Below are 114,604 nucleotides of genomic sequence, written 5' to 3' on the forward strand. Positions count from 1 at the left end.
AAGTCGCCTAACTAACCTACCAATAATTTAGACACTCCCTGACCGAAATCCGTGGGGAAGCTCATCGGCACTCGAAGTGGAGCAATTTGTGGGCAATCACACCCAGTTCGACGCGGACTCTGATGCTATTCCCGATACCTACGAGCGAGAGGTGGCTGGAGGGCTTTCAGCTTTGGGGGCGCAGGACTCAGATTTAGATGGTGTGTTAGATGTTATTGAATTTGCCGCTGGCAGCGACCCTAGGGATGGGAGGTCTATTCCTGGAGGTCAGATGGAAACTGCTAGTGGTGGGGAGGCAATCCTTCGCTACTATGAGCGCGAGTTACCTACTTGGCTTAGTCTCAATGCTGAATTTTCGACTGATCTCCAGCAGTGGGGGGCAAGTTTACCGGGGGCGACGACTCGTTCGAGTGCAAGGGTATTGGGTCAAGGTCTGAGGGAGTATGAGATCAGGATATCACCTACTGGGGAAGAGCTTCCTAGAGTGTTCTCACGCCTCAGAGTGCACAGTAGCCAGGCGGCTGAAAGCGATAAGTAGTGTTTTGTTCAGTGGGGGGAGGCTTTCTTCAGGCCATCATGATACCTTTACGCGATGGATGATGGGCTGCCTGAAGGAGGAGGGAAGCCGCATCTGACCATTCTTGTTGGTCGGCTTGAGCGAGAGCTTCTGTCATGGTGAGGCCACTTTTAAAGAGCAGGTTATAGAGTGCTTTAATTTCCTTTCGTGCGTTGCCGTCGAAACCAGCGCGCCTGAGGCCAATGACATTGAGGCCTGCGAGTTTATTTTGACCATGTGCCATGCAGTAGGGGGGAATATCTTTCGTGATGGCGGAATTTCCTTGGCAAATGGCATAGTCGCCAATTTTGATAAATTGGTGGAATCCGGCTCCGCCACCGAGGAAGCAATGGCTCCCGATGTGGATATGGCCTGCGACGAGGACACTGTTGGCGAGGTTATTATGGTTTCCAAGGTGCACATCGTGGGCGAGATGAGAGTTGATCATGAGCATATTGTTGTCACCAACAGTGGTTTGTCCTCCTTCGGAGGTACTACGGTGGATGGTGACATGTTCACGAATGGCGTTATTGTTGCCGATGACGACACTGGATTTAATAGAGGTATCGAATGAGGTGTCTTGTGGGTTGCCGCCAATATGTGAGGCAAAGCCTATTTGGTTATGGGAACCCATGGTGGTACCTTCGGAGATCCAGACATGTGGGTCGATAGAGCAATGGTCACCAATGGTGACATTGGCATCGATGATTGAGAATGCGCCGATGCTGACATTCTCACCAATGGTTGCGTCAGGGTGGATGATTGCTGATGGATGAATCATAAAGTTCAGTAGTTAATTGATAAGACCGTGCTCTCGGAATGAATAGTAGGAGTCATGCTGTGCGCTTGGGGCTCCGAGAATGAGGTGGTCGACGAATCGAGTTTGCATGATGTTAGCTGCTTCAAGAACTCTTTGAGTGAGTGATTTGTCAGCTTGGCTGGGAGTGGGGTCACCGCTTGGATGGTTATGGATGAGGACGAAGCCCCAAGCCTGGTGCAGGATCACATGGTGAAGGAGGTCGCGGGGGTGGCAGAGGGATTCATCGACCGAGCCGTGGGATATTTCGATAGTACGAAGGTGGTGGAGCCTAGAGTCAGTGAGTAGTAGGTAGACCATTTCATGGTTTTGATGGTCGAGGATGGGGCGCATCAGTTGGGCAATGGATTCTGGGCTTGCTAGGGAAGTGTGGCTGATTTCTTCCTTTGCGGATCGCAAGCCAAGCTCAAAAGCTGCAGCAATTTGGGCGGCCTTAGCGGGGCCGATGCCATGTTGCTGTGCTATTTGTTGGACGGGCGCTCTGCCTAGTGAGCGGAGGTTGCCATGGTGGTCGAGCAGTTCTTGAGCGACTTGTATCGCACTTTTACCTGGAACTCCGACGCGCAGGAAGATGGCAATGAGCTCGGCATTACTGAGAGACTGAGGCCCCCACTTAGTGAGTTTTTCACGTGGTCTTTGTTCCTCTGGGAGATCATTGATACGCGCACTAGGCATGATTCACTAGGATTTGTGAATGATGAGGCAGCAGGTAGCCATTGCAGCGATCCCTTCACGTCTACCAACAAAGCCCATGGTCTCATTTGTCGTGGCTTTGATGCCGATATCTTCTGGGACGAGGTTGAGAGCGTTGGCAATGTTTGCCTTCATCTCTGCGAGGTGGGGGAGGATTTTGGGGGCTTCAGCAACGAGAGCGGAATCTACATTTTGTAGTTCGGCGCCTTTTTCATCTGCGAGCATTTTGCATTTTTTGAGGATATCGAGTGAACTAATGCCCTCGATAGAATCGTCATTTGGGGGGAAGTAGTAGCCGATATCTGGGAGACCGAGGGCTCCGAGGATGGCATCGGCAATGGCGTGGCAGAGGACATCTGCATCTGAGTGGCCGAGGAGGCCAACAGTGTGTGGGATATCCACACCTCCTAAGATGCATTTTCTGCCTTCAGCGAATTGGTGGACATCATATCCGATGCCTGTACGAATCTTCATAGTTAGAAGTTGTTAGAGATTGATGCTTTCGCCGATTGCTGGGAGGTAGAGTTGTTTTCCTTTCTCAGCGAAGTGGTCACGTGCGGCGGCTTGTTCAACGGTGATGTAGGGGAAAGTATCGTAGTGGACACCGAGGATTTTATCTACACCGATCCAATCGGCGCAAATGGCGGCATCTTCGAAGCCCATAGTAAAGTTATCGCCGATAGAGAGGGCGGCCCAATCGAGCTTGTGAAACTCGCCCAGGAGCTTCATGTCATAGGTGAGAGCGGTGTCTCCGGAGTAGTAGAAATTACCTTCGTCAGATTCGATGACGAAGCCACCGGGGTTACCGCCGTAGGAGCCGTCAGGCAGGACTGAGGAATGAACGGCATTGACGAATTTGACTTTTCCGAATGGGAGTTTGACTGAGCCGCCGTGGTTGAGCGGGTGGCTTTGGGTGATACCTTTTTCTCCATACCAGCAGACGATTTCGTAGTTTGAGATGAGTGTTGCACCGGTACGCTTGAGGATAGCTTCTGCGTCCGCAAGGTGGTCTTCGTGCCCGTGTGAGAGGAGGATAAAGTCAGCCTCGATGGAATCGATATCAATTTTTTCGGCGAGTGAATTTGGGGAGATAAAGGGGTCGAAGAGAAGTTTACAGCCGTTGATTTCAACAGCAAAGCAAGAGTGTCCGTAGAAGGTAAGGTTCATGTTAGGAATATGCGTTGGATTGGAATTTTGAGAAGTAAAAAAGCCGTTGAGAAGTTCTCAACGGCTTGGAAAAGTGGATGGGATGATTTATTGGCCTGGGATGGCGCCAGGAGGGAGCTGGAATGGCATTCCTTGTGGCATTTGGCGTTTACGAATTTCGGTAAGTTCGACCTCGAAGATGAGGGCGGAGTTTGGTCCAAGTTTCGCGCCTTGGCGGCGTTCGCCATAGCCGAGGGATGCGGGGAGGAAGATTTTCCATTTCGCACCGATGGGCATAGCTTTGAGGGCTTCAGCGAAGCCAGGTACTACTTGGAGGGTGAATGGGACGGGTGTGCCCTCTGGTGATTTATCGAATTCTGTGCCGTCGATGAGTGTACCGCGGTAGTTGACGAGGAACTCGGACTGCATGTCCATGCCGTTGGGGGCATCTTTAGGAGCTTCGTATTTTTTGTCGCCACCTTTTTCGAGGACGATGTATTGGAGGCCACTTTCGGTGGTTTTGACACCTTCTTTTTTAGCATTTTCTTCGAGGAATGCTTTACCTTTGGCGAGGTTTTCTTCGCCAATTTTTTTATCGCGTTCCATGAGTGAGGCTTGGAGTGCCTGCATGGCGGCGTCGAGTTGTTCAGGTGTGTATTTGAGTTCAGCGCCGTTGAGTGCTTCTTGGAATCCGCTGAAGAAGGCGTCTTTATCGAAGTCGGAGGCGATGAGGCCAGCATTAGCGAGTTGGAAAGCGTTTTGGTAGCCGATACCGTAGGAGGTACGTGACTTAATCTCTTCTGGGCTGAGGGCGGGTGTTTTCTTTTCCTCAGCGGCGGGTGCTTTTTTATCTTCAGCAGCTGGAGCTGGGGTGGGTTCCTGAGCGAATGTTGAGGAACTGAGTGCGATGCCGAATGCGGCGATGCTTAGTTGTTTCTTCATAATTGAGGTCTTGATTGTGCCTGTGTCTGGGGGGAGGCGTCGATAAAATTGAGTGTCTGTAGTGGAAGCGTGGCTTGAGTGGGGGATTGTTTAATTGCTTGGCTAGAGTGTGTATTTCTTACCTGGGGTGGGGATGACACATTCTGTTTGTGGGAGTTTTTGGCTGATTTGTTGTTGGAACCACTCGAGAGCTGGGGAATCACCGTGGACGAGGAATACTTGGTTTGGTTTGATTTTTAGGATGTAGTCGAGGATGGCATCGCGGGTCGCATGGCCTGAGAAGTCGAAGATTTCGACTGGGCAGTCGAGGACGACTGGTGGTTGGTCTTTGCTGAGTTTTACGATATCACCGCGACGAGTCTGTCGGATAATTCCTCCGGGGGTTTCTGGATCGGCATAGCCGACGAAGAGGAGGCTATTTTTGGGGTTGGAGATAAAGGTTTGGGCGAAGATATTTGAGGTGGTATTTTCGCTCATCATACCACTGGAGAGGCAGAAGATGGAACCTGGGCGGTAAGTGATGGGGGCGCCTTTATGTTTTTTAGAGCCGGTATTAATATCCATATCTTCAAGGATTTTGAAGTCGGGGACTTTGCGGCTTGTTGAGTCGGAGAGATCGTCGAAGAGGAGGGTCATCTTGGTGCTGAGACCTCCCATGTAGACCGGTGTTTTTTCGGGGAGGAGGCCTGCGGTCTTGAACTTATGGATCATGGTGAGGACCTCTTGAGTCTTGCCCATGGCAAATACTGGAATGAGTGCAGATCCACCACGCTCGAGGGTGTCTAGGATGGCTTTGAGTAGGCGTTGTTCTTCCTCATCTCGGTCGTAATCTGGGCGGCGAGGGGAGGCACCACGAGTGGTTTCAACGATGAGCGTGTCGACGTGTTCTTCGGGGAAGCGAGCGCCAGTGATGAGGGTTTGGTCTTCAAACTGGATGTCTCCAGTGTAGAAGATCCGCTTATTGTCGGATTCGACCATGACGCCGGCGGAGCCGAGGATGTGTCCGGCATCGTGGAAGGTGAGCTTGGTGTCACGGTTGATTTTCCATGGGGTGAGGTAGCTTTTGGGTTCCCAGCGAGTGGCTAGGCGGTCGAGCTCGCGGTGACCGTAGAGCGGGTATTCGGTGATGCCGAGTTCGAGGCGTTTGTGTTGCATCACATTGACCGAGTTATGCAGCAGGGCTTTGGCAAGGTCGGCAGTGGGCTGGGTGAGGTAAAGAGGTGCATCTTGCTGGTCTCTCATCAGGACAGGAATGGTACCTGCGTGGTCGAGGTGGGCGTGCGAGAGCACAATGGCATCCACACTGTGAGGTGGGAGTTCATGGTGGGCGGGGAGAGCATCGATTCCTTCTTCTTTTGGGTGCATGCCTGAATCAAGCACGATGTTGCTATCGCTCGTTTCTAGGAGGTAGCAGTTTGCGCCAATGTCGTTTTGTCGTGCAAGATTTTGAAAAAACATAGTGTTTGTGTGGGCGCAGTGTTTCTGAGGGTTGCGGGAAAAGCGAGTTGTTTTTTCGGGATAGGGAGCGAGGATTGAGCTGAGATAGAATTGCGAATCATGATTGAGCTGGTCGCAATCTGAGGGACTGCTGGCCGAGTGTGAAATGGGTGTTTTGATTATTTTGGTTCTCACTGATATTCAGATATCTGAAGAGATGTATTGCCTCTCACTAAAATTCTGATAGAAGGTAGGTTATGGCTAAAATAAAACTACTCATTGGTGCTGGCGCAGCGGTGCTGGCTTTTGCTACAAGCTCCTGTTGCAATACGGGTGGAACGAACTGCAGTGCAAGCTGTGGGAAGGGCAATTGTGATGTATGGCCAAGTGTGCAGGACCACGCTGAGTATGGTAACCCATGCAAGGTCAACTAAAGGACTTTCCTCCTCAATCCTATTTGAAGCCTCACAGTCTTTGCTGATGGGGCTTTTTTGTGGGCACAAGAAAAACGCTTTCGGTGAGGAAAGCGTCTTAGAGAAAAAAATGGTGCTCGAGGGGGGAATATCTTCGCTCTGCTCAGGTCATGCGGTTTCTAGCAATGCTCCTCCGCATTGCTGAGCCAAGCGGCGTGATGCACGCTGTTGCATTCAAACCGTGGTCCTTGCGTTGCTGCGGAGGGGTTCTCATCCCCCCTCGGAGGGAAGGTGGATGTGGACACAAAAAAACGCTTTCGGTGAGGAAAGCGTTTTAGAGAAAAAATGGTGCTCGAGGGGGGAATATCTTCGCTCTGCTCAGGTCATGCGGTTTCTAGCAATGCTCCTCCGCATTGCTGAGTGAAGCGGCGTGATGCACGCTGTGGCATTCAAACCGTGGTCCTTGCGTTGCTGCGGAGGGGTTCTCATCCCCCCCTCGGAGGGAATGTGGATGTGGGCAAAAAAAAACGCTTTCGGTGAGGAAAGCGTTTTAGAGAAAAAGTGGTGCTCGAGGGGGGAATCGAACCCCCACGGCCGCAATGGCCACTAGATCCTTAGTCTAGCGCGTCTACCAATTCCGCCACCCGAGCGAGGTGTTGTTTGGTGTGCGGGGTTTCTAATGGATTCTGGGGGCTTGGCAAGGATTTTCTACAAGAATGGGTGAGTTTTTTGGAATGTGTTGTGGTTTAGGTACCGCAAAAGGTTTCGCGCACGATTTCGTGGGGGAGTGGTGGGGATTCGAAATCGGCGTGCTGAGTGGATTCCGAATAGGGGGAGGTGAGTGCTTTATTGAGTTGGTGAAAGGGGGCGAAGTCGCCCTGGTATGCGGCTTGGATGGCTTGTTCGACTCGGTGGTTTCTGGGGATGCGCACCGGATTATGTTGGCGCATGGTTTTGAGGGCTGAATCAGGCTCGATGTGTTGTTTCCATTGTTGGGTCCAGAGTGTGATACTGTGTGGGTCGAGGAACAGAGCAGCGAGGGGTGAGTTGTCATTGCTAGCGAGGCTGCGTGTGAGTTCGGTGAAGCAGAGGGTGAAGTCGACTTCTTGATCGGCCATGAGTTGGAGGAGGTCTTGGATGATGGCGACGGGAGCAGTGGGGGGGAGGCCTAGTTTATCTCTGAAACGAGCGAGGTAGAGTGATTCGAAGGTATGCTGGAAGCTTGAGAGTGTCTCTTCGGCGATGGCGATGGCAGTGTCGGTGTTCTCATCTATGAGAGGAAGAAGTGTTTCGGCGAAGCGCGTGAGGTTCCAAAGGATGATACTGGCCTGTTTTCCCCATGCGTAGCGACCTTGTTCATCGATGGAGCTAAAGACACAGTTGGGGTGAAATTTATCCATGAATGCACAAGGGCCATAGTCGATGGTTTCGCCAGAGATGGTGGTGTTATCGGTATTCATGACTCCATGGATGAAGCCGAGGGCCATCCACTGTGAAACGAGCTTGGCTTGGGCATCGATGACTTGCGAGAGCAGGGATTGGTAGGGGGAAGTGTGATTTCGAGCGGATGGGTAATGGCGGTCGATCGTGTAGTCAGCGAGGGACCGGAGAAGGTTTGTGTCTCCTTGGGCAGCCGACCATTGGAAGGTTCCCACTCGGATATGGCTGGAGGCGATACGGGTGAAAATAGCACCAGGTTGAGGGCCATCTTGGCGCACGACTATTTCACCGGTAGTGACGGCAGCGAGTGCGCGGGTGGTCGGGACTCCGAGGGCGTGCATCGCTTCGGATAGGATGTATTCACGCATGACTGGTCCGAGAGCGGCTTTGCCGTCGCCTCCGCGGGAGTAGGGGGTGCGGCCTGAACCTTTGAGTTGTATATCGTAGCGTTGGTCGTCGCTGGGGCTGATGATTTCGCCAAGAAGGATGGCGCGGCCATCTCCGAGCTGAGGGGAATAATGACCGAACTGGTGCCCGGCGTAGGCTTGGGCGAGAGGTTCTGATCCTTGGAGGATAGCATTGCCTGAGAGAGCTTGGAGCCCTTCGGGTGATTGCAAAAATTCTGGTGAGATGCCGAGTTTCTTAGCCAGTGTGCGATTCACGCAGATGAGATTTGGTGAGGGCACGGATTCGGGGGGGAGCTTTGTGTAGAGGCTCTCGGGGAGGGTGGCATAGGAATTATCGAATGGGATGGCAGGCATTGGGGAACTATTGCATGAAAAAGCCCTGCAGCACAATGGGCTGAAGGGCTGATGGTTTCTTAAAAGTGGTAGGGACAGGTCAAGTTTGTCCAGAAGGGTCAAGGTTTATCCCAAGACCGCATTCCAGTCCGCGATGCGGTCCGCTTGTGCAGCGAAGAGAGCAGAGGTGTCACCGTGGATGGTAATTTTCTCGATGTTGTCACCTTGGCCGATGGAGTCGACGACGTCTTGTCCTTTTGTTGTCTCACCGAAGACTGTGTGGTTGCCGTCGAGATGCGGTGTTGGAAGGTGGGTGATGAAAAATTGTGACCCATTTGTGTTCGGTCCAGCATTGGCCATGGAGAGGATACCTGGCTTGTCGTGCTTGCGGATAGCTGGTTTGCATTCGCACTCGAATTTATAGCCTGGGCCGCCCATACCAGAGCCTGTTGGGTCGCCGCCTTGGATCATGAAGTTCGGGATGACGCGGTGGAAGACGATGCCGTCGTAGAAGCCGCGTGATGCGAGGTTAAGAAAGCTAGCGACAGTGACGGGGGCGTCAGCTGGGAAGAGAGTGAGGTCGATGTCACCTTTGTTTGTGGTGATTGTGATATTGATGTCTGCGAGGTCGCTCATAGTGGAAGCAAGTTAGGTTAGGCTGTCATGAGGATAAAGGAAAAAGCGCAGGCTTGTACTGCTTCGAGTTTCAAAAGTGACTACTGATCATTTTAGGAGTATGGAATAGGGCATTGTGGGGCTCTAGTTGAGAGTGGCCATGTTCTAATCAATGAGGCGAGCTCTTCATTCACGCGGCGCACATCGCACTGTCATTTGTCTCATTTCCATCACGAAGTGGTCTCATCGAGTGGGCCGCAGATTATTGTTGGCGCAGGTCGAGGATGAGAATGTGTTGGGCCCGTTCTAACCAGCTGATAGAGTAGCCGACTGAGCAGGTGACTTGGATGGAGGTATCTTCCCAGCGAAAGTCGGAGGATTCTGAGGGGGTGACTTGGATGCGTCGGAGAGTTTTGAGGAGGATATCACGGCGTTGGCCGGCGGGAGGGAGGAGTGCGACAGCGTCTGGGTGGAGACGCAGTGGTTTGATTAGAGTTCCTCGATATCTATCCATGACTGGTCTAGCTGGTCATTCATACGCTGGCGCAGAGTTTCGAAGTACTGGCTGTCATCGACGAGCTCGAGGTGGGTGAGGTAGATGGCGAGTTCTTTGCGTTGGGGGGCAGGGAGTGCTTGGATCGCTTGTTTGAGTGCGTCGAGGTCCATGGGTGACTAGCGGATGACACCACGCTCAGCAGTATCAAGGAACTTGATGAGGTGTTGGACGTGGCGGTTGTTAGCGCTGTCGGCTATTTTGAGTTCAGCGAGTGAGACTGCGAGGTTGGTATTTTTTTTAAGGAAGATGCGTTTGTATGCGCGTCTGAGGTAGGCGATATCCTGATCGGTGAAGCCTCGGCGTTGGAGTCCGACTTGGTTAATCGAGCGGACGGCGGCGGGGGAGCCATCGACGATCGTGAAGGGGGGGACGTCTTGGACGACCTTGGTGCAACCACCGATGAGAGAGTGTGCGCCGAGGCGGCAGAATTGGTGGACGCCGGAGAGGCCAGAGATGATGACATAGTCCTCGACGAGCACATGGCCGCCGATGGTTGCATTATTTGAAAAGATACAATGGCTACCGACGACACAGTCGTGGGCGACGTGGGAATATGCTAGAAAGTTATTATCATCGCCGATGGTGGTGGGGGTTTCGGTGCTGGTGGAGCGATGGATGGTGGTATTTTCGCGGAAAGTATTGCGGTTACCGATTTTTAGGAATGTGGGGTCTCCGGCGAACTTGAGGTCTTGAGTTTGTTGACCGATAGCGGAGAAGGGGTAGAAGACATTGTCTTCCCCGATTTCAGTAATGCCGTCAATGACGACATGAGACTTCAGCTCGCAGCGGTCGCCGACAGTGACATTGTCGCCGATCACGCAATAGGGGCCAATGGTAACATCATTACCGATGGTCGCAGAGTCTGAGATAATGGCTGTTGGATGCACCATAAAGTTAGAAGAAGTAGAAAGGATTAGGGAGAAAGGATAAAGCCTTTTCTAGCGAAGCATCATGGTTGCTTTCTTTACAGCAGTGATGAGGGCATCCACTTCTTGTTCCGTGTTGTAGATGGCAAAGGAAGCGCGGGTGGTTCCAGTGATTCCAAAGCGCTGCATCAGTGGTTGGCAGCAATGGTGGCCAGTACGGACGCCCACGCCCATCTGGTCCATGAGGGTTCCTAAATCGTAGTGGTGGACGCCTTTGATGCCGAAGGAGAGGACTGAGGCTTTATGAGGGGCGGTGCCATAGAGGATGATGTCCTCAATATCAGAGAGGCCTTCGGTGGCAAGCTTGAGGAGATGGTTTTCGTGTGCAGCAATGGTGTCTAGGCCGAGATCTTGCATCCACGTGAGGGCTGCGGCGAGCGCGATGCCTCCCTCGATATTTGGGGTGCCGGCTTCGTATTTGAAGGGAAGGTCGTTGTAGGTGGTTTTTTCGAAGGTGACTTCTTTAATCATTTCACCACCACCGCGCCAAGGTGGGAGCATTTCGAGAAGTTCGGAGCGTCCCCAGAGGATGCCGATGCCGGTGGGTGCGTAGGTTTTGTGGCCGGAAAAGACGAAGAAGTCGCAGTCGATAGCTTGGAGGTCAATGGCCATGTGTGGGGTGGATTGTGCACCATCGATGAGTGTCCAAGCACCGTGAGCTTTGGCTTTTTTAATAACAGTCTCGATGGGGTTGATGGTACCGAGGGCGTTTGAGACTTGGTTGACTGCGACGAGTTTTGTTTTGCTGGTTAGGAGGGCATCGATATTAGTGAGATCCCACTCGCCAGAGTCGGTGACGGGGATGACATCGAGAGTGGCACCGGTGCGTTGGCAGAGCATTTGCCAAGGGACGATATTGGAGTGGTGTTCGAGGCCAGAGATGAGGATGTGGTCGTCGGAGGTGATTTTGCCTGAGAGGGCGAGTGTGTCTGCGACGAGGTTGATCCCATCTGTGGTACCAGAGGTGAAGATGATCTCGTGTTCGTGAGGGGCATTGAGGTACTTGGCGATCGTGGTGCGGGCAGCTTCGTGGGCGTCGGTGGCTTTTCGCGAGAGGTAATGGACACCGCGGTGGATGTTGGCATTGATCTCTGAGTAATAGCGGCGCGAGGTTTCCAGAACAGCGAGCGGCTTCTGCACGGTGGCAGCATTATCGAGGTAGACGAGCGGTCTGCCATTGATCTGCTGGTCGAGAACGGGAAATTGCTGACGGATCTCTAGGTTCATGGCTAGGAATGAATGTGGAGCTGCGCTTAGTCTTGGTCTTCGAAGAGGTCAAGCGCGGCGAGCTTGCGCACGGTTTCGATATTGAGAGTGAAGTAGCCTTCTATGTTATTGGCTTTAGCGTAGTAGAAGGCGCTTGAGCCAGATTTGTTTGGTTTTGCCAGGTCAAGCTGGTAGGTGGAAAGTTGTGATGGGAGCCCTTGGTTGTCAAATTCTTGGACAGTGATAGTGGTGGTGAAGATGGGGTCCTTGAGGGCCTCGTGGGCGGCTGGGTCGTTGGGGCTGAGGCGGCGTTGAGCGGTGAGGACGTGGTTTTCGTTAAGGAAGAATTTTGCGCGTTGTGGCAGGAGGTTGGGGGTCATGTCTTGATCGCCGAGTGTGGCGGTGAAGGTGTCCTCAAGGTAGTCGTAGTTGACGGTGAGTTTTTCTTGTCCTTTACGCTGAGCGGTGAATTGGGTGATATCGATGACTGGGAGGGTCCAGATTTCACGTGGTTTCCAGAGCCAGGAGCGTGTGGGGATTTTGGAGATGAGGTCGGAGTTGACTTCCCAGACGATAGGGCTTCCGCGGAGGTTTGCGAAGTAGGATTCCGTTGGTGGGGTGTTGGCGGTGGTGGCGGCTTGAGTGACTTTTCCAAAGCGCAGTTGGATTGGCTGACCTTCAAAGAATAGGAAGTCGATAAGAAGAAGTGGTTGATCGAGGCCGAAGGGGGAGAAATCGGTTGCGGCGTCACTGGCGAAATCTTTGACGGGGGTGGCAGCCAGAGATTGCATGAGAGAAGCGAAGACACTTTCATCGATGGTTTGTTTGCCCTCATTGGTGATGAGCTGGTAGGGCTCGCCGGGGATGCGCCCGATAATGACGGGTTCAGCGAGTGCTGCGGGAGTGCGGATAATGACCGAGCGCAGGTCTGCGCGGAGCGCCTTTGGCCATTGCATCATCTGGCGTGAGCGCAGTTCATTGACCGACTTCGGGAGTTGGGTAATATAGTTCGAGGTATTGGGGGTGGCGATGAGGGGGAGTTCGAAGACGACATCGCGGTTACTGACGGTGGCGTAACACGAGCCAGCACCTTCGGTGGGGGGGAATACTTTCAGAGTCGTCTCATCATCTGAGCCAAATGTGGTGACTGCGATTTCGAATTGGCTATCGCTGGATTCTGGGAGAGTGACTGAGTCGGTGGAGTGGAGGGCAATCGCTTCAAGTTTTGAGAGGTTGGCGAGGAACTTCATGACGGCTGAGCGGTCGGTTGGAAGTTCGAGTGGCTTGGTGAGCATCCAGGGGGCATTGGGGGTGGGATGGGTGAGGAGGATTTCCGTTTTGTCCCGCAGGAGTCTGACTTGGTTGAGGGTTTGGATGTTGAGTGCGAATGGGCGGTGGTCGCGGAAATGGGTGAGTTTATCGGAGAAGAGTTTCTGAATGTCTCCGGTGGTGTCGGTGCAGAGGTAGATGTGGTCGTCCAGGTCGGAGTTTCTCAGGCGAAGATAGACGGTTGGAATGAGGAGTTCTTGTTTGCCTTCGATTTTTTTATGCCAAGCTGAGGTGGCGCCGATGGAGAAGTTGGCGATGGTGTCATTGAGGCTATTGGTGAAGAGGATGTTGATTGCTTGCTCTTCGAATCCGAGGGCTTGTAGGTTGTCGGGGGTGGCCGGGAGGCTGTCTTGAATTTCCGCATTGAGGGCGAAGAGGACCAGTTTTTCGATGGCTTTGGGGCCGTCGGCGCGATCTTGCCATGGCTCAACGCCCATCCAGAGTCCATTTTCTGGGCTGTAGGAAAATGCGTGAGTAGGGAAGCGATTACTTTCTATGACTACATTGGCGGTGGCGCGGAGGTCGTGATCGAAGAGTCTGGTGTTTGTGGGCTTGGCGTCGGCGTTGGAAAACTCGCTAGCGAAGTCGACTTGGCCGAGTTGCACGAGGCTCATGATGCTGAGAGCGACGGTGCTGAGAATCAGGAAGATGGAGACAAAGGTCTTCAAGTGTGCAAAAGGGTGTTAGTTGCGTCGGCTATTCCAAATCACCAGAGCAATGAGTAAGGTGGTCACCGGGAGATAAATGAGGATGAGCTGATCGATGAAGGATTTGTGGGCCGCTTGGATAGTGATTTTCTTTCTGAATACGGACTTTGGTGGGATGCCAATGAGGCTTTCACGGCCGATGAGCCAGTTGACTGTGGAGTTGAGGAATTGGCTCATTTCTTCGCGCTCATTTTCTGGTCGGAGAAAGTCAGTATTAGCGACGACAACCATGCGGGAGGTAAGAGGGGCTGTGAGGTCACTATTTTCACGGCCACGTACTACGGCTGCAGCGATATGAACGGGAGTTGGGTTGGCAGCACCTTCGATGATACCTTGATCTTCACGTGGGTCGAAGCTTGGGTTTGGTGCGGCGTATTTACTCTCTCCCCACCAACCGTCAGCAGCCTGGATGAGTGAGAAGGGGTTGATATTGCGAATGGTGAGACGGTCATTTTTACTCATGACTTCGAGGCCTGAGCTTGGGCCGTCGAGTTGCGTTGCCTGATGCGCGAGCCCTTTGTTTGGTTCTGGTCCTTGAGTAAAGAATGCGCGGGCGGCGGTGAGAGTCTGGCCGCTGGTGCTTTTACTGATGACGCGATTATCTTGTGGTGAGATTCCGTATTCGCGGAGGAAGCGTTTGAGGTATTTGAGCTTAGCTTGTGGGTCGAGGGTGATGAAAATGCTGGCGGAAGGGCGGTCCCAGTATTCGGTGATGGTATCAATTTCGCGTTCATCGAAGTCGAATGCGGGACCGATGATGGCGATTCCCTCAGCGTCCTCAGGGATTTTCTCGGTGGCAGAGATTTGGAGGGGGAGGAGCTCGATATTTTGTTGGTTGAGGAGGCGTTGGAAGTTTTTCCAAGCTGGGGTGCCTTTCGTTTGTTCGTCGATACGTGCTTTATCGACGATGAAGTAGAAGCGTCTAGGGGTGCCCTCAACGGCACTCACTAGGGCAGAGGTGATGACGGCTTCATCATTCCACGCGGAGATATACTTTTGATTGTAGCGGTCGATATCTTCGACGAAGAGCATATCGATGGGGATGCTACGGATGTGCTTTACCAAGTCGATTTTCTCTTCATCTGGAGAGCTTTCAGCATCGACGAGAGCGTTGCGGGCATCGATGAGGATTGTTTCGGCGGCGACTTTGCGTTGGTAGGTAGTGGCGAAGTCTTGGAGGCGGTCGCGATCGTGGATTGGGTCGATGAACTCGAGTTCGATATTGTTCTCGGAGAGTCTCTTGTAGTTTTCGAGTTGGGCTCGGAGTCTGAGGTAGTAGGGGGATTCTTGTTTCAGAACCGCTTTGATTTTGATGGGAAGTTGACGTTGTTGTACCTCTGGGCTGGCGAGAAACTGGGTGGTAGTTTCAGCGAGAGTGTAATCGGCGTGACGGGTGAGGTCGAAGCGTTGGTGGTTGGTACAGGAGAGAAAGTTGAGTAAGACGACAGAGATGAAGGCGAGGGCGAGCTGGAAGATTGCGAGAGTCCCAAGGCCAAAGCGGTTGATCTTCTTCACTGAGGAGGATTCAGCAGAAGTGTCGTCGAGCAGCTCAGTTTGAGTTGAGTTTGGTTTATCAGCCATGGGCGCGATTAGTGTTTCCAGCGTCGGTAATCGACGATGTGGTGGGTAAGAAGCAGAGTAAAGGTGGCCATTGATAGGTAGAAGACAATGGGCCTGAGGTCTACGAGTCCACGAGAGAAGTAGGAGAGATGTTCATGGACTGAGATGTAGTGGAAGAGGACGGCACCTTGGAATGAATCACCGGCAATGCTGGGGATAAGGCCCATGAAAATCAGGAACACGAGGGCGCCAAAGGTGATGATGGCGGCAATGATTTGGCTAGAGGTCAGAGCTGAGGCTAAGATTCCGACGGCGATGAAGAATGAGCCAATGAGCATGAGGATGCCGAAAGCACCGAAAATTTCGGCATTTACGACAGGGGCGGGTGTGCCAGTGACCCAGGAGAAGATTTGCAGGTGGAGCAATATTGGGAGCCAGAGGACGAGGTAAAAGGTGTAGGACGAGAGGTATTTGGAGAAGACAACTTGCCAGGTAGTAACGGGAGCTGTCATGAGGCTTTCGAGGGTGCCGCTTCTTTCTTCCTCTGCAAATTGCTTCATCGTGATGAGAGGGAAGATGAAGATGAAATAGAACCAGAAGATGGGGGTGGACAAAGTGGAGAAGAGCAAGTTGACCTGCACGGGCGCTTTTTCATATTGCTCGAGCACGGAGGTGAGAGAAAACCCCTGCAGAAGCATGATAAAAGCTAGGACGATCCAACCGAAAGGGGTGGTTAGAAAGTGCTTAAGCTCTTTTTTGTAAAGAATGTATAAGGTTCGCATGGCTGTCGACTGCTGGGCTGTTGGTAGTTGGAATGGTGGGAGATTCCAAGCATTAATCGTAGCTCTTGTTGGGTATTAGGGGAATGGGGCAGCATTCTTGTCTCAAATAATGGTGCTCGTATGAGGGTATGGGGTGGAGCTTGGTGCTTGGCGGGGGTGTAGGGAATAAAAAAGGGGCATCCTTTGGAAAAGGATGCCCCGAAAGTTATCTGACCTGAATGGTTTGCTTATGCGTCAGCCGAAAGACGAGCTTCTTTAGCTGCAGCAGCTGCTGCGTCTTGAGTTGGGCTTGTGTAACGGAAGCGCTGACGGTTGCGCTTAGATGCTGAGCGAGCTTTACGCTGTGCACGCTGAACTGGTGTTTCGAATGCACGGCGACGGCGCATTTCTTCGAGGATGCCTTCGTTGTCGAGAAGGGACTTAAGGCGCTTGAGGGCGCGATCTACTGGCTCACCTTTGTTGATAGTTACTCCACGCATGGTATTGATAGAAAATTTTTGTTAAAATCAGGTCGGGCGCGGAAGCTAAGAAGGAATGCGGGATCTGTCAAGCTTGGGAGTGAAAAATATTTCACCACGAGAAGGTGGGGAGTGGTGTGGCCTAGTTGGAGGTATGAGCGCTTTTTTTGGGGGTGGATGTTAACTTGATCACCCAGAGCATGGTGATAGCGCCCACGAGAGCTCCTGATGTGTCTGCAATCCAGTCACCTAGGTCGTTGCCACTTCTACCGGGAGTGAAGCTTTGGTGGTATTCATCGATAATGCCAACTATGGCGCCCATGAGGGTCGAGATGAGGACACAGGTTCGTGAGGAAAGGTTTTGGAAGTGGTGGGTGAGCCAAGCGCAGAAGAGGCCTGCGCCGCCGAAGAAGTAGCCGAAGTGGACGATTTTATCCAAGTGTGGGATATCGGGAGTCTTTTCAGGTGCGGGGTTACCTGAAGAGAGGATCCAGAGGGTGATAAACCACGAGGCCCAAGCGAGGATCCAAAATATGGGACGCTTTTTTCCGAAATGGATGAAGCGTCGAGTGAGTCGGATCATAGGGTGAGGGGCTATTCGGAAGATCCGGAACGGCGCGCTTCTTCCTCAAGGCGTTCCGAGAGCCATTGTTTCATCATGGACTGGTAATTAAGGTAGCGTGAGCGAGCCATGCGCTTGATGCGTGAGAGCATTCTGGGGTCAAAGCGCAGGGTGATGGTGGTAGATTCTTTAGAATCTGGCTCGTGAATTGAGCCAACCATGAGTTTGGCATCGAGTTCGTGTTGGTTCCAGAATTCGGCTTCTTCTTGCTCGTTCTGAAACTCGGGGATTTCAGCCCATTGGTAGATTGTCTTCATGAGATTATTTAAATTCTGCGTAGCGGCGGTCGTAGAAGCGCTTTTCGGCATCGGTCATTTCGCGGACGGCGTAGATACGAGCTTTTTTGCCATCAGTGGAGAAGCTAAGGAAGAGGAATCTATCGCCTACGGTGCGGCCGATCATGTAGTATCTCGACTCGCCATCTTGGCGGTCGTGATCAGGTAGGAAGCGGATGGTGAAGGGGTCTTCCAGCACCTCTTCGATTTCTCTGGGAGAGAATTTGGAGAGGTCGATTTGGGCATCAATGAGGTCGAGTTCCATAATGGCTATGCGCGAGGATCTAATGGATTTTTGGAAAAGGCAACAGAAATGCAACGGGTGTTTGGGTATGGATATTATGTTAGTTTAGAGGAATTAGACACAGCCGTTAGGATAAGTTAGTGGGTGTGAGGGGATGAGTGTGATTCATTTGATTGATGATCAAGAGTGATGAGAAAGCGACGAAGTTTTCCAAATGGAGTCGGATTCACCTTGACCGTTCTGTGTCATACCCGTAGAACGCGCGCGTTACGCCATGAAGGCGTTCACAGTCATGAATATTCACGAGTATCAAGCTAAAGAGCTATTCGAGAAGTTTGGCGTGCCAAGCCCTAAGGGTATTGTAGCAGGCACAGCTGAAGAAGCGGAAGCTGCAGCCAAGGCAATTGGCGGCGACGACCTAGTAATTAAGGCCCAGGTTCACGCAGGTGGTCGTGGTAAGGGTACTTTCAAAAATGGTTTCAAGGGTGGTGTTCACTTCCCTAAGACACCTGCAGAAGCAGGCGAGCTTGCTAGTCAGATGATTGGTCAGACGCTTGTCACGCACCAGACTGGTGAAGCAGGTCGTCTCGTGAACAAGGTAATGATCGCTGAGTCCGCTGACATCGAGCGTGAACTTTACCTTGCGATTCTCATGGATCGTGGTTCCGCAAGCCCAGTGATCGTAGCATCCACAGAGGGTGGTATGGACATTGAGGAAGTTGCTGAAAAGACTCCTGAAAAGATCATCCGTCAGTTCGTACACCCACTCGCAGGTCTTCAGCCATACGAGCTTCGTAAGCTTGCAGCAGCTCTCGAGCTTGCTGGTGATCAAGCGAAGCAATTCGCTAAGCTGGTGAAGAATCTTTTCAAGCTCTTCATCGCCTGTGACTGTGACATGGTGGAAATCAACCCACTCGTCGTAACACCTGCTGGTGACGTTCTCGCACTCGACGCGAAGTTTGGCTTCGACGACAATGCACTCTACCGTCATCCAGAGATCGTAGAAATGCGCGACACAACAGAAGAAGACCCACGTGAAGTGGAAGCTTCTAAGTTTGACCTCAACTACATTGGTCTCGACGGCAACATTGCATGTCTTGTGAATGGTGCAGGTCTCGCGATGGCAACCATGGACATCATCAAGCACTGTGGTGGTGAGCCAGCCAACTTCCTCGACGTAGGTGGTGGTGCGACTAAGGAGCAGGTTTCTGCAGCATTCAAGATCATCCTTTCTGACCCTAACGTAGAAGGTATCCTCGTGAACATCTTCGGTGGTATCATGCAGTGTGACATCATTGCAGAAGGCATTCTTGCAGCGGCAGCTGAACTAGAGCTTACTATTCCACTTGTTGTTCGCCTCGAAGGTACAAACGTAGCGCTTGGTAAGAAGCTTATCGAAGAGTCTGACCTTGCTGTTATTTCCGCAGACAACCTCAACGATGCAGCACAGAAGATTGTTGAGGCAGTCAAGACTGCCTAACAATCTTTAGTTCCCAGTTGTCAGTTTCCAGTTCCCAGTTTGATAAATGAGTAAGTCGTTTGAAGATTTGGAAGTTTGGAAGAAGGCATGTCGACAGGCGTTGGTTATTTATAAAACACTGAAAGAGACTAAAGACTATGGATTAAAAAATCAGATGGAAAGATCGGCTGTTTCTGTGCCTTCAAATATAGCAGAAGGGCAGGAACGTGATACAAAGCCAGATTTCATCCGGTTTCTTAGAATAGCCAAAGGCTCCAACGGAGAACTAAGAACTCAACTTTACTTAGCGACCAAACTGGAAATTATTTCAACAGAACAATCTAACGAACTAATAAACGAAAACAAACAGATCTCAAAAATGCTACAAGGTCTCATTAACTCAGTGGAGTTACAAAACGGCTAACTGGTAACTGAGAACTGCAAACTTTTAAACTTAATAATATTATGGCAATTTTAGTAGATGAAAACACCAAGGTGCTCGTTCAGGGGATCACTGGTGGTTTCGGTGGTAAGCACGCACAGCTTTCTATCGACTACGGTACACAGATCGTTGCTGGTGTGACTCCAGGTAAAGGCGGTCAAACATTCGGTGAGAAGACTCCAATCTTCGACACTGTTTCTGACGCAGCAAAAGAAACTGGCGCTACAGTTTCCGCAATTTTCGTTCCACCGCCATTCGCAGCTGATGCAATTCTCGAAGCTGTGGACGCTGAGCTCGATCTTGTTGTGGCAATCACTGAGGGTATCCCAGTGGCTGACATGATGCGTGTGAAGGCAGCGATGCAGGGTTCCAAGACTCGTCTTATCGGTCCTAACTGCCCAGGTATCGTAACTCCAGGTACTGGCGAGAACTCTCACGGTGGTTGCCGTATCGGTATCGCTCCAGGTTACATTCACAAGCGTGGTAACGTAGGTGTTGTTTCCCGTTCAGGTACTCTTACCTACGAAGCTGTTTACCAGCTTACAGAACTCGGTTACGGCCAGTCCACATGTGTGGGTATTGGTGGTGACCCAATCAACGGTACTTCCCACCTCGACGTTCTCAAGATGTTCAATGACGATCCTGAGACAGAAGCGATCATTATGATCGGTGAAATCGGTGGTAACGCAGAAGCTGAAGCAGCACGTTGGGCGAAGGACAACTGTTCGAAGCCAATCGCTGGTTTCATCGCTGGTGCTACAGCGCCTCCGGGACGCCGTATGGGTCACGCTGGTGCGATCGTTGGCGGTGCTGACGACACAGCTGAAGCGAAGAAGAAGATCCTTGCTGAGTGCGGCATCGCAGTCTCCGAGACTCCTTCTGAAATGGGCAAGACCCTTGTTGGAATGCTCTAAGGCTCAACTAGGCAGTCGTTAGTAAACGGTAGTTAGATCTCTGCCGAACCGTACTAAAAGTTTAGATTTCAAAACGCTCTCGTGTTATATGAGAGCGTTTTTTATGTCTTATGGGGCATGTAAAGGCAGGGGGCTTTTGTCATTATGACCACGAGCAGCAGCTCTCTATTTCATAGATCTCTAATGGATAGAGGTAGGAATGTTATCTATCTGATGACGGCCTTGGCTGTTGCTAAACTCGTCCATGGATCATGCTGGCCAAAATACATGGGTGGTGGCGATATGGATGAGTCAACCAGTTCCTTGATGGCGATAATCGCACCACGTACACTATATTCCGTGGTGAAGACAATCCCGTCTGGGATTTCAACAAACTGGCCCAACAAAGCAAAGTTTTGAGAGCCTTTTGGTACTACAGGTGGGCGGTCGCCCTGCGCACGAGGTAAGAACTGAGATATGCCATAGGGTAGTCGACATGGAATGCAGTGAGAAGTGTCGAGGATTTCAACTTTTTCATCCTCATCGATGTCGGGCCATAAGTGACCAAGAAGTTCCTCTAAAATCTCTCGCCCTGTACATTCATGCATAGGTTTTTTTATGAATTCTCCTGAATGGTGATCTCCTAATGCAGAAACCCAGATCACACAGCTATCAGTTGCCTGTGCAGGGAAGAAGGGTTGACGGTAGGTATGGACATGCATGATCCAAGGTGATTGCGTGAGTGGTAATGGGCTCTGTCGTCCCATTTGGCGTTCAACCAGCCATTGGAATTTTCGCTCAAATAGATTCCCCCTAAAAGTCACTGTGAAATGCATCATTTTAGATAGTGATACATCACGCATAAAACGTTCAGGTCGCCCTAGGCCAGTCTGTTTGGATGATATCTTCTGCCACAATAGATAAGCACCTCCAAGAGGGCCTTTTTGTGACATTGAGACGGGTTCATGATGAGAGCCAAATGAGTGATTGGACACGATGGAACCAATTGTTAGGAAAACTCTATCTTGAGCTTGCACCTCTACTGGGCTTAGTACTACGCCTTCTCTATTTTCTATGTGTAACCGTTTGATCCAGCGCTGGTCTTCATTTCCCGTAAAGTCCACATCAGTGATGCGAGTGTTGTAATGAATGTTTACACCTTTATCATCTAATAGCCTGAGTGCTGGTAAAACGAGAGAGTGATAATTGGTATAGCGAGTACGCTCAAGAGAAGTCATCTTCTCCATATCTGACATCCTGTGGAAGAATAGCCGCATATAACGGCGCATTTCGACAGCAGAATGCCATGGTTGGAAGGCGAAGAGAGCCCGCCACATGTACCAGTAATTAGTTTCAAAGAAAGTATCGCTGAAGTAGTCTGTAATTTTTGCGTCGTCAGGTATCAATGACTCAGGTGTCGCCATTAATCGCGCCATCTCCATACTCTCTCTGGCTCCCAGACCAAGGTTGTGACCACTGTCTTTTTCTCCATTTGCGTGTAATAGTCGAACTACCGTATCGACTTTGCATTCTTCTCGATTGCGTTCATGGTCATCTAGGCATGACTCATGGTCGTTATAAGGGATGAGTGACCAGAGCTCTTTCGTGCAGCAATACACTTTGTCTTCATACATCCGACTGCCGCGCATGAAATAGACAGGCTTGCCATCGATGATCTTGGTCGATGCGTCACATGAGCCTCCGACTAAATCTTTCTCAGGGTTCTGTTCGAAAATATGGATATCCTTAGGCTCAAAACCTACCTTTTGTACCAGATAAACGGCTGTAGCTATTGATCCCAATCCCAGACCATTCAGATAGATTTTAGCTCCATCGTTAATATGACGAGTGTTATTCATGCTCCATTCTATCAGTTGATGTTGGATTGCTTCAAACTTAATCAGCACCGAGAAAACAGGGTAAAACAAATGCTAAGAAGATTAAAAGATCTCCAAACTGATGAGGTGAGTATCATTTAGGTTTACGAAGTTTAACTGCGATGAATTTTCCTAAGTTCTCATGCTCTGTCACTGGAGACCTAATTATTACGTCTGTGTTAGGGTGATCGAATCTAAGACACAAGGGTGGGTACTCATAATTGTCTATTTGAGTGGTGAAATATTGCTAGTTAGGGGGGCGATTCGTCTGAATATGTAGGTGTTCTGCTGTGATTTGAGTCCATGTTTAATGCACTGAAGTAGCTATATTTTACCTAGCTGAGCTTTTCAAAAATATCATCAATGAAGTGCAGTATAAATGCCTCACCCACGCAGCATTGATCTAGCAGTTGATAGGGTTCAGTCTCGTAGTTAGGTTCATGAGGCATCCAAAATGAAGCATTGAGTATGGGATAGAGCCGGCAACCGTCTATGGGCCATAAGTTGAATTAGGCCTATTAGGACAGAGATAACTAGACTATAAGAGTTGTGATGGATAAGCTTACTGATGTTGATGTCAGGGAAAGGATGATCGATCGTTTTCTGATAGCTGGCGACAGTGGGGACGAGAGGTTACGCGAGTGTCCTCATTGTCCTTTACTGTGGCATCACAGGATAGCCCACACTGGATTTCAAACTACGGGATACCCCTACGAGTTAACTCGTAGTTATCAATCTGGGAGTTGTATGGTAGCGACGGTGGCTGGAGTGGGAGAGGTATTAATTGATGGTGAGTGGGAGGTGTTGAGGTCTGGTGAGGCCTGTCTTTTGCCTCCCTATGCGTTCAATTCGATTCGTGCCTTAGAGGGGGAGGAATGGAGCTTTGTTTGGGTGAAATATTTGGAAGATTTGGGAAGTCAGCCAGTGGTGACGGCGATGTCTCCGGTGCACGGGAAATTTGATCCTGAGCCCTTGAAGCATGCGATCTATGGTTTGCACGCAGCATCTGTGTCGGGAGAATGTTTATCTGCGCAGAATTTATGGGTGGAATTGATCCACAGATACGTGGTGCATTTTGCGAGGCCGAAGGTGGAGGATGAGCGTTTGTGGAGGGTGTGGACTGAGGTAGAGAAGCGCCTAGGCTATGCATGGAGTTTGGAAGAGATGGCTGGCTTAGCTCATATGAGTAAGGAGCAGCTTAGGCGGCTTTGCCGCAGGCAATTTGGACGCAGTCCTAAGCAGCAGGTGACCTATTTGAGAATGCGCAGGGCACGGTATTTGTTAGGTGCGACGCGTATGAAGGTGGCAACTATTGCGGCCCAGTTAGGGTACGCGGATAGTCAGACGTTCACGAAGGTGTTCAAGAAGTTCAATGGCATCAACCCATCTGGGATGCGCTAGTTGGGGGCTTGAGCTGAGTCAGGGGAATAGCGCAGATTAGGAGAGCTTTGGTATTCGTCATTTTCGTGTCGGCGTCCTAGGTAGACGCCTAAGGTGCCCCAGAGAAGTGCGACACCCGCTCCGATGGCAAGGCGGGCAGGCAATGAGAGGTTGAGGAAGCCGTCTCCTAGGAAGGCGAGCACCCAGATCCAGAAGACATCGGCACCGCGGTAGACGGCGACGTCAATGATGGGTTTGGTTTTGAACCGGGCTTCTTTATCGACTCCAGTGTAGAGGATTTCACGAGCGGGGCGGGTGATGGCGTAGTTGCCGGCTTTGCGTAGCACTTGGAGGGCTAGCACGAGGAAGGTGGCGGGGTTAAAGGAGAGGAGGATGAGGAGGGCTGCAGTAATGAATGGGACGATGGAGAGGGCGGTAGAGAGGCCAAACTTTCTGGATATGCGATTTGCAGCGAAGGCTCCTAGCAGAATGGTGAGGGTATTGGTTATGAGGTCTAGAGAACCTAGCAACTCTTTACGTTCGCTGCTGGAGTAATCGGCTAGGAGGTCACTTTGGGTGACATAGAAGAAGGTGCTGATGCCGGAGAAGAGGAAGATGAAGCTGGCGATACCTAGCAGTCGCTTGTGAGTGATAAGTTCGGCAAATCCGGAGAAGGGGTTGGGGTTGAGGGCGCTTTGTGACTCATTGCTGTGCTCTACGTCGGCGAACCTTCTATTGAGGGTGAAGATGATCGGGAGGACGCAGCAGAGGGCGATACCGGTAACGAGCAGGATATTTTGTAATTCCATGCTTTTGACGAGCAGGATGACGATGAGTGGGCCTGCGATAGCACCGGCGCTGGCTCCAGTGTTGATTAAGCCAAAGAGTCGTTTGCTTTGTTCTTTTGAGTGGTGTTGGGAGATGTAGCTCCAGAAGACTGAGAGGTGGAACAGGCTAAATACGCTGCTCCAGACATAGAAAATTTTACCGAGGAGGGCGGGGTCAAAGCCAAGGGAGAATGCGGAGTAAATGGCAAAAAAGCTGATTGCAAAGAAGATAAAGGTGGAGGGTACGAGCTTCTTGAGTGAGAGTTTAGCGGCACAGAGGTTGTAAAGTGAGACGGCGATGGTGGAAACGATGAAGGTGTAACTCCATTGGGTTGCGCGGCTGACATCTCCCCAATCGCTGGGTAGGGCATCTCTGACCGGCCTCAAGATCATGTAGGAGGCCATGAGGGTGAAGATGAAAAGGAATGCGAGGGCTGTATTGAGGGTCTCTTGGGGTTTTATTTGGGTGATTCGGGAAAATCGGGATGTCTCAGGCATGGTGTGGTGTGAATCTAAGTGGTGGATGGGGTGGGAGCGCAGAGCTATGGGATAGCACTACGCTCCCGTGACACACGACATGGGGGGGAATTACCATGGTCTGGGGCTCCCGTCGAAGAACCAGAAGCCGCCATGGTGTTTGGGGGTGAGGGAGGTGATGAGGGTTTTGACCTTTGCCATACTTTGGGTGGGGTCTAGGTTGGCCCAGTGGGTGCCCATATCAGTTTTGTTATGGCCAGGGGCGAGAGAGATGACGATGGCACCACGGAGGCTGGGGTCAGCGGCCATGGTTCGGGTGACCATATTGAGGGCTGTTTTACTGACTTTGTAGCCGTAGGCGTTGCCACCGGTTTTATGGGTGAGGATGGATGCGCGGGTGGACATATTGACGACGATGGGCTGGGAGCTTTTCTGAAGATTGGGGAGGAGTGCTTGGGTGACAAAGATGGGGCCGAGGGTGTTGACTGCGAGGCAGTCTTGCATTTCTTTTTTGGTGAGGTCCTTGAGGGTGGCAGGTTTCTCAGTCATGAGTTTTGGCCCAAAGTAACCCGCATTGTTGATGAGGATATCGATAGTGCGGCCTTTGAGAGAGTTAGCCATTGATGCAATACTCTGGTCGGAAGTTACGTCGAGCTGGATGATTTCGGCTTTGGTCGTTTTGAGTTCCGTGGCTTTATCGGGTTTACGTGCAGTGCCTATGACGTGGTAGCCGTCATTAACAAAGTGTTTGGTGAGTTCGAGCCCTAGTCCTCGATTAGCTCCGGTGATGAGAACGGTTTTTTGTGTGGCGGCAATGCTGAGGTGGGAGGTGAGGAGGAGACTGGTGCAGAGGGTCAGTATGCTGGCGAGAAAGCGATTGGTCATGGGTGTATTGAACGAGGATATTTCCACTTATCTAGGGGGAAAGTGGCGATTTATCCATTATGAGGTGTCAAAAATCCACATTTTGGTGGGTGTTACGAAATTGTGACGATGGGATGATTGAAGAAAAATAATGTTTTAGGGTTGGAGAAAATGTTTTTTTGGGACTACAAGCGCGTTCACGCAGCGTGGCGGCATGGGAGAGGTATGAGCTTCTTAGCATGTTTGCAGTGTGTGTGACTCCCCGGAAGTATAATTCCCCGTAACTCAAATGAGTAAACTCATAGATGAACGACGACAAGGAGAAGAAAAGGGAGGAACTGGACGAAGCTTGGTGGTACCAGTACCTCAGTGAAGAAGAAAAACGTGAGCGCATGGAGGCGACTCAAGTTTCACAGGAGCCGGTGATTGCTGAAGAGCATACGCCTCAGCAGCAGAAGGATTGGAAGCCCTTTATCCAATTATGGGGGCGACGAGCTGCAGTAGTAGCGGCGGCAGCACTTGTGGTTGGTGGCGTCAGTCACTGGGTGTATGTGACACGTAGTCTGGGGCAGATGGAGGCAAAGCATGATGCAGTGCTTGAGAAGCTTGACCAGAGTGAACGACGTGTGGCTCAGGAGAAGGCGCTAGCCGCGGAGAGCGCTGAGGTTCTTGTGAGGGAGAGAGCTGCATTGGAGAGGCGCGGCCAAGCATTTGAACTAGGCAAGCAAGAGTATGTGCAATCGAGCCAGGCAGCAGCGGCTGAGATAGAGCAATGGAAGGAGACAATGCGCGATATGGTTTCACTGGTGCAGGAGGTGTACGTGCTGAAAACTGAGTCACGGCATGCTCCTTTGCTTGATTTGGAGAATGAAAAGCAGAGGGATGAGAAGCTGCGTACTCGATGGTTAGAAATTCAGAAGAAGATAGAGGAGAGTGAGGGGCTTGAGGAGGCGAGTGCGAAGATTCAGTTGGGTGTAGCCTATGCTGCGGCCCTCGCTGGTGCGTATGATCGCGAGGCTCTGGAACAGGGAGATTGGGAATTAGCGGGGCTAGAACACGAGCGTCCGATGGTTCTGTCTCGTATTTGTTATCAACAGGCCTTGGCGCATCAAGCAAGGCAGCAGAAAAAGGAAGCAGCAGAGTGGGTGAGAGTGGGGAAGGAATGGGCTAAGGCCTTGGATGCAGAAGGGCTTGAAAGGGCTTATGTACTAGGGATGTTTGCCAAGCTGGAGGGGGATATTCATCTCAAAGAGGATGCCAGGGGGGCGCTTGGGCACTACCTGTTGGCGGTCGATTTGCTGGGGAGAGTGGTGGAGGTGAATCCTGAGGCATACTCGATTCGCAGCTTGTTACTCGAGCTTGGCTCAGGGATGAGTAGCTGGCCGAGTAGCAATAAGGATTGGGAGGAAAAGGTGCACGCGGTTGTGAGGGAGCAGGCGGAATGGATACTGGAGCATCATCCTGAGAAGAGAAAGGCGCATTTGGCCTTGGCTAGGCTTGACATTATGATGGCTGAGAGATGCCTCAGAGAGAGGGAAATGAAGAAGGTTGATACGTTATTAGCACGAGCTGGCAAGTGTCTTAGTGAAGGAGGTGGGGATGTGTTATTGCAGTCTTCATTGGAGGGAATGAAAGCATTCATTGCTTGGGACAAAGGCTATCGCAGTGTTGCGATCCAGCGGATGGACAAGCAGGTCGTTTTGCTAGAGAAATTGGCTCAAGAGGATGGTGGCAGCGCAGCTGCGCACTATCGACGAGCGGCTATGCTTTGGGAGCGCAGCATGATGCAGATGCAATCGGCGAAGGCGAAGGCCGACGCTGAGGGGGCGATAGGGATTCTATCTGAGGTTCTTGTTGGGGCGGGGTGTTTTGAAGCGATGGAGGCGCGTCGCCTCAAGGCGATGATTTTATGTGATCTAGCAGAGATGGAGATGGATCGTGGCCAGAAGAGTCAAGCGAGGGACTACCTGAGGCGTTCAGGAAAGTTATGGGATGAATTACGCGCCCAGTGGGGGGAGAGTGAGGAAGACCGGGAACTGGCACGTTGGTGTGCCCACCAGCTCACATTATTTTAGGTGGTGGGATCTTCTTAGTCGAGGAAGCTACTGGTCATGAGGCTGATGACGCGTTGGCCGAGGCTGGTGAGGCTGGCTTGTTTGCCGGTGCCAGTGAGAATGCCTTTTGTATGGTAGCGATGGTTTGATTGTGTGGGCTTGACGAAGGTGACTGTGGGGCGGACGACGGCGCGATTACTTGGGGTAATCGCAAGTGGGAAGCCGGATGAGGCGAAGCTAATTTCCCAGGCTGGGGTCATGACGCTGTGGTTACCTTTGCGCATCCACGGGTAGCGTTTTGCTAGATCGAGGTCGCGGCGTCTGGGGACAGTCACTTTGTAATAGGTGGGGATTTTATCGATGAATTGGGTAATCGTTAGATTGGGGTTGGCTTTGTGGCGGATGAAGAGTTCGGCGATATTGAGGCCATTCATGTTGAGGCCGTTATAGACACCGTGGTGGTTGGGTGAGCTGAAGTAGGCGCCGTGCCACTCTTTGAAATCTCGGTTAGCCATGACGCCGAGCTCGAGGTGGAGGTGAGCGCGTTCGCGGTTGATTCCGGAGCCGGTGTAACCCATTTTACCGATTGGGCTACCAGCTTTGAGCTTTTGGCCGAGTTTACAGGAGGTGGTCGCGAGGTGGGCGTAGAGGCTGTAGAATGGTCCTGCGCCCCAGTCATGTTCGACGACGACGTAGATTCCGTAATTGGAGTTGCCGCCATGTGGGTTGATATAGACGACTTTACCCTCTGAGATGGCGCCGACGATATCGAGTGGGCGGCTATAGCGGTCGCGCTTGATGGGGCGAATATCGATGCCTTCGTGGAATTTGGTGGCGATGACGCCTTCATCAGTACGTCTGAGGGTTCTTACGTAGCCGTATTTCCCGGCAGTCCAGGGGTGGGAGTCGACACCTTCGAAGTTTCGGTAGGTGTACATGTAGAATTTCTCCGGTGTTTTGGAGAAGATGAAGTCGTTCTCGGTGGGGAGCTGAAGCTTGAATGGGGCACTGGCCCAGAGTGGTAGGGCTGTGAGGGTGGCGAGGGCAAATAGGGTGAGGCGCTTGAGCATGGGGGAATTATTGATTTTTATTTTCGTATTTCAGGCGGGTTTTCCAGGCTTTCTCTGATTCTCCCATGCGTGGGACGAGTTGGTTGAGGGCACTAAGCATGGTTTGATCGACGCCGCGCCAGACGGTGATGACTCGGCCATCGACTTGGCGGTCGATGTAGAGCATGTCCACGACTCTGCCATTGATGGCGCACATGATCCATTTTCCGGCGTATTGGCCAGAGACGGCTCTGAGGCGGCTCGCGCCGGCACGCTTGAGTTGGAAGGAGACTTTGTAGAATTCAGGGTCTTGTTCTGAGGGGGTGGCGTGGTAGGCGGCGATATCGCTGGTCATGATGAAGGGAGTTTTGCTCATGTAGCGTTTGCCCTTTGGAGTATCGATTTCGAAGCTGAGTTTTTTGGATTCGAGGTTAGTGGCTTCGGTATGGAAAGTGATGCTGATGGGAGCAGGCTTTTTACCGCCAGCATAGCTGAGCTGAAGGCCGATGAGTGAGAGTGCGAGGAGCAAGAAAAGGCGCATAGTGGCAAGAGGGTGATGGATCTGGCGGGTGGTGTGAAGTAAATAAAGCTGGGAAATGTGGATGGCAGAAGTAGGGGGGATGAAAATCTCTCATGGCATCGTTTTTGACTTGAGCTGCTAGAGAGTGATGTCAGTCTTCGGGCTTCAAACCACTGTTTATATGCGGAACCCATCACATGTTTCATTTTTCTCGTGGCTCGCGATGAGCTTTCTTTTGTTAGTCACTTCTGCATCTGCTGCTGATGGGAATGGATTTGATCAGGCACTGAATAGTGTGGCTGGTTGGTTAGAGGCCTTTGTATTTTTCTCGGTCAATGTGGCAGGGAATGGCTTGCCGATTGTTTTGGTAGTTTTAGGAGGGACGGCCATTTTTCTAACAATTTACTTCAAATTTATCAATTTGAGGGGTGTGGGCTTAGCGTTTAAGACGGTGAAGGGGAAGTATACGGAAGATGATTCACCAGGTCAGATTACGCATTTCCAGGCATTGACGGCGGCTTTGTCTGCGACTGTGGGATTAGGCAACATTGCTGGGGTGGCAGTGGCGATCACATTGGGTGGACCAGGCGCGACGTTTTGGATGATTTTGATGGGCTTGTGTGGGATGACCACAAAATTTGCGGAGTGTACATTAGGGGTACGCTACAGGAAGTTTGACAAGGAGGGGAAGACGCACGGTGGAGCGATGTATTATCTGCAGGATGGTTTAGCTGAGCATGGCATGGCAGGACTTGGTAAGGTGTTGGCGATATTCTTTGCGGTGATGTGTGTGGGGGGCGCGATTGGTGCGGGCAACATGTTTCAGGTGAACCAAGCGGCATCGCAATTTTCTGATTCTTTTGGTCTCTTTAAGGGCAAGGAGAGTATCCAGTTTGGAGTTATTTTAGCAGTGATAGTGGGCTTAGTAATCATTGGTGGGATTAAGTCTATTGCGCGTGTGACTTCGTTTTTGGTGCCATTTATGTGTGGGATTTACTTGGTTGCAGCCTTGTACATCATCTTTACGAATGCGGGGGCGATTCCGGGGGCGATCTCTGAGATTATTGCTGGAGCGTTTTCGCCGATTGCGATTGGGGGAGGATTTGTTGGGGTATTGATTCAAGGGATTAAGCGCGCAGCATTTTCGAATGAGGCAGGTATAGGTTCTGCACCGATTGCGCACTCAGCGGTGAAGACGAAGAAGCCGGCATCTGAGGGATTGGTGGCATTATTAGAACCGTTCACTGACACGGTGGTGGTATGTACGATGACCGCTTTGGTTTTGGTCATCTCTGGCGCGTGGAAGGTGGATGGGGTGACCAAACAGGAGGAAGTTGCTTTATACAATCAGCCAGCGTTGGAACAACAGGTGGTGAAGTCCTTGGATAAGGGTGAAGAGTTACGTATTCTTGATCAGAAGAAAGTGGGTGAGGGGAGCGAGGCTGTGACATTTGGTGAAGTTTACCAAGAAGAAGGTGACAACCTATGGGTTGAGATGGCGCAGGTGGAAAAGGTAGCTGGTGTCCAGAAGACTTCACGTGCCTTTTCTGGGCACTTTAGCTGGTTCCCTAAGGTACTCTCGGTTGCGGTAATCTTGTTTGCATTCTCGACAATGATTTCTTGGTCGTACTATGGGGAGCAGGCTGTGAACTATCTCTTTGGGATCGACAACAAGGTGGCTGAGGTCATCTACAAGGTAATGTTCTGTGGATTTGTTGTGGTGGGTTCTGCAGCGTCGATTGACAATGTGGTGCGGATATCTGATGCGATGCTGTTTGCGATGGTTATTCCAAACATGGTGGGCATTTATCTCTTATTGCCGGTGATTAAGCGTGAGTTGAAGGATTTTGAGGCACACGCGGCAAAGATTGACGCTGAGGGCAAGTAGGCGAACATAGGTATTTTTGGAGGCCAGTGACTCGGTTGGGAGTCGCTGGCTTTTTTGTTGTTAGGAATAGGGGGGAGGAGGTAAGGTGTTAGTCTGAATAATTAGGTAGGTGATTGGTAGGGCGTGGGCAGTGCTCTGTTGGTGACTGGTTTTAAAATGAGACCACGCCTAATATGTACGAATTGAAGGAAAATAGGCATAGATAATGGGCATGAAATTACAGTTTGCGTCAGTGTTCTTCAGTGTATTTGCATGGCTTGTGAGTCTGCATGCTGAGGCGATTCAGTGGGGGGGGGAGTTTCCGTCGGTTCCTGATGAGCATGGGTTTGCGGGGCCGTTTGCGGGAGTGGTTGGCGAAGGGGATAATCGCTATTTAGTATTTGGAGGAGGGGCAAACTTTCCGGAGGGGGCACCATGGGAGAAGACTGCGAGTGGAGGGAAACCGCCTAAGGTTTGGTATGATTCACTCTATGCGATTCCTTTAGAATCTGAGGGGCTGAAGCCGTCAGGAGCTTGGGAGAAGCTCAGTGAGGTTCTTCCCGAGAAGTTAGGATATGGAGCTTCTGTGAGTTTAGAGCACCGTGGTAGCGCTCTGTTTATTGGGGGGAATCGTGCTGAGAATGGTGGGATGCACCACTCGAAGAAGGTGTATGAAGTGAAAGTGGGCCAGGGAGGATTTGAGATTGAGGCTGTGGCAGATTTGCCAGTGGGTGTTTCATCGGCACCGGCGGCAGTGATTGGCAAGAAGGTGTACATTTTCAGTGGTGCTTCTGCGGATGGCGAGCATATGGGGGCGTATGTAATGGATACTGCTTCGACTGATGTGAGCAAGTGGGCATGGGAGAAGATGGCGTGGCCTGAGAGTGCTGCTGGAGTACCAGCGCGAGCGAGACAGCATGCGACATTGGGTGTACAGGGAGGGAAGTTGTATGTCTTTGCTGGTCGCACAGCGATTGATACTTCAATTGAGGTGCCGGAGGTGGATCGCAACACGATGCACGGCATGGATTTCTTGAGGGACGCTTATGTTTTCGACCCGAAGGCGGGGAATTGGAAGAGGCTTACGGATTTGCCGGTAGGTATTTCAGCGGCGCCACAGAATGCGGTACCAGCAGGAGTATCTCACCTTATGGTATTAGGTGGTGTGGATGTAGATTTCTTACGCCAGCAGTTGAAGGATCGACCTGATAAAAATGGTCAAGGGTTTGAACATCCTGGATTTCCCAATGTGATTCGTGCCTACCACACTATCACTGATAGATGGGCTGTGGTTGGGGAGCTTCCCATCGGAGCGGATGCTGAGCGTCGGGCTAACAAGAAGGAAGTCGGGTATGCGCCGGTGACGGTTCCCGTTGTGATGGTTGGCAAAGACTTTGTGGTGCCGTCGGGCGAGATCAAGCCAGGGATTCGCAGCACACAGGTTTTATTTGGTCATGTAGAGTCTGAGAAGATGGGCTTTGGGGTGATCAACTGGATTGTGGTGGCGGTGTATTTGTTATCGATGGTGGGGATTGGTTACTGGTTTATGAAGCGTGAATCAGCATCGAGCACAGAAGCGTATTTTCGAGGTGGGCAGAAGATTCCATGGTGGGTGGCAGGGTTATCGATTTTTGCGACGATGCTTTCAGCGATCACCTTCATGGCGATTCCGGCGGCATCTTATGCGGGGAACTGGAATGGCTGGATTGGGCAATGGCCGATTTTGTTGATTGTTCCTTTGGTGGTGTTTTTCTATCTACCATTCTACCGTCGTTTGAACATCACGACTGCGTATGAGTACTTAGAGCGTCGTTTTAACGTGGTGGCGCGGACGATCGCGAGTATCACCTTTATGTTGTTCCACATTGGGCGGGTTGCGATTGTGTTGTATTTACCAGCACTAGCGCTTTCCAGTGTGACGAACATCAATATTCACGCAGCGATTGCAATCATTGGTGTCCTTTGTGTGATTTACACGGTGATGGGGGGAATCGAAGCGGTGGTTTGGACGGACGCGATTCAGGCGATTGTATTGATCGGTGGTGCTCTGCTTTGCTTTGGCTTAGTCGTGGCGCAGGTTGAAGGTGGATTGAGTGCTGTGAGCACAGCGATCACGGATGGAGGCAAGGGGCTGACAGCTAGTTGGAAGCTGGATGACTTTTCGATTTCTAAAGGCTCAAGCTCTGGGATTGTTCTCTTCTTGGCCTTCATGTTTGCCAACTTACCATCATACACCGCTGGGCAAGATGTGGTGCAAAGGTATGTGACGACACCGTCAGAGAAAGAAGCTGCGCGTTCACTCTGGATGAACATTGTGATGGTCTTGTTAGGCTCTGCCATTTTCTTCGCACTGGGAACAGCACTCTACGTGTTCTATCAGGATAAGCCTGACATGTTAGATCCGGCTATGAGCTCGAAGGATGGTATTTTACCGTATTTCATCATGCAGAATTTACCGATTGGTGTGGCTGGTTTGATCATTGCGGGGGTATTTGCTGCGGCGCAGTCGACGATTTCGAGTTCCTTGAACTCGGTTGCTACAGCCTTTGTGACCGACGTTTACGGTCGCTTGATCCGACCTGAAAGCAGTGACCAGCAACGCTTGGCGGTTGCTCGCAATGTCGTGATTGCCTTGGGTGTGGTAGGCATTGGAGTGTCCAGTTACATTGCTTGGACGAAAATCGACTCAGCCTTTATGGTTTTCAATCAGTTTATTGGCTTTGCACTAGGGCCGTTGGGTGGCTTGTTTGCATTGGGGATTTTCACGAAGCACGCAGGTGGCAAAGCTGGTTTAGTAGCGTTATTGATTGGAGTGTGCACGGTGGTGAGTATCCACGTAATTGGCTTTGATGTTATGCCATTGCTGTATGGGTTTATCGGGTTTTTCTCCACATTGATCGCAGGAGTGATCTTAGGCTTTGTCTTACCGGCAAGGGGAGACGAAGTCGAGGGACTCACGATTTTTACACAGAAGAAGTAATTTAGTTAGGAAGGAAAGAATCATGTCAGGATACACGAAGGAAGAATTGGACGGTCTGCGGGAGTTTTACCGCGACAGTTTGTTAGAGGATACATTGAAGTTCTGGTTGCCACGAGGCATCGATGAGGAACACGGCGGTTATTTATTGATGCGGGACCGGGACGGGTCGCTGATAGATGATGACAAGTCTGTGTGGTTTCAGGGACGTTTCAGTTCGATATTAGGGAATTTGTACAATCATGTTGAGGCTCGCGAGGAATGGTTATCGGGAGCGAAGGCTGGGGTAGATTTTCTCCGCGAACATTGTTTCGATAAAGACGGTCAGATGTTTTTCATGATGACGCGTGAGGGCAAGCCCTTGCGTAAGCGTCGTTATTTCTTCTCAGAGGCATTTGCGATTGCGGCATTTGCGCAGTATGCGAAGGCGACAGATGATGCGGCTTTGGCGCAAGAGGCGAGAGATTTATTCCGTCGTTGCAGTGAGTATGCGGATGGGAGTCGTCCATTGCCAGCGAAGTATACTGGTGAGCGTCCGGCCAAAGGTCTTGGTGTGCCAATGATCTTTTTGAATGTGGCGCAGACCTTATGTGACACTGTGGGCTGCGAGTTTGCGGCGTCGCAGATTGATTCTTACATCGCACAGATTGAAGATTGTGTGGATGATGAGTTTAAGTGTGTTTGGGAATGTACGGATCCAGATGGCAAGATGATTGACCACTTGCAGGAACGAACAATCACGCCTGGGCATGCGATAGAAGGGGCGTGGTTTATTTTGCATGAAGCGAAGCGTCGCGGTGGCGATGCGAGGTTAGAGAAGCTCGGCCTCAAGATGTTAGATTACTCTTGGGAGCAAGGCTGGGACAAAGAATTTGGAGGGATCATTTACTTTGTGGATCCGACAGGCAAGCCGGTGATGGAGTATTGGCAGGACATGAAGTTTTGGTGGCCGCAGAATGAGGCTGTGATCGCCACATTGTTGGCTTACACGATGACTGGCGATCCGAAGTATGCGGAATGGCACAAGATGATTCACAGCTATGCGCACGAGCACTTCCACGATAAGGAGCACGGCGAGTGGTTTGGGTATCTGCATCGAGATGGTCGTGTTTCAACGGCCATGAAGGGGAACCATTACAAGGGGCCATTCCACCTTCCTCGCATGCAAACCTATTGTTGGCAGTTGCTGGAAGAGCATCTCGCCAAGTAAGAGTCTCACAAAAGAGCCACTCTCCAATGGAGGGTGGCTCTTTTTTTATGTCGCTGATTTTTACTTATTATTTGGATTGAAGATCAAGCGCTTGCCCGCGAATTGGTTTTCGATCTTGGGCTGGCCATTTTGTTGAATGTCGGTGGCTATGGTGTCGAGCTGGTCTATCTTGAAATGTAATACCAACTCACAAAATTTTCTGGTAGTATTTATGATTATTAGGTTATGGATTGGGCTACGCCATCGTTTAGGTGTTTCGGCTGCTTTTGCTTTTTCTCTGCGTCATTCGTCAGTCATGGTGCACGCACCACTTCTTTCTCATTCCTTGAGAAACGGCAAAATCAGCTCGAAAATACTACCAGAAACTTTTGCTCATGGGTACAAGGTGAGTAGGTAGGGGGATTGTCCTCGTTTCAAGTGGCCATAGGTGGTGCTGACGATCGCTGGTCAGGTAGTATTTCTATAGCGGGGTAGGCGCAGTCCCATTTCGAGGTGTTATCTTTAAGGCGGATACGGTATTGGCCTTCGTAGCCCATTTTGAGGTCTTCCCAAGTACCGACCCATCCGCACCAATCGCCTTCGGTTGGACTGAGTGAATTCCCTGGGCGTTTTGCGGGTGTGATGTCACGGAACTGAACCATGAGGCGGCAGTCAGGGAGATAGATGGCCTGGTGGCGGTCTCCGTTGAGAGAGCCAGGAAGCGGCCGTGGTTTACTCCAAGTTTTACCTTCGTCGCTGGAGAACATGATCTGGCTATTGTAGTTTCTGGAATTCTCGCGTAGCAACATGGCGATCTCAGACTTATCTGGGCTATAGACGAGCCCAGCTTCACAGACATGAATTTGGCTAGAACGGTAGATTTCTTGTGGCTTTTCTGACCAGGTTTTGCCTCCGTCCTCACTGCGCGTGGCGTAGAGGATCATTGAGTTTTCTGGGCCACGGATGTGGAAGGTGGCGAGGTAGTGGCCTGGAGCTTTGAGTGGGATACAGTCAGACATGGCGACAATGCCTTTATAGTTACCAATGGATGCTAGCTCAGACCAAGTGAGTCCATCGTCTTCTGAAGAGGCCATGCGAATGCTTCCATCGACCCAGTCTTGAGAGCCACTGAAAAGGATGAGGCGTTTTTTCCCTTTGGCGTCTTTGGTTTGATAGATGGTGGGAACTTCAAGTGAGGTATTCCAGCTTTTAGGGGTGGGCAGTCGATCCGACCAAGTCTTCCCGCCATCGACAGATTTTTTCATGACGATTGCTCCTTTGCCATGGCCCTTGGGGTAGGTGCAGATGAGTGTCTTGCCGTCGTCGAGGAGGACGGTGGAAGGGTGGCCTAGGTATTGCCCTTTTTCTTTGTCGAGGGTTTGCTGGAGTGTGTCTGCGTTATTGAGGTCTACAATGGGGAGGTCGAATCCTAATTTACCAATGACAGGAGTTTGGGCATTGGCTGAAAGAAGGCTGAGGAAGAGACTGGTCGAGAAAAGTAGTTTAGTCATGAATTTTACGCGTGTGAGTATGTTTGCTCCTTTTTCCAAACGAAGGAAATGCCTAGAGAAATACAGAGAGCATTTGGTTTTTTAAGGAACCAAGTGGTGGAGGGAATTATCGACCGTCTTAACCTTTTGTTAAGGCAGGTGTGACATACGTTCGTTTAAACACTCCCTAAACTAATGACGATAACAGCCGCAGATGAAACTCTGGTATCCGCCTTCCTTTACGATTTTCAATGTGAGGTAAGCGTTGAATGTATTCGCTACATAGCCCCTGATAGTTCTTTTGAAGTAGCCATCCAGCAAGGCACCAGCAGCGCCTATGACGTGAGCATCAAGGTGCTGGGTGATGTGGGTTTTGCGAATAGTGCCTATGGTCGAGCGAAGAACTTTTTGGCGCTCGTTCAGTAGGAGATTGCTGATGGTCTTTATGCTTTTTTTTGTGCTTCTCCATAGTAGGGGAAGCATGGCCGCGTACTTACATGACAGCGCTGATTTCACCATCTGGCATGGTTGTCACAAGGTATCGTAGTAATGTGTATGCGAGAAATTAAAGAAGCCACACTGCTGCATGACAGTGTGGCTTCTTCGTTCTCAAGAGTCAAAACCCCCTAGACTCTTGAAAGGGAGATGCTTGGGTTAAGGTAAGGACCGACGCCAAGATCTTGAAGTTTGTTCCAAAGTGTATCGGCTTGTTCCTGAGTGACACTATCCATTGGGAGGCGTGCTGGGCCGCAAGGAACGCCGAGGCGTGAGATGAGTGTTTTCACTAATGGGTGGAATGCGCCCACGCTGTTGATCACGCGGATTGCTTCCTCTGAGAGGTGTTGGAGGCGACGTGCTTCTTCCATGTTGCCGGCTTCTGCAGCATCGAGGAGAGCTTGGTAGAGCGGGGCCATGAAGTTGAATGTGCTGCCGACGTAGGCCTTGGATCCTGCTGACCAGCCTGCGATCATCATTTCGTCGTAACCGAAGGCGATATCATAGATGCCACCTGCTGCTTGTTTACAAGCGAGGAAGACGTGGATTTGTTCGTTGGTGAATTTAACGCCGCGGAGGTTCGGGATGCTATCAGCTGCGAGTTCGAGGAACTCGGGGACATTGGCACCAGCATTGGTAAGAGCAGGGATGTGGTAGTAGTAGAAAGGAAGCTCTGGGCAGGCAGCAGCGATTTGCTTCATGGACTTGAGCAAGACCTGTGTACTATTCATTGGGAAGTAGCTTGGAGCGATAGCGGAGACGGCAGCAGCACCAATTTCTTGGGCGTGAGCGGCAAGGTCTGCAGCATCTTTAAGGCAGTTATGGCCTACGTGGACGATGACTTCACCGTCGAAATGTTTAACATATGCTTCCGCAACTTTCTTACGCTCTTCTGTGGTGAGGTTACAGCCTTCGCCGGTGGAGCCGCAGATAAAGATTGCGTTTACACCGCTGGCTTTGAGGTAGCTAGCCATGGCTTCGATCGCGTCGTAATTGACGGACAAGTCCTCAAACATCGGAGTGTAAGCGGCAGGGACGAGTCCCTTCATTGTATAGTTGTTCATATTCTTGTTAAAGTTTTGCTACCGTAGAGGTTGGCTCCAGTCGGTGTTGTGTGATAGGTTCAGAGCTGGTCGAGCGCCGGGATAGGTGGACGACACTGGCGATGCAGTTTCTAGCCAAACTGCGAGGCCGTTAAGCTTCTGATGACTCCATCATACTATAGAAAGTCAATTTTACAGCGTAGCTTTGGTGGTTTGAAAATCGAACCACTTTTGGGTTTATTCTTGGGAGGATGATTTGCGGCGTTTGATAAGGATGGCGAGGGGTTTGGCAAAGTTAGCGGCGAGGATGATGGCGGCACCGAGGAGGAAGAGTGGGTCGAGTTGCTTATGTTCTCCGAAGAGGAGTGCTGCCATAATGATACCATAGACTGGTTCAAAGTTGATCGCTAGGGTGGTTTCGAAGGCGGAGAAGTGGCGCAGCAGTTTGATATTCCATTCGTAGGCGATGACGGTGCAGCCTATCGCGAGAATGAAGAGCCAGAGCCAGTCGAGGCCATGGGGGATCCAAGCGGCGAGTGGGAGCTGCATGGTGAGGCTGGTAAGGAGGCAGGTGAGGAAAGCGCCGAGCATTTCGTACTGAGTGATGGCAGCCGGGGCCATACCAGAGCGGACCAGGGCTTTATTAATGACGGTGAAGCTGGCGGCTAGCATGGCGGAGAAGATGGCGATGAGGAGGCCGAGCAGGTGGGTTTCAGCGACACCGACGATCATGACCATGCTGGGGATCATGATGGCGCCGATGAGGAGCTCGAAGGGGCGAGGGAGGCGTTTTTCTTGGATGGCTTCAGCGAGGGCAGTGAAGACGGAGGTGGTGGCGAGGCCGGTGAGGCAGATTGTGATGTTGGAGAGTTTAATTGCCGCAAAGAAGGTCATCCAGTGGGCGCCCAGGAGGATGCCGGTGGCTAGAGCAGTTTTTGTATGTGGTGCGGTTGTGGGGGAGGATTTTGGGCGGATGACAAGCAAGAAGACAAGGGCGGCAATACCGGTGCGCCAGGATACGAGCACAGGGGCTGAGAGGTTGATGAGGTGCCCGAGTACTGCGGTGAAAGCAAGCACCACGACGAGCGCATGGAGCTGAAAGTAAGGTTTTTGCATTTGCTTAGAGCGATGTCTGAGAATTGTTGACCCATCTGTCAATGATTTCTCAGTCACTCGCTCATGCTACAGTTGCGAATAGGGCAGAGTGTAGAGCTTCTCACCTTCTTTGAGGTCGCCGGTGGTATAGCCTTTTTGGAACCAATAAGCGCGTTGTTTTGAGGTGCCGTGGGTGAACGAGTCGCGGACGACAGAACCTTGTGATTGTTGTTGTAAGCGGTCGTCGCCAATGGCTTCGGCGCAGCGCATGGCTTCTTCAATGTCGCCAGCTTCGAGGAATTCTTTGAAGGTATTATTGGCGTGGTGGGCAAAGACGCCTGCGAGGAAGTCGGCTTGGAGCTCTACGCGGACAGAGTGCTGGTTGTATTCTTTTTTAGAGACGGTGCCACGTTGGGTGTGGAGTTCTTGGAGTCTGCCCATGATATTTTGGATATGGTGGCCGTATTCGTGGGCGACGACATAGGCTTCGGCGAAATCGCCTTTGGCGCCAAATTTTTCTTTGAGTTCGGAAAAGAAGCTTGGGTCGATATAGATTGTTTCATTGGCAGGGAGGTAGAAGGGGCCCATGCGTGCGTCGGCGATGCCACCGGGGATTTGGGTGCGCTGGGAGTAGATGATCATATTTGCGGGGCGGTAGCGCAGGCCTTGTTTGGCGAGGACATTCGTCCAGACGGTTTCATTGTCGGCCATCATGACGCTGAGGTAGTCACGCATTTCATCATTTTGGCCTGAGTGTGATTGTTCGGTGGGGGCCAATTCCGAGAGGCCGATCATCTCCATCATGGGGCCGCGGAAGAAGGTGAATGCGAAGATGGCGACGAGGATGATGGCTAGTTTTGTTTTTCGACTACTTCGGAAGAAGAAGCCTAGGAGGAGTCCGGCTGCGGCATTGCTACCACTAGATCTGGGGATGGCCTCGCCACGGCGGTCAGTTACGTGTGTGCTTTTGCGTCTTCCTCTCCATTTCATAGGGTCTGTACTAACGGTTAGTAGATTATGTTACTTGAAATGGGTGTGAAGGAAAAGGAGGGTTTTGTGAAATAACGGTGAATGGGCGTACAGAAGGGAGAATATCTGTTATAGCAGGGGGGATGAAGAAGATTGAGACTGTGATCGTAGGAGGAAGCTATGCAGGGCTTTCGTGTGCAAGGAGTGCTGCCGCGAGAGGGGTGGAGACACTCGTGCTAGAGCGGAAGCGAGACTTAGGGGAGAAAATACGTACGACAGGCATTTTTGTTGGGGAGGCAGCTGAGGTGCTGGAGGTGCCCGATTGGTTAAGGAGGGATATTTCAGGGGTGAGGTTGTATGCACCGAGTTTGAAATCCATAGATTTAAAGAGTCCAGGCTATGGGTTTCAGGCAATTGACACCCCAGGGTTGATGCGCTGGATGGGGAGGCAGGCAGAATGGCAGGGAGCTGAGATTCGCACTGGGCAGAATGTGAGTCAGTTAGAGGAGTGTTCGAGTGGGGTGGTGATAGAGGAGGCGGGGGTAGAGGCTGAGTTTTTGGTTGGGGCGGACGGTGCGCGATCGAATGTGGCACGTCTGCTAGGGATGCCAGAGAATCGGGAATTTTTAGTGGGTGCAGAGGTGGAGATGATAGGGGTGAGGGGAGTTGATAGCAGTTGTTTACATGTCTTTTTAGATAGTGAGCTAGCGCCGGGATATATTGCCTGGGTTGTTCCTGGGGTGGGGGTGACTCAAATTGGTTTGGCGGTGCGCAAGCCGCACAAACCAAGGCTTGATGCGTTTTTGGAGAAGTTGGAGGGCTTGTTTGACTTTCGGGAGGCGAGGGTCGTTGAGCGGCGGGGCGGCTTGATACCTTGTGGGGGGGCGAAAAGGGAATGGTACACTGAGCGAAGCATGTTGTTAGGAGACGCCGCTGGGTGGGTGTCTCCACTGACGGCAGGAGGGATTCATGCATCGCTACAGGTGGGGGACGCTGCGGGAGGCGCTATAGCGGACTATTTAGCAGGGAGACTGAGGCATCCAGCATCCTTACTGGAATGGCGGAGGCCGGAGTGGAGGACGAAGCAATGTATGCGCTGGGCGATGGACCATTTGCCATTACCGAACAGCTTATTGAACCTAGCGGTAGGCAACCGGCTCTTTGAGAAGTTAAGCCAGGTTATTTTTTTCCATCATCGGGGGTTAAAGGATCCAGAGGCGTGGAAAGCTATTTTTTCTTCAGAGCGAGGCGGATTACCGATTCGGGGTCGGCAGAGCCTGGCAGAGTGGTTTCTTTCCCCTTGAGGTCGCGGTAGGTGATGGTTTTGATTTCCATTCCATTGGCGTCGGCATCTGACCCATAGATGATGGTGCCGGCTGGGGCGAATTTGCCGTTGGCATTTTTGAGGTAGACTTGGTTTTTATCATCGATATCGATAGCGATCGATGAGGATTCCATGACGGTGGATTTGGGGAGTTCCTTTTTAGCGACGGGTTTGCTAGGGCGGTTAGGTTTAGCAGGTGCGGCTTGAGGTGGGCGTGGTTTTGGTTGTTGTTGGACGACGGGTTGAGGTGTGGTGGAGGTAGAGGACTCACCAGGTTTGATGGTGAGTGTGTCGTTGATATGGATGGTGTCGCTTGTGAGTTGGTTCCGTTGTTTGATGCTGGTGACTGAGGTGTTATATTTTTGCGAGAGTGCGTGGAGGGTGTCACCTTTGACGACGGTATGGGTGATGGTGCCGAGCTCGGAGCTGGTGGCATCTTTTTGGGTTTCATTGTATTTCCAGAAGGCGAATCCGCCGGCTAGCAAGAGCAGAAGTAGGAGAAACGTTTTCATAGTGCGTCGTGCAAGGAGTGCTCTCTCCTTGTACTTTGAAGTAGGAGGGGACGTCGAGGCTGAATTACGGAAGTCTTAACCAACCAGCTGGCTGGATATCATCGTTGATGGTGAAGGAGCCGTTGTGATGGGTGAGAGGGAAGCGCTGAGTGGGGGCGCCGATGATGTTTTGTTGGGCGACGACAATGTGGTCGTGATGGACTTCTGCGATGATTGCGACGTGGCCGTAGGGTGGGTTATTCCAGACGAGCAGGTCATTTACTTGGGGTGCTTGGTCGCTTCCATTGTGGAATTGGAGCATGTTGCGGTCTGGATTGAGAGCGCCGTGAGCGAGTTCGGGGTGAAAGTAGTCTTTAGCGTGGCCCCAGACATTGGGCATGTGGTGCTTATGCGCGTCGTGGAAGTAGCGTTTGATGAATTCGACACATTGCCATTTGTGTCCGTAATAGTAGCCGTCTGCGGCGTAATGTTTACCGTGGCTTTCGAAAGCCTGTAGTCCATTTGAATAGATGGGAATGCCTTTATGGTAATGAACGATGGAACCTAGGGGGGGGCAATCAGTGTGTGGTGGTGGGGGTGTTTGTTTTTTCTTGAGGTAGAGGATGGCGAGGCCAATACCGACAAGGGCGCATGAGCTGAGGGCAATTCTGAGTGTGAGTGTGGGCTTCGAGGACACGGCAGGAGCAGTCATCTCATGGGTGGAAGTAACTGCCAAGTATTTCTGGGGGGGAATGGCGGCTTATTGCTCGACTCTGAGGCGGAGGAAGCCGGAAGGCGTGTCTGCGGGGACCTCGGCATTCAGGGTGTTGAGTGTCTCACTTTTAGGGGTGGACTTGGTTGTTACTTGGGTCCAGTGGATGAGGTCTTCGGAGAACTCTACGATGTAGGTGATGTCATCTCGGTTTTTTGGTTGGTCGAAGCTGAGGAGGAGTTTGTCATTGATCCATATGGCTTTGGGGGCGGAGTCTGAGGCGTGTGGGTTGAGGCCGAGGGCGTATTCTAACAATAGCGGGATGTTATCGTTATCGGCATCGGTAGTGGGGTGGGTTAGCCCGAGGTCTATTTGGTCTTGGGTGAAGTGTGTGTTGATCCATGTTTTCCATTCACCGGCAATGATTGAGCGGGGGTTCAGGTAGTAGAGGAGGCGGCGTTCAGTAGGGGTGAGGGTGCGTGAGTAGATGCGCATATCATCCATAGCACCCTTAAAGAAGAACCTGGAGTCACGGTAGTCATGGCCTACAGCGAGGGTGAGGGCATTGAGTTGTTTGATAGGGCCGCTGGCGGAGGCATTTTCTTTACCGTCGATAAAGAGGGTGAGTGTATTGGCTTCACGTTGTGCGATGATATGGTGCCAATGACCATCTTTGATAGAGACTGAGCTTTTGAGGTTTGCTTGATAGCCAGCATTATAGATGAAGAAGTGGAGGTAGCCGTCTTTGTCGTGGTTGAGTACGATTTCGCCTTTGATTCCACTATTGCCTTTGTCTCTTTGGTGGAGAAGTGCTGCGGTTGTGTTTTGCGTTGGATCGATTTTCACCCAGAGCGAATAGGTGAAATCTGTATTACCAAGTAGGGCTGAGGATTTTTCTGCGGTGAAGCCTGAGTTTCCGTCAAAGAGCATGGATCCACCGTCGACACCTGAAGCGCTCCACTGTGGGGAATTGACTGGGGTGGCGTGGTGCTCATTTCCTGAGCTATCGATAGCTGAAGTGGTGGAGTGATCATTAAACTTCCAATGGATGTGTAGACCTGGAGTGGTTGTTTCATTGGAGTAGATTGCTTTGATTTTTGCAGCTTCTAGAGCCGTCTGATAGAGTCGCACCTCGTCAATGAGTCCATTGAAGAAGCGATTACGCGATCGATTAGCGCCCACGATAAGTGAGTCAAATGAGGCGGTATCAGCAGTTCCTGAGAGGGTTTCTACGAGTTGACCATTATGGTAGAGCATCGTGTTAGATCCGTCACAAGAGATGGCGAGATGTTGCCATGTATGATTTGGGAAGGAAGCGAAGCTACGGATTTCGGTGCCGTTGTATGTGAGTGTGTTAGATCCGGCATCTATTTGGAATGAGCCTGGGGCGTCGGGTGAGGGATGGTTGGCGAGGAGAGCGGATTGGTCATTTTGTTGGGCGAGTGACTGGAACCAGAGGCTGAGAGTGAAAGTATTTGGTGTTGTGTAAGAGGGGGTGAGCGGGGTGGAGAGGTAGGAATCTTGGCCGCGCACACGGAGGGCATTGTCGCGGATGCCAGATTGGTGGTAGGTGAGAGGTGTGGGTGAAGAGCCAGTATGTAGGTTCCAAGTAAAGTCTGTTGCTTGTGACTTGGCTCCATCACTGAATGGCCAGAAGAGAACAAGGGGACCTTGTGCTGGGGAGAAGCCGTGAGTGAGCTCAACGGCTAGTATGTTAGATCCAGATTCTCCAGCGGAGTCGGTAGCGGTGACCTGGATGAGGGTGGTACCCATGGGGAGAGTGACGGTGGGGTTGGATCCATTGGCTGAGCCACCATCCCATGTCCAAGTGATGTTATTGAGTGTGCGGCCGTCAGCGAGTGTTACATCAGCGGTGAGTGTGATATCATGTGTTGGAGAGTGATTCGGTATAGTAGCTAGGAGTTTAGAGTCTGGGAATGTGACGATGGGTTGGTCGGTGAGGGGGGCACCGTTGGCTAGCTTTCTAATTTCCTCAGAGTTGAGGGCTTTATCAGCGATGAGGAAATCATCCATGAGTCCGGTGAGGTTATTGCCTCCATTATTAGCGCTACCGATGAAGAGCTTAGTGAAGTCGTCAGGTATGGGGTTATCGGTGGAGCGCGTGGCGAGCCATTTGCCGTTGACCCAGATTTGTTGCTTATCTGGATGCCGGACGAGTGTGATGTGGTTCCACTCAGCCCAATTGATGGATGCGCCCGAGGTGGAGAGACGTTGTCCTGTGGCGGTGCCTCCGACGTCGAAGATGATGGAATTGTTTGATGCGGGCGTGTGTGCCTGGAGGCCACGATCGCCATTGTTAGAGCTAGGGGATATGGCCCAGAAGGCGCTTAGAGTGCGGCTGGTAGAGTTAAGTTTTTGCCAATAGGCGATGGTGATGGCGTTATTTTGGGCTGCTTGTTTAAGTAGGGTAGTGTCGGTGACGAGGGCGTGTGCTTTGGAGCCCAGGGTGAAGTCGATGGCACGATCACCGGGTTGGTTACTACGGCCTGAGCCAGCAGGGCTGAGAGCTGCAGATTCTCTGAGAGTGGCGGGGATAGCATTCTGGGTATCGAGAATGGTGTCATTGTCGCTGTGATTGAAATCCCAATGGAGGAGCACTGTGGAAGCTGTGTGAAGATCTGCAGGTATGGATGATGGGTCTAGTGGGTTTGTATTATTTTGAATTTCCGTGGCGTCATCGAATCCATCATTGTCAGAGTCTTGGTCAGCAGGGTTGGTTCCGAGCAGCATTTCTTGGAGGTTCGTGAGGGAATCGTTATCTGGGTCGGCAGCGGCATTTGTTAATGTGTTAGGGAAGTAGAGGGCTTCCCATTCATCGTAGAGGCCGTTGTTGTTCGAGTCGTCGTTGGGGATATCGGTGACATTGATGGTCAGATCCGCTGTGGCCGAGATTCCCTGAGCATTGGTAAGCGAGAATTTTGCAGTGATGGTGGGGGTTTGTTCGTAATCAAAATTTGTGGTGCTGGTGAGGGCGCCAGTGATGGGGTGTACTCTGAGGGTTGATGGGGTCGAAGTAAGTAATGCCCAGGTGCCTGTACCAGTCTCTGCACTTAAATTAGCAAAGGTTGCGTCAATGCCTTGGTTTTCTGGGACATCGAAAGTGAGGTCTGTGAGCTTTGGTGGGATATTCGAAGTGAGTGTGAGTGTGTTTCCAGTGACTTCAAAAAGTGAGGTGAAGGTGCCTGTTGTTGAGTGGCTGATACGCAGTGTGTTAGAAGCCCACATTGTCTTGAATGTGTCTTTGGTGGCGCCAGCGATCGTTAGGGTACTTGTGGTTCCTTTACTGAAGTTAATGTAGCTGTTAGGTGAAAGTGTAGGTGCAGAACCGAGAGTGATGGATGCGTTGTTTCCTTTAACAGTAAGCACTGGACCTGTGTGGTTATTTGAGGTGATAGAATCGAGATGGAGGGTGCCGGATTCTATGGCGATAGTGGCAGAGTCACTGAAGGTAGTGGTAGCGTTGGTATTGAGGAATTCACCTCCGATCATGGTGATGGAAGTGGTGTCGGCGAGCGAGAGAGAGGGGGCGGTATTGAGATCTACACGGCCACCGGTGATGAAGAAATCGGTGTCATCTGACCATAGGATGGGGAGGTTTGTCTTTGGTTTGAGTGTTCCATTTTTCAGTGTGACATCGAAGTTGTTGGAAGTGGCTGGAAGATAAGCTGAGGCATTGATGTCGATTAATCCTGGAGTGATTTCTGAGGGGATTGCGCGTTGCCAATTTGAGGCTACATCTAAATCACCGTCAGGTGTTAGAAAACGGTTTGCATCGGGTGATGGGATAAGGGTGACAAGCAGAGCAGCGGTGTCAGAACCACCGTCGGAGTCAGTGACCTCGAATGTGAGGTGGTGTTCAGTGAGGGTGCTGTAGTCGAGGGGGTGCGCGAGAGATAATTGGCCAGTGGTAGAGTTTAGATGGAATTGGTTATTTTGCGCACCGATTTTGAGTTGGTATTTGAGTGTGTTGGTGGAGTCGGTATCGACAGCGAGGAGTTGGCCGATGGGGGTTCCCGTGGGGGTATTTTCATTGATGTGGAAGTGGGCGTCGAAGGCAAATGGTCTGATGTTGGCAGGGGCTGGGTCAGTATAGTCTGACTGAGTTGAGAACCAGCTGGATCCACCTTGGTATTCGGCACCTTCGGGGCCATAGAATGCGACCTCATGGATATCTGCAGATTGGCGCAGTTTGATTCGTATTTTATCTGTGTTGGTGGCATAGATTGGGAACATGTTTGTTGAGGCATCGTATTTGATGACTTTCCAAGCACCGTCAATCCAGGCTTCGATAGTGCGGTTACGGCGGTCGCCGGCGATAAATATTTCGGTGATGAGGCGTGTTTGGTCGAAAGTGAAGGTAAAGGTTTTACCACTTGAGTGGGTGGTTCCGTTGTAGAACTGGCCGTCTGTTAGGGTCGGTAATGGGGCAGGTCCATCGTAGTGCATGATGGGGGCGCGTCTGGGTGAGGGAGAGATTTCTGACCAATCTTGGAGGTTGGCGGCCCAAGTGGAGCCGAGGGCAACTTTTGCGAGGTAGCGGCCGCCGCGCATCATGTAGTTATTATTTTGATGGCGGAAGAGTTCGGTCCCGAGGATGTATCCGTTATCGAGGACAATTCTGTTAGCGTATGCCCATCCGGTGTAGTCGTAGAGGGTACCGCACTCGAGAGTGAGCGAGTTAATGATATTTTCAGGATATCGGTTATTGAGGATGGGGTAGGTGGCGGGGACTTGGTATTGGATAAAGCTACTACCGATGTTGTAGCTGACGTTGATGAGGAAATTTTTGCCTTCAGAGAAAGTGTAAGGTGTGAGGTCGAGAGTGAGGGTATCGGGTTTAGAAGTGAAGGTTGAGATGGGGTTTGGGAGGGTGCCTTCGGAGTCGCTAATACTGACCTTGAGGTTTGTGACGGAAAAGCCCTCGAAAGTATGGCGAGGAATGAGAATGAGTGTTTTCTCTATGAAGTCAGCGCCGAGACCGAAGCCGAGTAGGATCTCTGCGATCTGGCCAGGTGAGCCGGCTTTGGGGGAGGACTGAAGAGCCATGATGTCAGCAACGACGGGTTCTACCTTTGATTGGTGCCATTGGAGGATTTGATTTTTGAAGGCATCTCCAGCGAGTGGTGGAGTACTTTTGAGTTCGAGGTAGGCGTCACGGAAGCTTTGTGGAGCGAGTGTTCCTAGTGCAGCGTCGGCCATGGACCACGAGCGTACGATGTGGTTGTAGAGGGAGCGTTGGTCCATGGTCATGTCGTTGGTTTCGCGTTGGATACCGGTGCGGTATTCAGGCTTACCCGACATGGCTAAGTTTTTTTTGTGAGCATTGAGCAGGAAGAGGTAGGTGGCAGTACGCCACATAGGAAAACCTACGGCTCCATCACCGCCATGGAATTCGGTAGCGTAGCGGTTTTTGGTGACACAGCCGTGGTGGTCACGCATGATGGTGAAGCGCCAGCGGTAGAAGCTCATCATATCGAGGAAGTTTTGGTCATCAGCATTGGCGACGCCAAGGCAGCCAAAAAAGTAATGGAGGGTCTGGGTGGCGTGCCCTTCTTGTTCAGAGCCGAAGCTTGGGTAGCTAAAGCGTCTGTCACAGGCTTCTTTATAGAATTTATTTCCTCCCCGTAGGAGAGCTGCGATGTAGTGGGGGGTGGCCATGGCACCTTTGCCGTGACTTTTACTGTCGTCAAAATATTTGGGTTTACTGCGTCCGTAGCCTGGGGTTCCGGTGCGTGCGAGCTCACGGACGCGGGCGAGCATTTGGTCGAGGATATTTTGGCCTTCTGGATCGAGGGCGTCGGCTTGGTCCATGATAGCGAGCCCCATTGCGATGACGGCGCCGCCTCCGACCCAACCAGATCCTCCGTAGCCTGGACGCTCTTTGTGGCCAGCAGTGTAGTCGGCTTGGATATAGCGCCGGCAGCGTCTGTATTGGCGTTGGAGACCGGGAAGGATTTCAGGGTCTTTAGTACGCAGGTAATATTCTGCAAGGAAAGTGAGTTGGAGGCCGTTACAGTAGCTCCAGTTCTCGCGGCCTTCACCAGTGGGATTGGCTACGTAGAGTGCAGCTTTGCGGATGGCTTGTGCGTGTTCAGGGTCGTCGTTTGCCATGAGGGCGAGGCCTGAGATGGAAGTGATGAAGGCGGGCAATGAATATCCAGCTCCCCATGGAAAGGATCCATCGGTGTTTTGCTGTTGGACGAGACGGTGGGCTAACATCTTTCTCATGTTGTCAGCCTTTGTGCTGTTAGGGTCATATGCTGATCCAAAGCTGCCGATATTATCGAGAGTGATATCTACTTCTTGGTAGTATTGTTGGAGGCTTGGGGGAATGGTGGATTTAGTGAGGAACTCGACATTGAAGGAAGCGGCGCCAGATGCGGTGACACCGCCACTGAGTAGCCAATTACCTGATTGGGGTACTTCAAGGAAGCGTTCAAAGAGTCCAGATGGGGAGACTAGGCGGATAATGTCACCGTTATCGGTGTTTGTTAGGACGAGTGGTGTGGAGCTAGATTTGAGTGATGAGCCGGAAGTTTTTTTGAGTCGGAAGCAACCGATGCCAGTGACGTCGTAGGAGATAAGGGTTTCGACATTTTTTCCTGAGATGGTGTGATTGCCCACGGAGGAAAGTTGGCGAACATTGGTGTGGGGGGCGGTGGGTAAGTTTTCAGGTAGACGCAGGAAGCCGATGCGGGTAGTTCCTCTAGCTTCTGCCAAATCTAACAGATTGCCAACATGTGGTTGGAACTGCATTCTATCAGTACGGGTGTATTCACCGTTAGAGAACTGGAGTGGTCCGGCTTCGAAGAATTTTCCATCGATAGTGAGGAGGAAGTCGTTAGGTTGGAGGAAGTTTTCTGAGGGGCCGAGAGGTTGGACATTTCGGACTTGGATGGTGTTGAAGAGGAGTCCGAACTCATCGGTAAGGTGAGGAGGTTGGAATGCTTGGAACCCTGTCCATGTTTGGTTTTCGAGGCGGCTATGGAACCAAGTATCGATACCTAGCGGGCCGACAGCGACGTGCCAGCGCTGGGCACATTCGAGGTTATCTTCTCCTAGGTATCCGCTCCATGGGGAGGCGTTGTGAGAGTTCCAAGTTTTGAGATCGATTTTTTGGCCATTGGGAGAGGTTTTCCAGGAATTAAAATCGAATGGTGTTTGAGCGTGGAGGAGGTGGGAGAGGATAAGAATAAGGAATGAGAGATGTTTCATAGTGTGCCGATTTTTGAGGATCTATGGCATCTCCGGTGCGGGGGTGGGGGGACCACCATGAGAGCACTGTATGAATGAAGGAAGCGGCACAAAAAATCCTGACGACAAAAATGGCGTCGGATGGATTCAAGACGGGTGAGCAGGGCTCTTGGGCCGAAGGTGCCAAGGGGAGGGGAGGTCCGTTTGGAGCTTACGCTTTGCTTACATGGAGTGTGATCGACGCCGTGTGCAGAGCAGCGTGGTGAGTCCTAACATGAGGAAAACTTGGCTGGCTGGTTCAGGGATCGGGACCACGGCTTCGGGGGTGGTAATGGTGACGGTGTAGTCGCGGACACGGAATCTATCAGAAGAGGATTCGGAACTGGTTACGGAGAAAGCCGAGGAGATGGAGACGAGGTCTGAGGCGTCGTTGGTGAGGTTGGCATTGGCTTCAAGGCCATTGAGAAGGTGACGGGCGTTATTTCCGTAGCTACGGAAGCTGACGCTCTTGAATCCTTGCTCAGTGAAGGCGGAGGGAGTGGCTCCGGAGCTGTAGATGACTGAGGCAGATTCGAGGGTGAATGTGAGTTCTTCACCGGCTAGGTCGAGTTGGCCACTGGTGTCGTTAGAGCTATTGACACCGAAAGAGCCATTTGAATTGGAGCGAGAGACATTGCCAAGTTGTGAGGAACCGAAGGTGTCTGTGGAGGTGACGGCGACAACGAAGGTGAGGGTGTCACTGATGAGGTCGCCATCGAAGTCGAGGTTTTCGATGGTATGGGTTACGCGTCGTGCGCTGTTATTATTTGCATCATCGAAGCGTGTGTTTTGGGTATTGATGGTGATGTTGCTGGCGAGGGTTCCATCGATTTCGAGGCCGACTGCTGAGGAGGCGTTGGCCTGCAGTAAGGTGAGGGTTGTGGCTGCTTTGCAGAGTGAAGTGAGGCTGAGAGCCACAATGACTATGGAGAGGGTTTTCATTGTTGGGGTTGAGTGCTTGGCACGGTTGGTGTGGTTGGGCAAGCTCGCTTGTGTGACAATGTGCTAGGGCAGATTGGGTAGCTGGCCATCTAAGATGGTAGCATGGATGCACAAAAAAGCCAAGCTACTGGAAGCAGCTTGGCTGATAGGTGGAGAAAGGGGTAGCCTACTTACAGGTTGGGCAGGAATTGAGCTGCTCGAAGAAGTCATTGCCTTTGTCATCGACGAGGATGAAGGCTGGGAAGTCTTCGACGCGGATTTTCCAGACGGCTTCCATACCTAGTTCAGGGAAGTCGACGACTTCGACGTTCTTGATGTGGTTTTTGGCGAGGATGGCAGCTGGGCCACCGATGGAGCCGAGGTAGAAACCGCCGTGTTCGTTGCATGAGTCGGTGACTTGCTTGGAGCGGTTGCCCTTAGCGAGCATGACCATGGATGCACCTTCTTTCTGGAAGATCGGTACGTAGGAGTCCATGCGGCCAGCTGTTGTTGGGCCGAAGGAACCAGATGGAAGGTCTTCCGGCTTCTTCGCTGGGCCTGCGTAGTAGATCGGGTAGTCCTTGACGTAGTCAGGAAGTTCTTTGCCGGCATCGATCATTTCTTTAAGTTTGGCATGGGCGATGTCGCGGGCCACAATGATGTGGCCATTGAGTGAGAGGGCGGTGGTGACTGGGTACTTGGAGAGGGTCTCGAGTGTCTTGTCCATGCCTTCGTCGAGGTTGATTTCGACGCCCTTGAATTTCCACTCGCGGAATTCTTCTGGGATGTATTGGCCTGGGTTGGTTTCGAGTTTCTCGAGGAAGATACCGTCTTTGGTAATTTTTGCTTTTGCTTGGCGGTCAGCGGAGCAGGAGACGCCGATGCCGACTGGGCAGGATGCGCCGTGGCGGGGGAGGCGGATGACGCGCACATCGAGAGCGAAGTGTTTGCCGCCGAATTGTGCGCCGATGCCGATGTCGCGTGAGAGCTTGAGGAGTTCGGCTTCGAGTTCGGTATCGCGGAATGCTTGGCCGTGTTCATTGCCTTCGGTTGGCAGTTCGTCGTAGTAGCGGGTGGAAGCGAGCTTGACGGTTTTGAGGTTTGCTTCAGCGGAGGTGCCGCCGACGACGATTGCCAGGTGGTAGGGTGGGCATGCTGAAGTGCCTAGTGTTGCCATTTTTGCGAGGCAGAATGACTTGAGTGACTCGGGGTTGAGGAGGGCCTTGGTTTCCTGGAAGAGGAAGGTTTTGTTGGCGGATCCACCACCTTTGGTGATGAAGAGGAATTCGTAGGAGTCGCCTTGGGTAGCGTAGAGGTCAATCTGCGCAGGGAGGTTGGTCTTAGAGTTGGTCTCCTCATACATGCTGAGTGGGACCGTTTGTGAGTAGCGGAGGTTTTCCTCGGTGTAGGTTTTATAGATTCCGTGGGAGATGGCTTCTTCGTCGTTGGCGCCAGTGTAGACGTTTTCGCCTTTTTTACCCATGACGATGGCGGTGCCTGTGTCTTGGCAGTTAGGGAGGATGCCATTGACTGCGACCTCTGCGTTGCGGAGAAGAGTGAGAGCGACCATGCGGTCGTTTTCGGTAGCTTCAGGGTCATCGAGGATGGCAGCAACTTGCTTGAGGTGGGAAGGGCGAAGTTTGAAGGAAACGGCTTTGATAGCTTCGTTTGTGAGGAAGGTGAGGGCCTCTGGTTTTACATTGAGGATTTCGCGATCGCCGAGTTTATCGACGGAGACACCTTCGGTTGAGATAAGCTCGTATTCGGTTTGGTCGGGGCCGAGAGGAAATTGTTTTTGGTAGTAAAATGGTTTATCGGACATCTGTGTGAGTACTTCTGTGAGGGGTTTATGTTGGAAGATACTACAGGATTCAATCTTTTATAGCCAAAGACTGAGGGTGAGGTCTGATTAGTATACTGGTGCGTAGCGGCTCGCGTCGTAGTCGATGATATCTTGAGCGAATTGGATGCCGGCTTGGGACTTGAGGCTCCAGACTTGGTCGAGTCCGGCGGCGAGGAGTTCTTCGGCTTGGAGATCGTAGTCGGCGACGGCGTAGCGGGCGCAGGTGAGTTCGGAGCTGAGTCGGGTGACGGCTAGATTCGTTTCGTGGTCATGCATGGCGAGGATGAGCATGCGGATGTTGCCATGGGCGAGTCGGTGCCAGAATTGTTCGTCGGTGGCATCGGCGTGGATGACGGTGCGGCCATCTTGTTGGTGGCCAGAGACGACTTCGTCTGAGGAATCGACGCCGGCGATACGCTCGCCGTAGCGTTCGGTGAGGATGTCGTAGACGCTGGTGCCGATACTGGCCATGCCGATGATGACGACTTCAGTAGAGGGGGGGGTGATGGCAGAATCCTCCTCGAGAAGTTCGGGGGATTGGAATTTATCGAGCTTGTGTTGGTATTTGGCGTAGAGTGAGCGGCCGTGGTTGTTGAGGGGGGCAGCGATGATGAAGGTGAAGGTGAGGGCGAGGGCGATGATGACGACCCAGTCACCACTGAGCCATTGGTTACTGAGAGCGATGGCAGCGACAATGAGGCCGAATTCGCTGTAGTTGGAAAGGCTGAGTGTGCTGAGGAGAGCAGTACGCGAGCGGAGCTTGAACTGGGTGAATAGGTAGAAGAAAAAGGAGGCCTTGATGATGACGGCGAGGGCAAGAATGATGGAGGTGACGACGGCGCTGGTGGTGATGGTCCCAGACATACCGATGCTGAGGAAGAAACCGACGAGGAGGAGTTCTTTGAAGCCGAGCAGCTTTTTGGCCATGGCATTTGCGTAGGGGTGGGAGGCGACGAGGGCTCCTGCAATGAGTGCACCAAGGTCACCTTTGACGCCGACGAGTTCAAAGAGAAACCAGCTACCGAAGGCGAGTGCGAGCCCGAGCAAGGCCATGAGTTCGCCATGGCCGACGGAGCTGACGAGCTTGTGGAGGATTTTTCTGAAGGGAAAGAGGAGGAGCAGGAGGGCAGCCCAAGGGCTGGGGAGTTTGCCTGTGGAGAGAGCGAGGAAGATGATGGCAAAGATGTCCTGCATGACGAGGGCACCGATGGCGACTTGGCCGTGGCGTGAGCAGAGTTCCCCTTTTTCTTCTAGGGTTTTGACTGCGAAGACGGTGCTTGAGAAGCTGAGTGCAAAGGCGATGAGGGCGGAGGTGGAGAAGCTAAGGTCCGCGAATAGACTGACGCCAGTGAAGCTGACGAGAAAAATGCCAAGGCCAAAGACGAGGACGGTGGCGAAGGTGTGCAGGGTGGTGCCGAGCAGGGTGGCCGGCTTCATCAATGATTTGATGTCGAGCTTGAGGCCGATGGTGAATAGGAGGAGCGTGACTCCTAAATTACCGATGGAAGCTAGTTTGAGGCTGCCATCGGGGTAGAACGCATTGAGAAGGAATCCGCCAGCCAGGTAGCCGATCATGGGGGGAAGGCCACAGCGGACGGCGATTAAGCCAAAGATGAGAGCAGGGCCTAGCCAAGCGAAATCATTCATAGGAACGTTCTACATCAAATCTAGCAGAATATCTAGTGTGGTGTGGTAGCGATGGATATAGCCTTCCTATTTTGGGGGCAGAGGGGGGAGCGGTGCTGAGCAGTGCTCGTGGCGGGCACAGCACCGGGAGTGGTGGGAGTGCTTAGCGGATGTTTGCTTTTGCCATTTCATCAAGGATGGCATTGCGTAGTGCTTGTTCATCGAGTGCGCCGGTGTGGCGCCAGACGACTTTGCCACCTGGGGCGATGAGGACGGTGTGTGGGATGGGGCCTTGCCATTCTGGGTCGATTGCTTTGGCGAAGGCTTCGAGGTCTTCACCTTGGAAGTGGAAGTTGTTGGTGGTTCGGCCTTCTTGTTGGACTGATTTTTCGGTCCAGCGGGAGAGTGGAAGGTGTTGTTCTTTGACAAAGGTGCTTACTTTATCGGCGTCAGCTTTGTCATCGATGGAGATGGTGATCAGTTCGAACGGTCGTAAGGTGTGGCGCTGGTAGGTATCTACGAGCATTGGGAATTCAGCGACACAGGGGCCACAGGTAGTGGACCAGAGGTTGATGAGACGCATTTTTCCGGTCTCATTTTTAGCGAGTGAGCGGGCGAGTTCGGTATCGATTGGGGCGACGGAGACGGGTTTAGCGTTCCATTCGTTGTTGTATTTGGTGACGAGGCCTTTTTTCCAGTACCATTTTGTGGAGCAACCGAAGACGCGGGTTTTGGGGCGTGAGACGGGTTTTCCAGCGAGGATTTCCTCCATGGTGTTGATGACGGTTTTTGTTTTTGCGGGGCCAGGGTTACGCTTTCCGTCATCGAATTGTCCTTGGTAGAGGAGTTTGCGTTCTGGGCCAAAGATGAAGACGTGCGGGGTTGCGACGGCTCCGTAGGCGAGTGAGGTCGATTGTGGTGCATCGCCATCGTAGAGGTATGGGTGGGAGAGGTTGTGTGCTTTGGAGACCTTTTTCATGGACTCAAAATCGTCATCGAACTTGGAGTAGGCATTTTCCCAGATTTGGACGCCATCCATGGATGCGGATGAGATGGCGACGACTTCGACGTCTTTGTTTTTATAGTCTTTGGCGAACTGGTTAATTTTATCGCGTGCGGCGATAGCGTCTGGGCAATGGTTGCAGGTAAAGACGGTGACAAGGTACTTGGCGTCTTTGAAGGAATTGAGGGTGTAGGTTTTGCCGTCGGTGGCTTTGAGGGAGAAATCTGGGGCGGAGGCACCGATATCGAGGGTGGTGACTTTCTGGGGGGCAGCAGCTGCAGTGAGGGTCAAGGCAGCGAGGGAGGTACAGATTGATTTAGTAAGCATAAGGTTTGATTGGATAGATCGTGGATAAGATGGGGCAGAATGCTTGCGCATTGCTAGGAAATACGTGGTGTGATGACAGAACTTTAGAAAAAGACAAAAAATGTCTTGATTGACGGGCGGATCTGTATACACCTCGCGCTCCCTATGGCAAAGAAGAGCTGGATCGCGCGTAACGAGCGCAAGAAAAAGACTGTAGCTAAGTATGCAAAGCTTCGCGAGCAACTTAAGCAAGAGAAAGATTATGTTGGACTTAGCATGCTTCCACGTGATGCATCCCCAACACGCGTAGTAAACCGTTGTGAGTACACAGGACGTCGTCACGGTTTCCTTCGTCGTTTCAAGCTTTCTCGTATTGCTTTCCGTGAGCTTGCATCACACGGGATGATCCCAGGTGTGACCAAGTCCTCTTGGTAATCGGCAATACAGTGCTATAGACACAGAATTTTTATGAGACGTGAGTTAGTGTGAGCTATCTCACGTCTTTATGTCTCTGTGTCATGGAAGAATCGTAAGACTAATGCTAGATTAGTTTATGCCTTTATACGAATACCTATCAGAATCACCGGGAGTAGAAGGTGAGAGTTGTCGTGTGTGTTCGAAGGGTTTTGAGCTAAGAAGGCCAGTGGATCGGGCCCCCTTGGAGCAATGTCCACTTTGTAAGAACCCGGTAAAGAAGGTGATCAGCCGGGTGAATTCACCAACGATCACCAAACCGATGTCGAAGATCGATGCGAAGAAGGCGGGGTTCACCGTTTTGGAGAAGCGCATTGATGGCAACTACGAGAAGCTTTAGTGGGGTGAGGTGGTAGCTTGCAAAATTTTCACAGCTTCGTAATCGACGCTTGCGAGCTTGGCGTTCTAACATGCTGTCATGAGCGCATCTGCGAATAAACCTATGATAGGCGGAGTTTGTTATACTCTTGCGAAGAAGGCGAACATGGAGACATGGATCATGCGAGTGCTATTTGTGTGTACTACCTTGTTTGCGGGATTTGGGCCATTGGTCTACATCATTTTATGGATTTTCATGCCTAAGGCGCCTTGAGGAAAGTGAATCACCTCACCACAGGAAGCCTGCGATGAGGTGAACTCAATACACTTGAAAGCACACTGATCAAGTCGTGTTCTTTCACTTAGATAATGTGTTGGGGAGGGGATTCGTTAGCGTAAAAAAGCAAAAAAGCTCACGGATCGATTGACCGTGAGCTTTTGTGATGAGAGGCGTGCGGAGAGGGAATTAGATTTTGCGTCTCCGCAGGATGCATGCGAGGCCAGCGAGGCCGAGTAGGCAGGTGCTGCTGGGTTCAGGGATAGCTACTACGGAGATGTTATCGATTCCCCAGAGTGCTTTACTGCCGACGGCTTTGAGTTCGATACGATCGAGTGTGCCTGAGTTGAAGTAGGATCCAGCCAAATTGGTAGTGCCGCCGTCACCGGTGATTGTGTAATTACTGGTTCCGAGAGCAAAGGAGATGGTGGCTGATGTGTTATTGGCTGACCATACATCGAGGTCTGTGTCATCGAGTGTGCCCGCAGTGTCACTGGCGGTACTGAGATCTCTTTGGCCGAATGAGCCCCCATTGCCCATGACGGAGGTGAAGAGGGCGGTACCGGAGCTTGTGTAGCCCGTGATGAGCAGTCCACCATTTTGGCCTCCGCTGTTGATGAGATTGGCGGTGAGAGATATGGTGGTGCCATTGAGGGCGACACCTGCACCTTCGAGGTCCATAGTGGCGGTGGAAAGGTGGGTCGTGTCATTACCCGCGCGGCCTATGAGAAGCCAAGGGGAGGTCATGCCATTGAGGGTGCCGGTGCTCACTTGTACGGCTGTGCCAGAGGTGCCTGTAGAAGTGGGGTCTGCAAGCCAGGTGCCGACTTGGGTTCCAGTGTTGAGGTTAGCTGCGTTGGTGGCGTTGTTCCCAGCTGGAGGAGAAGTGTAGGCAACGGTAGTATTTGTACCTGTGAAGGTGCTTGAGAAGACGGTTGCGGCGTGTGTGGAGGAGGCGATAGTGATGAGGCTCACTGCTCCCAAGAAGCATGATCTGTGTGTTTTTTTCATGGAGTGTATTTGTTTGTGAGTGATTGGTTTTTGTAGCCAATCATATAGGTTATGCGACCAAGTTGGATTTCATTAACATGGAGATTAAAAAAATTCCTCACGCAGCGAGGCGGCGTGAGGAATGTGAAGATTAACTTCTCTTTCTGAGGAGGAGTGCGCAGCCGGCGAGACCAATGAGTGAGGAGGAGCCAGGCTCAGGAACGGAAACTGTATTGATTTGGAAGTCATCGACCCCGATCCAGTTAGCGGCGGTACTGGCTTGCTCAATGTAGACGCCGTATTGTGTGACGGCACTTGTAGCTGTGGGCTGTGGAAGCGCTGTGGTGTTTGAATTTGTGAGGGTTGTTGTTGGGGTGAAGAGGAGTGTGTTCCAAGATTCTGACGCGAAGTCGACCGTGAGTGTTGTGGTCTTAGAATTGTCGTAATTGTTGGTGACACCGGCAGGGGTGAGCGTCTCAGCCGTATCACTGAGGAACCAATTGCCGTCGACTTGGATGGCAATGCGGAATGTCACGTCTGAGCTGGAGAAGCCCACGCGGTAGAGTCCCACGGTGGATGAGACAGTGCTGATGTCCGCGACTGTGTGAACGGCTCCAGGTTCAGCTGTGCTGAGGAGGAACTGGTTGGCGCTGCCGACGCCTGAATTGTTTCCTTTCACTTGGAAGCGGTCGAGGTCGGAGTTGACACCAGTATCATTGCCGCTAGATGCGATGCGGGTGCTTTGGTCGCTGGCGGATGAGCCGACATGGAATTGCCAGCCTATGTCGCCAGCTGAGCTAGAAGATCCGACAGTGAAGTCTTCTGTGTAGACAAGAGCGGCATGTAGTGGGGTGAGGGTGGTGGCTAGAGCCAGGGGTATCAGTGCTTTTTTCATATGCGTGTATTGTTATGATGAACGTGAGACGTTCTGGGCCTTTATAAATGTGGGAAGGAGAGCAACAATAGAGAGTTCTGCGCATGCTATGTCTTTTAAAGTCATGGTTGTGTAGGGGCAAAAAAAAACTCCAACACGGCCTGCGTGCTGGAGTGTGAAGGGTTGGGTGAGGTTGCTACTTGGTATTTTGTAGGTTGATTGAGAGGTCACCAACGCCGATGAGGGTGGAAGCTGAGGGGGAGATGGCGTTGATGATTTGGAAGCCAGCGACGGTGGATCGGGTATTATTACTGCGCGGTAGGAGTGTGACATTGAGGTTGCCGCGGAGGTTTTTTGCGATGAGGGAATTTGAGTCATTCCATTTCGTTAGCCCTGCGTGGTTTTGTTTTTTTTCGAGTGTCCTGTACTGGGTGCCATTGATGGAGATGGGGCTGAAGGAACCACCACTTGTTTCGTTAGAGAAGTAGATGACGACGTGGTAGTTTTGGTATGGGATGCCTTTCACTTTCCAGGTGGGAGGGGCATCTTTGTCATCGAGGTAGCCGCGTCTGAGTTGGGCATTGCCGTTAGCACTGGTGGCGTCGTTATTGGCTGAGACATCTCCCCACATGGAGGTGGCGGACCATTCGACTTTGGCCGTGGTGGGGGCACCATTTTTATCGAGGAGTTTGGGGATTTTTCCGGTGGGGGCACCGCCGGTGTTGTTCCAAAATTTATGGTTATTGAATCCTGCGCTGGTTTCGGGAAGGAGTGTTTGGTTAGTGTGTTTTTCGCTGAAATTCACACTAATCACTGAGGCTAGGGCTGGGCAGGTGAGTGCGATGCCTAACAAGCTGATGGAAATGGCTTTCATTGGGGTTTGGGGTATTGAGTTATTGCCAATGAGGACTCCTGCACGTTTCGTGACTGAAAGTCCTCAGCACTCATCATTTAACAATGGAGTAGAGGTTTTTCTCAAGGAGGAAGTGAAGGAAAACTGTTCTCTTCTATGCGTCAGATGATGGGGGGAGGCTTTCGCCGGGAGACCAATGTTGGGTGATGACCTCGAGGCTAGGGGTGGAAGCTCCAAGGATGGCGTCGCGCAAGAGTTCTATGGCCCTGGTAGTAGTGGCCGCAGACGAGTAGTGGAAGTGTGCGATAGAAGGGGAGAGGTATTTGAGCTGGGGGTCGGACGAGAGCAGGATGATAGAGATATTCTGAGGGATGGAGAGTCCGTTTTTAAGAAGGTAGGAGCTTGCCATTAGGTACTGGGCAAAGTTGCCAAGAATGAGGCAAGAGGGTGGGGTGATTTGGAAAAGTATATCGAGTTGTTGGTGGTAGTGCTCGGCGGTGGTGCCAGAGATTTGTGGGAGGTGGTAGGCGGGGGTGAAGGGGCCTAAGGTGGAGGGCATTGTTTGGGTAAGATGCTTTGCTAGGCGGGCGTGGACCTTATCAGGTTTATTCCAGAGTGGGGCGACGGCACGTGTGTGTGTGGCATCCCAAGCTTTATGGAATGCGGCTTCGATGAGCGATTCGTAGCTTGAGTTGAGGGAGGAAATGGCTGGGTGAGAGATGCCGATACCGGCGGCGGGGATCGCGAGAGAGTGGATGACATCGCAAAACTCAGTGGGGATAACGTAGGCGAGGACGGCTTGGGGTTTGAGTGTGGTGAGAAGTTCTCGGAGTTTCGCTGGTGAGTTAGGAGTTGTTAGGTAGTCGAGTTGGATACCATCAGCTTCGAGGAGAGACTGGGCTTTCCGGAAGGTTTGGAGGGTGAGGTGTGCGGCATCGTGGTGGGGGTCGAGGGTGAGGAAGAGGACGCGTTGTTGGGCATTGCCACGTTGGAGGGCGAGTTGCTTGAGTTTTTTTTGGTTAATGCGGCGTCTTTTCCCAGGCTGAGCTTTTTCGATGAGTTTGATATTTTCGAGGTAGGTGAGGGCTTGTTCGACTGAGGTTCTACTGAGCCCGTATTGTTGGGCGAGGTGCTGGATTCCGGGGAGCTGAGTAGAGGATTGATGGAGGAGGTCATCAATCATGTTATCGGCAAGTTGTTGCCAGCGGTTGAGGTAGGGTTTGGGCATCAGCTGAGGCGTTCTGAGAGAGAGATTGCCGCAAGTGTGGGTGGAGTCAAGTGGCGAGCACGCGGGCTTTTTAGAAGATAGGTGAGGGAGGCTTGGAGGCAGGCACAAAAAATCCCATCCAGTGGATCACTGGATGGGAAGGTGTGTGGTGCTGAAAATGGGTTATTTGCGACGTCGCAGGATGAGAGCGAGTCCGCCGAGGCCGATGAGGGCGGTGGCAGAGGGCTCTGGGATGGAAGCCACATCGCCGACGAAAGCGATTTCGGCGATGCCGACGCGATCGCCACCACCGGAGGCACCGAAGTGGTTATCAGTGACGGTGATGCGGACACGGTCAGCAGTGATACCACCGAGGTTGACTGTTTGTGGGTTACCGAGAGTGGTGAGGGGAAGGTTGAGGTTTGTGCTGGATAGGTAGTTACCGACACCATAGTCGATGGTAATGGCGCTGGCATTGTTGCCTTGATCGGCATTCCAGCCGTATCCCCAAGTGGTGAAGGTATCGATGGTGTAGGCGTTATCAAAAGTGATTTCGAAGGTTACAGTCCCTTGTGCGCCACCACCGAGGAAGAAATCACCAGTGCCATTGGGATTGGTGGTTGCCCATGAATTGGTGGAGCTAAAGTTCGCGTGTGTGACTGTGTTTAGGTTGGCGACTGTGAGTGGTGCGGAGAGGCCGCTGCCGTCAGTGATTGTTGTGATAGGGCCGAGGACATTAGCGGCCTGGGATCCTGTGTAAGTGATGTTGGAGGCATCGATAATTACAGCGGCTTGGGAGCTAGCACTGAGGGCTGCAAGCGAAGCGACTGCAAGGCATGTTTTTTTCATAGTCATGTGTTGTTCGTATTGATTTCTGATGTGCATGACACCACGGGTTGAGGGGTGTGCACATGATGGATACCGCGGGCGCTTGAATGCTGACAAAAAAGTTTCGGAAGGTGAACTCAAGGGGGGGAATTCACGGCGCAAGTGGCCCTTGGTAGCTTGCAAAAAAGCAGCGATGTGCGAACACAAGTCGCACACGCATCATGCCTCAGAATGACGGGAAAGCTATGATGGGGGGAGCTGAGGTAGCTTAGTTGGGGCTGTGCTCTTTGGTTTTGAAGCGCATGGCGACTGGAACAAAGATGACAGCGGTGGCGAACATAAGGCCGGTGAAGAACCAGAAGTAATTGGCACCTTCAAGTTTGTAGATACCTCCTGCGATAAAGTGTTTTTCGAAGTCGGATTCTGGGAAGAAGCTATGGTCTGATTGGTTAGTGACACCGAGTTCTGCTTTTCGTTTATCAAGCCATGTGGGTTTTGTTTCCTCAGTGCTGGAGTCTTGGGATTTTGGGGCGTATTTGACGACGATTCCGGTGTCCCATTTGGTGAGAGCTTTTTTATCTGGGCCCATGGAGGTGATACGGAAGGTATCGCCATTCATGAGGCGGTAGGTGAGTGGGTTACCCCAGGGGTCTTTGATTTCGGCGAGGAGTTGGTTGCCGGCATCGGTTTGTGGCAGTGTGCCATTGTTTGAGAGCACTGCGCTTTCGATGCGTGTAGTGGCCTGAGTGAGCGCAGCTTCGGCGGGGACGTCACGTTTTTTGATGACGGCTTTATTGGTGAAGTGGGTGGTGATATCGTCATCGGTGCCGAGTTTGCCATCGTGGCCAGGGTAGACGAGGCTTTGCCAGCTTTGGTGGTGGGGGGAGGTTTCGGCTTTATTTTGTTTGATAGCTGAATGTGCTTGGCTGGCAGCTTTAGCGAGCGGGGAGGGCGTTTGGATGTAGAGGTTTACGAGAGCGGTGATGCCGTTGCCGAGCGCTACGGTGAGCAGGAAGATGGACATAATCATCGACTTCATGCTTTTGGGAGCCTGGGTGTAGGCGAACTCGAGGCAGACGATGGAGACCATGATTTCTGCGGATGTGAGCAGAGCGTAGGCGAGGATTTGCCAGATAATATTGGGGCGTTGTCCGGCGTCGATCCATTCTTGGATGAGGGCGGAAGTACCGAAGGCGAAGACGGTGATGAAGAGGCCGATTCCAATTTTTCTGAGTGGGGTAAGTTTCCAGACTTTATCGATCGTTGGGTAGATGATGTAGGTAAAAATGGGGATGAGGATAAGGATGAGGAAGGGGTTGGCCGCTTGGACTTGTGAAGGGAGGATTTCTAGGCCGAAGAGCGAGCGTTCCATGTCGATTGCTTGGAAAACCCAGCTTGAAGCCGTCTGGTCGAAGAGCGCCCAGAAGATGGGGATAAAGAAGAAGATGCTACAGAGCTTGGCTACTGTCTTAAGACCTTCGGCGGAGAGGAATTCTTGGGTGAAGGTTTTGCCAGCTGGAGGGATGTGCACGAATTCATTGCGACCGAGCCAGAAGAGGAAGGTGGCGAGAGCCATGAGGAGACCGGGGATGCCAAAGGCCCAGTGCGGGCCGTAGCGTTCGAGTGTCCAAGGAATAAAGATGTTGGAGAGTGCGGCGCCGAGGTTGATGGAGAAGTAGAACCAGTTAAAGACTTTGGTGAGGAGGTGTTGGTTATTGATACCAAATTGGTCACCGACGTGGGCTGAGACACAGGGTTTGATTCCGCCTCCACCGATCGCAATGAGTCCGAGACCAGCGAGGAGCCACCAAACGGCGGGGCCAGCTAAGCCCATGAGAGCGAGGGCACCGTGGCCGGCACAGTAAACGAGGGAGAGCCAGATGATGGTTTTGTATTTACCGAGGAATCTGTCAGAGATGATGGCTCCGAAGAGTGGAGTGACGTAGATAGCGAGGACGAACCAGTGTGCGTTTTCGTTTGCTTTGGCGGAGGACATGGGGTCACCAGCGGTTTTGCCCATGAGGTGCAGGTACTGGGTCATGAAGATGACCAAGGCGGCCTTCATGCCGTAGAAGGAAAAGCGTTCGGCAGCTTCATTGCCGATGATGTATGGGATGCCGCTAGGCATCTTGTCGGTTTCGCTCGCAGTGGTTCTCGCCATGGCGTGTATCCAAGGGGAAAACAAACGCTTATGCGAGCGAAAGTTTTGAAGGAAAGCGCAAATAGGGGAGAATTTTGCTCAGATGGCAATTAGTCTTCTTTTTGAAGCGGTTGTGCGAGCACGAAGGGGTTGACGACGACGGCTGTGAAGCGGGTTTTATCATATTCCCACCAATCGGCGTGGAGTGAGGAAGGTTTGACGAGGTCGGCTTGTTTCATCCACGTGGCGACTTTCTCTTTTTGGTCGTTGGTGAATGCTTTGGCGACTTCTTTGAGGTCGAGCGAGGGGTCGACATAGATCATGGCACCGGATTTGAAGTGTGGGCGAAGGTAGGACCAATCGACATCGCCAGTGTACTTGGCGACTTTTTCGTCTTGGCTCATAGCGTCTTCGCCGAGCATGCCATATTCCATTGGGCCTGATTGTTCGTCACTCATGATGTGGGGGGATAGTAAGACTGGTGGGAATAGTCAATGGCGGGATGGCACTTCTCTTCGGCGAGAAGTGCCGAGTGAGAGATTACTCTTTGTCGCGTGAGAGTGCGGGGAGGCCACGCAGGAGGAGTTGTTTGTCGACAGCGTCAGTGGCTTTGGCATCGAGGTAGATGGTGTCAGGTTGGCCATCTAGTTTGAGAGTATGGATGCCATTTTCCGGCACTTGCTTGAAGGCTGCAATGAGCGACGGGATGTCCTCGATCGGTTGGCCATTGACTTTTTCTACAATCACGCTGCGTAGGGATTCGTAGCCGAGTGTGGCGGGAGTCGGAATGGCAGCACTGATGAAGACGAGCCTTTTGCGTCCTTCCTCGTAATCCTCAGGGTGGTTGAGTGCATCGAGGAGGTTGAGTGGGGCTCTGCTCGCCCAATCTTCGCCGAATGCCTGGAGGTAGGATTTGGTGAGTTCTTGGAAGACGAGGCCACCTTTGACGAGGTAGCGCGGTGCCTTACCGTAGGTATGTGAAGGGATGATTCCTTCTGGAGCACGTTTGAGTGTGGTGGTGACTTCGAGTGGTTTGCCATCGCGCAGGAGGCCGAGCTTGAGGGTGCTGCCGACTGGGTGAGAGCCACGGATGAGGTGGCTCCAGAAGAGTTGTCCGTATCCGTTGGCTTGGTAGTAGCCACGGCGGTCGAGTGGTTTGCCATTGATGCTGGTGAGCACGTCCCCTTGCTTGATACCGGCTTGATCAGCAGCGGAATTGGGGAGCACACGAGTGATGTAGAGGCCACCTTTGTCGCTAGAGAGCTTAAGCCAATCACGGAAGTGGATATCGGTGGTGCGCGAGGTACCTATACCGAGGCTGGGGAAGCCGACGTATTCACCATCTTTCGCGTCTTCGAGGAAGGCGTGGATGATTTCAGGGGCAATGATGTCGACGAGTTGGTCTTTTGAAGAATAGCTTGTGAGTAGACCGAGGAGCTTGCCGTCTTTAAGGACGGGGACTGTGAAGCTACTGGCGGCTGACTGCATGGATGCTTTGACTTCGTAGGTGAGGAAGTAATGGCCGGCGACGAAGCTGGATACGACGTCGGCTCCTTGGATTTTACCGGGAGTGACGAGGGCCATACCATTGTCTTCGATTTGGACGATGTTGACGGTATCTCCGAGGTGAGCGGCGGGTGAAAGCTGGAGTGCCGTGAACTTACTGAGCGTTTCTTTCCCTTCGTCGGTAGAGGGGGTGAGGAGCGCGAGGTTGGCTTCGTAGTCGATGGCGAGGACTTCTGCGGGGAGTTTGTGTTCGCCATTTGAAGACTCAAGCTGGATGAAGTTGGCGTTGGTCACCATTTCAGCAGTGGTGAGTACCTGGCTGTTTGGGAGGACGGCGGCAAGAGCGCGGCGCTTGCGGGGAGAGGTTTTATCCCAGGGCTGGGATGGGTTATAGCTCTGTCGTGTGGAAGCGACGCGAATGACGGAGTTCGTGATGTCTTCGGCGATGGCGCTGAGTGTGGTGGTGAGCGCAATGAGGGCCGTGTAGAATGGTTTCATGGAAATGGTAGAAAAGTTCGGAGCTTAGTTTTTGAGGTTGTTTGGCTTATGGACGCCATAGTTTGTACTGATGCGCTCATTGGCTTCGCTGAGCCCCTTACTTGGTAGGATGAGTGGTCGGTCTATTCCATCGAGTTCGATTTCGAAGAATTCAGGAGCTTGGTCAGGGTTGAGCAGCGAATGGGCTTGCTCGATATCTGTGATGGCCACGCCATTGATTGATTTGACGGCATTCCCGGCGAAGCTGCTGAGTGAGGAATTGATGGGATCGTCGAGGATGCGCGTGAGGATGAGGATATCTTTGCGCTCTTTGTAGATGCCTTCTTTGACGTACTCACTGTAGAGGCGTCGTACTCGGGGGCTTTTAAATTTGTGAGCGGAATAGAGGTTGAGGTTGAGGGGTTGGAAGACGAGGCCACCTTGAATGAGGTAGCGCGGGCGTTTGCCGTATTGGACCGAGTACATCCCAGCGGGCGGGAAGGTTTTCAGTTTGATGTCGGCGGTCATTTTTTCGCCATCGCGGACAAAGTCGATTTTGACTGAGTCGCCGGCGAATTTGCGTTCGACGATTTCGTTCATATTGACGCGCTCGCCAGCGATGGTGACATTGCCAGAGGAATCGACGGGGTAGTCATCGAGGGCTGTGAGGATATCGCCAGCTTTGAGGGCGGAGCTTGAGGAACTTCCGGTAGTGACACTGGCGATGAGGACGCCTGGATCTTCAGGTTGTAGGCCGTAGACTTTACGCATGGCGGGGTTAAAGAGGGCGAAGTCATAGACGCCGAGATCCACATAGTGGTCGTACTGGCCATCTTCGATGTCTTTGAGGAAGCGTTTGATGACTGGTGTGGGGATCATGTATCCGGTGTTGTCGGCTTGGGTGAGGCCTTGGAAGGCGACGCCGGCGACTTTACCATTTTGGAGGACGGGGCCTCCAGAGTTTCCGGGGTTGATAGCGGCATCGATCTGCACGACGAGGTGGGAATCTGCGCGGGAGTGGGCGTAGGGGCGGAAGTCGATACGAGAGACGACCCCTCTGGTGACTGAGATGCGCTCACCGCCCATAGGGTAGCCAATGACGCGCACTTCAGATTCGAGTTTGGGGATGGAGCCAATTTTGAGGTAGGGTAATTTTTCGAAGGGGCTGAAGTCATCGAGTTCGAGGAGGGCTAGGTCACAGTCGTGGGCGACGTGGAGGACGCGAGCTGGATGCTTACGCGAGGATCCATGCATGGTGATGAGGACGCGTCGGGCATTTGAGACTACGTGTGCGTTGGTCAGAAATTGGTTTTCACCGATCAAGAAGCCCGTGCCATTTCCACCTGAGAAGCGACCGGCATTCCATGGGGTCTTATAATCGGGGACTTGAGAAGCGACTTCGATACGCACGACCGACTTATAGATGTCGGCGAGGGAGGCGGTTTCGATGGCTGAGTCTTCGATTGGGGTGGTGGGTGCGGTGGCTGGTTGTTGGGCGTAGAGGGTGCCCAGCATGGCAGCGGCGCAGGTGAATAGGAATTTCATTGCTGAGGTAAACTAGATTGAATTTTGATTTTTGAAAGAGGGATTTGAATTTTCCTGAGGCTAGGCCTATGGCGTGTGCATGGAACTACGTGATTTTGCGGAGCAGGTGCTCTTCGGCAAGACCTTGGAGGAAAAGCTGTTGCTGAATCCTAAGGTGATAAGCGATGAGGCGCCAGCTGGGGCGTTTCAGATGCCGGATGGTCCGGGGCGTCCGAGTGAGTTGCGTATTTCCGAGCGTGGTGTGAAGGCTGACTTTCCTGGCACGAACCGGCTGGACGATGACGTCGAGCGCGGGAAGATGCTGCATTTTTTGGCCAATCACGAACTACTAGCGACGGAGCTGATGGCGCTTGTCTTATTAAAATTTCCGAATGCGCCACGGGAGTTTCGGATGGGGGTGTATGAGACGCTGAAGGAAGAACAAGCGCACACCTTGATGTATATGAGAAGGATGCGTGAGTGCGGTGTGGAGTTTGGGGAATTGCCAGTGAATGATTATTTTTGGCGTGCGGTGGCGCCTATGGAGCAACCGATGGATTTTGTAAGCCGTTTGAGTTTGGTATTTGAGCAAGCGAATTTGGATTACTCGGTGCATTATGCGAAGTTGTTTCGTCAGGTGGGTGATGGAGGGACAGCGGCTGTTTTGGAGAAGATTTACGAGGATGAGATTGCGCATGTGGGGCATGGGTTGAAGTGGTTTCGCAAGTGGAAGGATCAATCCAAGAGTGACTGGGAGGCGTTTCAGACTCAACTGCACTTTCCTTTGTCGGTTGTGAGGGCCAAGGGTGTGGCTCCTTACAATGCGGAGGGCCGCAAGTTAGCTGGGATTGATCAGGACTGGATTGACTATCTAGAAGTGGAGGAACAGTCACGTGGGAGGACACCTGTATTGCACTGGTTCAACCCCAATGCTGAAGGGGAAGAACTTTCTAGAATGAATGGGAGAGTGTTTTCTCCAAAGCGCAACGTCCGCCTGTTAGAGGAGGATTTAGACATGGTGCCTTTAGCGTGGGCGAGACGTGATGATGTGTTACTTCTGCGGCGTGAGCCGAGCCGTGAACATCTCAAGAACATACGGGCTTGGGGATTCCCGATGCCTGAGTGTATTGCTGTGTCGGCAGATAAAGATTTGAAGGAGCGTAAAATAGGTGGGATGCGGCCGTGGGCATGGCAGCAGTCTGCTTGTGAAGTGCTGGAGCCTTACGCCTCGAATATGAGTGATCAGGTAGAGTGGAAATGGCGCGCAAAGGCTGAGAGTCAGTGGTTCTCGAAAGCCATGGGCTACACACTTGAGAGGGCGCTCGGTGAGCCAGTAGGGGCGTGGTGTGGATCAGTGGATGAGGTTGAGCGTTTTGTGGAAGCTCAGGAGGGCGATATACTACTGAAGGCGGCCTACTCGAATGCTGGGCGCGGGCATTGTCGGTTGTTAGGTGGCGAGTGGACTGAGAGTGCGAGGGGATGGGTAAAGCGTGCTATTTCGGAGCATGGTGCGGTGTTGGCGGAGCCTTGGTTAGAAAGGGTGATAGATTTCTCAGCTCAATATGAGATGCGGGCTGATGGTGAGGTGAGGCATCTCGGGATGACGCGGGTACTGAATGATGATTTAGGGAGGTTCCGGGGATGTTTAGTGTTACCGAAGTGGGCACAGGGGTTAGATTCTGAGTTAAGTACTTTTTTATTCAGGGATGCTGATGCTAATGCATTTTATAAGTATCGGATGCCTGAGCTGCTAAAGCAGCTGATGAGTGGGAGTGGCTATGTTGGGAATATTGGGGTGGATTCTATGGTGTATCGAGGTGAGGGAGGGGATTTTGTCTTCCGTCCTGTGGTGGAGGTGAATGTGCGGCACACCATGGGGAGAGTGGCTGTGGAGCTTCTAAAGAAGACGGCACCAGGGCTTGGTGGGCTCTACTCTATCGTACGTAAGTCACAGCGAGAGGGAGAAGTGGCCTATGGACCCGAGCTGGAGGGGGGGGAGCAAGTTGGTTTGGCTGCGGGTGTATATCCCTTGAATGACCCTGAGGCAGCGGAGGAATTTATCGCGGAATATCGGGTGGCTAGGCCGAGTGTGTTGCTTGGAAGTGTCGACGAGTAAGAGCTGCATATAGTCTAGCTTAGGCGATGTGGCAGCTCGCTGCGTTGGCAATTGGGTTATCCCGCGCGTGCAGGACGCCTTCACTCCGCCTTGATATTCTGCAAGCTCATTCCGACCATTCGCCCATTCCGTCGTGTCGCTCAATGGTATTATTTCATGGACTAGAAGTTAGAGGATCGGGTATGTTGGGAGTGTTATGATTATAAAACTCCCAGCTAGTGAAGGTCGTTGTCTAGGATATGAAATATCGGGTAAGATAGGCCCCGATCAGGAACGTTTGTGGATTGCCGACATGGAGGCGGCGCTGGAGATGCACGCGAAAGTGTGTGTGTTGCTCGTGTTAGATGATGGTGCTGGTTGGGGCGTGAATGCGGGTATCGACGATATTAAGTGGGTGTTCACCCATATGTCGAAGCTTGATAGGATTGCGGTTGTCTCTGATGAGAAGATTTGGAAGTGGCTGGTGACGGTAGATAGCCACTTTGCTAAGTTGGTTGGCATTCATGAGAAGCATTTTACGCATGCGCAATTGGAGGAGGCGTGGGAATGGTTGAAGGGAAGTGATTAGGGTGATATATAAAACGTGAATTTTTTTTCATGTAATTATTTGCAAAATGTAGCTGCGAGTGTATCAGGCGCTGGATGAGAGAAGTGAGGCGGATGAAAAGTTGTTTTGAGCTGGTCGGTTGTGGGTCAAACATGAATGATGTTAGTGAGCCATTATGATACTACCTGTGCTTCTTATTTTATTGTTGGTTGGGGCGCTACTCCCTGTGGTGTTGAGGGATGATAGTCGTTTAGCTTGGCGCTTAGCGGTGGTGATGCCGGCACTGGCAAGTTTTCTATGTGTGTGTGCTGCAGGTGTGGGGGTGCTGGGAAGTGGGGAGAGTTTGCAATGGCGACATGAGTGGGTGGCGGCTTTTGATTTATCGATCGGTTTTCATCTCAACGGGTTGGCGTTGATGATGGCGGGTTTGGTGACTGGGATAGGCACTTTGATCATCAGTTACGCGCTCGGATACATGGGGGGGAAGGAAGGAACGATGAGGCTATGTGGATTATTGTACCTCTTCATGTTTGCGATGACTGGTGTGGTGGTTTCCGATCATTTATTGATGCTGTTTATCTTTTGGGAACTGACGAGCATCAGTTCTTATTTATTGATTGGATTTAACCATGAATCGGCATCTGCCCGGCGCTGTGCCTTACAGGCATTAGTGGTGACAGGCTTGGGAGGGTTGGCTTTATTGGCAGGATTTATCTTAGTGCATCAGATGACTGGGACTTGGTGGCTCTCTGAGTTGTTGAGTGGCGAGCACATGGTAGCAGGGCATCCGTTGTATTTGGGGGCGTTGAGTTTAGTGTTGTTAGGTGCGTTTACCAAGTCGGCACAATTCCCATTTCATTTTTGGTTACCGAATGCGATGGCGGCCCCGACTCCGGTGAGTGCCTATCTTCACTCAGCGACGATGGTGAAGGCTGGTGTTTTTTTAATGTTAGTGATACAGCCGGTGTTAGGAGGCACTGAAGAATGGTCTCAGTCGTTGATGATGGCGGGTGGGATTACGATGGTTTTGGCTTTGATATTTGGACTTCGTCAGGTGGATTTGAAGAAGATATTGGCGGCGACAACATTGGCTGTATTGGGGATTTTGACATTGTTGATAGGAATCGACACGAAGTATTCGATACTTGCAGCCATCGTATTTTTGCTAGGTCATGCTTTATACAAAGCGACATTATTTATGACGGCGGGGGCAGTGGATCATTCAACGGGAACGAGAGATATCAGGGTTTTAGGTGGCTTGAGGGGGAGTATGCCACTTACGGCAGCAGCGGGGTTGTTGGCTTCTTTTTCGATGATGGGCTTGCCTTTATTTTTTGGATTTTTGGGTAAGGAATATGCGTACAAGTCTGCGGTGGGGGGCAGCTGGTTGACCATAGGGGTGTTAGTCATAGGGAATGCTACGATGATGGTGCTAGCTGCGAGGGCTGGCGTGTTGCCATTCATGAGAAAGCCCATGGGGAAGACACCGAAAGTGGCGCACGAAATGGGGTGGTTTATGGCGATAGGGCCATTGATTTTGGCGGCGACGGGGCTTGTGATCGGGTGTTTTCCTGGAATTGTGAGTCCAATAGTTAGCTTGGCGTACACGGGGATTGTGCCAGGTGCGGAACCGTACCATTTAGCATTGTGGCATGGGGTGAATTTACCACTCCTTTTGAGTTTGGGTACCTTTGCGATTGGCTTTCTATTGATGTATGTACTGAAGCCGTCGGCAGTGGGCAAGAAGGTGAACGAGAGCACCTTTGCTGATGCGGTGTATGAGCGTAGCTTTAAGTTAGTCTTGTTACTGGCGCGATGGTGTACACGGACCCTTCAGACGGGGCACTTAAGGTCCTATGTGATCATCATTATGGTGAGCAGTTGTGCTTTGATTTTATGGAAGCTTTCGCGTTTTGGTGGGTGGCCGACACTTGAGAATTTAGGGCCGGTGAATCCATTTGTTGTCTGCTTGTTAGTGGCCATGACCATCGCGACGATGTTTGCAGTCTTTGCTCAGGGGAGGTTGACTGCAGTGGTTTCGCTTGGGGTAGTGGGGTATGGGATAGCTATGCTTTACGCGAAGTATAGTGCTCCGGATTTGGCGATCACGCAGGTGTTAGTGGAGACATTGACCGTGGTATTATTTGCATGGGTAGTGAGGTGGTTACCCAAGTACAGGAAGCTCTCGACAGGGTTTCAGCGTTTCATGGATTGTGGGTTAGCGATTGTGACAGGTGCTATCATGACGGTGCTGATGTTAAAGTCACAGAGTTTACTGTTTGGCCCAAAGGTATCCGATAAATTAGCGGAGATGAGTTATCCGGAGGGATATGGAGCGAATGTGGTGAATGTGATCTTGGTGGATTTTCGGGCCTTAGACACTTTTGGAGAAATTGCTGTATTGGCAATCGCGGCATTGGGGGTGTGGGCATTGGTGGATAGTGCAGTCAAAAAGAAAGGAAATAAGTAATGGATTCAGTGATATTACGAGCTGCGACCCGGCTACTTTACCCATTGCTGATCATCTTATCGTTAGTGGTGCTCTATCGTGGGCACAACTTACCGGGTGGTGGGTTCATTGGCGGACTGATTGCTGCGTCAGCGGTGATGTTGAGAGCCTTGGCTGTGGGCTGGGATGGGATACGTGCTAGTGCTTATTTAAAGCCCCTGGGCTTGATGCATTACGGGTTAATCATCGCGAGTGCGAGCGCCTTGTTAGGCTTGGTCGTCAAGCAGGTGCTTTTTGAGGCACTATGGTTACCGACGTGGTATTTACCAGTGCTGGGCAAGGTGAAGTTGGGCACACCAATCACTTTTGACATTGGAGTCTACATGGTGGTTTTAGGCTTTGCGTTACAATGTGCGAAATCACTGGATTCGAATAACAACTAATTTTCATGGCATTACTAATAACGATAATGGCGGGGATTCTATTTGCGGCGGGCATCTTTTGTTTGTTGCGTAGAAATATGACGAAGATCATCATAGGGATTATATTGCTAAGTCAGGCGGCAAACTTGTTGGTTTTCACGATGGGGGGAGTGACCGCGCATGCACCAGTTTTTGCAGATGGCAAAACTGGGATGGTCAACCCGGAGCATGCTGATCCGATTCCGCAAGCGTTAGTGCTGACGGCGATAGTTATTGGATTTGGATTGATGGTATTTACCATCACATTGCTGATGCGGGCGCACGCGGTGCTCCAGAGTGATGATGTGAATGAATTTAACCACACTGATGAGTTACCATGATTTGGTTGGTATTATCATTATTTTTGCCATTCATCACAGCGTTGGCTTGTCTGCATAAGCAGAACTATGGCCCGTGGGTGCCACGCTTGAGTTTGATAGGGGCGGTTGTGCAGCTTGGCTCAGCGGTGATGTTAGTGAGGCATGTGATAGAGCACGGTTACACTGTGATTCACGTAGGGGGGTGGCAGGCGCCCTTTGGTATTAGCCTTGTAGCAGATCTTTTCAGCGCGATGATGGTTGCTGTCACTGGGGTGATAGGGGTGGCGGTGGCAGCATATTCCATGGGTGACATTGACATGGCGCACACCCGCAAGCATTACTACAGTCTGATCCATTTGTTATTGATGGGGGTAAACGGTTCGTTTCTAACTGGCGATTTATTCAACCTCTATGTTTGGTTTGAGGTGATGCTATTAGCGTCATTTGTATTGATCACCCTGACGGGGACCAAGGATCAGCTAGAGGGGGGAGTGAAGTATTTGCTGATCAATATACTTTCTTCGGTCTTGTTCTTGTGTGGTGTGGGATTGATTTACGGAAAGTTAGGAACCTTGAATATGGCGGATATTGCCATGTTACTCAAAGACCATGATGATGCATTGTTAGTGAATAGCTCAGCGATGTTATTGCTTGTGGCTTTTGGGATTAAAGCGGGGCTATTTCCATTTTTCTTTTGGCTTCCGGCCTCTTACCACACGCCCAAGATTTCAATCTCGGCTATTTTTGCAGGCTTATTAACGAAGGTGGGAGTGTATGCGTTGATTCGTTCGTACACATTATTGTTCAATAGCCAATTTGATGTGGTCCAGGATGTGTTGTTATTTTTAGCGGGAATGACGATGCTGACGGGGGTTTTTGGAGCGGCATCACATTTTGATATAAAGAAGATTCTCTCATTTCACATTGTAAGTCAGATTGGATACATTGTGATGGGCTTAGCGATAGGGACGCCGGTGGCGATAGCTGGTGCAATATTTTATACGATCCATCATATCTTGGTGAAGACGAATTTGTTTTTGATTGCGGGGCTTATTGAGAAGCGCAATGGGACGACTGACTTGAAGAAGCTGGGTGGTTTATACAAGGCGACCCCAGGCTTGGCCTTGTTATTTTTCCTGCCAGCATTTTCGCTTGGTGGCATTCCGCCTCTATCCGGATTCTGGGCTAAGTTAGGAGTGATAAAGGCAGGTTTGGATACGCAACACTATTGGTTAGTTGGCTGTGCTCTGTTCGTGGGTATTTTGACTTTATACTCGATGACAAAGATATGGGCTGAGGCATTTTGGAAGAAACAGCCACCGATGAGTAAGGAACAACGAGAGTCCTGTAGTGAGCAATTGCCAATGACGATGGTGATCCCGTGTGTTGGTTTGGCTGTTTTGACGGTATGGATTAGCTTGAACCCACAACCATTGTTAGAGTTAGCTCAGATAGCGAGTGAGCAGCTTGCTGACCCGCAGGAGTACATAGATCAGGTACTGACAACTAACCCTGAAGTAAGCAGATGAAAGTATTTAAGTTTATAGGATTTGGCTTTTTTTACCTGAAGGAGGTCGTGGTGAGTAACCTTCGTGTGGCAGCGGACATTGTGACCCCGCAGCATTTGATGAAGCCTGAGATTTTAGAGGTGGATGTGAGTGGTTTGACTCCCAAGCAGCTCTTTGTGGCGTCAAATTTGATCACGATGACACCTGGGACATTGAGCATGGATGTGGTAGATGACCGGCTTTTTATTCACTGCATGTACTGTGTGGATAAGCAGGAGGCTGAGGAGAATTTGGTAGAGAATTATGTAAATAGGGTGCGCGATGTATTTTGATATTCCAGAACTTCCTGAGTGGGTGCTGACGGTAAGTCAGTATATGTTAGCGGTAGCGATTGTGCTATCGGCGTATCGGGTAGTGAAGGGGCCGACGTTACTGGATCGGATTATCGCGCTTGATTTATTGGCGGCATTGACGATGGCTCAGTGTGTTTTGCTGACTTTGGTAAGTGGTTTTGTGGCGTATTTGGATATTGCGATTGGGATCGCATTGATCAGCTTCATTGCGACGGTGGCGCTGGTTCGATATTTAGAAAGGAAGGATATATGATAGTAGTGATCAGCGGGTTTTTATTGGTGGGATGCTTTTTTGCTCTACTGGCGGCGATTGGGGTGGTGCGGATGCCTGATATTTATTGTCGGATGCACAGTGCGACGAAGGCGGGAGCTTTTGGAAGTGCGTTAATTTTGATCGCAGTGATGTTAGCGCACCCGACGCCGAGGGTCCTGATAGAGTGTATGGCGATCTTGATCTTTTTTTATATCACGGCGCCAGTTGGAGCCCATTTAGTTGGGAGGATTTGTTACCGGACGAAGCTTCCTTTTTGGAAGCCTGGGAAAAAGTGAGAGCTACCTTTTGCTGTCTAGTCGTGCTTCTTTTGGGTGACTGAGGAGCTGCGGGATGTTCATGACAGCATCGCGGTCGTATTGTTTGATTTCGTCTGTCAGTGCGTCCCAAGCAACGAGGCAGGGATGTGTTAGTAATCTCGGATTTTTGGGTCCAGGAGCATACTTCCAACCAGCTGAGAATAGCGCAGCATTCCAGCGGAGGTGTTCCATTTCTGCGAGGAGTTCAAGGTTCTCCGCGAGACGTGAGCTCAATTCATCATGAGGTGGAAGATGGTCAATATCTATTCCAATGGCTCGAAGTTTTATGGGAATGTGGTCGGCTTGTAGTCGGTTTTGCTCGCGTGTGGACTCGGGAAGCTGCACCCAAGAAGTGAGCGAGCTGTTATCGGCGCGCGTTTTCCCTTTGGCTCTTTCTGAAGAGACGTAGTTGTTGTGGATAGTGCGTGCTCGTGATGCATGTGGTTCGTCAACGAGGCTCTGCCAGTTTGCTAGAGTTGCTGGGCGATCGAGCGGGTAGATGTGTCTTCCATCTGATTTTGAGTTGAGAAGTGTGAGTAGTCCTGGACTCGTAGGAAGCGAGCAAAGGATTCGGCCTGAAAAGTCATGCGCATGGATGGAGAGGTATTGTGCCAAAGTGAAATTTTCGTTTTCGCATTCATCTGCACAGATCAGGGTGTGCCAAGACTGACCCGAAGAGCTAGAGTTACGTAGGGCTTGGAGTAAGGAGCAGGGAGTGTCATCTTCTGCTGAGATGATTTCAATGTGAGCGATTTCTGAGGCCTGAGGGAAATAGCGGTTTATCTTCACTTTGAGCGCATCTGGCTGATTAGTTACGAGTGAGATAGATAATTTCTCTCGCGTTCTAAAATGACCTAGTTGCAGGGAGTGGAGCAGTAGAGCTAAGCTGATAGACGAGTGACCGAAGAGGATGAGGCGTGGGTTGTCGTAGAGTTGGCCATCATCGTCCATCTCTAATGGCAGCATGTCCAAGTTGATCCGCGCAACGAGTTTCTCAAGGTTGATCAATGAGACCGACATTGAGCTCGAAGTGGTATTGAGTAGGCTGTGCTCTCTGAATGCTTGTTGGAAATTTGGGTCTTTTAGTAAGGTGTGGCAATGAAGGAGCTTAGTTGCTTTTTGAGGCTGCTGCTCTAATAAGTCTGACACCATGATTACGAGTTCGATGTTTTGACTGTCATTGTGCGTGAAGGCAAAAAAGCGTGATGCATGATGGATCCTAGCTCGCAGCAGTGGCTGATTATCCGTAAAGTTTGCAAGTAGACAGACTGCTCCTAAGGCCTTGAGATCATGAATCCATGGGGAATCTTGATCATTATCAATGATTACGACTTTATGTCCTATCCGAATAGCGTCTGCGGCAAAGTCAGCTGAGATTTCATTGAGTCCAGCGATGATCACATGGCCTCGAGCAAATCTGAGTAGAGCATTGTTGAGTAGGTCGCGTGAGATATGAAATACGGTCGCAAGCAAGCCTAACAATAATGAGAGTGGTGCGAGAAAGCGTGATAATTCAAGCTGAAATGGGAGGTGGCTTTCGGCTGTTGGTCCATCGATCGAGAAGAGTTGCAGTGAGAGATAGATGCGGTCTAGGAGGGTTGAACCGGGGGCAAGTGTAGTGAAACCCCAAAGCCCTAGCAGGAACGAGAACGCTATTAGGATGGCTGTGAGGATAGCAATGGGGCGGAGTTGAGGCATGGGTAGTATGCTAGTTGTTTATCACTTTTTCGAGTTCATCTGCCGCCGAATTTTGTTTCATTTTGCGCAACAATTTCTGACACGTTCGCAGTTGTTCGTGCCACCGTTGTTTGCCGTATATCGTCTCGTTAATAGGGCGTGAAATGAGTGTGTAGCTAATGCCCATGAGTTGGCGTTGTTTTTTTGGATCTTTCTCGAAAAGAGCGAGATGGATATGCAGTAGGGGGTGGCTCAAGTCTATGTTCATGCAGCAGTCTTTCGCAAATTGAAGCTCTCCAGAGCGCATCGGTTTGAAGAAGTAGTTTTCAAGAAATGCGTCAATGTCGGTTGATGAACCAGGGGTGACAGCTCGTTGAGAAGGATGTGTTAGGAACCATTGAGCTAACAGTTTATAGGCAGGGTCTTCATTGGGGTTCTCAATGGATAGAGCTTCAGAAACTTTCTCATTGTATTGATGAAGCTGGTCTGGTGACAGCAGCGTGATCGAACCCTCAGTAGTAAACTCTTTGCCAGCAACTAGAGGGATAAAGTAGTTATAAAACCACTCTGGGACTGTTGATTTCGGCCTTATCAAAGAGGTGTTAAATTGTCCATTTCCGAAGGCATCAACTCCTCCCGTTGTTGTTAAAGTAGCGAGAGGCCCATCCTTGAATGAATGGAACGTGAGCCAGGACTGGCCGGAACCTGCGGGGGGCGTGATATGAGGTGTGAGAGGGAGAGCGCTGCTAGAACTCCACAATCTGAATTGGCTGCCCTCGGGGCTTTCACTCACGCTGATGAATAGGTCTCCCTCACCGAGGAAAGCGACCTGTGTCACTTGATCTCTATGAGAGAGTCTTTGACCTATGGGAATAAGCTCAGGGAGCTTCCAGAGTTGCGCGTAACCTGAGGAACCCGCCCCGTCTCCGAAGCCTGATGCGCTGAGTAGGAGAGTGGCATCCTTATTGATCGCTAGAGCACTGACTATGGAGTCGTGGTATTCAGGAGGGTTGAGTAGCTTCAATTCAGGCCAACTTAGGCGAAGTAGCTTGCGGTGAAGCCCCACAAGTAGTGTCGATCCATCTGGTGAGAAGAGCATGTCACCAGGCCAACCGATGCGGTCATAGGGGCCAAGTGAGTCTGCGAGTGTAGTGGTATCATTGCTGTTGTCCCAGCCTATCAAGAAAGTGCTTCCTAAAATGGCGTAAGCATTTTTGTTAGGGTGACGCTCAATCTCAATTGTACCGGCCCAGCCAAGTTTCATCTGTCCCAGCGTGAGGGTGGCTTCGGCTATGATTTTCCCTGAATCCAGAGCTCGACGTTGTAAAGTGATCGTGACGTCTTGAAGGAGTTCGGTGCGATCTTCTCCCAGACCTTTGTCGTAGAGAGCTTTTGGGGTAGAGACGATGACGACTTCATTTAGATCAGCGAAGAGCTTGGAGCTGAGGTGCTGTGAGTCTTTAGGCTTCGGTAGTGTCCACAAGGGTGTTGTGGAGCTTCTACGGTATAGTGCTAAGTTGCCGTCAGTTTCACCTTCGATTTCTCTGAGCGAGAATTCCTCCGAGTCAACTTCAAGCCGAGGATCATGATTCGTACGTGTGTCGCCATCGGGAAGTAATGAAGCCGCCAGAGCTTGGCGGAAATCCCAAAGGATAACCTGCCCCGCTTTTTGTTCAGCCACAGCATCGATGTAACCATGGGCTGAAACAAGGCGCGTGCCATCGTAGTTCCAGGCGTATCCAGCTGGCCAACTCGTATTTGGAAGTTTGTATCGGCTCTCTCCCGTCTCGTCGTCGTAGTGGCACCATGGATGATCCCATGAAACACCTTCACCACGAAGTGTGATTTGTTCATAGTTGGCGGTAGCTTGTCTGAGACCAGCAGGTGAGGTGAGAGGAACAAGTTGATCATTCTCAGAGTTGTTTGAGACTCGGGTTGGTGGAGCTGAGCTTAGCCAAGGGTGCTTACTGAGCTGTTCACTGCTGATTTCATTTCCTGTTAGTACAACGACTTCGTCGAGCTTGCTGACCTTGATAGGATCCCAAAGGCTGTAACGTGTCGCTTCAGAATAAATGAGTTCGGCTATGATAATTTCTTCTTTGTCCTGATGAAACGCGACATTCGCCACAGGATGTTCCATTTGTAGCGTTCTGAAGGGGAATTGAGAGGCTCCAATGATAGTGCCAGCAAAGCTTGCCAAGTCCGTGTTGTCTGGAGCGCTACGCATGCCTGCAGCTAAGTAAGCTAAGGCTTCTTGTGGACGTGCGGCACTGTAGCTTTTTTCCGCCTCATTCCATGCGCGCATTGAGGCTTCATGAAGCTGTCGCTGCTTGGCTTTATTAGCCTCTAGAGCTAATTGTTCATTGGTCTTAGCTATAGCAGTCTGAGTTTTGGCTACTTTGGTCTGAGCTAGGGCGTTATTCCTCTCGACGTTAGCAATTTCCTTCTGCTCGAACGCAAATAAGGAGAGAGCTGTTAGTGCGGTGATGATTAGCAGCGCAGCAGCTGAGAGTATGATGCGCTTGCGGCGCTGGGCGCGCTCGTGCCGGCGGTAGAGTTTATCAAAGTCTAGCTGTGAAATGCCGGAAACCACCTTGAGGAAACCACGCTCCTTACCGTCTCCTTCTTTGCGTAGGTCTCCGGCTAGTGGTTCGGTCGGGTAGCGTAGGGCTGGGGGAAAGCATTCGAGGTCGTTGTTGATCTCGGTGTTAGAAGTCGCATTTGGTTCACCCTCAAGAATAAGTGCGAGGATATGCTTTTCTTTTCCTAGCGCTTTGAAGTCCTCGATCTCCTTATTGACCCATTCCGATTTTGCTGAGTTGGGAGAACAGAGCACGATGAGGTAACGTGAATCTTCGAGAGCTGCCGCAATGGCTGGGCCTAAATCGGAGGAGCCAGATAGTTCGTCGCGATCACGGAAAATAGGGCGCAAATTTTTACCAAGAACTGCTCCATCAAAGAGCTCGGTGCCTTGAAATTCTTTGGGGATGGGAAATGACTCGAGGCGCTTGTGGAGCCATTGACCCCACTTGCGGTCCTTGGAAGAATAGGAAATGAATGCCCAGTAACGTGTGCTATTTAAATCGGACATTGTTAGGTGTTAGTTGTTGGTAGAGGTGGCGAAGCTAGAGCGACTGAAACCTTCCTTGATGTTGGAGGCTCCGATGGAGTCAATGAACCAGCGCCATGCGTAGGAATGTGCAGCTTTATACGGGTCAGTTCCCGCTGGAGGTGAGATGTCAAAGCGTGAGAACTTAAGTCCATCGAAGCCGTTCTCAGGTACACCTTTGGCAAAGGCCGAGGTGCAGTAGAAGTCTACTGGATAGGACTTTGCCACTTCAGCGAGATGTTCTTTTACTGGGAGGGGGGTGTCTAACATCGTGATTCTGAGATCATCGGGAGCGAGACCTAGGTCGATAAGCACTCTTGCTGCGTTGAGAACGACGAAGCCACCGGCGCTATGTCCGATGAAGTGCATTGGTTGGTCTCGCTTGAGTGTGCCGTTGCGGATTGCACGTGCGATTTTGAAGCCCACGAGTTCGCCGATTTGTTCGCCGCGCGAGCGGATCATTGAGATATCAGCTAACATGCTAGCAGCCTCTTCGGGCATGCCAATAAGGTCGAGCCCGAGGCTGTCGAGACTTCCACTTGGGTGGCTAGAAGGGACGGCGGCATGGTTCCAGTCGACGAGGCAGATGTCGGGGCTTTGGCGTTTGGCTGCTTGACCATTGGCGTGCAGTGCCAAGTGCATTTGAGTCATCCAATGTTCGCCGGTAGCTTCCATTTCGACACCGTCATGAAGGCCGTGAGCGATGAGGACGAAGCCTACTTGAGTGGCCTCAGGGGTGGGTTCCCATGCTTTGTAAGGAGATGAATCGACTGGGGAGAGTAGACGGCCATCGTCTTGACTGAGTGAGGAATGGATTCTTGGGTCCTCGGGGGCTCGCTTATAGTGAATGAGGGCGGTTGTGACGACAACAGATAGGGCGACTACGAGTACACGGCCGATGATCACACGGCCAACAAAGCCAGCACTGATGCTCATTCCTCTAACAATGCGTTTGAATAGAGTGGGTTCAGCCCCGATGGCGAGCTCGCGTGCGTTGTCTTGTTTACTTTCTTGGGTTTGAGCGCGGTAGTAGGGTTCGCTGTGTTCCGCTTTGTAGAACCATTCTACGACTTCACCGAGCAGGCATCGTTCAGTTTCTGTGATATGCTCGTGCAGTTCATCTTCTGAGCTAGCCTCAGTAACGAGTTCCTTAGCTCTGGACAAATACTCGATCTGTTGAGCATAGCGGCCTACTCTGCGGTCGATGTCAAAGTAGAAGCCTCGTAACTGAGCGAGAATGGCGACGAGTGGAAGGGCTGCTCCAACAAATCCTAGCATGTAGTCAGAATTTGAGTATTGGAGCCAGCGGGTGGATTCAGGGCGTAAGGCAATAGCGAGGCCTGCGACAGCCATGAAAAGTGCTGCATCGAGTGAGATGGTAACTACTTTACTTAGTTGCTTGCGTTCGCGGGTGGCGTCTGAGCGTTTTCCTCGATAGTATGCGAGTTGGTCCTCGATGCGGCCTGTTAGGTACTTTTGTTTTTGTTCTTCAATTGGGAGGTTTTGTGAATGAGTGCCCGCGAGCGTCCATTGGGCAATGGGTTGGAGGCTAGGGGAATTATTGAGAGCTTGGATAGTAGCTTCAGGGGAGGTCCCATGGGTGATTTCGGCAGAGCGGGCAATTTCAGTGATAAGGCGGGTGCGAATCCAACTATGCTGCATCCCTCTCCAGCGGAGCCACCAACAGATACCGATCATAAAGAGGGTGCAGGAGGTTACCGCAAAGGCGGTGTAAGAGACCTCCCAACGCTCTCGCACAACTAGCAACCAGAATAGAGGGATGAGAACGGCAGCACCTTGGAATGCTAGAATCCATGTCCACATGCGGCGAGTGTCAGGTGCTAGACGGTCAGCGACATCTCCAGCTCGGTGGAGAATTTCGTTAGGCGCATTACTTTCAGTCAGTCCGAGAGTAGAACAGGTTTCGTTCACCCAGTCGGGCATGGGAGGGAGGTCGTTTTTATCTGACATGGCTAACACAAATTAGTGAGCATTCGTTTACCGTGCAACCACTGAATTCTGTGAGGTTAGAGGCCAAGGTTCTGAAGAAAAACGAAGCCGATAGTTAGCAATACTGTCTTTGGCTATTATTTCTTGATGATTCTCCCCTCAATGAATTTGATGCCAGTGGTCTCGGAGAGGTAGTTTTCCGTTTCTTTGATCTGCGGGACTAATGTCGGTGGGAAGACTGTGATCACTGTGGAGAAACTCTGACCATAGCCTGGAGGGTGATCCGTAAGTAGTACCATATTTTGTGAGTCCACGACGGCCCTCAGACAGAGCTCCTCTTGAAAGGGGCTGAGGGCTGGAGAGCGCCAAATGAGTAAGAGTTCGGGAAGCGACCAAAGGTAGAGTTGATTTCCAAAGGTGGTGTATGCTGTGTTTGAGTCTACAAGGATAGTGTTTCCCGCTACTCTAGGATTGGTTAGACTTGAGAGTTCCGTACCTCGGGTGACAGGAGATGAGGTGTTTGCTAGCAGCTCACCCTCAGAGCTCCATGTTTCAAGTTTGCCATAACTGTCGATTGATAGGACTGATAGTTCGTTGTTAGAAGTAAATAGTTTTCCACTACGAAGACCACGGCGAGGCAAGGTAGTTAAGGACTTCTTACCTAGGTCGTAGATTGCCATCTGATTATTGAGAGTGAGCAGTAGGAGGTGGTTCTTCAGCTCGTGGAGCGTCGGGGGAGTCACTTCTGAACCTGGTAGTCGGTGGAGTTTTGTATTCGCTATGCCTTCTGTGGAAATTTGGCACTCGAGGATCTGACCGTCTTCGTAGCTAGCGCAGAGCTTGGGTGCTTTGTCGTCGGAAACAATGGAGAAGGGGGCTCCTTGAATTAGTGTCGAGCGATGTATGTTCGGTAGAAATTCTGGAGCAAGTGAGTATGCGCGAACCTCCCCGTTATTTTGGAAAATAACGCCTTCGGCGGGAGAGTTTGGCTCAAGAAAGACGTTCACTGCACCAGAGTTCCATGGAGCTGTGAGGATCTTTCCTGATTTGTAATTTTTGATGCTGGGAGGAGGGATGGAACCTCCAAATTGAACGAGTTTTTTACTGGGCGAGATGGCTGTGACTGTTCCCTGTGTGCTAGTCAGCTTGTTCAAAGAACCAGATGCTAGGTCTAGCTGGTAAAGTTCATTCCCCTTCACAAGATGTTGAGTGTCTTCAATAGTGGCAGGGTCAGATAAATTGGATTCACCAGTAGTCTTGTGAGAACGGTATGCGCTGACTTGTTGCTGCAGTTCCCATATGCGTATGTTGCCGTTGTCGCTACCTGCAGCTAATAGGGAGTCGTCATCAGAAAAACGCGTGATGGAAGCTTCACTTCCAGTCCATGAAAATAGACCATAGCGCTCAGGTGAAGATGTGTCGAAAACCGAGACCTGAGATTTGTGAGCCACAGAAATGAAGCGTCCGCTTTTAGATAGAGCTACATGTTGAATCACGCCATCGAGTTGTTGACGCCCGATTTGGTATGCGATCGAGAAGTCGTCAGTATTGTAAAGGACGAGGTTTCCCATTGCGCCACCAGCGAGAAGTTGCTTTCCGTCTGAGGCATACTGTAGGGTGCCGAGTTGTGAGATTACCCTAGTAGCTGGGGAACGCTTGGTGATTTCTTGGTCGCGTTGAAACTCAATTATTTCACCGTTGTGAAGGCCAATGCAGATCTTGTTAGAATAGACGGTTTTTGCTTCGGGTCTTGAATTGAGTGGGAAGCTACGAAGATGGGTGCCAGTGGAGGCATCTCGAAAGGTTACCTCAAAGACACTTCCTGAATATCTGAGTTGCACGAGTGTGCGTTCATCCGCACTGAAGAACCAATGAAAGTTGCGTGGCGATTCTTTGATTGAGAATTGAGCCAGGAGGGGATCAGAGGAGTTTTGGTTCCATATGTTTACGATGTTCTCAGCCTGTTTATCATAACTCTGAGTGTAGGTTGCTACAAACTTTCCTGTCGGGCTTGCAACGATGAGGTCGGGCTCGGTTAGCTCTTTAGGGTATGGAATGACTCCGGAAAGCGTATTGGCATGCCAATCATACTTGCGAATTTCTCGTGTGATGTTGCTAGGGTTTTCTGGATCTGTTTGTTGGAAGAACCCAGTAAGAAATGGGGTTGAGGGAAAAAGGAGGGGGGCGGGCTTGTAGTGATTGAACTGATGGCTCTCAAGAGTGAGGCTAACGGGGAACAGGTCAAAGCGTCTTATGCCTCCATGTAAATCCTGAATGGCAAGAGAGGTGTTCTCTGCTGAGAAAGCAAGTTGGGAGATCTTCCTCATCTCGCCTCCAATCTCAGCCTTCAAGGGGGAAAGTTGAGCCCATGAATCAGCCATCATCAGGTCGATGCCGGAGACTTCAGGGGTGATCTTTCGAGCTTCGTTGAAGAAGGCCAGCGATTCGGCTGCCGAGCCCTCCACAAATGATTGGCGGCCTCGATCTAGGTAACTGCTTACGAGAGTTTTTTGAGCACGCTTTTCATTGGACTCAGCTTCGATTTTTGCAGCTGTCGCCGCTTCGGCATTCTTCTGTGCATGGGATCTTTGCTGGAGTGCGAAGATCGATAGGCAGGCCAATGCCGCCATAATTGAGGCAGCAAGGGCACCGTAGACGATACGTTTTTTTCGTTGGGCTCGCTCGTGGCGTCGATAGAGGCTGTCGAAATCGAGTTGTGCAGCACCAGCTACAATTTTGAGTAAGCCCCGTTCCTTGCCGTCGCCATTTTTTCGCAAGTCACCGGCTAAGGGCTCGGTTGGGTAGCGAAGAGCAGGAGGAAAACATTCCTCTGAATCGCCTGCGTTTGGTTCACCGTCTAGGATGAGGGCGAGAATATTTTTTTCACCACCCATTGCTTTAAAGTCTTCGATCTCCTTGTTTACCCAGGTCGAGTTAGCGGAATGCTTCGAGCATAAAACGACGAGGTAGCGTGATTGCTGGAGGGCATTTTCAAGAGCTGGCCCGAGGTCTGCCGACCCGGATAGTTCGTCGCGATCGCGGAAAATTGGTCTGAGGTTTTTACCGAGAATGGCTCCATCGAATAGGATAGAGCCTTGGAGTTCTTTCGGGATGGGGTAGCGCTCAAGGTTTCGGTGCAGCCATTGCCCCCATTTTTTGTCTTTCGATGAGTAGGAGATAAAGGCCCAGTATTTTTTTTCTGCTCCAGCTTTGCTCGACTGCATGACTCACGGAGTATGAGTAGAAAGTGATAGGGGTTAAAGAAAAAGTGTTAAGACTGCTAGAAGTGATGTGTAAGGACTAAATCTTGTTAGGTTCTGGCTAACAAAAGAGTCACGGAAAACACAAAAAAGCGAAGAGCCAGAGCCCTTCGCTTTTGTGAAATAGTTGGTCTGCCAAGCAGGGGCTTGGTGGTTCGAGTTAGAGTCCTTCGACAGTCTTTGCGACTTTGAGGATGGTGGCTTCACCGAGGTCTGGTCCAAGGATTTGGAGACCAACAGGAAGTTGGGTACCAGCATCTGATGTGATTTCGCCAGCGGGGACTGAGATGCCAGGGATACCTGCGAGGTTCGCTGCGATGGTGCAGATATCGGCGAGGTATTCTTGGAGTGGGTCGTCGGCATTTTCTCCATGTTTTGGTGCAGCGGTAGGAGCAACTGGGGAGAGGATGGCGTCAACAGATGCGAAGGCATCGGTAAAGTCTTTACGGATGAGCGTGCGGACTTTTTGGGCTTTCGTGTAGTAGGCATCGTAGTAGCCTGAAGAGAGAACGTATGTGCCGAGGATGATCCGGCGTTTGACTTCAGGTCCGAAGCCTTGGGCGCGCGATTTACGATAGAGGTCGATGAGGTTCTCGGGGTTCTCAGCACGGTTACCGTAGCGGATCCCATCGAAGCGTGAGAGGTTTGAGGAGGCTTCCGCTGGAGCGATGATGTAGTAGGTCGCGACTGCGTACTCGGTGTGCGGGAGGGAAATCGGTACGAGTTCCGCACCTGCGGCTTCGAGTTTGGCAGCAGTTTCATCGAAGATGGCTTTGACGGCTGGATCGATGGAGTCGCTGAAGTATTCTTTTGGGACACCGAGTTTCATGCCTGCGACACCTTGGCCGATATCTTTGGTGAAGTCGGTATGGTCATCGTCAAGCGAGGTAGAATCCGCTGGGTCGTGGCCGGTGATTGCGTTGAGTAGGAGCGCAGCATCATCTACGGATTTGGTCATGGGACCAATTTGGTCTAAGGAGGATGCGAAGGCTACGAGGCCGTAGCGTGAGATGCGTCCGTAGGATGGTTTGAGTCCCACGATGCCGCAGTGCGATGCGGGTTGGCGGATGGAACCACCGGTGTCTGAGCCGAGAGCGGCGATAGCTGTGTCAGCTGCGACGACGGCAGCGGAGCCACCCGAGGAACCACCTGGCACGCGTTCTAAATCGGCCGGGTTGTTTGTTGGTTTGATGGCTGAGTTACCGGAAGTTGAGCCCATGGCGAACTCATCTAGGTTGGTGCGTCCGAGTGGGATGGCACCTGCGGCGCGGAGTTTGGTAATGACGGTGGCGTCGTAGGGAGAGGTGAAGGCGCCCTCGAGGAATTTGGAGGCACAGGTGAGTGGCTGACCTTTGACGTTAATATTGTCTTTAATGGCAATGGGGATACCTCCGAGTGGGAGGGAGAGGTCAGCATTTTTAGCTTCTTCGCGAGCGGCATCGAAGTCGAAGTGGATGTAGCCGCCGATGGATGCATCCTTTTCATTGATAGAAGCTTCAAGCGCGTCGATGATATCGAGTGGGGTGATTTCCCCGGCGCTTAGTTTGCTACGGAGTGAGGTGATAGATTCTGTAGAAAGCATTTGGAAAGTATTCAGTTTGCAGTTTTCAGTGGGCAGACCAGCTAGATGAATCAGTTCTATTCGATGACTTTAGGGACACGGAGTTGGTCATTTGCGGTATCGGGGGCATTATCGAGGAAGTCCTCGCGTGAGAGGCCTGGCTTGGCGATGTCTTCACGGATACGGTCGAACACAGGTGATGCGTGTGCGGTGGGTTCAATCCCTTCTACGTCGAGCTCGGAGAGTTTATCGATATAGCCAAGGATTTCGTCGAGTTGTTTGCCGAATGTTTCCGCTTCTTCGGGAGTGAGTTCGACACGAGCCAAGTTAGCCACGTAGTTGACGTCGATGTGTTCAGTTGCCATGGCGGCAAGATGATCAAGCGAGGGGCATTGATCAAGGCTGAATGGGAGATGTTTTGCTCAAATGGGCAATAAAAAGTGGGTGCTTATGGCTGAGGGATGAAGTCCTCAGGAAGCTCTGGGATATCAAGAATACTGCGGGTGGGCTTCTCGGTAGCGAGGGCGTCGTTAATTTCGGAGCGGAGGGCTTCCGCTGAGACAGGGGCGCCAAGTTTTGAGCTCACTGGAAAGACAAGGATATTGAGATCCTGTTGGGCGCAGGATGTGAGGGTGTTTGAGAGGAAGGTGCCGAGGTCGATGCGGGTTGCAACAGCCTTACGGAAGTCACCTTTGGCAAGGGCCTGAGTGAAATCTGGGTGTGGCCAGACTGGAATGCAGAGCTTCCCCTCGGCGTCTTTGAAGAGGAGAAGTTCGTTAGAAGACTTCAAAGTCCATAGCTCTTTCCTATCAGTGACTTTATCTATGAAGTAGAAATGTCGCTCGGGCGCAGTGAGTTTACTGACGTGTTCGCGTTGAGCTTTGCTGATCGGAAAGGCCATGGTTTTGTTGAATAGAGGCTGAGTTTACTTGCCTTTAAGTGGTTGTGGGATGGAGTGATAGATTTGTTCGAGGGTGAGGACGGCGTAGGAGGTGACGAGTTCTGGTTCGTTTTCCCACCAACGTGCATTCTCGTTAACCCATGAACCATCTTTTTGTTGGGATGTTAGGACACGTGTGGCGAGGGCTTTGCGCCAATCGTGTTCGGACCCGTCTTTGGTTTTGAGGGTATCGATACCGGCAGCTGTGAGAGCTTTTGCCATGACGTGGTAGTAGTAGAAGAGCCCTTGTTCGCCGAGTCCTGGGTTTTCTTCGAGGGTGTAGTTGTCATTGAGCCATTGTTTTACGGCTTTGACACGGACATCATCTTCGTCGAGGTCGGCGTAGATAAAGGAGAGAAGTCCAGCGTAGGACATGGAGCCATATCCGCGGAGGGTTTCGCGTCCGTCTTTATCTTTTTGGGTACCTGCTTTTGAGTTACCAGGGAAGTAGACGAAGGAACCATCGTTGCTGATTCCTTCTTGGTCGTTGGTTTCCTCGAGGTTCTGGGTGCGCGAAATGAATTGGATGGCGGCATCCCAGTTAAGTTCTGGCTGGCGTTTTGCGGAGTCTTTGGCGTATGCCTCTGAGAGTTTAAGTGCCTCGATAGCCAGGTAGGTATTGGACATATCTGAGTGTGGGTAGGATCCGCCGTAGCCGATGCCGCCGTCGTTTGGATTATCGGTTTCGCCTTTGATGTCCCAGTCTTGTTGGAGGTTGATCAGGAAGCGGCGTGCGCTGAGGATGTTCTCTTTGTGAGCTGGGTCCCCTGAAGCGGAGAGGGCCATGAGGCTGGTAGAGGTATTGTAGGTGGCGAGGCCTTTGACGTAGATTCCGCCGTCTTTATGCTGTTGGGCGATGAGCCACTCGTAGCCTTTCTTCACATGAGGAGCCGAGGCGTCGTCCTCATTGGGTGAGCGGCGGGCGGCAGTGAGAGCGAGGGCTGTGTAGGCGGGGATTTTATCATTTTTCCAGAAGCCTTTTTCATCTTGGGTCGATTTAAGGTACTGGTTGCCTTTGGTGATAGCATGCTCCATTTCTAACTTGAGAGAGAGGTAGGGAGCTTGTGAATTTTCGGCAGCGACGAGTGAGGAACTCGCTGCGACCAGAGCGATGGCACTGGTTTTGAAGGTCGATGCGAATAGCTTCATAATTTCAATTAGTTGTTTAGTTTTGTCTGTGTGATTGTTAGGGTAACTTTGGATCCAAGAGGAGGAAGAATTTTCTTTCTAGGGATCCAGAGTTCGTCGTTGTCACGGCCTTCACCTGAGTAGCTCGCAATGGCGGATCGGTCGGTAAAGACAGCGATGAGGTCGCCACTGACATTGGGTTTGTACTCGCCATTAATCATGTATGACCCTGAGTAGATCCAAGGCGCATCTGGCATGTCGTCTTGGGTTTTGGCATTTTCGAGCAACTTGGTGACATCGTAGCTGGCATCTTTGCCATCGAGTTTCCAGGACGCGGTGACTTTGAAGCGTGAGTTTTGCTTTTGTTCCTTGGTTGAGGCGTAATATTTGCCAGTGGGTCGGTAGTTTTCGTCAAGGATTTGAAACAGCTCCTTTGACTCTTTATAGCCGAGGAGCTTCATGGCGACGTTGAGGTTGAAAGGGGAGATTTCTGTTACGAAGAGGGCCTCGTGGATTTTTCCTTCTGGGGAGGTGAGGAGGTATTCGATAAGGACTTCGTTGTGTTCGAGAGTGGCGGTGAAGGAGATTGCTTTCTTTTGACTATCGAAGGTGATTTTGCCCAGCTGGTAGAGGTTTTCACCTATTTTTTTGACATCGGGTTTTTCCGGCATTTTTGCGGGAGGGGGTTCAGGGGCGTTCCCTGCGAGGAGGGTGCCGGAAACGATGCTGAATGCGAGAGCGAGGATGGGCTTCATGGGATGTCTGAGGTAGGATATAGGTTGCTCTAACAAGCTAATGGCGCAAGCTAGAAAGTGTGACAAAGTTCTTTGTCAGACAAAGAACGTCAGTCTAGAGCGAGATATTAGAGGAAATGTGAAGAAATCTCAATCACGTGAGGTGAGGAATCTCTGGATGAGTTCCTGACAGCCATCTTCGAGCATGTCTACGACCAAGTCAAATCCGTCTTGTCCCCCATAGTAGGGATCTGGCACCTCGGATTGGGAGTGGTGTTGGCAGTAGCAGGTGAACTTTTGGATTTTTTGACGCTGTGCGTCGGATGGTTTGAGCTTGAGTACGTTGTGGTAATTTTCGTCATCCATTGTGAGGATGAGGTCAAATGACTCGAGGTCGGCGGGGGTGATTTGGCGTGCTTTTCCCGTCACGGGGATTCCACGTTTTTGGAGGGTTGTTGTCATCCGCGCGTCTGGGCCTTTACCTGTATGCCAGGCGGCGGTACCGGCGGAGTCGATGGAGCAACGATCGGTGAGGTGTTGTTGGGTGAGGATGTGGCGCAGGACATTTTCGCCAGCAGGTGAGCGGCAGATATTACCCAGGCAGACAAAGAGGATTTTCATCAATCAGCGGGGCTATTCACCTTTGCGCAGGACGGCGACGCATTCGAGGTGGCGGGTTTGGGGGAAGAGGTCGAAGGGTTGGACTTCTTCAAGGATGTAGCCTGCTTGGATGAAATGCTGGAGGTCACGCATTTGGGTGGATGGGTTACAGGACACGTAGACGCAGCGCGAGGGGCCGAAGGCAAAGAGTTGGTTGAGGAATTCTTCGTTGCAGCCTTTGCGTGGGGGGTCGATCACGACAGCGGTTTGGTCGGCGGGGAAGTCAATATCTGCGAAGATGGCTTCGGCGCTGGAGGCCAGGAATGTGGCATTTTCGATATTATTTTGGCGGGCATTGGCGCGGGCCCAGTCGGCGGCTGTTTCTGAGACTTCGACACCGGCCACTTGTTGGAAGCTTGAGGCGAGAGTGAGGGCGAAGAGGCCGGACCCGCAGTAGGCGTCGACGAGGAAATTGGCTCCGTGCATGGATGCATGTTTGGCGACGTATTCCGTGAACGCTGGGAGAATGAAGGGGTTATTTTGGAAAAAGTCTCCAGCGAGGAAATTGAATGAGAGGTCGCCGACGTGTTCGGTAGCTATGGCGCGGTTATTGGTTTCGACGCGGCCTTCGGTGGCACGCATGAGCATGGTGACGCCTTTTTTGTATTGTTTCGCATTTTGCTGAGCTTCTTTACGCAGCTGTGGGAGAGCGTCGTTAATTTCCTCCATGGCGATGGGGCATTGGGGGACGTCTAAGATGCTATTGCGTCGGCCATTTCTGAGGAAGCCGATGGCTTCAATTTTACCATTTTTGGGTTTATTGAAGTGAGGGGTAAGTTTGGAACGATAATTCCACTGGCGTGGAGATGGGATGGCGGGTTTGACCTCGTGGTCGATATTGGCCATGTGTTTGAGAAGCTCAGCGACTTGGCGGGTTTTCCATTCGAGTTGGGTTGGGTAGTCGACGTGTTGGTATTGGCAGCCACCGCATTCCCCGAAGAGGGGGCATTTGGGATCGATTCGGTGTGGTGAGGGGGTAAGGATTTCGATAAGGTCGCCTTGGGAGCAATTGTTGTCATTGCGGAAGATGCGTGCACGGACTGTGTCGCCCGGAAGTGCGAAGGGGACGAAGACGACCCACTTGGTCGTTTCTGCTGGGGTTTCGGAGGAGGGAATATCCACCTTTGCGATACCAACGCCCAGATTCGAGAGTGATTCGATAGTGACATCGATCTCTTGGTGGTATTCGAATGGGAATGGGACAAATTTCTTGTGTGGGCGCATGCTGAGAAAATGATTCGTTTCCCAGTGGGTTTGGTGTATCTTGGTGAGGAATGAAAGTCTTTTATTTATTGATCATTGGTCTAGGACTGGGCGCGAGCCAAGCACAGGAGGTGCAGTGGTATGATGCGGAGGGGAATGTGGTCAAGGTGACGCAGATGGAGAAGGAGGAGAAAGAGGAGCACAAGGCTGCCAATGAGCTCCTAGTGCATGAAGCTTACCACTGGGATGCTAGAAGAATTTTTCGCAAGTCACGTATCAGAGGACGTGCCATTTATTATAACAGCCCGTATGTGTTTGGCTACGGTTTTGGCTATGGGTGCTGGCCGAATTACTACACGCGTAGTTACTGCACGAGTGGTGGCTACTATCGATCGTATTGTCGGCCGAGTTACCGTGGATCGAGTTTAAACATCGTGATCCGTCGATGACGGTTATTGGCTAGGGACGCTGAGCCCTTGGTTGCCGGCGCTTCCTTTGGTAGAGGTTGCAGTTTCTTTAAGGTCTTCTTTATTGGGCATGCCGAAGACGTCGGGTTGCATGTAGGGGCCGGTTTTTCTCAAGCCGGTGGGGCGTTTGGTCGGCGCGCTCACTGGTGGGTTTGTGTGCGTGTGGGCTGGTGTAGCTTGAGTATTTTGGACGACAGTGGGGGCGGGTTGATTGGCAGTATTTTGGGCGGGAGTGGGTTTGCCGTCGTAGTAGATGGGGTCATTCATGTTGCCGCAGCTGTTGAGGAGGCAAGTGGCAGTAGCAAGTGGCAATAGGTAGAGCGACTTCATCATGGTGTCGGGATGCTTACGAGAATCTGGTGATGAGGCAATAGGAAAGTGCCTAACATCACAATTTGTATTCCTCACATCTCTGGAACCTGTGGTGGAGGGGAGATCCAATCTGCACAGCACTGAGCGATGGTGTCGGCTCGGTGGTCGTAGAGTAGGAGGTGGTAGCTTTCTGAGAAGTAGTGGTGGGTGAGTGGGGTGGTTTCTGGCAGATGAGCTAGCCACGATTCTATCGTTTCGACGGGAAGGAAGAAGTCCTGCCCACCATTAACCACTAGGAGAGGAATGGAAATCTGGTGGGAGAGAGAAGGCATCTGGGAGATAAGACGCTGGACGGCTGCGAGAAAGCGCAGGGAAAAGCTATCGACATGCCAGGCGTTGGTGGCTGATTGGCTCGCGTGGTTAGTTGGGTGATGGCTGACCTGGAGGTTTTGGTTGCTGGCAATGAGTGATAGAGGGATGCGGCGTTCTGGCTGAATTTTTGCGATGCAGGTAGCGAGTGATTGCATCCATTGGGGGACGAGGTGGTCGAGACTAATGACCGGAGATAGGAGGATGAGGCGGTCGCATCGGACGTGGTGCGTGGCATGGGTGAGGGCGTGGCACGCGATAATGGCTCCGAGCGATTCCCCGGCCCAGATACATTCGGCATGGGGGGGTTTGATTTTGAGAGTTTTAGTGGCATGCCAGAGGTCGCGCAGCCAGTCGTGGTGTGTGGGGATGTCTCCACGGCGGTTGACTACCGGGTCAAAGCCTTGGCCACGTAAGTTGAGAGCATAGATGGCGAGATTGGGGTTTTGTTGGGTGCAGATATTGGCCCAATTGGTAAAATCTGCGGAGGCTCCACAGAACCCGTGGAGTGCGATGATAACTTGGTTCGGGGATGAGAGGTTGCCCCAGCTTTGGTAGGGGAGTGGGGTGGTGTCAAAGCTAGGAAGAGTATCCATTAGTGAGAAGAGATTGGTGAAATGTACGTGAAAAGTTGGAGATATCCAGATATAATGAGGGTCGAGGTTAGTGTTATGCCAATCCAGACTGTATTAGCTGCGAGCTTGAGATCTCCACACACGCGAAAGTTGTGGTGGTGGGTTGTCGCGGCCGCTCCAGCCATTGTTCTCTTTGATTACCTCGCCGTGAGTCCCATTGGGTCTGATGTGTTTTTGTGGTTCAAAATGATTTTTGTATTTGGCTGTTTTGCCGCTTTATTGGGTGTGGTGGTGCTGCCCTTTTTTTTGATTTTTAAGAAGTGGCGCAAGGCGACAGTGGCGTGGTTATTGCTGAGTGTGTGTTTTTTGGCTGCGAGTCTGGTGGGTTTTGTGGTGGGGAATAATGTGAGGAAGATGGCATTTGAGGGCTTGGCTGAGCGCAGCATGGTCTTGGTGGAGGCGGTGCATAGCTATGAGGAGACTAAAGGGTATCCGCCGGAGTCATTGGTGGATTTGGTGCCAGAGTATATCGATGCTGTGCCTAGTACAGGGATGATGGCTTATCCAGAGTATCGCTACAGTGTGGGGGAAGATGCGAAATATTTTAGTGGGAACCCCTGGGTGTTACGGGTGCCGGCACCTAGTGGCGGAATCAATTTCGACGAGTTCTTGTATTTCCCCTTACAGAATTATCCAGCAAGCGGGTATGGTGGCCAGCTTGTGAAGGTGGGGAAATGGGCGTATTCACGTGAGTGATACTGAGTTCATTAGTGTCAGGATGGGGGAGGGGTGAGATGGGGAGGGAGATGAGGGGGGAATTTCGTTCATTGACTCGGAATCGCGTGCTTTTAGCTTCTGATAGGGGTTGCATGCGAAGGGAAATTACAGCATGAAAGCGCCAACGATTATCACGAAGTACGCATGAGCAACTCTGAAGACAAAAAAGACTTTATCCGCGAGATCATTGCCGAAGATCTAGCCAGTGGAAAGCATGACACCACGATCACCCGATTTCCACCGGAGCCCAATGGGTATCTTCATATCGGGCACGCAAAGGCGATTTGTATTAACTTTGGAATTGCTCAAGAGAATGTGGGAAGTGGTGCGCGTTGTCATTTGAGGTTTGATGATACCAATCCCATTAAGGAGGACACTGAGTATGTAGAGAGCATCAAGAAAGATGTGGCATGGTTGGGGTTTGATTGGGGAGAGAATCTTTATTTTGCATCGGATTACTTTGATTATTTTTATGAATGTGCGGTGCATTTGATAGAGGCAGGCAAGGCGTATGTAGATCTTCAGTCGGTGGAGGAGATGCGCGCTGCCAGAGGGAATGTGAATACTCCGGGAACCGATTCACCCTATCGAGACACGAGTCCTGAGGAGAACTTAGTGTTGTTCGAGAAGATGCGCGATGGCGGCTTTGAGGCTGGAGGGGCAGTGTTAAGAGCAAAGATTGATATGGCATCTCGCAACATGAACTTGCGCGACCCTGCAATCTACCGTGTTCTGAATGTCGGGCATCACAACACGGGGGACAAATGGAAGATCTATCCGATGTATGATTTCGCTCACCCACTCGAGGATGCGAAAGAGAAGATTACCCATTCCTTGTGTTCTTTGGAATTTGAGGATCACAGACCACTTTACGATTGGGTGGTAGAAAATTGTCCGACGCCGGCAACTCCGAGGCAGATTGAATTTTCCAGATTGAACCTGACCTACACCGTGATGAGTAAGCGTAAGCTTCTGCAGTTGGTCGAGGAAGGCATCGTGAGTGGATGGGACGACCCGCGTCTACCGACTCTCTCAGGAATGCGCCGCAGAGGGTATACACCTGAGTCCATTCGTTCCTTTATTCAGAAGGTAGGCGTCACGAAATTCAACGCCACGACAGATGTTGCCTTGTTGGAGTTTGAGCTTAGAGCGCATCTCAACAAAGTGGCACAGCGCCGTATGGCTGTGTTAGACCCACTGAAAGTGGTAATTGATAACTGGGATGGGGACACAGTTGAAGAAATGGAATGCCAGAATAACCCTGAAGATGCGGATGCAGGTACGCGTAAGGTGCCATTGGGTAAGGAATTCTACATCGAACGTGATGACTTTATGGAAGACCCGCCGAAGAAGTATTTTCGTTTGGGGCCGGGCAGAGCTGTGCGGTTACGCGGTGGCTACATTGTCCAGTATGTGAGCCACGAGACTGATAGTGAAGGCAATGTGACAGAAGTGCATGTTGAGTTTATTCCTGGAACGATTGGCCAGAGCCCACCGGAGGGTGTGAAGTGTAAGGCGGCGATCCATTGGGTGAGTGCAGCGCATGCTGTCGATGCTGAAGTGCGTTTGTACGATCGACTCTTCACTGAGGAGAGCCCGGACGCTTATGAAGGCGGCTTCATGGGGTGTTTGAACGAGGAGAGTTTGGAGGTGAAGGGAAATGCAAAGTTAGAGCCAAGTTTATCTGAAGCAGCTCCAGGAACTGTGTATCAGTTTGAGCGTGTGGGGTATTTCTGTGCAGACAGCGAAGAGCACAGTGCGGGTGGCAATTCTGTGTTTAACCGCACGGTAGGTTTACGCGATTCTTGGGCAAAGAAGTAGTGATACCATCTCTCGACGCGGAATAGACGAATGGAGTGTGGTACAGTCTTGTGAAGTTTGCGCTTCGCGATTTTAGAGTTAAGAGTAAATCGGATTACCTTACAGAAGGTCATCGTTGTCGTTCAGTTGTCCCGCGTGTGCGGGGCTCCTGCACTCCGCCTTGAGATTCTGTAAGCTCATTCCGACCATGCGTCCATTCCGTTTCGCTCAATGGTATAAGCTAGCCAGATCTGGTGGAGGTTTTGATTTCCTAGTGAGGGCGGTGGCCAGCGCGGGAGCAAAGCCTCTGCAAGCTGCATAGAACTAGGGGAATTTTCTCATAAAGCGTATTCCACGCTCCTTATTGCTGTAGGCGTAGGGAGCATTTTTTGTAGCCAAATGCTTTCTGAGCGGTGTAGTCTAGCAGTTGACTTTTTATATTTATGATAGAGACAACTATACTACCGAGCAAAGGGATTGTGATTGTGGAGCCAGATGGTGCGCTGAGTGCATCGGATTTCGAGAAATTGACTGAGGCGGTGGATGCTTATTTAGAGGGGCATGCTAAGCTTCAGGGCTTGATGATACACATCGCCACATTTCCAGGTTGGGAAGATTTTGAGGGTTTTATTGGGCACATGCGTTTTGTGAGAGACCATCACCAGGAGATTGAGAAAGTAGCGTTGGTGACAGACACAAAGTTTGCCGACATTTTGCCGAAGATTGCTCAGCATTTTGTTTCGGCGGAGATCAAGCGCTTCCCCTATGCAGAAAAGGGAGCGGGCTTGAGCTGGCTAGAGGACTAGTAGTAAAGAATTGCGCAAGCGAGGGTGGCTATTCCGTAGAGGAGGCCGCCCAGTGCGAGGAGTTTAAATTTGCCTGAGCTTGCGGTTGCCCAGGTGATGCCATCGCGCATGAGGTAGGGCATGCCTACGAAGAAAAGGCCAGCTGTCAGCATGGCGTAGGAGAAGATTGGGATGAGGAGCTTGCCTGTTGCTTGCTCTTGGAAAGCTGCGGCTAGGAGTGGTGCTGCAGCCATAAGGCATACGACGCCGAGGCCGCGGACAGCCAAGAATTCTTTGACACTGGTGATCATAAGGTAAGCAACCACAGGGACTGCGAGGAGGAGAATATTTTTGGCACCGTTAAATTCGCCGAGGTCCATACCGATGGGGGACTTGAAGGGGACGATGAGAAGCCAAAACCAAAACATACCAATGGCCATGAGAATTGCTCCAGCGAGATGGTTGCGAGGGAACTTTTTGAGGAATTCGATAGCATCATCAGTCTTCACTAACATCCAGACATGGGAGAGGATCAGCCAGGCTGCAACAAGGTAGCCTGCGACATTGAGAGGAATGTTTTCGTATGGGTGCATAGATGGACGCAGAGAGAGGTATGCTAGGATAGTGGCTAGGTAAAGAGAATTACTCACTAGCATTCAGAGCTTCATCGATCGAGCGTGAGCAACCTCGAGGGAGGGCTGAGGGGTCACGACCGATTAGAGTGAAGGTTCTTTCGTCGTGATAGATGGCTATGTCTTGGGTGCGGATTTTGGCAACCGAATCAATATTAGCAAGGTCGTGGATGACGAGGTAGCCGGAGTCTCCGGGGTTCACAGGCAGGTCGGTTTCGGGGTCGATGACTGAGATTTTGGTCCAATGGGGGGCATTGTGAGGGCGGTCGAGGCCGTGGGTGTAAAACTGTGAACTGAGCTCAGTCATGGAATATTCGTTCCAAATCGAGTCGGGGGGGAGGGAGAGAAATGATTGGAATTGTTGATAGAGGTTTTGTTTGTTGAGATCTCGGCCACTACCTTTGTAGCCGCCTGTTTCCATTGCCCAAGAGCCAGGTGGGAGGGAGAGTGGCTGGTCGAGTTGTTCGAAGAGGTTGAGGAAGGCGAGGGCAGTACCAAGCAGGGTTACTGGTTTGCCGGAAGCGACGGTATCTTTCAGAAGTTGAAGGTAGATGGTGTCTTGGTTTATGAGGTAGTTTGCGCTGGGACTTAGGTGGGTGCGCAGAGTTTCCATCATGTGTGCGAGCGAAGAATGCGGCGCTTCATGGGGAGTGGGGGTGAGAATGAGGAGTGTGTTGATTTTTGGGAGTTTGAGGTTTTTCCAACATTCTATGATGGAGGTTTCGTAGAGAGTGGTGTCTCGGAAGTGGTGCTTTCCACGCATTTCACCGGTGGTTCCGGAGGTCATGAATGTTGTAGCGATCTGCTTGTCGGTGAGGCAGCTGGGAGGAGAATGGAATTTAAAGGCATCGGTTGTGAGTGCTGGGATGTCGTTGTGGGCATGGGCTTTGCTTTGATGGCAGAGCGCTGCGTAGTTTGGATTGTTGGCTTTTTGGTAGCCATGTAGTAGCAGTGCGAGGGAATCAAAATCATGCTGGGAGCGATGTGGGCTTCTAATGAAGCAATCGATTTCTGCTAGAAGGAGCTGATAGTCTGGCATGATGTGTTGTGGGATAGCGTAGAGAATAGGAGTAAAAGGGAAGCGCATGGTGAGTGCAAGTCCTATAGAAGTGGAGAAAATGGCTAAGTTTTTTGCACGCGACTGCTTGACTTTATCTAAGCTTGGGGCAAAACTGGGTTCAGTGCTGCTTTTGCAGCTTAACAGTTTATGCTGTTGTCCAACAAACTACTCTGATCAAACAAGCCTAGCCATTATGAAAATTTCTATTTTCGCTCTGCTCTCTGTAGTCATCAGTGGTCTTATGACCTCTTGTTACTACCCGCCCTACGAACCGCAAAAGCCAAACCAGCCTGTAGCTCCGCCGGCACCAAAGGATGAGACAGTGATTAATGACGAAGGTCAGAGACAGCTTGAAGAAGCGCGTCAGCGATTGGAGAACAACGGATTGCCATCAGATCCGGCTAACGGCCAGTTACCGACAACTGATCCGAACATGACAGGTGGAACAGGCGCGCCGGCTGGACCAACGACTTATCCGTATGCGAGCAAGGTTCCAGGTAAGCAAGGTTTTGTTTTCAATCCTTACACAAAGAACCAAGTGGATGTGCGTGGTATTCCGTCAGGAACGTTGGTACGTGACCCCTATGACAGCGACAAGACACACAAATTCCGTGTGCCTTAAGCCGTAGAGAAGAGTAAATCAATTTTTAGTGCGCCGAGCCTTGCAAATTAGGCTCGGCGCTTTTTATATCGGTGCGCAATGATCAAACGCGTTTCCATTCTTGGACCTGGCCTGCTCGGGGGCTCAATAGCACTGGCTGTGCAGAAGCTTATGCCAGAGTGCGAGCTCGTTTTATGGGGGCGGCGTGAGGCGCCACTGGAGTGCGCTAAGGAAATGGGGATTGAGCTGGTGACGACGTCTCTGGAGGAGGCGGTAACTGGGACGGATTTGTGTATTTTGGCAACACCGGTGGGGGTGATGAAGGTATTGGTGGAGAAAATGGTGGCAATGGGTGGGGAGAGACCGATGATCCTGACTGATGTGGGAAGTGTGAAGCGTTTGCCGCATCACGAGATTGGGCCATTGCTTGAGGGAACTTGTATTGAATTCATAGGAAGTCATCCGATGGCTGGTTCTGAGAAGACTGGGATGGAGGCTGCGAAGGTTGATTTAGTAGATGGAGCTACTTGTTTGGTAACTAATGAGTCAGGGGTTGCTGAAGAAAAGGTGCTTGAGTTAGAGAACTTCTGGCAGAAGTTGGGTTGTAAGACTCGTAGGATGAGTGCTGAGGACCACGATTATGCGGTGGCTCGTGTGAGTCACTTCCCTCATATTTTGGCCTCAGTTGGAGCAACGGTAGGTTTGGCTTATGAGGACATTGCAGAGCTTTGTGGTGGGGGGATGCGCGACACGACCCGTGTGGCTGGTGGCGACCCGGGATTATGGACGGAGATCCTTATGGAGAATCGAGATGCATTACAGCGTTCTATGCGTGAGAGCATTGCGGACTTGGTTCAACTCATGGACTGGTTGGAGAAAGAGGACCGAGAGAAAATGTATGCCTATTTAGATGAGGCAAAGGAGAGACGCTCACTTATTTAATTTTATTTTTATCAGCAAGATCATGGAATCCATCACACTAGACCCGATCAATCGCATCAATGGCGAGGTCAACATGCCAGGCTCAAAGAGTCTTTCTAACAGAGCTCTTTTGTTAGCAGCCTTAGCGGAAGGTACTACAGAAATCACCAATTTGTTGGACAGCGATGACGTGCAACGCATGTTAGAGGCATTATCAGCATTGGGGGTAGAGTATGAGTTAAAGGATGAGGGGACAAGGTGTGTGATGAAAGGTTTAGGGCGTCCATTAGGGTCAGGAGAGACGCTGGAGTTATTTTTAGGCAATGCAGGAACAGCGATGCGTTCGTTGGCGGGAGCGATGACTTTAGGTCGGGGTGAGTTTACATTGACTGGGATTGAGCGGATGGAAGAGCGTCCGATTGGCGATTTAGTGGATGCACTTCACTCGATGGGATGTGACATCACGTACTTGAAGAACGAGGGTTATCCACCATTGTTGATCAAGGCGAATGGGCTTAAGGGTGGGAAGGTCAAGATTGATGGCACGATCTCTAGCCAATTTTTGACGGCGTTATTGATGTCAGCCCCTTATGCTGAGAGCGACATGGAGATTGAGATTGTAGGTGATTTGGTTTCCAAGCCCTACATCGACATCACGACCTCAATTATGTCGCAATTTGGAGTAGAGGTAGACAACCAGGATTATAAGAGTTTTGTGGTGAAGTCCGGCCAGAAGTACCGATCACCTGGTAAGTTTATGGTGGAGGGGGATGCTTCTTCGGCATCGTATTTCTTGGCAGCTGGAGCGATCAAAGGTGGTCGCATCAAGGTGACGGGGATTGGGAAGAAGAGTGTTCAAGGCGATGTAGCCTTTGCGAAGGTGCTCGAAGATATGGGGGCGAAGGTGGAGTGGTACGATGAATATTTGATTGTGGAAGGGAGTGTTCTGAAAGCTGTAGACCAAGATATGAATCACATTCCGGATGCTGCGATGACTATTGCGACGGCGGCGTTGTTTGCCGAGGGAACGACAGCGATTCGAAACATTTATAATTGGCGGGTGAAAGAAACTGATCGCTTGTTTGCGATGGCCACGGAATTACGTAAAGTGGGTGCTGAGGTAGTCGAGGGTGAAGATTTCATAGAGGTGACACCGCCAGCGCAGATTCAGCATGCAGCGATTGACACCTATGACGACCATCGGATTGCGATGTGTTTTTCCTTAGTTGCATTGGACCCTGAGTGTGGTGTGACGATTAATGATCCAGGGTGTACGGCGAAGACTTTTCCAGATTTCTTTGAGAGATTGGAAAGTGTTAGCGAGCGATAGGGGTGAGAATTGAAGATATTGAAGACAATGTGTGCAGAACATATAGCGGTGGCGATTGATGGTCCGGCTGCATCGGGCAAGAGTACAGTAGCGAAGACGCTTGCGAAGCGCTTGGGGCTGATTATGGTGAATACTGGTGCTATGTACCGGGCTGTGGCATGGGCAACGATACAAAAAGGGGTGAACCCAGCTGAAGCGAGTGATGTGGTTAAGATGCTCGGTGAAGTGGAATTTCGCTGTGGAGTTGAGAACAACCTGTCTACGGTATTAGTGGATGGCGTGGATCCTGGTGAGGAACTTAGACAAGATGCAGTGAATGGCCGGGTTTCGAAAGTAGCAGCGATTCCTGAGGTCCGCGACTTATTGGTTCGGATGCAGCGTGAGTACCTCCAGTTAGGTTCTGTGGTGATGGAAGGCCGCGACATTGGATCGGTGGTATTTCCTCATACCCCATTTAAAATGTACATTGATGCATCTGAAGAGGTGCGAAGGAAGCGTCGGGAAGCTGAGGGAATTATTGATGATCCAGCGGCGCGCGACAAAGAGGATAGTAATCGTAAGAGTTCTCCTCTGGTGGTAGCTGAGGGTGCGGTCGTGATTGACAGCAGTGAAATGGGGATTGAGGAAGTGGTAGAGGCAGCGTTAGAGGTGCTGAAGGAACGAGGAGCGCCACAAGAAATTTTAGCAAAAGCATAGAGTATGAAGACGGTCTATTGGATTGGCTATATCTTTTTCAAGAGTGCAGGTAAGGCATTCTTCAACCGAAGAGTGATTAACGAACACAAGCTTGTACGCGATGGGGGAGTATTAATGTGTGCGAACCATGAGAGTTTTCTCGATCCACCATTGATTGGGATTTCCCATCCTTTGAATGTGACCTATTTGGCTCGTAAGACGTTGTTTAAAGGATTCTTTAAGTGGCTCTATACGAAGTGGGATGCGATTCCAATCGATCAAGAAAACCCAGACATGACTGGGTTGAAGAATATCATTAAGGCTCTTAAATCAGGCAAGAAGGTGGTGATGTTTCCCGAGGGGGAGAGGACTCTCCACGGTGGTCTGAATCCAGGTTTGCCAGGGGTAGGGCTCATTGTGGCCAAAGCTCAAGCGACGGTGCAGCCGATGCGAATCTTTGGAGCCTTTGATGCACTCCCGCGTGGATCGGGCAAGTTGAAGCGGCATCAAATCGATGTGGTTATTGGTGACCCGATTCACTTTACGAAGGAGGAACTCAAGGAATACCGAGGCAAAGATGGGTATCAGAAGATTTCTGATAGAATCATGCAGGCCATCAGTGAGTTGACCCCTGAGGGGTAGGTGGACTGAGTGGGCAATTGTTAGGCCCACAGCCTGCACTGCTTTGTAAGGTTTATTGTTTTAGCTCAGCCCATCTCGGTCATCATGGAGTCAGGCATAGCTGTGCGGTCTGATGCCTCGGCTAGTGAAGAAGCGTGATTCACCAAGTGGGAGTGGGAAATGATACTGATGCAGAGGGTGCTGAGGAATCATTAGAATGGCTGGGCGTATGTCTCGCAGCGGTTATGCCAACCTGCACGCCAACGTTTTTCGCCACGAGCTGGTGGGGAGTTTTTGATTCGTTGGTCGAGAGTGAACTTTGCGCTGTCGGCGAAGGCGCGGGCTGAGTCTTGTCCTCCTTTGCTGGGACGCATGTTAGAGAGTACTTGAAGTAGTCCCCATCCTTGTCCCTTGTAGCGTTCTCTGGGGTTAATGCCTTCACCTTTGAAGTTTACGTAATCGATAAGGGCGTAGCTTCCGTTAGTGGTGCTAGAAACAAGTTGGTAATTATTTTGGATTCGTGCTCGATCGGATGCGGGGGCAGCATTCAGCATTTTGGGGAGAGCTGCTTGTGATTTTTGGATGATAAAATCGGTTTGGAGGGCGACACTGTTGGAGAGGAATTTTCTGAGGCTTGTGAGTTTAGGGCCTCGGAAGTCGGCTTGGAACTCGGCTCGTGAATTCCAGGGGCAGTCTGGGGTGTTGAGCAGCCAGTTGGGGATATCTTTTCTTCCAGAAGCCTGAGCGAAGCGAATGAAGTCAGGGAATGACTCAGTCCAGCGGCCATTGAAGCCTTTTGGGTACCAGATGAAGTGGCCAATGCCCATGGATGGGAATTCTTCACCTTTATTCCAAGTGGTGAGTCCGTCGACGGTTCCTGCGCACTCATTTTTCCAAATTTTCTTCCCAATTTTTTCTTTTTGTTGGGTGGTGAGTTTGGAGGTGGTGCTGGTTTTATGAGCGCTGACAGTTTGTGTGTTAGAGCAGGCGACGAGCGAGCATGAGAACAAGGTGAGAAGTGGAAGCCATTTCATAGAGTTACCATTGCATAAGGGATGGCTGGGGATTTATCAAATCTTGAATCTCAGAATATTGGTCTTAGACTGGCGCTGTGCCCATAGTTTTAAAATATTTGATAACGGCAGCAGTAGTGGTGTTGGTCTCAGAGTTTGCTAAACGCAGTGATAAGTTAGGTGCATTAATTGCAGCTCTACCCGTGGTGACGAGTTTAGCGATGATCTGGATGTTTGTAGAATTGAAAGGGCAGGAGCAGGTAGACAAGATTGGCAATCATGCTTGGTACACGTTTTGGTATGTTTTGCCGACCTTGCCTATGTTTTTGGTGATTCCTTGGATGTTAAAGAAGGGGGTGCACTTTGGTTGGGTGATGGGGGCGTATTGTGCCGGCACGATGGTTTTATTTTTATTGTTACACATCGTGTTGAAGAAGTTTGATACGCCTTTGATGTAGGGTTAGCGCAATGTGCGATGAAAGAGGTCTAGAGTGAGACGTTGGCAGAGTGAGGCGAGCTCAGGGTCGTAACGTTCACCTTCATCACGAATGAAAGCATGTTGGCCATTGAGTTCGTGCCAGGTGTAATGCGTATCGGACTGATTGAGTTGTGAGTAGAGGTGTACTCTGCCAACGAGTGGGACGTGTGGGTCTTGGCGCCCCCAGACGAACATGATTTCACCTGCAATGTCAGACAGTTGGTCAATGGTTTGTGGTTTGTCACCAGCTGGCATTGTGGAGGAATGGATATCAGTGGCGTAGAGGCAAGAGGCTGCTTGCACGCGAGGGTGTAATGCGGCTCTACAGGCGAGATGGCCTCCGAGGCAGACACCGAAAGAACCGAGGGAGCCATTGCAGAAGGATTGTTGATCGACCCAGCGAACGATGGCTTGCGTGTCTGAGTCGTGGTCGGTCAAGGGCTTGGTAAATTTATCAGCATTTCCTTTTTCCTTACCGGAGTCATCGTAGGCCAATACGGTGCCGATTGTGTTAAGTTCATGGAAGACTTCAGGGACGATGACGACATAGCCGTGACCTGCGAGGAAGGCTGCGGTTCGTGCGATGGGTTCGGTGATCTGGAAAATCTCTGAATAAAAAATGACAGTAGGGAATGCGCCCTCGAGAGTTGGGCGAACTACTTTACAGCGCATGGTGCCAGTAGCAGTGGGGAGGTCAGTGACGGAATGAGTGACAGTCATGATTCTAGAAAGCATGCATCAGCCTGTTCTGGCGATAAAAAACGAGAAGATGGCACAGTGTGGTTGGCTGGGTGAAAAGAAAAGAGCACGCCATAGAGGTGGCGTGCTCCTGAGAAGGATACTTGGGGGGTAGTCGGCTTTTAGAATTGCTTGAAGCGTAGCTTTGGATCGACAAGGAATCCGTCGATGGCTTTGAGATCGTATGTGAGATCTTGTTTTGCCTTTAGCTTGATAGTGAAGAGCGTTTTGCTGCCATTAAGTTTTGGAGCTTCACCAATATTAACGAAGGTTGGGTAGAGTGCTCTGCTTCCATTGGTATGCGTTCTATTTTTAGTGAACTCTTTCATTTTCTCCATACCGGCAGGGGTGAGGCTCACGAACTCGTATTGTTTTGGATCGTATGGGAGGGCGAAGCTGAGAGCATTGACTGACACAAGGTCTGAACCCGTGACGGTGATTTCGACTGTTTCGCCGGCTTTAAAGTTCTTCTTGTTCGCCTTCAGCTCAACGGTACCGGAGAGTGGCTCGCTTTTCGCTTTTCTATTGATCCCACCGTCTAGCTTTGTTGCTACATGTGAGATATCTAGTGCGTCGATGAGACCGTTTTTATTTACGTCACCTTTGATGATATAGCCATCGAAGTCTGAGTCACCTTTGCGCAGACCTGTGTAGTTATCGTAGGAGGTGAGGTCATTGTTATCAATTTTCTTATCTTCATTGATGTCACCTGGGATATAGGAGGCGGATCCTGGGACTTTGAAGATAAAGAATTCTGAGCCAGAGCCGAAGTTTCCTTTTGCTTCTGTAACTTCCACACGGAGGTATGCGGCGGTGACGGGGTTCTCAAAGACAAACTCTTTAAGGTCCGCGTTTGGTTCCCAATTGATATCAGTCGCCTTGGTCCATGATTGGCCGTCTAGGCTGTATGAGATGGAGCCTTTAGTGATGGTACCATTGCCTGCGTCATCACGCGGGATGTACTGTAATTTTTCGAGGGTATTGACGGACTGGAAGTCGACCACGAATTCGAACGGCACGGCTTTTTGTCCCCATTTGGTGTGCCAACCAGATTTGAGGTCATGGTCGAAGAGGTTTTGGATTTTCGACTTCCCTTGGTCGGGCACGGTGGATTCGACGAGCACATCTTTTAGTGCATATTGGTATGGGTTGGCCTTAGTCGTGGCGGTGATTTCTTGCCAGCTTGATGAGCCGTCGCGGTTGATAGCCCGCACCTTGAGTGCGTATTGGGTTTTGGGCTGAAGGTCTTCGATGAGGAAAGAATTGGATTGGATCGTTGAGTAGTTCATACCATCGAATTCGATCTCATAGTAATCAGCATTAGCGACTTTCTCCCAGCTAGGGGTAAGTGAGTAAGGCTGGGTGTTTTCCTCAGTGACGGTAGCCTTTGGAGTGGCCAGGGACCCAGAGCTCGCGAGGAGGTGTGATGCTGTATTGAAAGAGAAGCCGTCGACAGTGACCGAGATCTCGGTCTTTGTCGTATCTGCTTTTGCTAGTTTGACATGCAGCACTGGGTTCTTAATCGCCTGAACTTTGGCGAGTTCACTCTCAGGAGTGGCGAATTGGTTTAGATTTGGCGCAGCTTCGTAGAAGTAGACATTATCGCCATTCGTGAAGGCTTGAAGGTCCTTTACTTCTTTGAGCTGGACGTCTTTCGCGTTGAGCTTTGCTGTAACAGTTTTCGGCTTACTTGTTAGGTTGATTTGTAGCTCAGTGGATTTGAGTGGGTCGAAGCCTTTGAATTTACCTTTTGTTGGCTTGATATTGATAGTCGCGAGCTTGCCTTCAAGTTTGGATTGGATGAGCGTGTGGACACCTTCTCCTTTGGTGTAGGCATTGCTGCGGCCGTCATCATCATACTCGGTGAATGAGCTTTCTCCGTGTGGATAGAATTCGTAGATACGTCGGGAGCTATCGAGTTCTGCGACGTTGTTATGTGGATTTGCCTTAGGGATGATGGCACCTAACTTGACGAAGACTGGGAGTTTCCAGAGTGGGCTTTCGAGTTCATTGATGATTCGGCCGCCTTCGTAGACTTGACCAGTGAAGTAATCCGCCCATAGGCCTTGGGGAAGGTAGATGTTGTTACGGATGTCATCACCGTTTTCCTCCATACGAGTGTCCTGATAGATTGGGGCAACAAGGAAGGATGGTCCGTAGAGGAACTGATACTGAGTTGCAGCGCCTAGGGTGTAGCTATTAGGTTCTGCTAGGAACATAGCGCGCACCATGGGGAGTCCATCTACAGCTTCACGAGCAATGCTGTAGCTGTATGGCATAAGTTCAGCTTTTAGTTTGAGGTACCAACGGTTGATTGAGGTAGCGGGTTCACCGAGTGCTTGTGGGTATTTGGGGTTAGCTCCCCAGCCATCCATGTTCAGTTCCATCGACGTGAATGTTTTCCATTGGTAGTCACGGGCATTGATGATGGGATTTTTACCCCCGAAGATGCCATCCATATCTGAGCAGATATTAGACATACCTGAGAGCCCTGCACCGAGGTAGGTTGGGATGTGGAAGCGGATGTATTCCCACTTGCCACCAGTTTGGTCACCAGTCCAGACGCCGCCATAACGTTGGGTGCCAGCCCAGCCATCGAGGGTGATAATGAATGGGCGGGCATCGTCACCTTCTTTTGCGATGATATTAGCAGCATCTGCGATACCGTTAAGGCCGAAGGAATAGCCTGGGCCGACCCAAGCGACGTCGGTTTTCAGAACGCGGACACCCGCGTCACGGACTTCTTTTACAATGTCACGCTGGAGGAGTGGTTCGACGCCCTCTTTTGGGTGGAGGTCAGATTGTGTCCAGAGACCGATCTCAACCCCGCGCTCACGGGCGTAGTCACCAAGTTCGCGGAGGTTTTGAATATTCCCGTCGAGGCTATCGGTTTGGCCGTAGCCAGCGCCATAGCCGTCGTTGGGTAAGAGCCAGCCGAGAGGCATGTCGGCATCATTGTAGCGGTCGATCACGGCGCGTGCAGAGAACTGGTAATTGTCCTTTTCTCCATTGAGAGTTTCTTTGATACCGCCGTTATCTTTTTGGCTTTCTTTGTAGCGTTTGCCATCTTCGAAGAGGATGCCTTTTTCATCTTCTTTCCAGAAGTCACGGTTGTAAGCATTGAGGTGGCCGAGGTAGAAGCCAAATTTAGGAAGCAGGATGGGCTTTCCGGTGAGCTGGAAGTAGCGACCGAGGAGGTCGCTTGGGGATTCACCAGCCATGATGAAGAGGTCGAGGTAATTGGTATCGTGCGTCAGGGCGACTTTCCCTTGATCGGTAGCTCCGAAGTCATAGCGTCCTTTTTTGAAGGTATGCCACATGATACCGTAGCCACGTGTGGACCAGAAGTAGGGATTGGGGGAAGCGACGCCGCCATCCGTCCAGCTATTTTGGTTTTCGATGGCGATGATTTTTCCTTTGTGTGAGAAGCGGCCGTTTTGGACACCCCCGCCGAAGAAGTACTCTTCATTTTGTTCTTCGAGGGTGAGGCTTACCTGTTTATCGCTGAGGGTGAGAGCCTCTAGCTGGTTCATGATGACTTTATTGTCGCTGAGGCGGACGAGCTTCATCAGGCTGGTGGCTCTATCGAGTTCGAGGCGGATGGCGTCAGTGGCGATAGTGACTGTCTCCTCGGTGTTGGTGAGTGTGAGGGAGGTGAGGTCAGCACGTGGGTGGTCGACGAGAATTTGCGCTGGTGGTTTGGCCTCAGGGCTGCGCAAGTCGCCGCCTTGGTCGTCACGGAAGAGTCGAAAGATCTCGTTGCTGTAGAAGTCGACGGAGAGCTTACGGTTTTGTGAGAGTGTGATGTCAACCCGTGTGGGGCTCACTTTGGTGGTGCTGATAATGGAGAGTTGCTGTTGTGTTTCACCTTTTGCGACAGGTGTCGTTGATTCAGCCTGTGCCAGAGTAGGGCATAAGAGGAGGCCTAGAGAGGCAGCCAAAGGCGTCGTTTTATGGAATAGAGTCATAGTTGCAGTCTAGTTTTCTTGGGGCGAAGTATGTCCTTGGCGAGTGGGAAAGCAAGGTGGGTCTTTAGCGAAAGAACTGAGATTTGTACTCTAAATGAGCACATTTTTTTTGATGGTTCATCGAGGAAGAAAGTGGGTGAGGACTTGGAGAAGGGATGGAGCGGAAAATGCGCATTGCAAGCTTGATAGGACAACTGCAGGATGGGAGGCATGCGTGTTGTCTGGGTAATGGTCGCAGTGGGAACAAGTTTTTTAGCTAGCTGCAGTAGCTGGCGGGGCGGGAGTGAGGAAGTGCCTCAGAATGCTGGTCTTGGGGTTTGGGAGTATCGACCTAATACCATCTCTCGACTCGGAATAGACGAATGGAGTGTGATTGAGTCTGGTGAAGTTTGCGCTTCGCGATTTTAGAGTAAATCGGATTATCTTACAGAATGTCATCGTTGTCATTCAGTTGTCCCGCGCGTGCGGGGCTCCTTCACTCCGCCTTGATATTCTGCAAGCTCATTCCGACCATTCGTCCATTCCGTTTCGCTCAATGGTATTACCAGACAACGGTGCGCTTGTATAATGGCGATAGGATGCCTGTGACGCGTTATGAAAAGGTCTGGGTGGGTAAGTGTGAGGTAGTTAGGAAAGGCGATCTCGGAAATCAGAATAAGTAAATTGTCTTACCGTTTCGAGTGTGCCGTCCTCGTGTTTGAGGACGATATCTGGGTGGGGAACGCCGTTGAAAGTGGTTGTTTTGACCATGGTGTAGTGAGCCATGTCATCGAAGGTGAGAGTGTCACCTACTTTTAGGGGGGCATGGAAAGCATAGTCGCCAATGACGTCACCTGCGAGGCAGCTGGGGCCAGCGAGTCGGTAGAGGTGGTCGCCATCCGTATTGGCTGGTGCCCCGTTTGGTCCGAAGACGTCTGGGCGGTAGGGCATTTCAAGGACATCAGGCATATGGCACGTGGCAGAGACATCTAGGATGGCAATTTGGTGACCCGCGTTGTGGACGATATCGACGACGTTCGCCTCGAGGACACCAGAATGAATAGCGATCGCTTCTCCTGGTTCGAGCCAGATTTCTTGAAGTTGGTACCTTTGTTGGGTCGCTTTGATCAGCTCGATGAGGTGTGCTCTGTCGTAGTCTGGTTTAGTGATCCAGTGGCCGCCGCCCATGTTTAGCCAGGTGATTTCTGGGTGCCGAAGGTAGTCTCCAAACTTGTCATCGATGGCTTCAAGCGTGGATGCCAAGTCATGGGTGTACTGTTCACAGAGGGTGTGGAAATGGAAGCCGGTGATTCCGTTGAGGTCGAGGTGTTTAAGTTGTTCGGCAGTGGTCCCGAGGCGTGAGCCTGAGGCGCAGGGGTCATAGATGGGCGTGGATCCTGTTGAGTGCTCTGGGTTGATGCGGATGCCACATTTGAGTTTGCCTGATTGGAAGCGAGGGTGGCTGGTGACGGTTTCGCGGTAGCGCAGCCATTGGCTCGGTGAGTTGAAATCGAGGTGGTGGGAGATTTCTAACAAATCTTTGAGCTCGGAATCTTTATAGGCGGGTGAATAGGTGAGGGTGTGGAGGCCCATTTTGTCGTGGGAGAGTTTAGCCTCCCAGAGTCCACTAGCGCAGCATCCATCAAGGTATTCCGATATCAGTGGGAAGCATTTCCAGAGGGCAAACCCTTTCAGCGCGAGAACAATATGGCATGAGGCCTCTTGTTTTAGGTCACGTAGTAGCTCTAGGTTATGGCGCAAGGCTGCGAGGTTGATGATGTATCGCGGTGATTGCATGATGGCTTGGATTGCGTTGAGCGAGAGAAACGTAGGGTCGGGCTCTTTGTTTATCAATCAGCATTTCTGTTTAGTCATCTCGCGCGTTCGGGACTGCTTGATCGTGCCTTGATTTCTGAGCAAATTGCCCCGTCATTTGACTCTTTTTGAATCACGAAGTGGTAGTTTCGGACGGCGCTCAGCTTTTATTTTCACTAGGTGGGATGAAAAAACGGCAACCAGAGAACTGGTCGCCGTAGTAGAGAATGTGCAAATTCTAAATGCCTTATTTGGCTGTGCCGGCGATGCTCGCTTGAAGGGCGTCGATGACCTTGGTGTCTTCGAGGGTCGTGACGTTGCCGGTAATTTTTCCTGTGGCAACGAGCTCCTTGAGGAGGCGGCGCATGATTTTGCCGGAACGCGTCTTAGGAAGACCTGGGGCGAAGTGGATTTCGTCAGGTTTTGCGATTGCTCCGATGACTTTACCGATGTGGTTACGCAGTTCGGTCTTAAGCTTGTCAGTTTCTTTGACGCCACCTTTGAGAGTGACAAAGCAGACGACTGCCTGGCCTTTGATGTCGTGAGGTTTACCAACGACAGCAGCTTCAGCAACTGCCTTGTGGGCTACCAATGCGGATTCGATTTCTGCGGTACCGAGTCTGTGGCCAGAGACATTGAGAACGTCATCTAAGCGACCGACAATGTAGATATTTCCTTTTTTATCCTTACGGGCACCATCACCAGCGGTGTACATGCCATCGTAGTCACTCCAGTAGGTGTCTCTGTAGCGCTTCTTGTCGCCGTAGATCGTACGCAACATGGATGGCCAAGGTTTGCGGATGACGAGGCGTCCCGGTTGGTCAGCTTTACATTCTTTGCCATCTTCATCAAGGATAGCGACATCGACGCCAAAGAATGGAAGTGTGGCGGTGCCGGGCTTGATAGGGGTGCAGCCTGGGAGTGGTGAAATCATTGCGGCTCCCGTTTCGGTTTGCCACCAGGTGTCTACGATTGGGCAACGGCCTCCACCAATTTTTTCATAGTACCATGCCCAAGCGGCTGGGTTGATGGGTTCACCGACAGTACCGAGTAGGCGTAGCGAGGAGAGGTCGTATTTATCGACAAACTTATCACCTGCTTTGATGAATGCGCGGATGGCAGTCGGGGCGGTGTAGAAGATCGTTACACCGTATTCTTCGATGATGCTCCAGAAGCGGCCCCAATCAGGGTAATTTGGTCCACCTTCGTACATTACCTGAGTGACGCCGTTGAGGAGTGGACCGTAGGTGATGTAGGAATGGCCTGTGATCCAACCGACATCAGCGGTGCACCAGTAGACGTCATCTTCTTTCATGTCGAAGATGTACTTGCAGGTCGTGTATGTGCCGACCATGTAGCCACCAGAAGTATGGAGGATACCTTTTGGCTTACCAGTGGAGCCTGAAGTGTAGAGAATGAAGAGTGGGTGCTCGGCGCTGAAGCCCTTCGCTTTGTGGGTGGCTGGGACTTTGGCAGTTTCTTCATGCCACCAGTAGTCACGGCCTTTCTTCATTTTGATTTCGTTCTCGCAGCGTTTGAGGACGATGACGGACTTGACTGTGTCGTTGCCTTTGAGGGCTTCGTCCATATTTTCTTTGAGTGGCACCACACCACCACGACGCCAAGATCCGTCTGCTGTGATGACGGCGACAGCTTTAGAGTCCTCGAGGCGGTCTTTGATAGATTCGGATGAGAAGCCACCGAAGACAATGGAGTGAACCGCACCGATACGCGCACAAGCGAGCATGGCGATGGTAGCTTCAGGGACCATTGGCATGTAGATGAGGACACGGTCCTTGGATTTGACGCCACGTGCGATGAGGACATTGGCCATGCGGCAGACTTCACGTTGGAGCTGCTGATAGGTAAGGATGCGCTTGTCACCTGGTTCACCTTCCCAGATGATAGCTGCTTTGTTACCGCGCCCTTCTTCGACATGGCGGTCGACAGCATTCTCACAGACATTCAGTTTGGCGCCTTTGAACCATTCTGCGTATGGGGCTTTCCAGTCGAGGACTTTGTCCCACTTCTTTTGCCACTTGAGGTCTTTGGCTTCGCGCGCCCAGAAGATGTGCGGCTTTTCGATAGATTCTTTGTGCATGCGCTTGTACTGCGCCATGCTTGAGACTCGTGCTTGTTTGGAAAATTCTTTGGAGGGTTTGATTTCCGTATTTTCGTCGATTACGAGAGTTTGCTTCTTGCTCATAAGATTGGGCATCACTGGGTGGTTTAGGTAGTGATAGTGGGGCAAAATCTAGCAATGCGATTCAGCTCATGACAATGATGAATTCGAGAAATTTCATACGTCTGTATGGGTGGATGAAACAAATCCGATTGTCATTTAGGAAATGTGATTGGTTGTGGTAGAGGAAAGAAAAAAGCTCACAGGTGAGCTGTGAGCTTTGGTCGTGAGTGGGGGGATTTGGATTCGTGAGGAACGAGCTATGGGCTGGAGTAAATGGATGTTATCCCATCTCTCGACTCGGAATAGACGGATGGAGTGTGGTTAAGTCTTTTGAAACTTGCGCCACGTGTTTTTTGAGCAGATCGGATGATCTTAGATAATATGATCGTTGGGATTCAGTGGTTCCGCGGGTGCGGGACTCCTTCACTCCGCCTTGATATTCTGCAAGCTCATTCTGGCCATGCGTCCATTCTGATTGACGCAATGGTATTAGGATCTGGCCATAAGAGTGTTTAGCGGCGTCGTTTGTAGGATTTACTGGAGCGCTGGGTAGTCTTAGGGGCGCGTTTTTTCGCGGTTTTTTTCTTAGCTAACTTCTTTGTAGCTTTGACATCGGTTCGCGTACGGTATGAGCGGTCAGGCTTGGGGTTGCGCTGAAGCAGTTCGATATCGTGAGCGTCGAGCTCGGAGAATCTTCCAGGTTCGAGGCCGCCACCAGTCACGAGTCCGATACGGATACGGACGAGTTTGACGACATTGAGGTGTGCAGCTTTGCACATCATGCGGATTTGTCGCTTGAGGCCAGTTTCGAGGGTGATGAGGAAACGTCTCGGTGAGAGTCGCTTGACGGCTTTGGCGTATGCTTTGGATTCGCCGGTCCAGATGCCTTTGAGGAATTGGTCGAGGACTTCGTTGCTGAAGGCTTGGTTGACGGTGACGAGGTATTCTTTCTCGATCTTTTTCTTGGGGTGGGAAAGTTCTTGAGCGAGGTCTCCGTCATTGGTCATGATGAGGAGTCCTTCAGAATCGCGGTCAAGTCGGCCAACGTGGTTAAGGTGTCGCAGATTTGGGGGGAGGAGCTCGTAGATAGTTTCACGTTCGAGCTCGTCATCTTTGGTGCAAACGAGACCTTTTGGTTTGTTTAGCAAGATGGTGGTAGTTTCCCGTGGGAGAACGCGAGAGTTTCCAATTTTTACGTAATCATCTTCGGTAACATTGGTGGAGAGGTCGGTGCAGACCTTGCCGTTGACGATGACGCCACCTTTTTTGATAAGTTCGTCGCATTTGCGACGCGATCCGATTCCGCAGGATGCGAGATATTTATTGAGGCGGATGCCGTTCATGAATGTGAAATGGTGATCGCGGAGCTCGCGAATGATTCGAGATAAGGCTGATGGAATGGTGGGGGCTGCGTGGGATAGGAGGGAAGTGATGCTCGTACTTTAGCAAGCAAGTGGAGGTTTAGAAAAGAAAACCCGCACGGCAAGGAATGTGCCGGGCGGGTGTAAAAAGGGTTAAGCCAAGGGTTGTTTATTGAACCTTTGTCTTAGGAAGGCCGATTGGTGATTGGCCTTCTTT

The 114,604-nt window shown here is 51.2% G+C and carries 99 protein-coding genes and 1 tRNA gene (1 of these 100 cut by a window edge); 33 read left to right on the forward strand and 67 right to left on the reverse strand.

The features are described from left to right. Window positions 1–76 precede the first annotated feature (76 nt). A complete protein-coding gene (locus ACFSW8_RS00095; protein ID WP_377091333.1) occupies window positions 77–538 on the forward strand; it encodes a hypothetical protein in 462 nt (153 codons plus the stop codon). A gap of 28 nt (window positions 539–566) precedes the next feature. Here the strand turns inward: ACFSW8_RS00095 and lpxA (ACFSW8_RS00100) are convergent, their stop codons facing one another. The 20 genes from lpxA (ACFSW8_RS00100) to ACFSW8_RS00195 form a co-directional block, all read right to left on the reverse strand. Continuing rightward, entirely contained in the window at window positions 567–1,337 is a 771-nt protein-coding gene (gene lpxA, locus ACFSW8_RS00100) for an acyl-ACP--UDP-N-acetylglucosamine O-acyltransferase (protein ID WP_377091332.1), read from the reverse strand. A 12-nt stretch (window positions 1,338–1,349) separates the two neighbouring features. Beyond that, complete coding sequence (radC, locus tag ACFSW8_RS00105; RefSeq protein WP_377086071.1) at window positions 1,350–2,048, reverse strand: RadC family protein; 699 nt, start codon at window positions 2,046–2,048, stop codon at window positions 1,350–1,352. Between the two features lie 6 nt (window positions 2,049–2,054). Next, a complete protein-coding gene (gene ispF / locus ACFSW8_RS00110) occupies window positions 2,055–2,540 on the reverse strand; it encodes a 2-C-methyl-D-erythritol 2,4-cyclodiphosphate synthase (protein ID WP_377086069.1) in 486 nt (161 codons plus the stop codon). Between the two features lie 12 nt (window positions 2,541–2,552). After that, window positions 2,553–3,233, reverse strand: a complete 681-nt coding sequence (locus ACFSW8_RS00115; protein WP_377086068.1) for a metal-dependent hydrolase — start codon at window positions 3,231–3,233, stop codon at window positions 2,553–2,555. A gap of 87 nt (window positions 3,234–3,320) precedes the next feature. After that, window positions 3,321–4,154, reverse strand: a complete 834-nt coding sequence (locus ACFSW8_RS00120) for an FKBP-type peptidyl-prolyl cis-trans isomerase N-terminal domain-containing protein (protein WP_377086066.1) — start codon at window positions 4,152–4,154, stop codon at window positions 3,321–3,323. Window positions 4,155–4,256: 102 nt separating this feature from the next. Then, on the reverse strand, window positions 4,257–5,612 hold the full coding sequence (locus ACFSW8_RS00125) for an MBL fold metallo-hydrolase (RefSeq protein ID WP_377177144.1): 1,356 nt from the start codon (window positions 5,610–5,612) through the stop codon (window positions 4,257–4,259). A 954-nt stretch (window positions 5,613–6,566) separates the two neighbouring features. Further along, window positions 6,567–6,654, reverse strand: a tRNA-Leu gene (locus tag ACFSW8_RS00130). 96 nt (window positions 6,655–6,750) lie between these two features. Continuing rightward, window positions 6,751–8,205 (reverse strand): protein adenylyltransferase SelO, encoded by a 1,455-nt coding sequence (locus tag ACFSW8_RS00135; protein WP_377091624.1) that lies wholly within the window; start codon window positions 8,203–8,205, stop codon window positions 6,751–6,753. 105 nt (window positions 8,206–8,310) lie between these two features. After that, window positions 8,311–8,820, reverse strand: coding sequence for a peptidylprolyl isomerase (locus tag ACFSW8_RS00140; protein WP_377085797.1), 510 nt, complete (start codon window positions 8,818–8,820; stop codon window positions 8,311–8,313). A 241-nt stretch (window positions 8,821–9,061) separates the two neighbouring features. Beyond that, window positions 9,062–9,313, reverse strand: a complete 252-nt coding sequence (locus ACFSW8_RS00145; RefSeq protein ID WP_377086061.1) for a hypothetical protein — start codon at window positions 9,311–9,313, stop codon at window positions 9,062–9,064. Beyond that, a complete protein-coding gene (locus ACFSW8_RS00150) occupies window positions 9,289–9,465 on the reverse strand; it encodes a hypothetical protein (RefSeq protein ID WP_377086059.1) in 177 nt (58 codons plus the stop codon). The genes ACFSW8_RS00145 and ACFSW8_RS00150 overlap by 25 nt, the downstream gene beginning before the upstream one ends. Before the next feature lie 6 nt (window positions 9,466–9,471). Further along, entirely contained in the window at window positions 9,472–10,245 is a 774-nt protein-coding gene (gene lpxA, locus ACFSW8_RS00155; RefSeq protein WP_377086057.1) for an acyl-ACP--UDP-N-acetylglucosamine O-acyltransferase, read from the reverse strand. 48 nt (window positions 10,246–10,293) lie between these two features. Continuing rightward, window positions 10,294–11,508 carry an aminotransferase class V-fold PLP-dependent enzyme gene (locus tag ACFSW8_RS00160; protein WP_377177146.1) on the reverse strand — a complete coding sequence of 405 codons (1,215 nt, stop codon included), beginning with the start codon at window positions 11,506–11,508 and terminating at the stop codon, window positions 10,294–10,296. A 26-nt stretch (window positions 11,509–11,534) separates the two neighbouring features. After that, a complete protein-coding gene (locus ACFSW8_RS00165) occupies window positions 11,535–13,484 on the reverse strand; it encodes a DUF4340 domain-containing protein (protein WP_377091331.1) in 1,950 nt (649 codons plus the stop codon). Between the two features lie 15 nt (window positions 13,485–13,499). Further along, a complete protein-coding gene (locus tag ACFSW8_RS00170) occupies window positions 13,500–15,104 on the reverse strand; it encodes a DUF7088 domain-containing protein (RefSeq protein ID WP_377086050.1) in 1,605 nt (534 codons plus the stop codon). 8 nt (window positions 15,105–15,112) lie between these two features. Next, entirely contained in the window at window positions 15,113–15,865 is a 753-nt protein-coding gene (locus tag ACFSW8_RS00175) for an ABC transporter permease (protein WP_377086048.1), read from the reverse strand. Window positions 15,866–16,092: 227 nt separating this feature from the next. Beyond that, window positions 16,093–16,344 (reverse strand): 30S ribosomal protein S21, encoded by a 252-nt coding sequence (gene rpsU, locus ACFSW8_RS00180; protein ID WP_377086046.1) that lies wholly within the window; start codon window positions 16,342–16,344, stop codon window positions 16,093–16,095. 121 nt (window positions 16,345–16,465) lie between these two features. After that, entirely contained in the window at window positions 16,466–16,906 is a 441-nt protein-coding gene (locus ACFSW8_RS00185) for a VanZ family protein (protein WP_377086045.1), read from the reverse strand. 11 nt (window positions 16,907–16,917) lie between these two features. Then, entirely contained in the window at window positions 16,918–17,202 is a 285-nt protein-coding gene (locus ACFSW8_RS00190) for a CopG family antitoxin (RefSeq protein ID WP_377177148.1), read from the reverse strand. A gap of 4 nt (window positions 17,203–17,206) precedes the next feature. Beyond that, window positions 17,207–17,485 (reverse strand): BrnT family toxin, encoded by a 279-nt coding sequence (locus tag ACFSW8_RS00195; RefSeq protein ID WP_377086042.1) that lies wholly within the window; start codon window positions 17,483–17,485, stop codon window positions 17,207–17,209. Between the two features lie 271 nt (window positions 17,486–17,756). Here ACFSW8_RS00195 and sucC point away from each other — a divergent pair, with 271 nt between their 5' ends. The 3 genes from sucC to sucD are packed head-to-tail and all read left to right on the forward strand — an operon-like array spanning window position 17,757 to window position 20,279. Then, window positions 17,757–18,944 (forward strand): ADP-forming succinate--CoA ligase subunit beta, encoded by a 1,188-nt coding sequence (gene sucC / locus ACFSW8_RS00200; RefSeq protein ID WP_377091355.1) that lies wholly within the window; start codon window positions 17,757–17,759, stop codon window positions 18,942–18,944. A 46-nt stretch (window positions 18,945–18,990) separates the two neighbouring features. Beyond that, on the forward strand, window positions 18,991–19,347 hold the full coding sequence (locus ACFSW8_RS00205; protein ID WP_377177150.1) for a four helix bundle protein: 357 nt from the start codon (window positions 18,991–18,993) through the stop codon (window positions 19,345–19,347). Between the two features lie 41 nt (window positions 19,348–19,388). Next, complete coding sequence (gene sucD / locus ACFSW8_RS00210; RefSeq protein WP_377091330.1) at window positions 19,389–20,279, forward strand: succinate--CoA ligase subunit alpha; 891 nt, start codon at window positions 19,389–19,391, stop codon at window positions 20,277–20,279. 206 nt (window positions 20,280–20,485) lie between these two features. On the opposite strand, the gene ACFSW8_RS00215 is transcribed toward sucD, so the two are convergent. Next, window positions 20,486–22,117, reverse strand: coding sequence for an oleate hydratase (locus tag ACFSW8_RS00215; RefSeq protein ID WP_377086034.1), 1,632 nt, complete (start codon window positions 22,115–22,117; stop codon window positions 20,486–20,488). A gap of 570 nt (window positions 22,118–22,687) precedes the next feature. Between ACFSW8_RS00215 and ACFSW8_RS00220 the strand changes: the two genes are divergently transcribed. Next, window positions 22,688–23,536, forward strand: a complete 849-nt coding sequence (locus ACFSW8_RS00220; protein ID WP_377091329.1) for a helix-turn-helix domain-containing protein — start codon at window positions 22,688–22,690, stop codon at window positions 23,534–23,536. Here ACFSW8_RS00220 and ACFSW8_RS00225 read toward each other — a convergent pair. Next, window positions 23,533–24,840 (reverse strand): NTP/NDP exchange transporter, encoded by a 1,308-nt coding sequence (locus tag ACFSW8_RS00225; RefSeq protein WP_377091328.1) that lies wholly within the window; start codon window positions 24,838–24,840, stop codon window positions 23,533–23,535. The genes ACFSW8_RS00220 and ACFSW8_RS00225 overlap by 4 nt on opposite strands. Window positions 24,841–24,930: 90 nt before the next feature. Then, on the reverse strand, window positions 24,931–25,704 hold the full coding sequence (locus tag ACFSW8_RS00230; protein ID WP_377177152.1) for an SDR family oxidoreductase: 774 nt from the start codon (window positions 25,702–25,704) through the stop codon (window positions 24,931–24,933). 284 nt (window positions 25,705–25,988) lie between these two features. On the opposite strand from ACFSW8_RS00230, the gene ACFSW8_RS00235 reads away from it, so the two are divergent. Then, window positions 25,989–27,758 carry a hypothetical protein gene (locus ACFSW8_RS00235; RefSeq protein ID WP_377091325.1) on the forward strand — a complete coding sequence of 590 codons (1,770 nt, stop codon included), beginning with the start codon at window positions 25,989–25,991 and terminating at the stop codon, window positions 27,756–27,758. 14 nt (window positions 27,759–27,772) lie between these two features. On the opposite strand, the gene ACFSW8_RS00240 is transcribed toward ACFSW8_RS00235, so the two are convergent. Together ACFSW8_RS00240 and ACFSW8_RS00245 are read right to left on the reverse strand one after the other, a co-directional pair. After that, a complete protein-coding gene (locus ACFSW8_RS00240; protein WP_377091324.1) occupies window positions 27,773–28,807 on the reverse strand; it encodes a M23 family metallopeptidase in 1,035 nt (344 codons plus the stop codon). 7 nt (window positions 28,808–28,814) lie between these two features. After that, on the reverse strand, window positions 28,815–29,327 hold the full coding sequence (locus tag ACFSW8_RS00245; protein ID WP_377091323.1) for a hypothetical protein: 513 nt from the start codon (window positions 29,325–29,327) through the stop codon (window positions 28,815–28,817). Between the two features lie 160 nt (window positions 29,328–29,487). Here ACFSW8_RS00245 and ACFSW8_RS00250 point away from each other — a divergent pair, with 160 nt between their 5' ends. The 3 genes from ACFSW8_RS00250 (at window position 29,488) to ACFSW8_RS00260 (ending at window position 35,360) form a co-directional block, all read left to right on the forward strand. Beyond that, window positions 29,488–31,194 (forward strand): alanine/glycine:cation symporter family protein, encoded by a 1,707-nt coding sequence (locus tag ACFSW8_RS00250; protein ID WP_377091322.1) that lies wholly within the window; start codon window positions 29,488–29,490, stop codon window positions 31,192–31,194. Window positions 31,195–31,405: 211 nt separating this feature from the next. After that, window positions 31,406–34,153: a sodium:solute symporter family protein gene (locus ACFSW8_RS00255; protein ID WP_377091321.1), complete on the forward strand. Its 2,748-nt coding sequence runs from the start codon at window positions 31,406–31,408 to the stop codon at window positions 34,151–34,153. 22 nt (window positions 34,154–34,175) lie between these two features. Then, on the forward strand, window positions 34,176–35,360 hold the full coding sequence (locus tag ACFSW8_RS00260; RefSeq protein WP_377177154.1) for an AGE family epimerase/isomerase: 1,185 nt from the start codon (window positions 34,176–34,178) through the stop codon (window positions 35,358–35,360). Between the two features lie 413 nt (window positions 35,361–35,773). Here ACFSW8_RS00260 and ACFSW8_RS00265 read toward each other — a convergent pair whose 3' ends face one another. Further along, a complete protein-coding gene (locus ACFSW8_RS00265; RefSeq protein WP_377091317.1) occupies window positions 35,774–36,850 on the reverse strand; it encodes a sialidase family protein in 1,077 nt (358 codons plus the stop codon). Between the two features lie 174 nt (window positions 36,851–37,024). On the opposite strand from ACFSW8_RS00265, the gene ACFSW8_RS00270 reads away from it, so the two are divergent. Beyond that, on the forward strand, window positions 37,025–37,255 hold the full coding sequence (locus ACFSW8_RS00270) for a hypothetical protein (protein ID WP_377091316.1): 231 nt from the start codon (window positions 37,025–37,027) through the stop codon (window positions 37,253–37,255). 200 nt (window positions 37,256–37,455) lie between these two features. On the opposite strand, the gene ACFSW8_RS00275 is transcribed toward ACFSW8_RS00270, so the two are convergent. The 3 genes from ACFSW8_RS00275 to ypfJ all read right to left on the reverse strand — a co-directional run bounded on the left by ACFSW8_RS00275 (window position 37,456) and on the right by ypfJ (window position 40,452). Next, on the reverse strand, window positions 37,456–38,388 hold the full coding sequence (locus tag ACFSW8_RS00275) for a dihydrodipicolinate synthase family protein (RefSeq protein ID WP_377091315.1): 933 nt from the start codon (window positions 38,386–38,388) through the stop codon (window positions 37,456–37,458). Between the two features lie 216 nt (window positions 38,389–38,604). Beyond that, window positions 38,605–39,483 carry a DMT family transporter gene (locus ACFSW8_RS00280; protein ID WP_377091314.1) on the reverse strand — a complete coding sequence of 293 codons (879 nt, stop codon included), beginning with the start codon at window positions 39,481–39,483 and terminating at the stop codon, window positions 38,605–38,607. Between the two features lie 66 nt (window positions 39,484–39,549). After that, window positions 39,550–40,452 (reverse strand): KPN_02809 family neutral zinc metallopeptidase, encoded by a 903-nt coding sequence (gene ypfJ / locus ACFSW8_RS00285; RefSeq protein ID WP_377091313.1) that lies wholly within the window; start codon window positions 40,450–40,452, stop codon window positions 39,550–39,552. Between the two features lie 122 nt (window positions 40,453–40,574). On the opposite strand from ypfJ, the gene ACFSW8_RS00290 reads away from it, so the two are divergent. Further along, window positions 40,575–41,735 carry an NAD(P)-binding protein gene (locus ACFSW8_RS00290; protein WP_377177156.1) on the forward strand — a complete coding sequence of 387 codons (1,161 nt, stop codon included), beginning with the start codon at window positions 40,575–40,577 and terminating at the stop codon, window positions 41,733–41,735. Here the strand turns inward: ACFSW8_RS00290 and ACFSW8_RS00295 are convergent. The 7 genes from ACFSW8_RS00295 to ACFSW8_RS00325 form a co-directional block, all read right to left on the reverse strand. Continuing rightward, a complete protein-coding gene (locus tag ACFSW8_RS00295) occupies window positions 41,659–42,267 on the reverse strand; it encodes a LysM peptidoglycan-binding domain-containing protein (protein WP_377091311.1) in 609 nt (202 codons plus the stop codon). The two genes, ACFSW8_RS00290 and ACFSW8_RS00295, sit on opposite strands and share 77 nt — an antisense overlap. 64 nt (window positions 42,268–42,331) lie before the next feature. Next, window positions 42,332–42,943 carry a CHAP domain-containing protein gene (locus ACFSW8_RS00300; RefSeq protein WP_377177158.1) on the reverse strand — a complete coding sequence of 204 codons (612 nt, stop codon included), beginning with the start codon at window positions 42,941–42,943 and terminating at the stop codon, window positions 42,332–42,334. 63 nt (window positions 42,944–43,006) lie between these two features. Then, the gene (locus ACFSW8_RS00305) at window positions 43,007–50,194 is read right to left on the reverse strand and encodes a LamG-like jellyroll fold domain-containing protein (RefSeq protein WP_377091309.1); all 7,188 of its coding nucleotides are present in this window, start codon (window positions 50,192–50,194) and stop codon (window positions 43,007–43,009) included. Window positions 50,195–50,395: 201 nt separating this feature from the next. After that, window positions 50,396–51,154, reverse strand: coding sequence for a hypothetical protein (locus ACFSW8_RS00310; RefSeq protein WP_377177160.1), 759 nt, complete (start codon window positions 51,152–51,154; stop codon window positions 50,396–50,398). A gap of 166 nt (window positions 51,155–51,320) precedes the next feature. Next, entirely contained in the window at window positions 51,321–52,955 is a 1,635-nt protein-coding gene (locus ACFSW8_RS00315) for a fumarate hydratase (protein ID WP_377091306.1), read from the reverse strand. An 87-nt stretch (window positions 52,956–53,042) separates the two neighbouring features. Next, window positions 53,043–54,623, reverse strand: coding sequence for a cation:proton antiporter domain-containing protein (locus ACFSW8_RS00320; RefSeq protein WP_377091305.1), 1,581 nt, complete (start codon window positions 54,621–54,623; stop codon window positions 53,043–53,045). Window positions 54,624–54,765: 142 nt separating this feature from the next. Further along, complete coding sequence (locus tag ACFSW8_RS00325) at window positions 54,766–55,932, reverse strand: redoxin family protein (protein ID WP_377177162.1); 1,167 nt, start codon at window positions 55,930–55,932, stop codon at window positions 54,766–54,768. Between the two features lie 144 nt (window positions 55,933–56,076). On the opposite strand from ACFSW8_RS00325, the gene rpsN reads away from it, so the two are divergent. From rpsN to ACFSW8_RS00340, 3 genes are all read left to right on the forward strand, one after another. Further along, window positions 56,077–56,346: a 30S ribosomal protein S14 gene (rpsN, locus tag ACFSW8_RS00330; protein WP_143184365.1), complete on the forward strand. Its 270-nt coding sequence runs from the start codon at window positions 56,077–56,079 to the stop codon at window positions 56,344–56,346. A 118-nt stretch (window positions 56,347–56,464) separates the two neighbouring features. After that, a complete protein-coding gene (locus ACFSW8_RS00335) occupies window positions 56,465–56,725 on the forward strand; it encodes an FmdB family zinc ribbon protein (RefSeq protein ID WP_377177164.1) in 261 nt (86 codons plus the stop codon). 102 nt (window positions 56,726–56,827) lie between these two features. Next, on the forward strand, window positions 56,828–56,977 hold the full coding sequence (locus tag ACFSW8_RS00340) for a PspC domain-containing protein (RefSeq protein ID WP_377177236.1): 150 nt from the start codon (window positions 56,828–56,830) through the stop codon (window positions 56,975–56,977). Between the two features lie 192 nt (window positions 56,978–57,169). Here ACFSW8_RS00340 and ACFSW8_RS00345 read toward each other — a convergent pair whose 3' ends face one another. From ACFSW8_RS00345 to ACFSW8_RS00385, 9 genes are all read right to left on the reverse strand, one after another. Next, on the reverse strand, window positions 57,170–57,991 hold the full coding sequence (locus ACFSW8_RS00345) for a PEP-CTERM sorting domain-containing protein (protein WP_377177166.1): 822 nt from the start codon (window positions 57,989–57,991) through the stop codon (window positions 57,170–57,172). 130 nt (window positions 57,992–58,121) lie between these two features. Further along, window positions 58,122–58,865: a PEP-CTERM sorting domain-containing protein gene (locus ACFSW8_RS00350; protein ID WP_377091299.1), complete on the reverse strand. Its 744-nt coding sequence runs from the start codon at window positions 58,863–58,865 to the stop codon at window positions 58,122–58,124. Between the two features lie 175 nt (window positions 58,866–59,040). Continuing rightward, window positions 59,041–59,718, reverse strand: coding sequence for a hypothetical protein (locus ACFSW8_RS00355; protein ID WP_377091297.1), 678 nt, complete (start codon window positions 59,716–59,718; stop codon window positions 59,041–59,043). A gap of 133 nt (window positions 59,719–59,851) precedes the next feature. Then, on the reverse strand, window positions 59,852–60,925 hold the full coding sequence (locus ACFSW8_RS00360) for a substrate-binding domain-containing protein (protein ID WP_377091295.1): 1,074 nt from the start codon (window positions 60,923–60,925) through the stop codon (window positions 59,852–59,854). A gap of 162 nt (window positions 60,926–61,087) precedes the next feature. Continuing rightward, window positions 61,088–61,753, reverse strand: coding sequence for a PEP-CTERM sorting domain-containing protein (locus ACFSW8_RS00365; protein ID WP_377177168.1), 666 nt, complete (start codon window positions 61,751–61,753; stop codon window positions 61,088–61,090). Between the two features lie 247 nt (window positions 61,754–62,000). Next, window positions 62,001–63,893 carry a POT-type proton-dependent oligopeptide transporter gene (locus ACFSW8_RS00370; protein WP_377091292.1) on the reverse strand — a complete coding sequence of 631 codons (1,893 nt, stop codon included), beginning with the start codon at window positions 63,891–63,893 and terminating at the stop codon, window positions 62,001–62,003. Between the two features lie 89 nt (window positions 63,894–63,982). Further along, window positions 63,983–64,330: a DUF2288 domain-containing protein gene (locus ACFSW8_RS00375; RefSeq protein WP_377177170.1), complete on the reverse strand. Its 348-nt coding sequence runs from the start codon at window positions 64,328–64,330 to the stop codon at window positions 63,983–63,985. Between the two features lie 82 nt (window positions 64,331–64,412). Further along, window positions 64,413–65,876: a S1C family serine protease gene (locus tag ACFSW8_RS00380; protein WP_377091289.1), complete on the reverse strand. Its 1,464-nt coding sequence runs from the start codon at window positions 65,874–65,876 to the stop codon at window positions 64,413–64,415. Between the two features lie 24 nt (window positions 65,877–65,900). Then, window positions 65,901–67,400, reverse strand: coding sequence for a S1C family serine protease (locus tag ACFSW8_RS00385; RefSeq protein ID WP_377091288.1), 1,500 nt, complete (start codon window positions 67,398–67,400; stop codon window positions 65,901–65,903). Window positions 67,401–67,479: 79 nt separating this feature from the next. On the opposite strand from ACFSW8_RS00385, the gene ACFSW8_RS00390 reads away from it, so the two are divergent. The 9 genes from ACFSW8_RS00390 to mnhG all read left to right on the forward strand — a co-directional run bounded on the left by ACFSW8_RS00390 (window position 67,480) and on the right by mnhG (window position 75,682). Beyond that, window positions 67,480–69,495 carry a DUF455 family protein gene (locus ACFSW8_RS00390; protein ID WP_377091621.1) on the forward strand — a complete coding sequence of 672 codons (2,016 nt, stop codon included), beginning with the start codon at window positions 67,480–67,482 and terminating at the stop codon, window positions 69,493–69,495. 196 nt (window positions 69,496–69,691) lie between these two features. After that, complete coding sequence (locus ACFSW8_RS00395) at window positions 69,692–70,063, forward strand: SpoIIAA family protein (RefSeq protein WP_377091286.1); 372 nt, start codon at window positions 69,692–69,694, stop codon at window positions 70,061–70,063. Between the two features lie 154 nt (window positions 70,064–70,217). Then, window positions 70,218–72,512, forward strand: coding sequence for a hydrogen gas-evolving membrane-bound hydrogenase subunit E (gene mbhE / locus ACFSW8_RS00400; RefSeq protein ID WP_377091285.1), 2,295 nt, complete (start codon window positions 70,218–70,220; stop codon window positions 72,510–72,512). Further along, complete coding sequence (locus ACFSW8_RS00405) at window positions 72,512–72,934, forward strand: MnhB domain-containing protein (RefSeq protein ID WP_377091284.1); 423 nt, start codon at window positions 72,512–72,514, stop codon at window positions 72,932–72,934. Before mbhE ends, ACFSW8_RS00405 begins: the two co-directional genes overlap by 1 nt. A 5-nt stretch (window positions 72,935–72,939) precedes the next feature. After that, on the forward strand, window positions 72,940–73,293 hold the full coding sequence (locus ACFSW8_RS00410; RefSeq protein ID WP_377091283.1) for an NADH-quinone oxidoreductase subunit K: 354 nt from the start codon (window positions 72,940–72,942) through the stop codon (window positions 73,291–73,293). Continuing rightward, window positions 73,290–74,801, forward strand: coding sequence for a Na+/H+ antiporter subunit D (locus ACFSW8_RS00415; RefSeq protein ID WP_377091282.1), 1,512 nt, complete (start codon window positions 73,290–73,292; stop codon window positions 74,799–74,801). The genes ACFSW8_RS00410 and ACFSW8_RS00415 overlap by 4 nt, the downstream gene beginning before the upstream one ends. After that, a complete protein-coding gene (locus tag ACFSW8_RS00420; RefSeq protein ID WP_377091281.1) occupies window positions 74,798–75,112 on the forward strand; it encodes a Na+/H+ antiporter subunit E in 315 nt (104 codons plus the stop codon). The genes ACFSW8_RS00415 and ACFSW8_RS00420 overlap by 4 nt, the downstream gene beginning before the upstream one ends. Further along, window positions 75,102–75,386: an MrpF/PhaF family protein gene (locus ACFSW8_RS00425; RefSeq protein WP_377091280.1), complete on the forward strand. Its 285-nt coding sequence runs from the start codon at window positions 75,102–75,104 to the stop codon at window positions 75,384–75,386. The genes ACFSW8_RS00420 and ACFSW8_RS00425 overlap by 11 nt, the downstream gene beginning before the upstream one ends. Then, window positions 75,383–75,682, forward strand: coding sequence for a monovalent cation/H(+) antiporter subunit G (gene mnhG, locus ACFSW8_RS00430; protein WP_377091279.1), 300 nt, complete (start codon window positions 75,383–75,385; stop codon window positions 75,680–75,682). The genes ACFSW8_RS00425 and mnhG overlap by 4 nt, the downstream gene beginning before the upstream one ends. 3 nt (window positions 75,683–75,685) lie before the next feature. Here the strand turns inward: mnhG and ACFSW8_RS00435 are convergent, their stop codons facing one another. From ACFSW8_RS00435 to ACFSW8_RS00485, 11 genes are all read right to left on the reverse strand, one after another. After that, on the reverse strand, window positions 75,686–77,401 hold the full coding sequence (locus ACFSW8_RS00435) for a RyR domain-containing protein (protein WP_377091278.1): 1,716 nt from the start codon (window positions 77,399–77,401) through the stop codon (window positions 75,686–75,688). Window positions 77,402–77,411: 10 nt separating this feature from the next. Continuing rightward, window positions 77,412–80,471, reverse strand: a complete 3,060-nt coding sequence (locus tag ACFSW8_RS00440) for a toll/interleukin-1 receptor domain-containing protein (protein ID WP_377091277.1) — start codon at window positions 80,469–80,471, stop codon at window positions 77,412–77,414. A 9-nt stretch (window positions 80,472–80,480) separates the two neighbouring features. Next, window positions 80,481–82,460 carry a hypothetical protein gene (locus ACFSW8_RS00445; protein ID WP_377091276.1) on the reverse strand — a complete coding sequence of 660 codons (1,980 nt, stop codon included), beginning with the start codon at window positions 82,458–82,460 and terminating at the stop codon, window positions 80,481–80,483. A 116-nt stretch (window positions 82,461–82,576) separates the two neighbouring features. Beyond that, window positions 82,577–85,663 (reverse strand): toll/interleukin-1 receptor domain-containing protein, encoded by a 3,087-nt coding sequence (locus ACFSW8_RS00450; protein WP_377091275.1) that lies wholly within the window; start codon window positions 85,661–85,663, stop codon window positions 82,577–82,579. A 196-nt stretch (window positions 85,664–85,859) separates the two neighbouring features. Beyond that, window positions 85,860–87,281, reverse strand: coding sequence for an Asp-tRNA(Asn)/Glu-tRNA(Gln) amidotransferase subunit GatA (gene gatA, locus ACFSW8_RS00455; RefSeq protein ID WP_377091273.1), 1,422 nt, complete (start codon window positions 87,279–87,281; stop codon window positions 85,860–85,862). A 56-nt stretch (window positions 87,282–87,337) separates the two neighbouring features. Continuing rightward, window positions 87,338–87,625 carry an Asp-tRNA(Asn)/Glu-tRNA(Gln) amidotransferase subunit GatC gene (gene gatC / locus ACFSW8_RS00460; protein ID WP_377091272.1) on the reverse strand — a complete coding sequence of 96 codons (288 nt, stop codon included), beginning with the start codon at window positions 87,623–87,625 and terminating at the stop codon, window positions 87,338–87,340. An 83-nt stretch (window positions 87,626–87,708) separates the two neighbouring features. Continuing rightward, window positions 87,709–88,161: a DUF2750 domain-containing protein gene (locus ACFSW8_RS00465; RefSeq protein WP_377091271.1), complete on the reverse strand. Its 453-nt coding sequence runs from the start codon at window positions 88,159–88,161 to the stop codon at window positions 87,709–87,711. Window positions 88,162–88,185: 24 nt separating this feature from the next. Then, complete coding sequence (locus ACFSW8_RS00470; protein ID WP_377091270.1) at window positions 88,186–89,349, reverse strand: prenyltransferase/squalene oxidase repeat-containing protein; 1,164 nt, start codon at window positions 89,347–89,349, stop codon at window positions 88,186–88,188. Window positions 89,350–89,357: 8 nt separating this feature from the next. After that, the gene (locus tag ACFSW8_RS00475; RefSeq protein WP_377177172.1) at window positions 89,358–90,083 is read right to left on the reverse strand and encodes a YdjY domain-containing protein; all 726 of its coding nucleotides are present in this window, start codon (window positions 90,081–90,083) and stop codon (window positions 89,358–89,360) included. 129 nt (window positions 90,084–90,212) lie between these two features. Beyond that, window positions 90,213–90,683, reverse strand: a complete 471-nt coding sequence (locus ACFSW8_RS00480; protein WP_377091268.1) for a low molecular weight protein-tyrosine-phosphatase — start codon at window positions 90,681–90,683, stop codon at window positions 90,213–90,215. A gap of 12 nt (window positions 90,684–90,695) precedes the next feature. Continuing rightward, window positions 90,696–91,946, reverse strand: a complete 1,251-nt coding sequence (locus tag ACFSW8_RS00485; RefSeq protein ID WP_377091267.1) for a class I SAM-dependent RNA methyltransferase — start codon at window positions 91,944–91,946, stop codon at window positions 90,696–90,698. A 50-nt stretch (window positions 91,947–91,996) separates the two neighbouring features. On the opposite strand from ACFSW8_RS00485, the gene ACFSW8_RS00490 reads away from it, so the two are divergent. After that, on the forward strand, window positions 91,997–92,374 hold the full coding sequence (locus tag ACFSW8_RS00490; protein ID WP_377091266.1) for a hypothetical protein: 378 nt from the start codon (window positions 91,997–91,999) through the stop codon (window positions 92,372–92,374). A 3-nt stretch (window positions 92,375–92,377) separates the two neighbouring features. On the opposite strand, the gene ACFSW8_RS00495 is transcribed toward ACFSW8_RS00490, so the two are convergent. Together ACFSW8_RS00495 and ACFSW8_RS00500 are read right to left on the reverse strand one after the other, a co-directional pair. Then, entirely contained in the window at window positions 92,378–92,725 is a 348-nt protein-coding gene (locus ACFSW8_RS00495; RefSeq protein ID WP_377177174.1) for a hypothetical protein, read from the reverse strand. 71 nt (window positions 92,726–92,796) lie between these two features. Further along, window positions 92,797–93,669, reverse strand: a complete 873-nt coding sequence (locus ACFSW8_RS00500) for an alpha/beta hydrolase (protein ID WP_377091264.1) — start codon at window positions 93,667–93,669, stop codon at window positions 92,797–92,799. Between the two features lie 75 nt (window positions 93,670–93,744). Here ACFSW8_RS00500 and ACFSW8_RS00505 point away from each other — a divergent pair, with 75 nt between their 5' ends. The 3 genes from ACFSW8_RS00505 (at window position 93,745) to ACFSW8_RS00515 (ending at window position 97,031) form a co-directional block, all read left to right on the forward strand. Further along, entirely contained in the window at window positions 93,745–94,404 is a 660-nt protein-coding gene (locus ACFSW8_RS00505) for a hypothetical protein (RefSeq protein WP_377177176.1), read from the forward strand. Window positions 94,405–94,569: 165 nt separating this feature from the next. Then, complete coding sequence (locus tag ACFSW8_RS00510) at window positions 94,570–96,246, forward strand: glutamine--tRNA ligase/YqeY domain fusion protein (RefSeq protein WP_377091262.1); 1,677 nt, start codon at window positions 94,570–94,572, stop codon at window positions 96,244–96,246. Window positions 96,247–96,668: 422 nt separating this feature from the next. Further along, window positions 96,669–97,031, forward strand: a complete 363-nt coding sequence (locus ACFSW8_RS00515; RefSeq protein ID WP_377091260.1) for a SpoIIAA family protein — start codon at window positions 96,669–96,671, stop codon at window positions 97,029–97,031. On the opposite strand, the gene ACFSW8_RS00520 is transcribed toward ACFSW8_RS00515, so the two are convergent. Next, on the reverse strand, window positions 97,028–97,603 hold the full coding sequence (locus ACFSW8_RS00520) for a hypothetical protein (RefSeq protein ID WP_377177178.1): 576 nt from the start codon (window positions 97,601–97,603) through the stop codon (window positions 97,028–97,030). The genes ACFSW8_RS00515 and ACFSW8_RS00520 overlap by 4 nt on opposite strands. Window positions 97,604–97,652: 49 nt before the next feature. Then, window positions 97,653–98,729 carry a LuxE/PaaK family acyltransferase gene (locus tag ACFSW8_RS00525; protein ID WP_377091258.1) on the reverse strand — a complete coding sequence of 359 codons (1,077 nt, stop codon included), beginning with the start codon at window positions 98,727–98,729 and terminating at the stop codon, window positions 97,653–97,655. A gap of 214 nt (window positions 98,730–98,943) precedes the next feature. On the opposite strand from ACFSW8_RS00525, the gene ACFSW8_RS00530 reads away from it, so the two are divergent. From ACFSW8_RS00530 to ACFSW8_RS00550, 5 genes are all read left to right on the forward strand, one after another. Further along, on the forward strand, window positions 98,944–99,324 hold the full coding sequence (locus tag ACFSW8_RS00530; protein WP_377177180.1) for a hypothetical protein: 381 nt from the start codon (window positions 98,944–98,946) through the stop codon (window positions 99,322–99,324). Between the two features lie 78 nt (window positions 99,325–99,402). Further along, the gene (locus ACFSW8_RS00535; protein ID WP_377091256.1) at window positions 99,403–100,245 is read left to right on the forward strand and encodes a prephenate dehydrogenase; all 843 of its coding nucleotides are present in this window, start codon (window positions 99,403–99,405) and stop codon (window positions 100,243–100,245) included. A 22-nt stretch (window positions 100,246–100,267) separates the two neighbouring features. After that, window positions 100,268–101,554, forward strand: coding sequence for a 3-phosphoshikimate 1-carboxyvinyltransferase (aroA, locus tag ACFSW8_RS00540; RefSeq protein ID WP_377091255.1), 1,287 nt, complete (start codon window positions 100,268–100,270; stop codon window positions 101,552–101,554). Window positions 101,555–101,581: 27 nt separating this feature from the next. Next, window positions 101,582–102,250, forward strand: a complete 669-nt coding sequence (gene cmk / locus ACFSW8_RS00545; RefSeq protein WP_377091620.1) for a (d)CMP kinase — start codon at window positions 101,582–101,584, stop codon at window positions 102,248–102,250. A 3-nt stretch (window positions 102,251–102,253) separates the two neighbouring features. After that, window positions 102,254–102,871, forward strand: a complete 618-nt coding sequence (locus ACFSW8_RS00550) for a lysophospholipid acyltransferase family protein (protein WP_377091254.1) — start codon at window positions 102,254–102,256, stop codon at window positions 102,869–102,871. Window positions 102,872–103,062: 191 nt separating this feature from the next. Here the strand turns inward: ACFSW8_RS00550 and ACFSW8_RS00555 are convergent, their stop codons facing one another. Further along, window positions 103,063–103,884 (reverse strand): hypothetical protein, encoded by an 822-nt coding sequence (locus tag ACFSW8_RS00555; protein ID WP_377091253.1) that lies wholly within the window; start codon window positions 103,882–103,884, stop codon window positions 103,063–103,065. Between the two features lie 77 nt (window positions 103,885–103,961). Between ACFSW8_RS00555 and ACFSW8_RS00560 the strand changes: the two genes are divergently transcribed. Continuing rightward, complete coding sequence (locus tag ACFSW8_RS00560) at window positions 103,962–104,321, forward strand: DUF3147 family protein (RefSeq protein WP_377177182.1); 360 nt, start codon at window positions 103,962–103,964, stop codon at window positions 104,319–104,321. 2 nt (window positions 104,322–104,323) lie between these two features. Here ACFSW8_RS00560 and ACFSW8_RS00565 read toward each other — a convergent pair whose 3' ends face one another. The 6 genes from ACFSW8_RS00565 to ACFSW8_RS00590 form a co-directional block, all read right to left on the reverse strand. Beyond that, window positions 104,324–105,061, reverse strand: a complete 738-nt coding sequence (locus tag ACFSW8_RS00565; protein ID WP_377091251.1) for a dienelactone hydrolase family protein — start codon at window positions 105,059–105,061, stop codon at window positions 104,324–104,326. Window positions 105,062–105,201: 140 nt separating this feature from the next. Beyond that, a complete protein-coding gene (locus tag ACFSW8_RS00570) occupies window positions 105,202–109,047 on the reverse strand; it encodes a TIM-barrel domain-containing protein (protein WP_377091250.1) in 3,846 nt (1,281 codons plus the stop codon). 627 nt (window positions 109,048–109,674) lie between these two features. Next, window positions 109,675–110,823 (reverse strand): carboxynorspermidine decarboxylase, encoded by a 1,149-nt coding sequence (gene nspC / locus ACFSW8_RS00575; protein ID WP_377177184.1) that lies wholly within the window; start codon window positions 110,821–110,823, stop codon window positions 109,675–109,677. 265 nt (window positions 110,824–111,088) lie between these two features. Then, window positions 111,089–113,047 carry an acetate--CoA ligase gene (gene acs / locus ACFSW8_RS00580; protein WP_377085647.1) on the reverse strand — a complete coding sequence of 653 codons (1,959 nt, stop codon included), beginning with the start codon at window positions 113,045–113,047 and terminating at the stop codon, window positions 111,089–111,091. A 491-nt stretch (window positions 113,048–113,538) separates the two neighbouring features. After that, window positions 113,539–114,369: a pseudouridine synthase gene (locus ACFSW8_RS00585; protein ID WP_377085605.1), complete on the reverse strand. Its 831-nt coding sequence runs from the start codon at window positions 114,367–114,369 to the stop codon at window positions 113,539–113,541. 187 nt (window positions 114,370–114,556) lie between these two features. Continuing rightward, window positions 114,557–114,604: the end of a small basic protein gene (locus tag ACFSW8_RS00590; RefSeq protein ID WP_377085607.1), read on the reverse strand. 105 nt of this gene lie beyond the right edge of the window; the window shows 48 of its 153 coding nt (coding positions 106–153); its start codon lies beyond the right edge, outside the window; the stop codon is at window positions 114,557–114,559.

Source organism: Rubritalea tangerina (assembly GCF_042683245.1).
GTDB classification, from domain to species: domain Bacteria; phylum Verrucomicrobiota; class Verrucomicrobiia; order Verrucomicrobiales; family Akkermansiaceae; genus Rubritalea; species Rubritalea tangerina.

Excerpts from the sequence above, each read along its gene's own strand:
- ACFSW8_RS00470 (WP_377091270.1), bottom strand. The coding sequence starts at position 89,349 with ATGAAGCTATTCGCATCGACCTTCAAAACCAGTGCCATCGCTCTGGTC.
- ACFSW8_RS00535 (WP_377091256.1), top strand. The coding sequence starts at position 99,403 with ATGATCAAACGCGTTTCCATTCTTGGACCTGGCCTGCTCGGGGGCTCA.
- ACFSW8_RS00120 (WP_377086066.1), bottom strand. The coding sequence starts at position 4,154 with ATGAAGAAACAACTAAGCATCGCCGCATTCGGCATCGCACTCAGTTCC.
- ACFSW8_RS00445 (WP_377091276.1), bottom strand. The coding sequence starts at position 82,460 with ATGTCAGATAAAAACGACCTCCCTCCCATGCCCGACTGGGTGAACGAA.
- ACFSW8_RS00355 (WP_377091297.1), bottom strand. The coding sequence starts at position 59,718 with ATGAAAGCCATTTCCATCAGCTTGTTAGGCATCGCACTCACCTGCCCA.
- ACFSW8_RS00225 (WP_377091328.1), bottom strand. The coding sequence starts at position 24,840 with ATGCCTGAGACATCCCGATTTTCCCGAATCACCCAAATAAAACCCCAA.
- ACFSW8_RS00380 (WP_377091289.1), bottom strand. The coding sequence starts at position 65,876 with ATGAAACCATTCTACACGGCCCTCATTGCGCTCACCACCACACTCAGC.
- ACFSW8_RS00405 (WP_377091284.1), top strand. The coding sequence starts at position 72,512 with ATGGATTCAGTGATATTACGAGCTGCGACCCGGCTACTTTACCCATTG.
- radC (WP_377086071.1), bottom strand. The coding sequence starts at position 2,048 with ATGCCTAGTGCGCGTATCAATGATCTCCCAGAGGAACAAAGACCACGT.
- ACFSW8_RS00125 (WP_377177144.1), bottom strand. The coding sequence starts at position 5,612 with ATGTTTTTTCAAAATCTTGCACGACAAAACGACATTGGCGCAAACTGC.
- ACFSW8_RS00495 (WP_377177174.1), bottom strand. The coding sequence starts at position 92,725 with ATGATGAAGTCGCTCTACCTATTGCCACTTGCTACTGCCACTTGCCTC.
- aroA (WP_377091255.1), top strand. The coding sequence starts at position 100,268 with ATGGAATCCATCACACTAGACCCGATCAATCGCATCAATGGCGAGGTC.
- ACFSW8_RS00485 (WP_377091267.1), bottom strand. The coding sequence starts at position 91,946 with ATGCGCCCACACAAGAAATTTGTCCCATTCCCATTCGAATACCACCAA.
- ACFSW8_RS00265 (WP_377091317.1), bottom strand. The coding sequence starts at position 36,850 with ATGACTAAACTACTTTTCTCGACCAGTCTCTTCCTCAGCCTTCTTTCA.
- ACFSW8_RS00295 (WP_377091311.1), bottom strand. The coding sequence starts at position 42,267 with ATGAAAACGTTTCTCCTACTTCTGCTCTTGCTAGCCGGCGGATTCGCC.
- ACFSW8_RS00475 (WP_377177172.1), bottom strand. The coding sequence starts at position 90,083 with ATGAAGCCCATCCTCGCTCTCGCATTCAGCATCGTTTCCGGCACCCTC.
- gatA (WP_377091273.1), bottom strand. The coding sequence starts at position 87,281 with ATGCTTTCTACAGAATCTATCACCTCACTCCGTAGCAAACTAAGCGCC.
- ACFSW8_RS00145 (WP_377086061.1), bottom strand. The coding sequence starts at position 9,313 with ATGGATAGATATCGAGGAACTCTAATCAAACCACTGCGTCTCCACCCA.
- ACFSW8_RS00325 (WP_377177162.1), bottom strand. The coding sequence starts at position 55,932 with ATGCTTACTAAATCAATCTGTACCTCCCTCGCTGCCTTGACCCTCACT.
- sucD (WP_377091330.1), top strand. The coding sequence starts at position 19,389 with ATGGCAATTTTAGTAGATGAAAACACCAAGGTGCTCGTTCAGGGGATC.
- mnhG (WP_377091279.1), top strand. The coding sequence starts at position 75,383 with ATGATAGTAGTGATCAGCGGGTTTTTATTGGTGGGATGCTTTTTTGCT.
- ACFSW8_RS00520 (WP_377177178.1), bottom strand. The coding sequence starts at position 97,603 with ATGCACCCATACGAAAACATTCCTCTCAATGTCGCAGGCTACCTTGTT.
- ACFSW8_RS00245 (WP_377091323.1), bottom strand. The coding sequence starts at position 29,327 with ATGCGCCTTTTCTTGCTCCTCGCACTCTCACTCATCGGCCTTCAGCTC.
- ACFSW8_RS00370 (WP_377091292.1), bottom strand. The coding sequence starts at position 63,893 with ATGGCGAGAACCACTGCGAGCGAAACCGACAAGATGCCTAGCGGCATC.
- ACFSW8_RS00205 (WP_377177150.1), top strand. The coding sequence starts at position 18,991 with ATGAGTAAGTCGTTTGAAGATTTGGAAGTTTGGAAGAAGGCATGTCGA.
- ACFSW8_RS00420 (WP_377091281.1), top strand. The coding sequence starts at position 74,798 with ATGAAAGTATTTAAGTTTATAGGATTTGGCTTTTTTTACCTGAAGGAG.
- ACFSW8_RS00175 (WP_377086048.1), bottom strand. The coding sequence starts at position 15,865 with ATGCGAACCTTATACATTCTTTACAAAAAAGAGCTTAAGCACTTTCTA.
- cmk (WP_377091620.1), top strand. The coding sequence starts at position 101,582 with ATGTGTGCAGAACATATAGCGGTGGCGATTGATGGTCCGGCTGCATCG.
- sucC (WP_377091355.1), top strand. The coding sequence starts at position 17,757 with ATGAATATTCACGAGTATCAAGCTAAAGAGCTATTCGAGAAGTTTGGC.
- ACFSW8_RS00530 (WP_377177180.1), top strand. The coding sequence starts at position 98,944 with ATGACCTCTTGTTACTACCCGCCCTACGAACCGCAAAAGCCAAACCAG.
- ACFSW8_RS00345 (WP_377177166.1), bottom strand. The coding sequence starts at position 57,991 with ATGAAAAAAACACACAGATCATGCTTCTTGGGAGCAGTGAGCCTCATC.
- rpsU (WP_377086046.1), bottom strand. The coding sequence starts at position 16,344 with ATGCGTGGAGTAACTATCAACAAAGGTGAGCCAGTAGATCGCGCCCTC.
- ACFSW8_RS00290 (WP_377177156.1), top strand. The coding sequence starts at position 40,575 with ATGAAGAAGATTGAGACTGTGATCGTAGGAGGAAGCTATGCAGGGCTT.
- ispF (WP_377086069.1), bottom strand. The coding sequence starts at position 2,540 with ATGAAGATTCGTACAGGCATCGGATATGATGTCCACCAATTCGCTGAA.
- nspC (WP_377177184.1), bottom strand. The coding sequence starts at position 110,823 with ATGCAATCACCGCGATACATCATCAACCTCGCAGCCTTGCGCCATAAC.
- ACFSW8_RS00315 (WP_377091306.1), bottom strand. The coding sequence starts at position 52,955 with ATGTCCGATAAACCATTTTACTACCAAAAACAATTTCCTCTCGGCCCC.
- mbhE (WP_377091285.1), top strand. The coding sequence starts at position 70,218 with ATGATACTACCTGTGCTTCTTATTTTATTGTTGGTTGGGGCGCTACTC.
- rpsN (WP_143184365.1), top strand. The coding sequence starts at position 56,077 with ATGGCAAAGAAGAGCTGGATCGCGCGTAACGAGCGCAAGAAAAAGACT.
- ACFSW8_RS00360 (WP_377091295.1), bottom strand. The coding sequence starts at position 60,925 with ATGCCCAAACCCTACCTCAACCGCTGGCAACAACTTGCCGATAACATG.
- ACFSW8_RS00250 (WP_377091322.1), top strand. The coding sequence starts at position 29,488 with ATGCGGAACCCATCACATGTTTCATTTTTCTCGTGGCTCGCGATGAGC.
- ACFSW8_RS00305 (WP_377091309.1), bottom strand. The coding sequence starts at position 50,194 with ATGAAACATCTCTCATTCCTTATTCTTATCCTCTCCCACCTCCTCCAC.
- ypfJ (WP_377091313.1), bottom strand. The coding sequence starts at position 40,452 with ATGAAATGGAGAGGAAGACGCAAAAGCACACACGTAACTGACCGCCGT.
- ACFSW8_RS00135 (WP_377091624.1), bottom strand. The coding sequence starts at position 8,205 with ATGCCTGCCATCCCATTCGATAATTCCTATGCCACCCTCCCCGAGAGC.
- ACFSW8_RS00140 (WP_377085797.1), bottom strand. The coding sequence starts at position 8,820 with ATGAGCGACCTCGCAGACATCAATATCACAATCACCACAAACAAAGGT.
- lpxA (WP_377086057.1), bottom strand. The coding sequence starts at position 10,245 with ATGGTGCATCCAACAGCCATTATCTCAGACTCTGCGACCATCGGTAAT.
- ACFSW8_RS00365 (WP_377177168.1), bottom strand. The coding sequence starts at position 61,753 with ATGAAAAAAACATGCCTTGCAGTCGCTTCGCTTGCAGCCCTCAGTGCT.
- ACFSW8_RS00230 (WP_377177152.1), bottom strand. The coding sequence starts at position 25,704 with ATGACCAATCGCTTTCTCGCCAGCATACTGACCCTCTGCACCAGTCTC.
- ACFSW8_RS00410 (WP_377091283.1), top strand. The coding sequence starts at position 72,940 with ATGGCATTACTAATAACGATAATGGCGGGGATTCTATTTGCGGCGGGC.
- ACFSW8_RS00215 (WP_377086034.1), bottom strand. The coding sequence starts at position 22,117 with ATGAATAACACTCGTCATATTAACGATGGAGCTAAAATCTATCTGAAT.
- ACFSW8_RS00570 (WP_377091250.1), bottom strand. The coding sequence starts at position 109,047 with ATGACTCTATTCCATAAAACGACGCCTTTGGCTGCCTCTCTAGGCCTC.
- ACFSW8_RS00505 (WP_377177176.1), top strand. The coding sequence starts at position 93,745 with ATGCCAATCCAGACTGTATTAGCTGCGAGCTTGAGATCTCCACACACG.
- ACFSW8_RS00320 (WP_377091305.1), bottom strand. The coding sequence starts at position 54,623 with ATGAATGATTTCGCTTGGCTAGGCCCTGCTCTCATCTTTGGCTTAATC.
- ACFSW8_RS00515 (WP_377091260.1), top strand. The coding sequence starts at position 96,669 with ATGATAGAGACAACTATACTACCGAGCAAAGGGATTGTGATTGTGGAG.
- ACFSW8_RS00425 (WP_377091280.1), top strand. The coding sequence starts at position 75,102 with ATGTATTTTGATATTCCAGAACTTCCTGAGTGGGTGCTGACGGTAAGT.
- ACFSW8_RS00480 (WP_377091268.1), bottom strand. The coding sequence starts at position 90,683 with ATGAAAATCCTCTTTGTCTGCCTGGGTAATATCTGCCGCTCACCTGCT.
- ACFSW8_RS00255 (WP_377091321.1), top strand. The coding sequence starts at position 31,406 with ATGAAATTACAGTTTGCGTCAGTGTTCTTCAGTGTATTTGCATGGCTT.
- ACFSW8_RS00555 (WP_377091253.1), bottom strand. The coding sequence starts at position 103,884 with ATGAAATGGCTTCCACTTCTCACCTTGTTCTCATGCTCGCTCGTCGCC.
- ACFSW8_RS00240 (WP_377091324.1), bottom strand. The coding sequence starts at position 28,807 with ATGCTCAAGCGCCTCACCCTATTTGCCCTCGCCACCCTCACAGCCCTA.
- lpxA (WP_377091332.1), bottom strand. The coding sequence starts at position 1,337 with ATGATTCATCCATCAGCAATCATCCACCCTGACGCAACCATTGGTGAG.
- ACFSW8_RS00435 (WP_377091278.1), bottom strand. The coding sequence starts at position 77,401 with ATGCCTCAACTCCGCCCCATTGCTATCCTCACAGCCATCCTAATAGCG.
- ACFSW8_RS00340 (WP_377177236.1), top strand. The coding sequence starts at position 56,828 with ATGATAGGCGGAGTTTGTTATACTCTTGCGAAGAAGGCGAACATGGAG.
- ACFSW8_RS00415 (WP_377091282.1), top strand. The coding sequence starts at position 73,290 with ATGATTTGGTTGGTATTATCATTATTTTTGCCATTCATCACAGCGTTG.
- ACFSW8_RS00465 (WP_377091271.1), bottom strand. The coding sequence starts at position 88,161 with ATGGCCTTTCCGATCAGCAAAGCTCAACGCGAACACGTCAGTAAACTC.
- ACFSW8_RS00280 (WP_377091314.1), bottom strand. The coding sequence starts at position 39,483 with ATGCAAAAACCTTACTTTCAGCTCCATGCGCTCGTCGTGGTGCTTGCT.
- ACFSW8_RS00395 (WP_377091286.1), top strand. The coding sequence starts at position 69,692 with ATGATTATAAAACTCCCAGCTAGTGAAGGTCGTTGTCTAGGATATGAA.
- gatC (WP_377091272.1), bottom strand. The coding sequence starts at position 87,625 with ATGGCAACTGAACACATCGACGTCAACTACGTGGCTAACTTGGCTCGT.
- ACFSW8_RS00160 (WP_377177146.1), bottom strand. The coding sequence starts at position 11,508 with ATGAACCTAGAGATCCGTCAGCAATTTCCCGTTCTCGACCAGCAGATC.
- ACFSW8_RS00350 (WP_377091299.1), bottom strand. The coding sequence starts at position 58,865 with ATGAAAAAAGCACTGATACCCCTGGCTCTAGCCACCACCCTCACCCCA.
- ACFSW8_RS00375 (WP_377177170.1), bottom strand. The coding sequence starts at position 64,330 with ATGAGTGACGAACAATCAGGCCCAATGGAATATGGCATGCTCGGCGAA.
- ACFSW8_RS00220 (WP_377091329.1), top strand. The coding sequence starts at position 22,688 with ATGGATAAGCTTACTGATGTTGATGTCAGGGAAAGGATGATCGATCGT.
- ACFSW8_RS00190 (WP_377177148.1), bottom strand. The coding sequence starts at position 17,202 with ATGAAGACAATCTACCAATGGGCTGAAATCCCCGAGTTTCAGAACGAG.
- ACFSW8_RS00150 (WP_377086059.1), bottom strand. The coding sequence starts at position 9,465 with ATGGACCTCGACGCACTCAAACAAGCGATCCAAGCACTCCCTGCCCCC.
- ACFSW8_RS00235 (WP_377091325.1), top strand. The coding sequence starts at position 25,989 with ATGAACGACGACAAGGAGAAGAAAAGGGAGGAACTGGACGAAGCTTGG.
- ACFSW8_RS00490 (WP_377091266.1), top strand. The coding sequence starts at position 91,997 with ATGAAAGTCTTTTATTTATTGATCATTGGTCTAGGACTGGGCGCGAGC.
- ACFSW8_RS00275 (WP_377091315.1), bottom strand. The coding sequence starts at position 38,388 with ATGAACAACTATACAATGAAGGGACTCGTCCCTGCCGCTTACACTCCG.
- ACFSW8_RS00195 (WP_377086042.1), bottom strand. The coding sequence starts at position 17,485 with ATGGAACTCGACCTCATTGATGCCCAAATCGACCTCTCCAAATTCTCT.
- ACFSW8_RS00585 (WP_377085605.1), bottom strand. The coding sequence starts at position 114,369 with ATGAACGGCATCCGCCTCAATAAATATCTCGCATCCTGCGGAATCGGA.
- ACFSW8_RS00450 (WP_377091275.1), bottom strand. The coding sequence starts at position 85,663 with ATGCAGTCGAGCAAAGCTGGAGCAGAAAAAAAATACTGGGCCTTTATC.
- ACFSW8_RS00115 (WP_377086068.1), bottom strand. The coding sequence starts at position 3,233 with ATGAACCTTACCTTCTACGGACACTCTTGCTTTGCTGTTGAAATCAAC.
- ACFSW8_RS00390 (WP_377091621.1), top strand. The coding sequence starts at position 67,480 with ATGGAACTACGTGATTTTGCGGAGCAGGTGCTCTTCGGCAAGACCTTG.
- ACFSW8_RS00500 (WP_377091264.1), bottom strand. The coding sequence starts at position 93,669 with ATGGATACTCTTCCTAGCTTTGACACCACCCCACTCCCCTACCAAAGC.
- ACFSW8_RS00550 (WP_377091254.1), top strand. The coding sequence starts at position 102,254 with ATGAAGACGGTCTATTGGATTGGCTATATCTTTTTCAAGAGTGCAGGT.
- acs (WP_377085647.1), bottom strand. The coding sequence starts at position 113,047 with ATGAGCAAGAAGCAAACTCTCGTAATCGACGAAAATACGGAAATCAAA.
- ACFSW8_RS00510 (WP_377091262.1), top strand. The coding sequence starts at position 94,570 with ATGAGCAACTCTGAAGACAAAAAAGACTTTATCCGCGAGATCATTGCC.
- ACFSW8_RS00260 (WP_377177154.1), top strand. The coding sequence starts at position 34,176 with ATGTCAGGATACACGAAGGAAGAATTGGACGGTCTGCGGGAGTTTTAC.
- ACFSW8_RS00270 (WP_377091316.1), top strand. The coding sequence starts at position 37,025 with ATGACGATAACAGCCGCAGATGAAACTCTGGTATCCGCCTTCCTTTAC.
- ACFSW8_RS00185 (WP_377086045.1), bottom strand. The coding sequence starts at position 16,906 with ATGATCCGACTCACTCGACGCTTCATCCATTTCGGAAAAAAGCGTCCC.
- ACFSW8_RS00170 (WP_377086050.1), bottom strand. The coding sequence starts at position 15,104 with ATGGCTGATAAACCAAACTCAACTCAAACTGAGCTGCTCGACGACACT.
- ACFSW8_RS00565 (WP_377091251.1), bottom strand. The coding sequence starts at position 105,061 with ATGACTGTCACTCATTCCGTCACTGACCTCCCCACTGCTACTGGCACC.
- ACFSW8_RS00335 (WP_377177164.1), top strand. The coding sequence starts at position 56,465 with ATGCCTTTATACGAATACCTATCAGAATCACCGGGAGTAGAAGGTGAG.
- ACFSW8_RS00310 (WP_377177160.1), bottom strand. The coding sequence starts at position 51,154 with ATGAAAACCCTCTCCATAGTCATTGTGGCTCTCAGCCTCACTTCACTC.
- ACFSW8_RS00385 (WP_377091288.1), bottom strand. The coding sequence starts at position 67,400 with ATGAAATTCCTATTCACCTGCGCCGCTGCCATGCTGGGCACCCTCTAC.
- ACFSW8_RS00440 (WP_377091277.1), bottom strand. The coding sequence starts at position 80,471 with ATGTCCGATTTAAATAGCACACGTTACTGGGCATTCATTTCCTATTCT.
- ACFSW8_RS00525 (WP_377091258.1), bottom strand. The coding sequence starts at position 98,729 with ATGCGCTTCCCTTTTACTCCTATTCTCTACGCTATCCCACAACACATC.